Here is a 114,593-nt window from a genome sequence, read left to right on the forward strand (position 1 = left end):
CGCGCGCACCCCGGCGCGCAGACCCGTCGCGCGCTCCGCCTCGCTGACGCACACCACCCGGTCCGCCCAGCGCGCTCCCCACCGCTCCCAGCGCAGGGCGAGCGCAGCGGTGACGCCCCCGACCGCCTCGAAGGACCAGGCGTGCGGCTGGAACACGGTCGGGACGCGCCCGCGGACGGCGAGCCGCGCGGCCAGACCCGCCTTGGCGCTGTGCGCGTGCACCAGTTCGGGCCGAACCTCGTCGATCAGACGGGCGAGCCGGCGTACCTCGCCCGGCAGGCCGGGCCCCGGGGAGCGGCTCGCCCGCCAGTCCCGGACGTCGGCGCCCAGTTCTCGCAGGTCGGCGGCCAGTGCTCCGCCCGGGCAGGCCACCGTGACGCGCAGGCCCGCCGCGAGCTGGGCCCGCGCCAGGTCGAGCACGACCCGGGCGACACCGCCGTCGACGGGTTGCGCGAGGTGCAGGAGCCGGGGCCGAAGGTCGGGTGCTGGCTGGTGCATGCGCGGGTTACCTCGCTCACGGGGGCGCTCAGGACTGCGGTCGTGAACGCGGCTCCTACTTACGGGCGTCCACGGCGGCGAAGAGCGCGCCGGCCCATGCCGCGTCCGCGTGGGAAACGAGCCGGAAGCCGGGCTGGTCACCACCGCGCCGCAGGGCCCGGCCGAGATCCAACACGTCGGAGTCGTAGCCGAGCGTGTTGGCGTAGGCCGGAATCCGCCGGGCGGGTACGTCACCCGGTTCGCTGATCGTGGAGTTGAGTACGTCGTCCGGGGGATTGGCGGAGTCGCGCAGTGCGACGGGCGTACGCCGGGGGCCGAGGGAGAGCGTGAGCGTCTCGCCCACGCTGCCCCGGTCGCCGCCGTACGCCACCAGGCCGACGCGTCCGCCCGCCCCCGCCGGTACGCGCATCCCGGTGAGCCGGACGTCGACGGGGGTGTCCAGCGCCTCGAAGCCGTCCCACAGGGCCAGCTCGCGCAGCGGCTCCGCGGGGTTCTCGTACGCCACCACCAGGGTCCAGCCGCCCCAGGTCCCGGCCGCGGACCTGCCCACGGCGATGCCGACCTGCGCGACGGTGTACAGTCCCGAACCGCTCTCCCGCACCAGCCGGGTGACGTCGGCCGAGGCCTGGAAGGCGTTCGCGCCGGCTGCCTCCCGGTGGCCCTCGAACGTGTCGGCGAGGACCTCCTGGTACGCGCCGCCCGGTCCTGCGATCAGTACCCGCCCGTCGTCGCGCGGCGGTTTGTGCTCGCCGGCGCGCGGATTGCCGCCCCAGTACAGCCTGGCGTACGTGACCCGGCCGCCCTCGGGGACGCGGAGCTCGGCCCGGGAGGAGTTGTAGGTGCGCGGGTCGGCGTCGACGTCGACGTCGACCATGTCGAGGCCGGCGTTCGCCGGAGTCCGTCCGGCCCGCACCGCCTGGCACGCGGAATCCTCCGACGCGCGGCAGCTCACGGAGGCGTTGGCCGCGCGGACGAAGCCACCGTGCTGCACGGTGTGGTGACGCGGCGTCAAGACCTGGCGTGTGGCCTCGGCGGAGGGCGGCGCGCCCGTCCGGGCCGCGGCCGGCGTCGTCGGGACCGACAGGACGGCGAGGGTGGTGGAGGCGAGGACGCCCGCCGTTGTACGCAGCAGGGGACCCAGGAGATCGCACATGACCGAACGGTGCCCTTTCGCACGTCCTGAAGAGATCCGCAACTGTAGTCGATATACCTACAAACTCCGACAAACTCTGCAAGTGTGTTGGAAAGGTGAAGGCATCCCGTCCTCACGTCACCCCATTGGCGGCACAACCCCCGGCAGCGTCGTGCGTTGACACTGCGCCGGGCGTCCGCTCGGATGTTTGTGTCGATCCCAAGGAGCACCTCTCCATGTCGCGTATCGCGAAGGGCCTGGTCCTGACCTCCGCCGCCGTCGCGGCCGTCGCCGGCGGTGCCGGCGTGGCCTCCGCCGACGCCGGCGCGGGCGCTGTCGCCGCCAAGTCGCCGGGCGTGCTGTCGGGCAACGTCATCCAGGTCCCGATCCACGTCCCGATCAATGTGTGCGGCAACACCGTCGACTTCATCGCCCTGCTCAACCCCGCGTTCGGCAACGCCTGCGTCAACGACTGACATCGGGACGCACCCTTCGGCCGGCCGTCCGCCCCGCGCGCTCGTCGCGGGGCGGCCGGCCGGTTTTGCGCTCCTCCGAATGGATCACATTCCGTAGGCGAGCGGTTGCGCACGGAGAACGGTGAATCGACGGTGGGCACAGGCCCCCACTGTTCACCGAAAGGAACACCCATGCGTGATCTGCCTGTCCGGCGTCTCGCGTCCACCGTCCTGTGCGCGTCTGTACTGATCGGCATCACCGGTCCGATCGCGGTCGCCGCCGATGCGTCCCGGGAGCACGACCGCGCCGCCTTCCGGGCGCCCGTCCCGGCAGCGGAGAAGGAGAAGCTGCTCGCGCAGGTCAGGAACCTCGGCACCGCCGGTTCCGCCCTCGATCCGGTCGTCGACCTGCTCAACCAGTCGCTGGAGAAGGGCAAGCTGCCCGCCGACGAGGCCAGGCGACTGGGGGAGGCGGCGAAGCAGGCCGTCCGCCGGGCCGCCACTGATCCCAAGCCGGCCGCCCCGACGGCTCCCGCCCAGGCGACGGCCCCCGTGCGCCCGTCGGCCCCCTCCCAGCCGCCGACGACCACTCAGCCGACGGCGTCCGCGCAGCCCGCGGCTCCTGCAACGTCCACGGCGGCGACTCCCACGACCGCGTCCAAGCCCGCGGCTCAGGCGGCTGCGTCCAAGCCCGCGGCTCAGGCGGCGGCGACGGCGTCCGCGACTCCCACCGCGCCGGCGACGGCGTCCGCGACTCCCACCGCGCCGGCGAGTCCGACGGCCTCGGCGAAGCCCGCGGCACCCGCTTCTCCGGCGACCACGGCGAAACCCGCGGCTCCCTCGGTGCCGGCGACTTCCCCGGTGGCGACGAAGCCCACCAAGCCGAGCACCACCGCCACGCCGTCCGCCCCCGCGTCACCGTCGGCCTCCGCGGCACCTTCGGCCCCCGCCGTCCCCGCTGCCCCCGCGGTCTCCGGCGTCCCGGCGGCCCTCACCGTGAAGTCGGCCGAGCGGCACGCGGACATCGTCAGCCCGCTCTCGTCCCGTGACCTGGCCGATGACGCGCTCTCCGCACTGCAGACCGCGATCGACAATCTGGTGAAGGCGGTCACCGGGCAGCTGGACCAGCTCCTGTCGTCCGCCACCGACGTGGTCTCCGGCCTGGTCGACCTGCTGGGGCCGGACCTCCTCGGCGAGGACACGTCCGCTCCCAGCGTCGATTCCCTGCCCGCACTGCCCAGCCTCCCCGCGGAGCCCAGCCAGTCGGCGACCAGCTGAGACCTGTGCTCACCAGCGGCTGCACGGCAATTTCATATGTCTTCTCGATGCGGAGTTTCCGGCCCGGCCGGACATCGTTAGGCACGGCGTCAGAGACCCCTGGGTGACGTGAGTTGCCGAAGAGAGGAACACGATGAAGTCCCTGAAGGCCGCCGCCGTAGTCACCGGTTCCGTGGCCCTTGCGGGCGTCGCCGCACCCGCGTTCGCCTACGACGCCCACCACCTGCCGCCCATGAGCGTCAACGGCGCGCTCGCCCACCTCGCCGAGAAGCCACCCACGGTGAAGGACCTGATGCCGCTGCAGCACCAGTCGGACGCGCTCGACACCGAGAACAAGGACTCCGTGCTGAGTCACCTGAAGGACGTCACCACGTCGGTCAACCACCGGCCGCTGCTCGGTGGCCTGCCCCTGAAGCGCTGACGCCCTCCGCCCCCCCGACGGGCCGGTCCCGCAGCCACGCGGAACCGGCCCTCGGCGTATGAGGGGGCAGGTCCCCCGATCGTGTGGAGTGGCTTCGGACGCTGCTCCGGAAGGGTGACAAGCCGTCAGGTCGCACCACGGCCCGTCGATAGGGTCGCGCGGTGACCACAGTACCCAGCGAAATCCGCCCCTTCCGCGCCGCCGACCTCGGGACGCTCGCCCTGCTCGCCTGGATGGCCAGGAACGAGGAGGGTGCCGGCAGGACCCCCTGTCTGCTCGCCTGCTCTCTGGGCGACGGGCCGGGCGGGCCGGAGGGCGCGTCCGCCGCCGTGGCGCGGCTTCTGGACGAGATGCGGCTGCCGGTGGGCGGCGACCCCGTCGACGGCACGACCCGGCCGAGCCTGAAGGTCAGCATGCTGGTCGTCGCCGGCCAGATCGTCCTCCAGATGCCGAACGTCACCACCCAGGTCACGCCGCCCGCCGAGTGGCTGGAGGCGGTCGGGAACCTCGGTTACACGTATTTCATGTTCACCACGCGCGTCTGCCCCACGACCGGCCCTCGCCGGCCGGTCGCGGGCCCGGAGCTGGCCGCGTTCGCGGGAGCCCCGGAAACGACGAACGCCGCCGCGCACGTCTACCTGCCCGCCCGCAGCCTGCGCGCCTGACGCTCCGGTACGCAGGCGGAAGCCGGGGCCTCGCCCCCTCACCCGTCCTCACCGCACCAGGGTCCCCCGCTTCCGCACCTCCCCCGGTCGGGGCGCTGCCGCCGTCCGCCGGTGAGACTTCTGGACGAGCCGACTATTACGGCACCCGGGGGAATTGTGAAATGAAGGCGTTTTCCGCTCGTTACCCGGTACGGACCTCGAACCCCCGCCATTCCGAAAGGGACCGTACTGACATGAAGCCGACCACCCGAGGAACCCTTGCCGCCGTCATCACGGGCGTCGCGGCCACCGTGGGCGCCGCGGCCCCCGCCGCGGCATCCGGCACGGTCCCCGTCCCCGTGCCCCTGGGCGGCGCCTCCCGGTCGCTCGGCATGGAGGTGCCCAGGGTCGGCGCCGAACTGCCGCTGCTGAAGCCCGGCGCCCCCGACGGGCCCCGGTACGTCTCGGGCCGGCTCGTCCCCGACCGGACCCTGCCCCAGCTGCCGGTGAGCAGCGGGCTGCCCGGCCTGGACGCCAGGGCTCCGCTGCCGCGCCCCCTGGGGGACGGCTTCGACCACGTCGACGTGGACTCTCCCACCGGCGACCTGCGAGCCCTCACTCCCGGCCTGTCCCTGGACGCCCCCCTGACCGCACCCGCCGGGCGCGACTCCGGCCTGCCGGGCGCCAGGATTCCGCAGGTGGGTGTCCTTCCCCCGGTCGTGCACACCGTCGCGGACGGCAACGTGGGCACGGGTCCGGGACGGTGACCGGGCACGACCGTACCCGCCGTATGGCTCCTTGGCGGTGACCCCGCGCGCTTGCGGCCGGTTAGCCGGTACGGACACGTGAACCGGACGAGGAGCGAGCATGGTCGTCGGTGTGGGCGGAGCAGGGGTCGGTGCGGAGCGGCGGGCCGGGGCTAAGGCGACCAGACCGTCCCGGCGGGAGATGGCGCGGGGGCTGCTGGCCTCCGCCACCGCGCTGGCGCTGGCACCGCTCGTCGCCGCCTCCCGGCCGGTGCCACCGGCCGAGGGCACCAGCGGCAACTCCTTCGACGAGACCTACCGGGGCCGCCGTATCCGCGGTGCCCTGGTGCCCGCCGCAGGCCGCGAGGAGGCCGGCATCGAGTGGCGGATCACCATCGACGGCCGCCCGCTGCACCTGATGCGCCGGGCCGACGGCACCTGGCTGAGCATGATCGACCACTACACGTCGTACCGGACGCCGCTGGAGGCGACCCGGGCCGCCGTGGACGAGATCGGGCCCGGCCGGCGGCTGCGCGACCTGGCGCCGCGCCCGTTCGTCGGACACTTCGGCGCGGGCAGCGGGGAACAGGCGCACCAGGGGGGCCGGCATGACGTACGTGCGTAAGAACGTCAGCACGCTCACCGCGGGCGAGCGACGACGGTTCGTGAACGCGCTGCTGACGCTGAAACGGCGCGGTGAGTACGACGAGTTCGTGCGCCTGCACATCGACTTCTACACCACCGACGGCGAGCACGGGCTGCGCACCGCCCACATGGCGCCGTCCTTCCTGCCCTGGCACCGCAGGTTCCTGCTGGACCTGGAGCGGGCGCTGCGTCGCGTCGACTCCTCGGTGACGGTGCCGTACTGGGACTGGACCCGGGACCGTACGACGGCCTCCGTGCCGTGGACGAAGGACCTGCTCGGCGAGAACGGCCGGCGCTCCGACCGGCAGGTGATGACCGGTCCGTTCGCCTATGCGGCGGGCCACTGGACCCTCAAGGAAGGCGTCACCGACGGCAAGTTCCTCACCCGGGACCTCGGCCGCTCCGCCGCACCTCTCCGGCTGCCCACCCGCAGCGAGCTGCAGTGGGCTCTGGACGACCCCGTCTACGACGCCTGGCCCTGGGACTCCACCGTCCGCAGGGGCTTCCGCAACAAGCTGGAGGGCTGGGGCGCCGGCAGCGGCAGCGGCTCGTGGAAGAACCACAACCGGGTGCACCGCTGGGTCGGCGGCGCCATGCTCGGCGGCGCGTCCGTCAACGACCCGGTGTTCTGGCTCCACCACGCCTTCCTCGACCTCCAGTGGTACCGCTGGCAGCGGGCCCACCGCCACCACCGCTACCTCCCGGCCGAGCCGCCCGGCACCTCCGACAGGCAGCACAAGCGGGTCGTCGCCCGGCATGAGAAGCTGCCGCCGTGGGACGAGACGCCGGACGAACTGGAGGACGTGAGCCGGATCTACCGGTACGCGTGAGCAACCGGTGCGCGTGCGCACGTGCCCGTGCGCCGGGCCGGACACGGCGAGAGCCCCGGCGTTCGCAGTGCCGGGGCTCTCGCCTGCGGGGGCCGATCCGCTCAGTTGCCGTAGCCGCTGTGACCAGGGCCGGGGTTGCCGGTCTTGCCGTGGTCGCCGTCGTTGGCGCAGACGTTGCCGAACGCCGGGTTCAGCAGCCCGACGATGTCCACGGTGTTCCCGCACACGTTGACCGGGATGTGCACCGGAACCTGGATCACATTGCCGGAGGCCACACCGGGCGAGTCGAGGGCCGCACCCTCGGCATTCGCGTCGGCCAGGGCCAGTCCGGCCCCGCTGACCACCACGGCACCGGTGCCGAGAGCGATACCGGCTGCCTTCGCGATGCGAGACATCACATTCTCCTTCTGTAGCTCGGGAAGCGCGACGGCGGAGCAGCCACCGCACTTCCCGTTCAACGGCGCCGCACCAGGGGGGTCACGGTGACCAGCGGTGGATCACTCTTTCAACGCGGGCACCGTCGAGATGCCGGTGTTTGTTCACGGGCGTCGGCCGGGTCCCCGCCCTACCCTCCGGGTATGGACACGGACAACGTTCCCGACAGCGTTCGCGGCGCCGGTACCGACGCACGTGAGCGGTCGCGGCGGCTGATCGGTCTGCTCGCCGAGGAGAACAGGCTGCGGGCCTTCGCGGCGGTGGCGCTGGGCGCGCGCAGCACCCGGCAGGTCGCCGAGACGGCGGGGCTGCCGCCCAAGGACACGGCGGTCGCGCTGCTCAGACTGCGCGAACAGGGAGCCGTCACCGGCGGACCGGAGGGCGGCCTGGCCGTCGCCCGCGACCTCCTGCGCGAACTGGCCCGCCCGGAGGAACCGCAGCGGTCCGCGCGACCGGCCCCGGGCGATGTGGTGAGCACCTTCGTCCGGGACGGTCGTCTGCTCCGGTTGCCGGCCCAGTGGGCCCGGAAGCAGCAGGTGCTGCGGCACATCGCGGAGCGCACCTTCGAGCCGGGGGCCGACTACCCGGAGCGGGTCGTGAACGAGCGCCTGCGGGCCTGGTGCGAGGGCTTCGAGGAGATCGACCATGTGGCGCTCCGGCGGTATCTCGTGGACCTGCACGAGCCGCGCCGGAGCGAGGGCGTCTACGAACGCGTGCGGGCCCAGGCCGCCTGACCGGTCTGAACGCGTACGGGCCCAGGCCACCTGACCGGTCCGGACGCGTGCGGGTCCAGGCCACCTGACCGGTCCGGACGCGTGCGAGTCCAGGCCACCTGACCGATCTGCACGCGTGCGGGTCCAGGCCACCTGACCGGTCCGTCGCAGGGACCGCCGTCAGGGGAGGCGTCGTACGGGGGAGCCCGCCAGGTAGGCCTGGATGTTCTCGACGGCCTGGCCGTAGTACGTCGTGTAGTTGGCGTGGGACACGTAGCCGAGATGGGGCGTGGCGAGGAGACGCGGCGCGGTACGCATCGGATGACCGGCCGGCAGCGGCTCGGTGTCGAAGACATCGACGCCGGCGCCGGCGATCCGCCCCTCGTGCAGCGCGGCCAGCAGCGCGTCCTGGTCGACGATGGCGGCACGGGAGGTGTTGACGAGGTAGGCGGTCGGCTTCATCAGGGCGAGTTCGGCGGCGCCGACCAGGCCACGGGTGCGGTCGCCCAGGGCGAGATGGACGGACACGAAGTCGCTGTCCCGGAACAACTCCTCTTTCGATCCGGCGAGCTCGACACCCACCTCCTCGGCGCGCTCCTCGGTGAGGTTCTGGCTCCACGCGCCGACCCGCATGCCGAAGGCGAGTCCCACCCGGGCGACACGGCTGCCGATCTTCCCCAGCCCGAGCAGGCCCAGCCGGCGGCCGTGCAGATCGGCGCCGACCGTCGATTGCCAGGGCCCGTCGCCGCGCAGCGCGTTGCTCTCCTGGACGATCCCCCGGGCGAGACCGAGCAGCAGCGCCCAGGTCAGCTCGACCGGTGGGGTGCTGGAACTGGCCGTACCGCACACGGTGACCCCGTGCGCCTCGGCGGCGGCGTAGTCGATGACGCTGTTGCGCATCCCGGAGGCGATGAGCAGCTTCAGCCGCGGCAGGCGGGCGATCAGCGAGCCGGGGAAGGGGACGCGTTCGCGCAACGTCACGACGATGTCGTACCCGGCGAGCGCCTCCGCGACGGCGTCCTCTCCGTCGAGGTGCTCGCGCAGCGCGACGACCTCCACCTGCTCCTCGATCACCGACCAGTCGGCCGACCGGGTCGCCACACCCTGGAAGTCGTCCAGCACCACACAGCGAAGTCGCACGCGATCTCCCTCCCGTGCGGCGACTCTAGCGCGGGGGCCTGTGCGGCGCTGGCAGTGAGTGCGGTTGCCGTCCGCCGCCCACTCTCACCACGGCGTGGGCGGCCGCCGGCACCTTGCCGGTGCCGCGCCTGGATCACCGAGTGCCGTTGCCGCCCGGTGCGTTGTAGTCAGAGCCGCCGTCACTGCCGCCGACCGCAGCTTCCGAGTACCGCTCAGATCCGCCCGCCGGTCAGACGAGTGATCGGACCGTGCGTACGGCGCCCCGCGCGGTGGCCCGCCAGGTACGACGTGGCACCGAGCGCGGACAAGCCGGCACCCACACCGGCGGCCAGGAGCTTGCGCTGGGCGATCACCGTCCATGCCGTCTTGGCGAAGGCCACGGCCTGTCCCGAGGCAGCGACGACGGCCTGGCGGCCGGCTTGGACGCGCTCGGCCGCGCTGTGCACGACCGCGGTGCTCGTCCCGGCCACACGCCCAGCCTCATCCACCGCTGCCGACGCCACGTCACCGGTCTTCTCGGCCGCCTTGTCCGCCGCCTGCGACGCGGAAGCAGTTGCCTTCGTCGTGGCCTGCCGGGCCTTGGCAGACGCACCCCGCTTGGATACGGAACTCTGATTCGTGCCGCTGTTCGACTGACTCATGGACTTCGCCTTGCCGCTCCCACCGACGGCAAACTCGCTCCGCGGCTAGCGTCCGGAGGTGATCAGCGATTTCCTCGGCGCTGTCGGGGAGCCCCCTGGCCACGCCAGACGTAGCGGATCGCCTGGAACTGCTGGTGTCCCAGGTCGTTGATGTCATCTGTGGATGTCAGAACGGTGCCACCGCACGCGCTCGCTGGCACGATGATCCTGTGGTTGATCTGGAGCGCATCAAAGCAGAGAGTGTCGCGTACTTCCGATCTCTTGGTGAGGGGGCCACTCTGCGGTACCACTTTCGCCATGCCGACGAGGAGGGCGGCTTGTGGTACTTCGAGGCCGTACCCGACCGCGGTGAGTTGATCGCTATAAAGCAGGCCGAGCTGACTCCGGCCGGCCGACTCCACCGGTACAGCTGGGAACACCTGGAGGACGAGCACGGGTTCCTGACGGACCAGGCGCTCGCCCCTGAAGAGGACCCGCTGGAAGCCATCCCGGCCAAAGAGTTCCAGCGGGTCTGGACTCGGTGACAGGGTTGGACAACCACTTCAGGAGAGAGGCTGGGGAGTCTTGCTGGTCACCTGCGGCTCTGTTGGTGGAGCTACCTGGCACGGGTACGCCTGCCAGGCACCCGTGTTGACCGCAGCTGACCCCTGCATCTGGCACGGCTGTGGCACGCGACCTCTTGGTCCCGAACCAGGCGCGGGCGTTCGGTCCAGGTAGTAGGACCAGAAGGGGATCGTGGCGTACTGATGGTCTTCGGGTGTCGGCACAGGGCGACCGACCTCGAAGTCGCCAACGGCGGCTTCGGAGTCTGGGAGTGCCTCTCGCTGACGGACACCGGCAATTGGTTCAGCGACGAGCGGGACATGATCGAGGCTCACCGGCTCTTCTCGGCGAAGGACGACTCCGGCATCCCCGCAGCGCCCGAGGGGGTCGTCCCGCTCATGGACCGCGGCTGCTGCATGTGGACCATGATCGACTTCAGTACTCCCGAGGGCTGCGTCTGGGACTGGGATGCCAATGACTGCTGCGTCCCGGTACCGACCACCTTGACCCTCGCGCGGTGGCTCACGGGCTGGCTGGAGGGCTGGATCGTCCCAGGGCCGTACTCCCCGTTCCGTATACACGCTGACGACTGCCTTGACCGGCAACCGTCAGTTTCTTCGTAGTGGGCTCGGTTGCAAGCATCATCCCGTCATCGACGTGCTGGGGCCTCTCAGACAACGCCGCTGTTCAGGGCGTTGCGGACGCAACGCCGGATAGGGCTCGCCCGCACGTCGTCCACGGGAGCCCTGACCAACGCTTTAGGAGCGAGGTTGGGTAATCACTCGGCTGACCAGCGGCTGTCGGCCCTCGGAGTGACCCGGCTGTCTTCCCTCTGGTGAGCCTCGATTCCCCGTGAGTCCCCGCCCGTTCTGGCACGAGAGTGGCACGGCCGCAACTGAGGTAGGACGCTTGGTGATCTGGCGTTTTGGTAGATCGTCGCCGGCACTGCCCTGTAGAAACGGCTCCATGGCATGGGAGTGGTTGACGGCTTCGGTTACCGGTGCTGTGGGGATCGCAGGCATCGTCGGGACGGCATGGAGCGGGGCTGCAGAACGGAGGCTACGGCGTCTTCAATCGCGTGACACCCTCGTCCGTGAAAGGCTGGAGGCCCTCTATCTGGACATCATCGGCACCGCGCGGTACGAGCTGACGCTGTCCCGTCCGGCAACCACGGCAGTCGGCGATCCCCCAGCCCAGCGCAGCACAGACGATGTACTTCTTCGGCATTCCAAGATCGAGGCGTTTGCCAGCCAAGCGGTGGTTGACGTCTATGCGGCGTTCCAAACGGCCTGTCGTTCGGCATCGCACTGGGACGGCCTGGCTCGCGCGCGGGCTCGGGAGAACCTTCCGGATGAGCCGACTTACCAATTCCCACCTGAGGCCGAGGGGCTAACCGTTGAAGAGCTGCGGCGGAGAGCTGAGAGGCACTGGGATGACGCCCAGCAGAAGTACAAACGGCTTGTCGAGCTGATACGCGAGGAGTTGGCGTTTCGTTGAGCTTGACCGCGCAGTCAGTCAGGCTTTTGAGCGAGCCAAGAGATGTCGGGCGTGATCAGGAGCCGAAGAAGTGAAGGGCCGGGTCTCTGACCTGCGGCCGTACGATCGATCAACGCTGCGACCTGCGGCTTAGCTGTCGCTGGTTGTCAGCGTTGGTCGTCGTTCGAGTGCCCTCGCACAGCCCACAGACGGCCCGGGACTGCGCCGGAGCTGACTGCGTCTACGAGCGTGGATCAGGGTGACCTCGTACCGGGTCACCAATCGCGGGTTGCGATCAGCGTCTCTACGTCAGAGTCCTGGAAGCCATAGGCCGAGGCTACGAACCAGAAGTCTTTGGCGATTACTTCCCGGGCAACCGTCTCGATCTCGCTGCCTGCTGCCTCGAACTCCGCTTCCAGGAGGTTGAACTCCTCCGTCGCGGCCTGGGTGAGTACGTACAGCGACGCCACATCCGTCGGTCGTTCGGCCTCGATCCGCTCACACAGACGGATCATGATCGCCTTCCCCTTATCAACCACGTGATCCGGGAAGTACCCGTCCGAGTACAGGCCTCGCAGAAACGCGTGCCCTGCCACCTGCTCGTTTGTGATGGTCATGTCGCGTGTCCCATTCCCTGGATAGAACCGATGCGCAGATCATGCAGCACGCCACTGACAAGGTCGGCGGAGCGGCTTTGGGCGGGAGCTGCCATGGGGCGAGTGATCATGGCCCCGTAAGCTTCCGGCGCGTCGGGCAGTGGCCAGTGATCCGTGACCCGGCCGACCTGACCGCCGGCCATCCTCGACTGGATCCGGCGTCGGCCGCGGGGCGGCAAGCGGCTTCACGCCTTCTTCGCCACGCTGTACTACTGCGGGCCCCGGCCCGAGGAAGCCGTAGCCATGCGGGTGGAGGACGTGACCCTGCCGGAACCCGACGCCACCGACCAGTGGTGCGAGCTGCTGATCCACACGGCGACGCCGGAGGTCGGGAGGCAGTGGACCGATACGGGCGAGATTCACGAGCGACGTGACCTGAAGGGCCGTGCGGAGGGCGAGACGCGCACCGTACCGGGGCATCCGGCCCTGACACGCATCCTGCGGCAGCACATCGCCGATGAACAGCTCCAGCCGGGTGATCTGCTCTTCCAGGGTGAGTTCGGTGGGATCCTCGCCGGCTCCGTCATCCGCCGGGCGTGGCGCAGCGCGCGTAAGGCCGTACTGCCTCCGCACGTCTTTGAGTCACCCACCGGACGGCGCGTTTACGACACCCGCAACACGCGCCTGACGGAGTGGCTCAACGACGGCATCCCGCCCGCCCAGGTGGCCGAGTGGGCCGGGAACAGCGTTGCCGTGCTGCTGGCGACGTACGCCCGGTGCATCGACGGGCAGTTACCGGATCTGAAGCGGCGGCTGGAAGCCGCGGGTGACCTTCCGGAGGCGGAGGTGCCGGGCGCCGGCTGATCTTCGACCGGTCGAGAACTTCGACACGTATTCGACACGGCCACCCGCGAAAACCCGGTGACAGCCGGACAGCCCCGGACCCGACCCTTGATCATCAAGAGGGCGTCCGGGGCTTCGCGTACCCGCTGACAACCGCTCTGACCAGCGAAAAGCCCTCCCGAGCGGGAGGGCGGAGACTGGCGCCCCCGGCAGGACTCGAACCTGCGGCCAAGCGCTTAGAAGGCGCCTGCTCTATCCACTGAGCTACGGGGGCCGGTGGGGTGGCCTCGGGTCTGGTGCCCTGGTGGGGGCTGACCCGTGACGTTGCCGCGGTCAAGGATAGGGCTCCCGGTTCCTTGACCCTGTCGCTTCGCCTCCGTGGCTCGATGTGGAGGTTCGGTGAAGCGGTCCTGATAATCGCAGGCAGGTACGAATCGTGCACCGCTTTTGGCGCCCGACGCACCGGGTGTTGTGCACTCGTTATGCCTGGACTGTGCCCGTGTCCCGGTCATCCCTTCCGTCCGTTCTGTTCCGTCGGCGCGCAGACATGTCCATATGCTTCAGAATTCCCCTAAAATTGGGCATTCTTCGCATGTGGTGACCTTGGACGTACGGCCTCAGCTGCTCGACACACTCTCCGCTCTGCGCGACCGTGTCGCCGCCGCACGCTTTCCGCTGCCCCTCGCGGGGGCGCCACGCGCGCGTGCAAACCGCGACGAACTCCTCGCGCAACTCGACGACTACCTGGTACCCCGCCTACGGGAGCCCGAGGCGCCGCTGCTGGCCGTCATCGGCGGCTCCACCGGCGCGGGCAAGTCCACGCTCGTGAATTCGCTGGTCGGCCGACGGGTGAGCGAAGCCGGTGTGCTGCGGCCGACCACCCGGACGCCGGTCCTTGTCTGCCATCCGGAGGATCATCACTGGTTCAGCGGGATGCGCGTGCTCCCCCAGCTCACCCGCGTGTGGGTGCCCCACCAGGACCCCGCCGACGAGCTTCTGCTCACCGACGAGGACCCCGCGCGCGTGCTGCGCGTCGAGACCGCCGACACCCTCCCGCGCGGGCTCGCCCTCCTCGACGCCCCCGATGTCGACTCCCTGATCGCCGAGAACCGCGTCCTCGCCGCCGAGCTGATCTGCGCCGCCGACATCTGGATCATGGTCACGACCGCCGCCCGCTACGCCGACGCCGTCCCCTGGCACCTGCTGCGCACCGCCAAGGAGTACGACGCGACCCTCGTCACCGTTCTGGACCGGGTGCCCCACCAGGTCGTCTCCGAGGTCTCCCGGCAGTACGCGGCCCTGCTCACCAAGGCCGGGCTCGGCGACGTACCCCGCTTCACCGTGCCCGAGCTGCCCGAGTCGGCCTGGGGCGCCGGACTGCTCCCCGCCACCGCCGTCGCGCCCCTGAAGAGCTGGCTCGTCCACCACGCCCAGGACCCCGCCGCCCGCCACCAGGTCATGGCCCGTACGGCCTACGGCCTCCTCGACTCGCTCAAGTCCCGCCTGCCCGAGCTGGCCGGCGCCGCCGCGGCCCAGTACGCGGCGGCCCTCCGGCTCACCTCCGCCGTCGAGACCGCCTACGACAAGGAGCACGCGCGCGTGCGGGCCCGTCTGCAGTCCGGTGCCGTACTCGCCGGGGACGCCCTCAAACGCTGGCGCGCCTTCCCCCTGGACTGCACCGCCGGGGAGCTCCTGGACGCCCTCGTGGACAGCCTGGCCGCCCTGCTGTTGTGCGCCGTGACCGCCGCCGACGAGCGCGTCGACAACACCTGGCGCCGCGAACCCGCCGCCGACGCCCCCGGGCTCGCCCACCGGGACACCTCCCTGGAGAGCGCCGAGCACCGCATCGGGCTCGCGGCCCGGCGCTGGCGGCGCGAGCTGGAGGAGTACGCCGAGGACGAGGTACGCGTACTGGAGCGCACCGGCGCACCCGACCCGGAGGTCGTCGCCGCCCTCGTCGCCACGGCCGTGCTCGGCGGGCGCCGGGCGCGGACCGCGGGCGAGGGCCTCGCCGAGCGGCTCGGCGCCCACGGCGTGCTGCGGCTGCGCGACCGGGCCGGGCGGCTGCTCATCGAGCACGTGGACCGCGTCATGCACCGCGAACGCGAGCGGCGCCTCGCCCCGCTCGACGCCCTGGACGTCCATCCCGAGCCCCAGGCACAACTCATCGCCGCGCTGTCCGTACTGCAGAAGGAGAGGTGACCGGTGACCGCCGTCACTGACCACGACCACACCGATCACACCGATCACATGAGGCGCATGGACCACCTCGGCAGCGACAGCGGCGACACGGGGTCCAGGGACCACGGCGGTCACCCCGGCTCGGGCCCCATGGACGGCGCCGAGCGCACGGGCGGCCTCCCGGAAGCGCGCCCGAGCCTCGTCGAGGCGAAGCTCGGGGACGACGGCCCCGGCACCGAGCGCCCTGCGGACGCGCCGCGGCCTGCCGCCCTCGGCCTCTCCGGGGACGACGGCCAGGGGAACGGGGAGGAGAGCGACAGGGGCAGCGGATACGACGGTTCGGGCGCGGGCGACCGTTCGGACGGGGGCGACGGTTCCGGCGAAGACGACGGTTCGGTTGGGGGCGACGGGAAGGGCCCGGACGCCGGCGGCGGGCGCCCCGCGCGCGTGAAGGACGCGAACGCCGACCGCGTCACCGAGCAGGACCGCGACGCCGAGCGGGACCGCGTCACCGGACGGGACCGCGTCACCGGACGGGACCGCGACGCCGAACGGGACGGCGGCGGTGACGGTGACGGTGACCGTGATCGGGTACGCGACCGCGGCCCCGATCGTGACCGCCCCGCGCGCGGGCACAGTGCCGAGGAGGCCGGCGTCTCCGGCATCTCCGTGCCCCGGCCGCAGCCCCACTCGTCGAAGGCCCGCCCCGCATCCGACGCCACGCCCCCCAAGACCACCACCACGACCGACTCCGGCTCCCAGACCGACTCCGGCCCCGCGAACGGCACCGACTCCGGCCCCGCGAACGGCACGAGCACCGGCAGCGGCACTGGTACCGGCACCGGCACTGGTACCGACGCCAAGCCCGACTCCTCCGACGCCTGGGACGACGGTCTCATCGCGCGGCGCGTCACCGAAGCCAGCGCCGCCGCCCTCGCCGCCGAGCGCGCCTCCGCCGTGGAACCCGCGCACCGCGGGCCAGGCAGCCACACCCCGGCCCCACTGGCGTACGACGGCCCGCTGCGCTCCCGCCTGGACGCCCTGCGCGAACTCGTCGGACTCTCCCGCACCCGACTGGACAGCCGCACCCTCGCCGAGGCCGGCCGCGTCCTGGACGAGGCCGCCGCGCGCCGCAAGCTCTCCGGGCGGCACACCGTCGTCGCGCTCGCCGGAGCGACCGGCAGCGGCAAGTCCCAGCTGTTCAACGCGCTCGCCGGAGTGGCCATCTCGGAGACCGGCGTACGACGTCCGACCACGGCCGCACCCATCGCGTGCAGCTGGAGCGACGGCGCGGCGGGCCTCATCGACCGGTTGGGCATCCCGGGCCGGCTGCGCCGCCGCCCGCTGCACGGCCCCGACACCGAGGGGCAGCTGCGCGGGCTGGTCCTGGTCGACCTGCCCGACCACGACTCGGCCGCCGTACAGCACCGCGAACAGGTGGACCGGATCCTGAAACTCGTCGACGCGGTCATCTGGGTCGTGGACCCGGAGAAGTACGCCGACGCCGTCCTGCACGAGCGGTACCTGCGGCCGATGGCCGGTCACGCCGAAATCATGTTCATCGTCCTCAACCAGGTGGACCGGCTGCCCGGGGACGCCGCCGACCAGGTCCTGGACGACCTGCGGCGGCTGCTGGACGAGGACGGCATCGCGCTCGGCGAGCACGGCGAACCGGGCGCCACCGTGCTGGCGCTGTCCGCGCTCACCGGCGAGGGCGTCGGTGATCTGCGCGAGGCGCTCGGGCAGTTCGTGGCGGAGCGCGGCGCGGCGGCCCGCCGGGTGGCGGCCGACGTCGACACCGCCGCGGCCGAGCTGCGGCCCGTCTACGCCACCGGACGGCGGGTCGGCCTCAGCGAGGAGGCGCGCGAGGAGTTCGCCGCACGGCTCGCGGACGCGGTGGGCGCGACCGCGGCGGGCGAGGCCGCCGAGCGTGCCTGGCTGCGCAACGCCAACCGCGCCTGCGGCACACCCTGGCTGCGGCTGTGGCGCTGGTACCAGGGCCGTGGCGATTCCACCACGGGCCGCCACGCGGTGCGCGCCCAAGCCGACGAGGAGGCCACGGCCCGGCAGAGCGTCGAACAGGCGGTGCGTACGGTGTCCGACCGGGCCTCGGCCGGGCTGCCCGCTCCCTGGGCCCAGGCGGTGCGCGAAGCGGCCGTACGCGGCTCCCACGGGCTGTCCGAGGCGCTGGACGACCTCGCGGCCCGGGCCGGACTGCCGCCGGGCCGCCCGCCCCGGCCGGGCTGGTGGCCGGTGGCCGTACTGGTCCAGGCGGCGATGACGCTGTTGCAGATCGCGGGCGGCGCGTGGCTCGTGGGACAGATCGCCGGCGTGATGGCGCCCAACCTGGGTGTTCCGGTGCTGCTGATGGTGTGCGGGATCATCGGCGGGCCGCTGGTGGAGTGGGCCTGCCGGATGGCGGCCCGGGGGCCCGCGCGACGCTACGGCCAGGAAGCGGAACGCCGGCTACGGGAGGCGGCGGCGAGCTGCGGCCGGGCCCGGGTGCTCGATCCGGTGGCGGCGGAACTGCTGCGGTACCGGGAGGTGCGCGAGCAGTACGGGAGGGTCGTGCGGACCGGGAGCGGGGTGAGGTGAGGTGAGAATGCCTGGTCAGCGCGGGGGAGGTGGTGGCCAGGGTGGGTGACGGGGGCGGTGGGGGTTGTCACTCGTGCCGGTCCTCACCCGTGCGGGTGGCGGGGTTTTCCACAGGGGGCCGGTCGTCCACAGCGCTCAGCGGGCTCGGCCCGGCGGAGGCAGTCTGAGGTCACGGCGATCGCACGGCGCGTCCGGCCAGGAGAAGCGGCGGACGGTGCGGGCGGTCGTCCGGAGGTGCCGGCGCGTACGGCAGAGGTACGCGCCGGCACGGCAGACGCAGCCGTACGGGACGGGCCCGTACGCGTGCCCGGGCGGCCGGAAAGGGCCGGGCGGGGGAGGGGAGCGATCGAAGTGAACGAGACCAATGTCTGTGTGGTGGGGAACGTGGCGACCCGGCCGGCCTACCGCGAGCTGGCGACGGGACCGTCGGCCCGGTTCCGGCTCGCGGTGACCTCGCGGTACTGGGACCGGGAGAAGAACGCCTGGACGGACGGGCACACCAACTTCTTCACGGTGTGGGCCAACCGGCAGCTCGCGGTCAACGTGGCCGCGTGCGTGGAGGTGGGCCAGCCGGTCGTCGTCCAGGGCCGGCTCAAGGTGCGCACGGAGGTGCAGGGACAGCAGCAGTGGGCGTCCGCCGACATCGACGCCGTGGCGATCGGCCACGACCTGTCGCGCGGTATGGCGTTCTTCCAGCGCGCGGTCAAACCCGAGGCGCCACCGGCGACGGCCCGCCCGGAGCCCGACTGGGAGACACCGCGGCCGGCGGAACCGCGGGACGGACAGCCGGAACAGCCCGGCCAGGAGCAGCACGACATGCAGGAACAGGGCGTGGGGGAGGGAGGACTCGCGCCACAGCAGCAGCCGTTGGCGGTGACGTGACGTCAGCGACCCATCGCCGTCCACGCCTTGTCACCGACCCGTTCCCCCAAGCCGCACGTACCGCCTGAACGCACCGTACGAACCGGTGGATTTGTCGATACCGCCAGCTCGCGGACGGTCCCGGCGATAACGATTACGGATCGGATCGGTCATCGGATGATCCGACCGACGGGTGAGGCTCCGGCTGATCCATAGGATGCCGGGCGTGCCCCTTGGGGCTGCCGATTCTGCTGGTGGGACCGTCCCCCACGTCCAACGGGTCCTGCTCGAAGGGGAATTCTGTGCTTGCTGCGCTCTCTGGGTTCTGCCGGTCCACGGGAACGGCCCGCATGGCCGCCGCCACCACGGTGACCGGCCTGATGGCGGCCGGCGTGCTGTCCGGCGCCGGTACGGCCGTGGCCGAGGACACACCGCAGACCCAGGGCGGCGCGACGGCCACGATCAACGGTCTGAAGACCTACGGCGAGGCCGTCCTCCACGAGGACAGTGGCGACCAGCGGGTGTCCGCGGGCCTGTTCGAGATGTCCGTGGACGGCGGCGGCACCCTGCAGACGTACTGCGTCGACCTCCACAACCCCACCCAGCGGGACGCCAGATACCAGGAAACCCCCTGGAGCGGCACCTCGCTGGGCTCCAACAAGGACGCGGGCCGGATCCGCTGGATCCTGCAGAACTCCTACCCCCAGGTCAACGACCTCGCCGCACTCGCGCGGCGCGCGGGAGCGAGCGGGCTGACCGAGCAGGACGCGGCGGCCGGCACACAGGTGGCCATCTGGCGCTACTCCGACGGCGCGAAGGTCGACGCCGTGGACCCACAGGCCGAGAAGCTCGCCGACTATCTGGAGAAGAGTGCCCGGAACGTCGCCGAGCCGCAGGCTTCGCTGACCCTGGACCCGCCCGCGGTCTCCGGCCGGCCGGGCGACCTGCTCGGGCCGGTGACCGTGCACACCAACGCGGGCGCGGTCACGGTGAGCCCACCGGCGGACGCGGCCACCAGCGGAGTGCGGATCATCGACAAGACCGGCAAGGTGATCACCTCGGCCAGGAACGGCAGCCGGCTGTACTTCGACGTCCCCGAGGACGCGGCGGACGGATCGGCCCGGCTGAACGTGCAGGCGTCGACGACCGTGCCGGTGGGCCGGGCCTTCGCCTCCGAGAACCGCAGCCAGACCCAGATCCTGGCCGGCTCCAGCGAGTCCACGGTCTCGGCGACCGCGACGGCCGGCTGGGCGGAGAAGGGCGCCATGCCGGCGGTCTCGGCCCGCAAGAACTGCGCCAAGGGCGGCGTGGACATCACCACGGCCAACACGGGCGACGAGCCGTTCACCTTTCGCCTGATGGGCACCGAGCACACGATCCCCGCGGGCGCGTCCCGTACGGTGACCGTGCCGCTCCAGGAGGACCAGGCGTACGACTTCACCATCACCGGCCCCCATGGCTTCAGCCATCGCTTCACCGGCGTCCTGGACTGCAAGACCCAGGGAACGATCACGACGGAGACGGCCCAGCTCCACACCGAGCCGAGCCCGGTCACGGTGGGCGGCAACACCGCGGACACCACCAACCTGGCCGCGACCGGCGGTTCGATGATCACTCCCATGATCGCGGGCGTGGCCATCGGGCTGGTGGTGATCGGCGGCGTGGTCCTGATCGTGCTGCGCAAGAGGGAGTCGGCCCACGACGGGTGACCCCGGGCGGGGCTCGTCCAGCAGCCGATCGGCGCCGAGCCGACGGCCACGCCGTCCACCACAGGGTGTCGCCGCCGGTGCCGTAGCTCTCCCGGCCGAGCCGCGGGGCCGACGGCCGGGGCGGCGCCGTCCGGGAGAGCCAGGGCTGGTCGGCCGGCGCGGTCTACTTCGGGCAGGCGGTGGTGGTCGCTGACGACGGGCGGGTCGGCAGTGGGGTCAAGGGCGTGCAGACCGGGGCGGCGACGCCGATGAGTTCGACCAGGCCCACACCGCCGGTGGGCGGGGCGATCTTCGACCAGTTGTTGGCCACCCAGGCGTTGCCGGACGAGTCGATCTGGACCGCGGTGAGGTGCTGGATCGCCTTGTTCTGGAAGCCTTGAGCGGGGGACAGGACGGTGCCGGTGGACGCGCCGGACGGGCAGGCCCCGTCGTTCACCCCGCACAGGAGGGTCACGGAGGAGTTGCCGAAGCCGGCGACCCACACGCGGTCCTGGCCGTCGATGGCGACCGACCAGGGGAAGACCTTCTTGGGCAGTCGGTGCACGCCCGCGACGGTTCCGTTCGGCCGGATCTCGGTGACGGCGCTGCTGAAGAAGTTGGCCACCCAGGCGTTGCCCCTGCTGTCCAGGGCCAACCCGATGGGCCCTTGGAGCGACTTGTCGGTGGTCGAGGCGACCGGCTTGAAGTCGGGGCCGATGACCGTGACGCTTCCACCGATCTTGCTGGGCCGGCCCGCTTCCCTGATCTGCTGGTAGGAGAGGTGGCTGTTGGTGACCCAGGCCCGCCCCTGGCCGTCGATCTGCACGGCGAACGGGTGGTTGAAGCTCTTGTCGGTGATGGTGATGGCCTTGCTCGGATCGCCATGGGGGTAGACCACGACGCTGCCCACCCCGGGCTTGCCCTTGAGGCCGTACGAGTTGGCGATCCAGATGTTGCCTCGCTGGTCGACGGCGACGCCCTGCGGTGCGGCGAGATCGCCGTCCTTCCAGCCGGCAGAGGGCGACAGGGGCTTGCCGGAGGACGAGTACTTCGCCATCGCGTCGCCGCCGTAGCTGGGCGCCCACACGGATCCGTCGTGATCGATCGCCAGGCCCCAGGCTCCGCCCTTCATGCCGCCTCCGCTGATGGGGCTGCCCAGGGTCGGCCGGCCGGTGGGGTCCTGCACGGTGACATAGGGACTGGCATCCCTCGTACCCGGCTTCCAGTTGTTGCTCGCCCACACGTTGCCCTTCGCGTCGAACGCGATGCGGCCCGCCGCGTAGACCTGGGAAGCGGGGTGGCGTACGGCCAGGATCCAGGACCGGGGTGCCGCTGTGAGGGCCGGGGTGAACACTTTCGCGGTACGGGCCAGGGCCTGCAGGCGGTCCGGGGACTGCGTCGGGTTGCGCACCAGGCTGAGGACCGCCTGCACGGTGTCGGCCGGCGGGCTGCCACCGGCCGGTGCCGCCAGTCGGATCAGCTTGTCGCATCCGGCGCCGTCCGTCGCACAGAGCGAGACGAGGTTGGCCAGCGTGTTCTGCGTGGCGAGCGTCTCACTGTTGGCGCCGTCCCCGGTGAGGGCGCTTCCTGGCTTGCCGGTCGTCGGATCGGCGAGGTTGAACGCGGTCGCGGCGGCGTTCTGAAGCCCCGGAGCGGGTCCCGCGATGCCGCGTCGGTCGCTGAACTGGGTGAGGGCGTACGTCGCGGCGACGGTGGTCAGTTCGTTGAGCGTCACCTTGGCCGAGGTCCGCTCGTGTACTGCGCCGCCCGAGCCGAACCCGACGACCGAGCGCAGTCGGATCCGGTGCGCCTGCCGGGACGTGGCCTCGACGTAGATCACACCGTCGGCAGGCTTGGTGTACGCGATCCGGAAGGAGCCGTGCGCGTCGGCCGTGGCCTGGCCCAGCTTCGTGACTCCGGAGCGGGACCCCGCCATGAGCGTGACCTGGGAACCCTGGAGCGGCTTGCCCGCCGCGGTGACGGTCCCCTGCAAGGAGGCCGGCGCGGCACCGAGCGCCGATGCCGGCAGGGCGAAGGCGGCACAGGCCGCTGCGACAGTGGCCGACGCCAGCCGCAGGGCCGCGGCCCGCGCCTTGGCGTGGCGCCCTTTACGGGCCGGCAGCGCACGGACGTGCATGCCGGAAATACCCATGGAATGTCCCTCTGTGCCGCGAAGCCGACCAGTGAGCGGAAATGGAAACCGCATGGAGCGGATCGACCCATGGCCAATGAGTGGAGCGGACCGATCAATAAGCGGACTGCCCGCCCGCTGCTTGCCTCGCCTCGATGCCCTCGGATCCGGTTTCCGGCACTCTCAGCGCGAACCAGCCGACCCGGACCCCCATCAGCCAGACCACACCCAGATAAAGTCCTGGGCCGACTTCACGCATCTCGTCGCGAACGCCCCGGGCTACCAGCGAAATCCTGGAATAGTCGATGACGATGCAGTCCTGGTCGTCCAACAGGCTCGGCCCGGGGTAGACCTGAGCCACGATGGCCAGCACGTCGAACGCGGTCATCCTGTTGCTCAGATAGCCCTCGTGGTCGAAGACCTTCCCCCGCCACACGGCCATGCGCACCAGCCAGGCGAGCGGCTCAGCCACCCACTTTCCTCCCCAGCGGACGATGCCGGTGCCCTCCAGCGGGCCGTGCGGAATGTCACCGGGCGGACTGGCGCGGAAGAGTTCCACCAAGCCCTCGTCGCCCATGGTGAGCAGATCCGTCTCGGTGAGTGCCACGATGCATCCTCCCGGCAGTGTGACGAAACGTCGCCCGTGCCCCGACGCGGCCTCGGCTCGGAAATTCGCCGGCTCGGAAAGTAAGCGGCTCGCCCAGAGGTCGCCGGAATGGCTTGCCAACGTTGGAATTGCTGGCGAGAAATAGGGCAGCAGAATGTGCCCCCGCCTGATGTCGCCGCGTACGTCAGCGCGCGCACGCCTGCGCTCGATCGCTCGATATGACATCGGGCCGACAATCACCAGTGTCGGCGCTCTCGGGGAGAACCGCCACCGCTGCCGACGCCGTTCAGACGTGGGTCCGCCGAACGCCGGTGCATGCGATCAGACTGTCGCCTTCCTCGGGTTCCGCTCCATGCCGTCACCTCACCGGGATCTGCCCCAGCGGCCGAACACAGCAACCCACGCCTTCAGCGCCCGTAGACGTGACCGCGCACCAATGGGTCGTGTTCCAGGATGAAGTCGGAGACCTGCCAGAATTCCGACAGGCGTGGATGCCGGAGAGCGGCGTCACGGTCGAGCTTCTGGCCGAAGAGCGGACCGTCGGGGTGTGCGAGGCCCGCAGTCACGAGAGTGGAGGCCGGCTCGTCCTGGCCGGCGACCGGGCCCACTCGGCAGGCGAAGGAGACGTGGTCGTCCCACTGGTCGGAGCCGACACCCCACGTTCCGAAGATCACGTCCATCCAGGCGTCGTGATCGCGGTCCCGGTGGTGGTAGCAGTTCGCGAAGTACACCGCGTACGGCGCGCCGTCCGAGTAGACGAAGTTCCATGCCCGCTCGATGGGGGCGTCGCAGCAGTCGCACTGGAACTCACGCGTCTGCCGGTCAGGGCCGAAGGTCAGTGGCATGACGCACATGATGAGGTACGGGCCGAGTGCGGGAGGGCCTGGGTCGTCGGGGCCGCCCGTGGGCCGTGCAAGGGTGCCCGAGGCCGGCCGGCGGCGACCGGCAGTGACGGACGAGCCGTAGCGCGCATCAGCGAACCCCCAGGTCAGCGCGCCCGGACCAGACGCGTTTCCGCCCAGGGGTGGCCGTACGGCAAGATGGGGTGTATCTGCCCACTGCCAGATTTCAAGCTGCCGGACGGTTTCTCTTGGCTGAGTTCATTTACACCATGCGCAAGGCGCGCAAAGCGCACGGCGACAAGGTGATCCTCGACGACGTCACCCTGAGCTTCCTGCCGGGAGCGAAGATCGGTGTCGTCGGCCCGAACGGTGCCGGTAAGTCGACCGTGCTGAAGATCATGGCGGGGCTGGAGCAGCCGTCCAACGGTGACGCGTTCCTGTCGCCCGGCTACACGGTCGGCATCCTGCTGCAGGAGCCGCCGCTGACCGAGGACAAGACCGTCCTGGAGAACGTCCAGGAGGGTGTCGCCGAGATCAAGGGCAAGCTCGACCGGTTCAACGAGATCGCCGAGCTGATGGCGACCGACTACTCGGACGCGCTGCTGGAGGAGATGGGCAAGCTCCAGGAGGAACTGGACCACGCCGAGGCCTGGGACCTGGACGCCCAGCTGGAGCAGGCCATGGACGCCCTGGGCTGCCCGCCCGGCGACTGGCCCGTGACCAACCTCTCCGGTGGTGAGCGCCGCCGCGTCGCGCTGTGCAAGCTGCTGCTGCAGCAGCCCGACCTGCTGCTGCTCGACGAGCCCACCAACCACCTCGACGCCGAGTCCGTGAACTGGCTGGAGCAGCACCTCGCCAAGTACCCGGGCACCGTCGTCGCCGTCACCCACGACCGGTACTTCCTGGACAACGTCGCCGGCTGGATCTGCGAGGTCGACCGCGGTCGCCTCCACGGTTACGAGGGCAACTACTCCAAGTACCTGGAGACCAAGGCCGCCCGTCTCAAGGTCGAGGGCCAGAAGGACGCCAAGCGGCAGAAGCGGCTCAAGGAAGAGCTGGAGTGGGTCCGCTCCAACGCCAAGGGGCGGCAGGCCAAGTCCAAGGCCCGTCTCGCGCGGTACGAGGAGATGGCCGCCGAGGCGGACAAGATGCGGAAGCTGGACTTCGAGGAGATCCAGATCCCGCCGGGCCCGCGCCTGGGCAACGTCGTGGTCGAGGTCGACGACCTGCACAAGTCCTTCGGTGAGAAGGTCCTGGTCGACGGTCTGTCGTTCACGCTGCCGCGCAACGGCATCGTCGGCGTCATCGGTCCGAACGGCGCCGGCAAGACCACCCTCTTCAAGATGATCCAGGGTCTGGAGACCCCGGACTCCGGTGCCATCAAGGTCGGCGAGACCGTCAAGATCTCCTACGTCGACCAGAGCCGCGAGAACATCGACCCGAAGAAGACGCTGTGGGAGGTCGTGTCCGACGGGCTCGACTACATCAACGTCGGCCAGGTCGAGATGCCGAGCCGGGCGTACGTGTCGGCCTTCGGGTTCAAGGGCCCGGACCAGCAGAAGCCGGCCGGTGTCCTCTCCGGTGGTGAGCGCAACCGGCTCAACCTGGCGCTGACCCTGAAGCAGGGCGGCAACCTGCTGCTCCTCGACGAGCCCACCAACGACCTCGACGTCGAGACGCTCTCCAGCCTGGAGAACGCCCTGCTGGACTTCCCCGGCTGCGCCGTCGTCGTCTCCCACGACCGGTGGTTCCTCGACCGCGTCGCGACGCACATCCTCGCCTACGAGGGTGAGTCGAAGTGGTTCTGGTTCGAGGGCAACTTCGAGTCGTACGAGAAGAACAAGATCGAGCGGCTCGGCCCGGACGCCGCGCGCCCGCACCGCGCCACCTACAAGAAGCTGACCCGGGGCTGATCGGTCTTGCGCCACATCTACCGCTGCCCGTTGCGCTGGGCGGACATGGACGCGTACGGCCACGTCAACAACGTGGTGTTCCTCCGCTATCTGGAGGAAGCCCGGATCGACTTCCTGTTCCGCCCGGACAAGGACTTCAAGCAGGGGTCCGTGGTGGCGCGCCACGAGATCGACTACAAGCGGCAGCTCGTCCACCGGCACGAGCCGGTGGACATCGAGCTGTGGGTCACCGAGATCAAGGCCGCGTCCTTCACCCTCACCTACGAGGTGAAGGACGGCGATCTCGTGTACGTGCGGGCGTCGACGGTCATCGTCCCGTTCGACTTCGACGCCCAGCGCCCCCGGCGGATCACCGCGGAGGAGCGTGAGTTCCTCCAGGAGTACACGGACACCGCCGAGGGCCCTACGGACGCCGAGCCCGATCCCGAAGGGGAGGCCGTCGCGGCATGACCGTGCTGCACCTGGCCGACGAGACGGAGGCGGCGGATCTCGCCGCCTTCCTCTCCCGGCTGCTCCACTTCGACCGTGGAGCCGCGGTGCGGCTGCAGGCGGCCGGCACCGCACTCGCCGTCTTCGGCCGGCCGCCGTCCTTCGAGGTGCTGGCCGTCCGCGCGGTGCGGCTGGCGAAGCCGTACGAGGACGGGCTCGACGTCACCCTCGACGTGACCGTCTCCGCCGGTGAGTTCCTGGAGTCCGTGGACGAGCGCGCGGCCACCGCCGCCGTCCCCGGCGCGGTCACCGGACCGCCGTGGGCCGGGGTGCTGCCGCCGCGTGCCGGCTGGCGGCCCGAGCCGGGGCTGCCGGCGCCCGACGCGCTGCGTGCCACGGTCGCCGCCGCGGTGGCCGAATTCCGCTCGCGCACCGAGGAGCTGGGGCCGCAGGGCCGCACCCGGGCGGAGCTGGACCGGATCGGGCAGGACATCTGGTCCCGGCAGCTCGCGGGCACCCGGCTGCCGGTACGGGCCGTGCACGCGGCCCAGTCACTGGGCTTCCTGCGGCCCGGCAGCGAGCCGGGCGACATCGGGCTGTTCTCCTCGGGGACGTGGCTGCGGCTGCGTACGCCGTACGGCTCGGTGGCCGTGCGGCAGGCGGGCCTGCTCGGGGCCTTCGGGGTCAGCGTGCGCTGAGCAGGGCGGGTCGGCGTGCGCTTGGCCCGGCGGGTCAGCGTGCGCTGAGCCCGGCGGATCAGTGTGCGCTGAGCCGGGCGGTTCGGCTCACTGCGTGTCGTCGGGCCATACGCCGATGTGGTCGGACTCCAGTTCCAGGGCCACGCGGTCGCGCATGTCCAGGGCGCGGAGGTAGTCGGCGGGCAGTTGGAGGCGGCCCGCGCGGTCGAGCATGGCGTACTCGCGGGCGACGACCGTCTCATGGCCGGTCGCCGCGTCGATCTCGCTGCGGCGCAGCACCTCGGTGGACGTACGGCCGTCCCGGATCGCCACCGTACGGCGGACCTCGCTCGCCACCGCCTGGTCGTGCGTGACGATGACGATCGTGGTGCCCAGGGTCTCGTTGGCCGTGCGGAACGCGTCGAAGATCTGCGCTGCCGTCTGTGAGTCGAGTTCCCCGGTGGGTTCGTCGGCGAGCAGGACGGCCGGGTCGTTGGCGAGGGCCACGGCGATCGCGACGCGCTGCTGCTGGCCGCCGGACAGCTGCCGCGGGTGGCGGTCGCGGCAGTCGGCCACCTGGAGCAACTCCAGGAGTTCCAGGGCGCGCTCGGTGCGGGCGCGGCGGCCCCTGCGGGTGCGGGAGAGCTGGAGGGGGAGCGCGACGTTCTGGGCCGCGGTGAGGTACGGGAGGAGGTTGCGGGCGGTCTGCTGCCAGACGAAGCCGACGACCTCGCGGCGGTAGGCGAGGCGGTCGGCGGCGGTCATGGTGAGCAGGTCGCGGCCGGCGACGCGGGCCGCGCCGGCGGTGGGGGTGTCGAGGCCGGCGAGGATGTTCATCAGGGTGGACTTGCCGCTCCCGGACGCGCCGACCAGCGCCATCAGTTCGCCCTCGCGGACGAGGAGGTCGAGGCCCTGGAGGGCCTGGACCTCTATGCCGGCGGTGGTGAAGATGCGGACGAGGCGGTCGCAGGTGATCAGGGCGTCGTGCCCGTACGCGGGGTTCGCTCTGGCCTCGGTGACGCGGTGGGCCAGCTCGGTCAGGCTCGGGTCGGTCGTCATGGGGTCTCCTGCGGGTGCGCCGTGCCCGTGCCGGGCAGGGGTGGGGTCGCTCGCCCGGGCCGGCCGGGCCTCCCGTGGGCGGTCATCGGCCGTCTCCCGCCCGTAGTTCCGTCACCGAGCCCCGTCTCTGCGCCCACCAGGCCTGGAGTGCCGCCACTCCCACCGCCACCGTCACCACCGCGAGTGCCGGGAGCAGCAGCGACCAGGTGTCCGGGTGGAGGCGGGTCTCGGTCAGCGGGGTCCGGGCCGACGGGAAGGCGACGGTCGTCAGGTCGATGCCGGGGGCGAGGAGGCGGATCGCCGTCCAGCCGGTCAGTGTGCCGCCCAGGGCCGCCAGGAGGGCCTGGGGCAGGGATTCGAGGATCAGCAGGCGGCGGGACTCGGCGCGGGTGAGGCCCATCGTGCGGAGGCGGGCCAGCAGCGCGGACCGTTCGGGGGCGGCCCGGAGCAGCGACAGCAGCAGGGCCAGCACGGCGAAGCCGGCCCCCGTGGCGACGGCCGCCGTGTAGACGTGCTCGGCGCCGGACTGGAGGGGCGAGTCGGCGTACCGGGCGCGTTCCTCGGTCCGCAGCCGTACGGCGGCCGAGCCTCCCACGGCCTTCCGGAGGGCGTCCGCGTCCACGTGGTCGCCGGTGAGCAGCAGGGTCGTGGGGCGGCTCGCCGGGGCGGGGAGGCCCGCGCGGTCCACGATGAGGAAGTCGGGACCGGAGACGGCCGGCGTGCGGTCGCGGACCAGGACGATCCGCACGGTGATCGCGCTGCCGTCCTCCAGCCGCACCAGGAACGGCCGCCGGGTGCCGTACGAGGAGGCGACGGAGGGGGAGGCGACGGCGGGGAGCGGACCGGAGCGGTCGTCGCCCGCGAGGTGGCCGGCGCCGGGGCGGGCCTTGGCTGTGCGGGCGGTGGTGCCGGGGCGGGCCTTGGCTGTGCGGGCGGTGGTGCCGGGGCGGGCCTTGGCTGTGCGGGCGGTGGTGCCGGGGCGGGCCTTGGCTGTGCGGGCGGTGGTGCCGGAGGGGCCCCGAGCCGGCAGGCGGCCCGTGCCGGAGGGGCCGCCTGCCGTCGACCGGCCCGTACCGGTCTGCCCCCGCGCCGTGATCCGGTCGGCGGGGAACGGGCCCAAGCCGGTGGAGGTCGTCAGGGTGTCGTAGCCCTGTGGGTCGACGCCCAGCAGGGGTACCGCGTTCTCGCCGTCCTCCGGCTTCGCCTGGTACGCGATGCTGACCGGCGTCACCGCGCGGACCCCGGGCACCGAGCGGGCCCGGGCGGAGGCGTCGGCCGGCAGCGGGGTGCCCGCGTCGGCGCGGGCGTCCGCACCGACCGTGAGCAGGGCCGCACGGTCGCGGGCCTCGGCCACACCCGCCAGCACCGAGCCGCCGAACGCCGCCGTGGTCAGCGCGGTCAGCAGGGCGAGGAGCGGAAGCACCGCGGAGCCCTGGGTACGGCCCGCGCGGGCCAGGGAGAGGTGGCCCACCGCGCCGCGGAGCCGACCGACGGGACCGGACAGGCGCCGCAGCAGCAGCGGGTACACGCGGAGCAGCACCAGCGCGGCGATGACACCGACCAGGACGGGGGCCACCGCCGTCAGCTGGTCGCCCGTCGTACCGCGCCGGCGCAGGGTGGCCACCGCACCGGCGGCCAGCACCAGCAGGGTCAGCTCGGCGACCGTACGGCGCCGGGACGGGCGTACCGAGGCGATGTCCTCGCGCGGGGCCGCCAGCCGGACCGCGCGGTGGGCGAGCGCGGCGCGCAGGGGGAGGGCGGCGCAGGCGGCCAGGGTGACGGCCAGGGCGGCGAGGACGGCCGGGGTGACCCGGCCGGCGGGGACCACGAGCAGGGACGCCGCCAGGCCGAGGGCGCCCGCCGGTACGGCGATGACGGCGGTCTCGGCGAGCAGCCGCCCGGCGAGACCGGACAGGGAGGCGCCGCGGGCGCGCAGCAGGGCGAGTTCGGCGCGGCGTCGGTCGGCGGCCAGGCCACCGGTCATGAGCAGGACGACGGCGACGACCGTCGCGGTGCCCGCGGCGGCCACGGAGACCAGCGGGGCGATGCCGGAGCGCAGCCGGGAGAAGGAGGCGAGGGCGTCGTCCAGGCCGGTGTCGATGTCGGTGCCGTCGTCGGTGACGGCGCGGGCGCGTTGCAGGCCGGGACCGGATTCCAGGGCGGCGACGGCCGGCCGCAGGCGGTCCAGGTCGTGGGCGTGCAGACCGCCCAGAGCGGGGGCCAGGTGCCAGTAGCGGGCCGGGTTGGTGCTGGTGCCCAGCAGGGCGGGGGCCGCCTCGGGGGCGAGCAACAGCGCGCCGAGCCAGTACTTGTCCGGGTCCGGGCCGGGGGTGGGCAGGGTCACCAGGGTCGGGGTGCGCAGCAGCGGGACGGTGGACCAGTAGGCGCCGTCGGGGTCGCGCGGGACGAGGATGCCGGTGACCCGGACGGCGAGCGGGTCACGGCCGGGCGCCGGCATGTGGACGACCGAACCCACCTCGATGTGCAGGGCCTTGGCGGTGGCGGCGGTGACGGCGGCCTCCACCTCGGGGGTCGAGGCGTCGACCGGGTGCGGGGCGCGCGGCAGCCGGCCGGTGCGCACGCGCGCGTGGTCGGCGAGGCCGTTCTGCGCGGCCAGCGAGATGCGGGCGGGCAGTCCGGTCGGCCGCGGCAGCCACGGGTCGGGCACCGCCGGGCTGACGGTGCCGGCGACGCCGTACGCGGACTGGGCGCGCTGCACGCTCAGCGGGCTGCCGACCGCGCCGAGCACCTTCTCGTACTGCCGCTCCAGGACGTCGGGGCGCAGTGCCGCGGCGCGCCGCTCGGGCAGCAGGCCGAGGTCGGGCTGGGGCGCCGACACCCGTACGGTGGTGTGCTCCGGGCGGGCCTGCCGGAGCGTCCGTTGCAGTCCGGCGTCCTCGTACCGGTCCACCGCCCGCGGAAACGCGCCCGCCAGACACGCGGCCAGCCCGACCAGCAACGCGAGCGCGACGGCGGCACCGGGCGCGGCCCGCAGCCGGGTCCGCACCCACGGAGCGACCACGCGCGGCAACGGCCGGCCCATGTCACTCACCTCCCTGAACGTGCGGCACCTGCACGGGCTCCGTCCGAAGCACGGCGGCCACCACCGTGAGCGCGGTCCGCCGTCGGGCGCGTGCCGGCGGCGTGACCGTGTGGGGTGCCTCGGCTGGGTACGGGCATGGTGTCGGCCGGCGCACGGGGGTCGGGTGCGCCTCCGTGAGCGCGTCCAGCAGTCGGGTCCGTGGCGTCGGAGTGGCCGCGTCGGAAGCGGTGGGCCCCGGAGCGGTGCCCCGCCTCAGTGCCGGTCGTCCCATGTCACTCACCCCCCTGCGCGCGCAGCGCCCGTGCCGGGTCCGCTCGGCGTACGGCGGTTGTCGCCGCGATCGTCAGGGGTGCCACGGCGACGGCGGTGAGCAGCAGCGCGACCTGTCCGGGCGGGAGGCGGACCAGCAGGTCCGGTACCGGGCGGGTCGCCTCGCCGGTCAGGACGATCAGGGGCAGGACGGTGCGGGCCAGTACGGTGCCCAGGCCCAGACCCACCGCCAGCGCCAGGCCCACCAGGACGGCCTGTTCGGCGGCGACCGTCCGGGCCAGCTGGCGGCGCGGTACGCCGAGTGCCCGCAGGACGGCGAACTCGGCGGCGCGCGCCCGCTGCGCGCCGGCGGCGCCGACCGCGAAGCCGACCGCGGCGAGCGCCGCCGCGACCACGGCCGCCGCCGTGAACGCGGCCTCGGGTCCGGCGCCGAAGGGGTCGTCGCGCAGTTCGGCGGCGATCTCGTCGCGGACCACGACCTGCCCGGGATCGACGTCCGGCAGCGCCCGGATCGCGGCGGCCACGTGCGCGGAGGCGCCGGGCGCGGTGGCGAGCCACCACTCGGTGGGGGCGGCGTTCTCGCCGTACCGGGCCTGGAGCAGCTGGTTCAGGGCGCGCAGGTCGAGCAGGACGGCACCGCCGTCGTGGGTGCCGGTGGCGGCCGGGTCGGCGGTGGCCGGCAGCGCCCGTACCGCCCGTACGATCCGCACCGGCACCCGCCGGTCGCCGATGGTGAGGTCGAGCCGCTGCCCGGTGCGGGCGCCCGCCGCGCCCAGGTAGCGGTCGGTCGCGACGGCCGGCACCTCGGCGGGCGCGGTCTGGGCGGCCTGGAGCCGGAGGGTGACGGAGGCGACGGTCCAGATGTCGGCGTCCGGGAGGTAGCCGGTGCTGTAGGCGAAGGTCAGCGGGTGGGTGCCGGTGACCTCGGGGCGGGTGGGGCTGGTGGCGGCGCTCGGTACGGCGGCGCCGCCGGCCTCCGCGGTGGTGGTCCACCGGGCGGGCAGCCGCAGCCGGTGCTCCGTGCCGTCCGTGCCCGACGCGGTCAGCCCGTCGATCGTCAGGCGGTGGTGCTCGGCCCGTTCGGCGGGCTGGGTCAGGTCCAGGCGGAGACCGGTGAGGGTCGCCGGCCCGGTGGCGGTGCCGAGGGCGAGGGCCAGCGTGTGCGGGCGCCCGTCGGCGGGGAGCTGCCCGGCCGGCAGCTGGTACGGCACCCCGTACCGGTCGGTGAGGGTCACCGTCACCGCGGTCGTGGTGCCCGGCCCGGTCGAGCTGTGCAGACGGGCCGTCAGCTCCAGCCGGGCGGTGCCCGCCGGGACCCCGGCCCCGGCCGGGGTGCCGTTGGGGGTGAGCCGGCCCAGCAGCGGCCGTACCGGTTCGTCCGCCAGGTCTCGGCGCATGAGGACCGCGTCCGCCGCGTGGGCGGTGTCGAGGGCCAGCACGGTGGCCGTGCGGTCGCCGGACAGCGGCTGGGCGGCGCGCACGGCCGGGGCGGCCTCGCGCACCCGTGGCAGGCCGGCGTACAGGTCCGTACGGCCGAACCCGTCCTCCCCGGCGGCCAGGACCCGCACCGGCACCCCGGCCCGGAAGTCGGCCTGGTCGTCCTGCGAGCGGTCCCAGGAGGCGGCCTGCCCGATCGCGAGCATGCCGAGGGCGACGGCGAGGACGAGCAGCAGCACCGGGCCCGCGCCGCGCGCGGTGCGCCGGCTGAACTGCCAGCCGGCCAGCGCCACCGGCAGCCCCCGCCCGCCGGCCGCCCAGCGTTCGGCGAATCGCGCCACGGGCGGCAGCAGCCGCAGCGTGAGCACGGTCCCGGCGAGCAGGGCCAGCGCGGGCGCGGCCACCAGCAGCGGATCGACGCCGAGCGCGCCGGACCGGTCGGCGGCCACGGCGCCGGAGTCCTGCCGGCCCAGCTGCCAGTAGGCGACCCCGGCGATCGCGAGCAGCCCGAGGTCGGCGCCGGCCCGCAGCGGGGCCGGCACGGCCCGTGCGCCGCCCGGCCGGGCCGTCTTCCGCCGGAGCCGAAGGGTCCAGGAGTGCCGGGGCCCGGACGGGCGCGCCTCGGCTCCCGTGCCCGTGACCGCCGGTACGGTCACCGCCAGCGCACAGCCGACGGCGACCCCGGCGGCGACCAGCCAGACTGCGGGACGGCCGGCGGGCGGGAGGTCCAGGCGCAGGCCGAGCCGGGCCAGCGGGCCGTGCCCGGCCAGCAGGGCGGTGAGCGGGCCGGCGAGCAGCGGCGCGCACACGGTCGCGGGCAGCGCGAGCAGCAGCGCCTCGGCCCCGGCGAGCGCGGCGATCCTGGCGCGGGAGGCGCCCCGGGCCCGCAGCAGCCGGGTCTCGTCGGCGCGTTCGGTGCTGAGCAGCCGGGCGACCAGCAGCAGTGCGTAGCCGGCGAGCAGGACGAGCTGGAGCGCGATGATCAGCAGGGTGGAGCGGGCCACGAGCAGTGAACGGTCCACCCGGTCCAGCACGTCCGGCAGCGCGGTCTGCGACACCGTCGTACCGCTCAGCGCGGCCGGCTCGCGCAGGGCGGCGCTGCCGGCCCGGGCCGCCGCGCGCAGCTCCCCGATCCGTCCGGTCGTCATCGCGGCGAAGTCCGCCGACGCCAGCCAGGCCGTCGCGCCCGCGCTGATCCGGCCGCCGGTGAGGACTGCGGGGTCGGCGAGCAGCGGGCCGTACGTCGTGAAGCCGGAGTTCCTCACCCCGCGCCCGAGCAGGTCGTCCAGCCGCCAGTACGGTGCCGTCACCGAGGCGGGGCGGTACACGCCGACGACCCGGACCCGGACCGCGGGGCCCTGGAGCCGGTTCGCCAGGGTGAGCCGGGCGCCGGGCTTCAGCCGCAGCGCCCGGGCGGCCGTCTCCGGTAACGCGACCTCGACCTCGCCGTCGGTCCGACGGGGGAGGCGGCCGGCGGCCACCCGCACCTGGGTGCGGTCCAGTGCCGCGAAGTAGGTCAGGTCCGGGTCGCCCGACCTGCTCGCGGGCGGCTGGAGGGAGCGGGGCAGGGCGTACGGCCCCGAGCGGCGCAGGGTGCGTACGGTCACCGGTGACCCGGCGAAGGTGCGGCGCGCGCCCTGGCGTACGGCGGTGTCGGCGGCGGTCCGCTCGGCCGGCGGCACGTCCGCCTTGACGATCAGTGCGGTGTCGGCGGCGTTCCGCGGGTCGCCGAGGACGTGGCGCAGTGCCGCGTCGCCGATCGCCCCCGAGTACGCCGTGAGCGTCGCCAGCACGGCGGTGGTCAGCACCACCGTCAGCAGCGCGGCGCCCAGCAGCAGGCGGTGCGCACGCGCGCGTGAGAAGACGAACCCCGTCACCCGGCCCCCGTGTGTCCGGTGCTTCCAGACCTCCGGGCGATGCTGGCAGAGCGCCGGGCGGCGGGTAAGCGGTTGTTCGCCGGTCTATACCGGATTGTGATCGGAATGCGGCGACGGGTGACCGGAATCCGACCTTCAGTGGCGACCCGTCAGTCCCGAGTGATCAGTCAGGGGTGTTCACCATCGACGCGGCGGCGTACGTCAGGTAGTTCCACAGCGTCCGCTCGTGCTCCTCCGACAGCCCCAGCTCGTCGACGGCCACCCGCATGTGCCGCAGCCACGCGTCGTGCGCCGCCCGGTCCACGGTGAACGGGGCGTGCCGCATGCGCAGCCGGGGGTGGCCGCGGTTCGCGCTGTACGTCGTCGGACCGCCCCAGTACTGCATCAGGAACAGGACCAGCCGCTCCTCGGCCGGGCCCAGGTCCTCCTCCGGGTACATCGGCCGCAGCAGCGGGTCCTCCGCGACCCCCTCGTAGAAACGGTGGACGAGCCGGCGGAAGGTCTCCTCCCCGCCGACCTGCTCGTAGAAGGTCTGCTCCTGAAGCGTGCCGCGCCGAATCTCATTCACCCGTCCATCGTCTCAGACCGGGTGACCGAGGACTCAAGGCTTAGGACCACCCCTGTCCGACCCGCCCGCGGACCGGCCGCCCCTACTGTGGACCCATGGGCGCCTACGACACCGAGACCGAGGCTCTCGCCGACGCGGCGCGGGCCGAGCTGGTGCGGGAGATCGACGCCGACGGGGCCTGGGCGGACGACCCGGTGTGGCGGGAGGCGTTCGCGGCGGTGCCCCGGCACCTGTTCGTGCCGTACTACTACGTCACCGGGGCACGCGGCTACGAGCGCCGCTGGGGCGAGAGCCCCGACCGGGAGGCCCGGGAACGCTGGGTGCGCGGCGCCTACGCGGACGTACCGCTGGCCACCCGGCTGCGCGACGGCGAGCTGCTCTCCTCCAGCAGTCAGCCCTCCCTGATGGCCCGGATGCTGGTCGCCCTGCGCGTCGAGGACGGCGACCGCGTCCTGGAGGTGGGCGCCGGCACCGGCTACAACGCGGCCCTGCTCGCCCACCGGCTGGGCGCCGACGACCTCGTCACCACCATCGACCTGGAACCGGAGATCACCGAGTCGGCCCGGCAGCACCTCGCGGCGGCCGGCCACCACCCCGTCGTCGTCACCGGCGACGGCGCGCGGGGGGTGCCCGAACGCGCCCCCTTCGACCGGATCATCGCCACCTGCGAGCTGCCCACGGTGCCTCGCGCCTGGCTCGCCCAGTGCCGGCCCGGCGGGCGCGTCCTCACCCCGCTCGCCACCGGCCTGCTCACGCTCACCGTGCGGGACGCGGAACACGCCGAGGGCCCGTTCTTGCCCGGAGCCGCCTTCTTCGTGCCGCTGCGCGGCGGGCGCCGGGCGCAGCCCGAGGGCGTCTCACTGGCCGGGCTGCCGAGCCGGGCCCGTGAGCAGGAGCCGTTCCGCTTCCTGCTCACGCTGACCCAGGGCACCCTCGACCCCCAGGAAGCGTACGCCCTGTGGGAGCGCGAGGGCGAACCGGAGCGCGGACGGTACGGCGTCACGGTCGCCGGCGAGCGCGCCTGGGCGTGGCTGGACGACCCGCAGGGGCCGTACGCCTGGCCCCTGCCCTGAGCGCGGTCAGCCCCGGCGGACGGTGATCGTCGTCCAGGCGCCCACGTGCACCCGGTCGCCGTCCTGCAGCGGGACCGGCACGAACGGCTGGATGGGCTCCTCCGACATGTTGACCGTGGTGCCGTTCGTCGAGTTCTGGTCGACGACCGCCCAGCTGCCGTCCGGCTGCTGCACCAGCACCGCGTGCTGGTGCGAGACACCCGGGTCCTCCGGCGGCACCGACAGGTCGATGTCGGGGGTGTCGCCGGTGGAGTGCCGGCGGCGGCCGATGGTGACCTGGTTGCCGGTCAGCGTGCGCTGCTGCTCGGGCGAGTACGCGGGCAGGTTCAGGCCCGCGGCCTCGGGGCCGGAGCGCTGCATCATCGCCATGAAGTACTCGCGGTCCGGGCCGATGGTCGCGGTCCAGGTGGTCGACCGGGGGGCCTGCGGCGCGTGCGGACCCTGCGGCGCCTGGGGGAAACCGCCCGGTCCGCCAGGTCCGCCAGGTCCGCCCGGTCCGGGCGGGGTCTGAGTGCCGCCGGGCTGCGGGTAGCCGTAGCCGCCGCCCTGACCGCCGGGGCCGGTCGACGACGGCGGGGAGATCACCCAGTCGTCGTCGGCGGCCGGGGGCCGGCGGGTCTCGCCCGGGAACGCGGGCGGGGCCGACGCACCGGACTGCTGGAACGCCTGCGGGGCACCGCCGGGACCGCCGGGCGGCGGCACCGCACGCGAGGGGTCACCGCCGAAGCCGGAGGGGCCGGGCGGAGTGGGACCACCGGGACGGGAGGGCTCACGCCCGAAGGGGGAGGGGCCCTGGGACCCCGGACCCTGACCCTGCCCCGGACCGCCGCCGAACCCGGACGGGCCACCGGAACCCGGGCCACCGGGACCACCGGGGCCACCGGGGCCCTGGCCCGGACCGCCGCCGAAGCCGGACGGGCCGCCGGCGCCAGGTCCCTGCCCGGGACCGCCACCGAAGCCGGACGGGCCACCGGGACCACCCGGGCCACCGGAACCCGGGCCACCGGGACCCTGCCCCGGCACCGTGCCCCGGCCACCGAAACCGCCGGGACCGCCGGGACCGGACGGGTTGCCGGCACCCGGGCTCTGACCCGGACCGCCCTGACCCGGACCGCCCTGACCCTGGCCGAAGCCCTGCGGCGCCCCCGACGGGCGCTGGTTGCCCGCGCCGAAGGGGGGCGGGCCCGAGGGGCCGGGGGAGGTCGGCGGGCCGGACGGGGCACGGTCGCCGCCGAACGGCGTCGGGCCCGACGGCTCGCTGTGGAAGGACGGGAGCGGCTCGGCGGGCCGGTTCACCTGCGAGGGCCGCGAACCCTGGTACTCGTACCCGTCACCCCCGCCGTACGTCGAGCTCGGCGGCTGGAACCGCGGCTGCGCGGGGCGCGGGGCGGCCGGGGTGTAGGAGGTCGCCGTGTTGGTCAGGAAGTTCCACCGGCACTCCTCGCAGAACGGCGCGCCGCCCTCGCGGGGCGTGCGGCACTGCGGGCACAGCTCCGGTTCCGGGTCGGAGCCGCCGGCCGGGTGCGGCCGGGCGCCGGCCGGGCCGCCCTGCGGGGGCGGGAAGCCGTAACCGCCCGGGGGCGGCGGAGGGGGCGGAGGTACGGCACCGGCCATGCGGTGACCGCAGACCTCGCACCAGTCGTCGGAACCCGACTGGTGTCCGTTCGGGCAGGTCGGCATGTCGGTGCTTCCCCTTCTCCTACGCTTCCGAGGGTCACTTCTTCACACGAACAGTCTTGGTGGACCGGGTCTCCAGAGTCATCTCGTCCGCCTCCGCGACCCTCGTCTTCAACCGCACAGTACCTGTCACGGCGTCGACCACGTCCACCACCTTCGCAAGCAGTTTCGCAGTATCCGCGTTCCCCGAGGCGTTCGCGAGCTGAACCGCGCGCCCCAGTTTGGCAGTTGCTCCATCGAAATCCCCCGCTTTGCGAAGGTCCAGGCCCTTCTGGATGGCTTGCGCCAGTTCGGCCTGCCCGGTGTAGTGGGCGACTTGGGGGCTGATCGCGGTGGAGGCGGCCATGTCGTCGGTCCACACGGCCCGTACGAGGCCCTGCGCGCCGAGGTTCTGGGCGGTTCCGTCCGGTTGCGGAACCACGAGGGAGACCCGTGCGGCGAGCATCTCCTGGCCGAGCCCGGCCGGCGGGACCGTCAGGCACAGGTGGTAGTCGCGGGACTCGTCGCCCCAGGAGCCGGTCGGGTAGTCCCCGGCGCGCGGCCCGGCCTCCGTGCGACGGCCGGTCAAGTCATCGACGGTGGGGGCGACTTGCTTGACGAACCGGATGGCCGTGCCGACCGGCGTCCACACCCGCAGGGAGACGTCGGCGACCTCCTTGCCCATCGCCGTCTCCATCATCCGCGTGAAGTCGGCGGCCAGACCGGCCGGGTCGGCGACGATGTCGGCGGTGCCGAGCAGCGCCGAGGCGATCCCTGTGACTTCTTTCACTTCCCAGTCGGTGCCCACACCCCGCGCGTCACAGGTGAACCGGCCGGCGCACGCGTCCAGCGTGGCCCGCAGATCCTCCGCCGACTCGTGTTCGTTGCGGCCGTCGGTGAGCAGGATGCCGTGCCGGATGGTGACGTCCGCCGCGGACAGCAGCCGGTCGGCGAGCCGCAGCCAGGTGCCGATGGCCGTACCGCCGCCCGCGCTCAGCCGGCGCAGCGCCTGCTTGGCCTGCTCGCGGGTGGTGGCGTCGGCGACCGCGAGCCGCCCGCCGCCCGGATAGACCTCCTTGGCCACGTGCGTGCCGCCGATCACCGCGAAGAGGGTGCCGTCGCGCAGGGTGTCGATCGCGGCGGCCGTGGCGTCCCGGGCGCCCCGCATCTTGGTCGGCGGGTAGTCCATCGAACCAGAGCAGTCCACCATGATCGCCACGGCGGCGGACGGCCGCCCGCCCGGCGGGTACACCGGCGCGGAGACCGCGCTGCCGAGGGTGCCGCCGCCGGTCGCGGTCACCGTGACGATGGCGTTGACCTCGCTGCCGCCCTCGGGCAGGTACTCGTTCTGGTAGACGTCCACCGAGAACCGTGGCACGTTCGGCTTCGCGAAATTGGCCATGCTCGCTCACATCCCCCTCGGACACCTCGCCGACGCGAGGCGACGACTGTGAGCGGACCGGTCCCCTCCGGTCCGCCGCGGCTTCCCCGTGCCGTTCCCCCGTCGGATACGGCCCTCAGGCCGATCCTGCCCCCTGCGACGGCACCGGGAACGGCAGGACCGCCACTGTTACGTTGTCGTGGCCCCCGCCGTCCAGGGCGTGGCCGACCAGCACCCGTGCGCTGTGCAGCGGGCGGGTCGCCGCGTCGGGCGGGACGACCTCGGACATCTCCTCCGCCGTCTCGGCGTAGTTCCACAGTCCGTCGGTGCACACCACCACGACGCCGGGCCGGTCCGGCTTGAACGACGCGGTGTGCGGCTCCAGTTCGTAGGCGTCCGCGCCGAGCCAGCCGGTGATCGCGTGGGCGCGGGCGTCGGCGTACGCCTCGGCCTCGCTCATCAGGCCGGCCGCGACCATCTGCGCGGCCCAGGAGTCGTCCTCGGTCAGCCGGGCGGGCGGGGCGGCGCGGTCGGTGGGCACCCAGTAGACGCGGCTGTCGCCGACCCAGCCGACGACCAGCAGCCCGGGGGTGACGACAGCGCCGACGATCGTGCAGGCCGGCGCGTTCTGGTGCGGGGCGTGCTCACGGGCCGTGGCGGGCTCCTCGGCGAGCGCGTTGACGGCCTGCGCGGCGGCGACGATCGCCTCGTGCATCGCCGCCTGCGGATGGGTGCCGCGCGGCAGCGCTGCCAGCAGTGTGTCGCCGGCCGCCCGGGAGGCGGCCAGGGAGGCGTCGTCCGGGCGGGTCGCGGAGGACACGCCGTCGCAGACGATCGCCAGCGCGGCCGGGGTGCCGTCGGGCAGCGCGGTGTGGCCGACGGCGAAGGCGTCCTCGTTGCGGTGGTGGCGCAGGCCGCGGTCGCTGACGGCGGCGACCGGTCCCGACTCCCGCTCCACGTGGTCGCGTTCGCGCGGCTGGGCGTGCCCGCAGTTCTCGCAGTACCCGTCGCTGTCCACCCGGCCCGCCCGGCAGGCCACGCAGAGCTGCGCCGGGTCGGCCGGTGCGGAGGCCGACCGGGGGTCCGGCGCCTGCAACGGGTACTCATCGGGCTCGTCCGGCCGGTCGAACCGCACGCCGGAACCGGAGGAATGCCCCGCACCGCCCTCATGCCCGCCCGGCTCCGCGCCACCCGGGACGGCACCGCTGTCGTCCGAGGGCAACGGCACGCCGCCCGGGCCGGACCCGGCCTCACGCGCCGCCGACGGCGCACCGCCCGGGGCGTACCCGGACCCCGGCCCCGGCGGCGGTGTGCCGCCCGAGGTGCTGTGGAATCCCTGGCCGGTCGGCGACGAGCCGCCGGGGGCGGGCCCGAATCCCTGCCCCGCCGGCGGTACGGCGCCGGGTGCCTGCCCGGACAGCCGCGCGGCAGCCGGGGCGGACCCGGACTCCTGCCCCGCCGGGGTGGTGGCCCCCGGGGCGGCGCCGGGTCCCTCGCCGGACAGCGGTGTGCCGCCCGAGTCGGTGCCCGGCAGGTCCGTCGGGAGGTGGGGCGCGGGGGAGGCCGCGGGACCGGGCGGTCCGGAGGTGGGCCACGCCGTGCCCTCCCCGGGGCCGGGGCCCGTCATGGTCAGCGTCGGATGGTCCTGCGGCGGCGCGGACACCACCGAAAGGTCGTATCCGCACGCTCCGCAGAACAGGTCACCCGACTCCACGGGCTCCGCGCAGCTCGGGCACTTCGCCAGTGCGGCCTGCTGGGGCATCTGCGACATCGACTACACCCACGTCCGGGGACGGTAACGGTTGGCCCGTTCCACCAGCTCGATCCTCTCATCGCCGCCGGGCGCCAGCCGGGCCAGCGTGCGGTAGGCGCGCTCCAGGCCGAAGCGGAGGCCCCGCTCGTCCAGACCGCTGCCCAGCAGCACCCGGCCTCCGGCGGCGGGCCCGGTGCCCTGGCCCCCGGAGAGTATCCAGTCCAGCGCGCAGCCGAGCACTTCCGCCGACAACAGCTCGCGCCGCGCCGGGTCCAGGCCGTACGCCTGGAGTGCCTCGACCTGACCGGCGGCGGCCGTCAGGTCGTCCAGGAACGGTACGTCACCCGCGCTCGCGGTGCGCTGTCTCAGCCGGGCCCGTACGGCGGCGACCCGGGCGGCCGTGTAGTGGATGGAGGACTCCGGGACCGACTCCAGCGTCGTCACGGCACCCCGCCGGTCCCCGGTCGCGAGCTGTACCCGGGCCAGCCCGAACGCGGCGCTCACGAAGCTCGGGTCGGTCGTCCACACCAGGCGGTAGTACTCGGCCGCGTTGTCCAGCTGGCCCAGCACCTCGGCGCACAGGCCGAGCGCCAGCTTGGGCGCGGCCTCGCCGGGAAAGGCGTCGTAGATCGCGTCGAAGGCGAGCGCGGCATGCTCGAAGTCCCCGGTGACCAGCGCGGCCACGCCCCGGTACCACACCACCCGCCAGTCGTCGCGCTGTTCCTCGTCCAGCTTGGCCAGGCTCATCAGCGCGCCCTGGTGGTCGCCGCTCTCCAGCCGGGCGCGGATCTGCCGGAGCCGGGTCTCCACGGTCTGCGCGGGCGCCGCCGCCAGCGCGCTCATCAGCTCGGCCGGCGCCGAGGCCATCAGGCCCGCCAGGAAACCGGCGTTGGGGTCGTTCGGGTCGACCAGCGGGACCGGCAGGGCGAGCGCGGCGGCCGGCGTGTCGACGGGCCTGACCAGGGCCGGCGGCGGAGGGGCGGGAGTGGTGGGAGCCTTCCGCACCGGCCGGGCACCCAGCCGGGACACGTCCCCGTGCAGCCGGGGGAACAACTCCGTGTCCGTGACCTTGGTCTCGGGCCCGAACAGCGTCGACAGCGCGGGCCGCGCCCGCCCGGACTGGAGCGAGACGACCTCGCGCAGCACACCCGTCAGCTGCTCGGCCATCTCCTGAGCGGAGGCGAACCGGCGGCCCGGATCGGGGTCGGTGGCCCGCACCAGGAGCCGGTAGAAGGACTCGTAGCGGCGGAAGACCTCGATGGTGTCGGGGTCGGGCAGGGAGTCGGCGTAGACGTTGGTGTAGCCCTGGAAGTCGAAGGTCAGCACGGCGAGCGTGCGGGCCACCGTGTAGAGGTCGCTGGCCACGGACGGGCCGGACTCGGCGACCTCCGGGGCCTGGTAGCCCACCGTGCCGTAGATCGCCGACTCGTCGTCGTCCATCCGGCGGACCGCGCCCATGTCGATCAGCTTGAGCTGGTCCTCGGTCTGGATGGCGTTGTCGACCTTGAAGTCGCAGTACAGCAGGTTGCGGCTGTGCAGATGGCCGAGCGCCTCCAGCGCCTCGATGCCGTACGCGCACGCCTGCTCCACCGGCAGCGGGTCGCGACGGCCGTCGGGCGCCCGGCGGGCGTTGGCGATCTCCTTCAGGGACTTGCCGCCGACGTACTCCATGACGATGTAGCCGTCGAGGGAGCCGGTGCGCTGGTCCAGGTGCTCCACGAAGTTGTAGATCCGCACGATGTTGGCGTGCTCGATCTCCGCGAGGAACCGCCGCTCGGAGATCGCCGCGGCCATCGCGTCCTGGTCACCGGTGTCCAGCAGGCCCTTGAGCACCACCCACCGGTCGGAGACCGCCCGGTCCACGGCCAGGTAGATCCAGCCCAGCCCGCCGTGCGCCAGGCAGCCCGCGACCTCGTACTGGCCGTGCACGATGTCCCCGGCCCTCAGCTTGGGCACGAAGGAGTAGGGGTGCCCGCACTTGGTGCAGAAACCTTCCGTGCGGCCCGGGCGGTCCCCCCGGGCCCGGCCGACCGGCGCCCCGCAGTCCGACCGCGAGCAGAAGCGCTTCCGCTCCGGCACCTCCGGGTTCTCCAGCACCATCGCGCGCGGGTCGGGCCGCGGCACCTGCGGCACCGAGACCAGCCCGGCGCCCAGCCGCCCCCGCGAGGAGGCCCCGGAGGACGAGCCCGAGCTGCGCACCGACACCGAACGGCCCGTGGACTTGCCCGACAGCGACCGGGACAGCCGCCCGGACACCGAGCGGCGTGACCGCGACGACTGCGAGGTCGTGCGCGCACTGCGCGAGCTGCGGGAACTGCCGCTGTCGGACGCCCCCCGGGCGACCCCGGTGGGCGGCGAGCCCACCATGCCGGTCGTCGAGACGACCGGCGCGAGACCGCACGTGTCGCAGTACAGCTCGCCGCCGCCGACGTCCTCGTACGTCCCCTCGCAGCCCGGCCGCTGGCAGCTCTGCCCCGGCTGACTCATGACTCGTCCCCCTTACGGTCCTCCGGCGCGCTCGCGCTGCCGAGCAGTTCCGCGGCCGCCTGCTGGTAGCGCAGCACGGCCTGCTCCGCCACGCGCAGGTCGCAGGGCGCGCTCCACAGCATGCGGCGGGCCGCGTCGTACCGCTCGACCAGCAGCGGGTCCTCCGCGAGACCGTGCCGGGCGACCTTCGCCTTGTACGCGTCGAGCCGGCCGCGCAGCTCGGCGCGGACCGCGAGCGGCGCGGTGACCGCGGTCAACGACTCGCGGGCGCGCAGCAGTTCGTCCTCCGCCTTCTCCTCCAGCGACTCCAGCAGCGGGGAGAGCCGGTGCCACTGGGCCTGCCTGCGGTACTCGGCAGCGGTCGCCAGCTGCTCCTGGAGCGCGGTCGGGGGCCCGCTCACCACCGGCACCTCGGTCGCGGCGATCTTCGCCAGCACCTCACCGCGCGCGGTACGCGCCTCGGCCAGGGTGCGGTCCGCGCGCGAGAGCACGTCCCGCAGCCGGATCAGCCGCGCCTCCGCGTCCTGACGGACCGTCAACACGGCGTCGATCTCCCGCCGCACGTCCTCCAGGGCGCGGGCCTCACGGTCGTACACCGTCGTGTCCGGGCGTCCGCCGCCGGGCGCCGCACTGCCCCCGGCCGGCACCCAGAAGGCGAGCGGGTCGGAGACGACGTCCTCGCGCAGTCTGGTCAGCGTGCGCGTGATCCGCTCCAGGTCGTCACCGGCCGGGTGCTCGCCGGGGCGCACCCCCACCGAGTGCGCGAGCTGCCGGGTGCGCTGGAGTTCCGCGGCGAGTAAATCGATCCGCGCGGGCAGCGCCGACCAGACCGCGTCGGCGGCGACGATCATGTCCAGGCTCGTCGCGTACAGCTCGTTCATCCGGTCCACCAGCGCGGACAGCGAGAACGACTCGCTCAGCCTGCCGTTCCCACCGCCGGGGACGGTCACGGACTCGCCGCGCAGCACCTCGGTCAGCTCCGCCAGGTCCTCCCGGCTGGACCAGCGGCGCCGGGCGCGGATCTCGCGGGCGCCGCGCAGCGCGGCGGTGTAGGCGTCGAAGTACGCCCACAGCCGGGTGATCCGCTCCTCCGTGGCCTGCCAGCGCTCCTGGGTGACACCGGTCAGCTCCGCGCCTTCGAGGAGTCTGCGGCCCGCGTGGTCCTGCAGGGCCAGCAGCGAGGTCTCGATGGCCTCGTGCTCCTGGCCGAGCCGCGCCAGCGCACGGTCCACCTCGTCCCGGTCCATCACCGGCCCGGCGGGGTCCGTGACGCCCATCGATCACCTCTCGCTTGCTGTCTGTTCCGGTCGGATACGGCTCAACTGCTGCGCAGGTACCGCGGCGCGGGCGGCTTCGACGCGGCCGAGTCCTTGCCCAGTGTCGCCGACAGCCAGTCGTCGTACGACGTCTGCCAGCCGTGTGCGCGGTAGTCCACCAGAACGCGGTTGACCCGGCGTACCAGATCGCCGGCGTCCTTCTTCATCGCCACGCCGTAGTACTCGGTCGTGAACGGCCCGCCCTTCAGTTCGACGGTCGGGTCCTGCGCGGCCTGGCTCGCGGCGAGCGCGCCGTCGGTCACCACCGCGTCCACTTCCCCGAGTTGCAGCCGGACCAGGCAGTCCAGCTGGTTCGGCACGGTGGTGGACAGGTCGGTGGTGGCGGGCAGCCGGCCGCCCTTCTGGTCGGCCTCCAGCTTGGCGAGGGCGGTCGAACCGGCCGCGGTGCACACCTTCTGGTGCGCCAGCGAGCCGTCGTAGCCCGTGATCGGGGAGGACTTGGGGGCGAGGACCTGCTGGCCGGTCTTGAAGTAGGGCGCGGAGAACGCGACCTGCCGCAGCCGGTCACAGGTGATCGTCATGGTGCGGACGACCATGTCGACGCGTCCGTCCTCGATCGCCGGGATGCGCTGGTTGGTCGGTATGGCCTTGAACTGCACCGCGTCCGGGTCCCCGAGGATGTCCTCGGCGATCCGGTGCACGAGGTCGATGTCGAAGCCCTCCAGCTGTGCGCCCTCGGTGTTGGGGTTGCGGTAGCCCCAGCGGTAGCTGTTCTGGTCGACACCGACGATCAGCTTCCGCTTGGCGCCCGTGCGTGCCTTGATCGCGTCGATCGTCGGACCGTCCGCGCCGGACGGCGCCGGCGTCCGCTCGTGCGCCTCGGCGTCCACGCACGCGTCGGCGCGGGCCTGGGTGCCGGTGACGGCCTTCTGCCCGGCCTGCCGCGGGTCGTCCGGTGTCCGCTGGGTGCACGGCAGCAGCAGAACGAACGCCAGCGCCAGCGCGCACAGCACCGCCATCGCGGCGACCCCGCCCCAGCCTCGCAGGACGGACCGCGCACGGCTCAGGTCCATCGCCTTGCCCCCTGTCACCGGTACTCCGAAAGTCTGCGGCCGATGCCGGCGACGGCGCCGGCCGCGCCCAGCACCGCGAGGACGGCGGCGCCCTCCGGCAGCCCGGTCATGGCGTCCCGCCCGTCCCCGGCCGCCCGCTGGAACTCGGCCCGCTCATGGGCGATGGCCCGGGCCAGGCTGCGGTCGACGCCGTCGAAGCACTCGGCGGTCGCGCCCTTCGCGCCGATCACCTTGTCCAGCGCCTGCTGGTAGTTGCCGTTCTCGTCCTCGGCGCGGGCCGTGGCGTGGCGCTGCTTCCACACCGCCATGTCGCCCTCGGCGGCCTCGACCGGTGCGGTGCCCTTCTGGTCGTCGGCGAGCCGCGCCGCCTCGGTCAGCGCCTTGCCGAGCACGGCGATGTCCTTGTCGAAGTCGCGGTAGTAGGCGTCGTACGTCGTGCCGTCGACCGTGACGGTCTCGGCGCCGCGCGCCACCAGGCTCAGGTTCTCGTTGCCGCGCGCCTTGAGGGAGGCGATCCGGGCGTCGTGGAGCACGTTGAGCGAGCGGATGCCGTGCTCGTACGAGCCGTCGAGCCCCGACCGGGCGACCGTGTGGCCCACGACCAGCCACAGCAGGACGACGGTCGTCGCGGCGCTGGCGGCGACCAGGCCGTGGTTGAGGACGCGGTGGGTGCGCCGGTACGTGCGGTGCTGGGCCCAACCGAGCGCGGCCAGCGCGAGCAGCCCGAGCCCGATGGCGGCCCACGGGTACGGCGTCGCGTCCGCGTAGTCCGCGTCGAGCCGCCGGTTCTCCGTGCTGTAGAGGTCCTCCGCGGCCGGGAGCATCTCCTTCTGCATCTTCTCGTTGGCGTACCGCAGATAGGCGCCGCCGACCGGATAGCCCTGCCGGTTGTACGTCCGGGCCCGCTCGATGAGGCCCTTGTACTCGGGCAGCAGCCGGTTCAGCTCGGCGATGGTCTGCTCGGAAGCGGAGCCCGGCTCGGCGTTGGCGGCGGCGGTGACGAGCCCGGCGGCGGCGGTGCGGATGTCCTTCTCGTAGCTGTCCCTGGACTGCGCGCTCTCCTGTCCGCCCGCCAGGAAGCCGCTGGAAGCGGCGGTGTTGGCGTCGGCCAGCGACCGGTAGATGCCGGCCGCGCCGTAACTGAGCGGCTGGCTGCGGTGCAGCACGTCGTCGGCGGCGGCCGAGCGGGCACTGGTCTGCCAGGCGGTGACCGCCCCGAAGGCGACGACCAGCAGCGCCAGGACGGCACCGATGATCCGCAACCGCCCCGGCTCGGTCGTCGCGGCGGCCCGCAGCCGCTCGGCACCCTCGGCGAAGGCGGTCCGGCGCGCGGGCGGCACCCCCGGACCGACGGCCGCGGGGAATCCGGGCGGACCGGGCTGGGCGGGGATGCCGGGGACGCCGGCCACACCGGCGGGCCCGGCCGGCGGTGGTGCCGCGCTGCTCTTCGGCGGGTGTGTCACTCGACCTCCCCCATGGTCATCCGTACGCCGCCCAGTATCACCGCCCGCACTGACATTGCGCACCGGCCTTCACTGGATCTTGATCGGATCGCAGCGTGCCCGGGGGCGCGTACCGGCGGACGCACCACCCCCCGTGCTGGAACACGCTGGTGACGGGGGATCGGTTCCCCGTGCGACGGGCCGGCCGGGGACGGCCTCACGGCTCGCGGTGCTCGTGGGCGGCCTGTTCCAGGGCCGCCGCCTCCGCCTCCGCCAGCCGGGTCTCCGCCGCCACGTCGATCGAGCGGGTCAGCCACCAGTACAGCAGGGCGCTGACGGGGAGGCCGACGAAGAGGGAGATGTCGGCGCCGCCCAGCGCCCTCGCGGCGGGACCGGTGAACAGGGTGCCGACGGAGAAGAACGGGACCATGGCGGCGAAGCCGACGAGGTAGGCGATGATGCCGTGCCAGCCCCAGCGTCCGTAGATGCCGTGCGGGTTGAAGATCTCGGCGATGGCGTAGTGCCCGCGGCGCACCACGTAGTAGTCCATGAGGTTGACCGCGGTCCACGGGATGAACAGGTAGAGCACCAGGAGCAGGAAGTTCTCGAAGTTCGCCAGGAAGTTCGACGTCGCGGCCAGGGCGCCGACCAGGGAGAGCGCCGCGGTGAGGCCGAGGGTGACCAGCCGCACGGCGAGCGTCGGCCGGACGCGCTTGAAGGAGTCGATGGCGCTGATGAGCGTGAGGGATCCGCCGTACATGTTCAGCGCGGTCACCGAGACCAGGCCGAGGGCCGAGAACAGCAGCACGACGGCGCCGAAGCCGGTGAACACCTTGTCGCCCGCGGCGTCGATCGCCGGGATCGTCTGGAAGGTCTTCGGGCCCGCCCAGGCCGCCAGCAGCGCCCCGAGCACCATCAGCCAGATGCCGCCCAGCGCGGAGCCGAAGTAGGTCCAGTAGAAGGTCTTGCGGACGGTCACGTCCGGGGGGAGGTAACAGGAGTAGTCGGAGACGTAGATGGCCCAGCTGATCTGGTAGCCCGCGACCACGCCGAACTGCGCGAGGAACGGTGTCCACCGGAAGCCGCCGAGGTCGAAGGAGCCCGCCGGGTAGTGCAGGGTGACCAGGACGCCCACGGTGAAGATCCCGAAGATCACCAGGAAGGTGTACGTCAGGATCCGCTCGGCCTTGTGGATGATGTCGTAGCCCACCAGCGCGATGACGAGCGCGACGACGGTCACCACGACGACCCACAGCTTGATGCCGCCGTGCAGCGTGGTGTGCAGGGATTCGGCGGCGAGGATGCTGTTGAAGACGTTGAACCCGGCGTACTGCACGTAGGCGAACAGCCACACCAGCAGTGCGCCGACGTAGCCGAACTGGGGCCGCGACTGGATCATCTGCGGCAGCCCGAGCTGGGGTCCCTGGGCGGAGTGGAAGGCCATGAAGAAGGTGCCGATGACGGTGCCGGAGACGATGGCCAGCAGTGACCAGATGAGGTTGCCGCCCTGGGTGATGCTGACCAGCCCCACCGCCAGGGTGGCGATCTGGGCGTTGGACATGAACCACAGCGGGCCCAGGTGCCAGAGCTTGCCGTGCCGCTCGTCCAGTGGGACGTAGTCGATGGACCGGACTTCGAGACCGGACACTCTTGGCTCGGCTGATGTGCTCATGACGCCTCCCGAGGTAGGGCCCGCACCTCTGGTCACATTGTTGCCCCGCTCCGCGCCCGGGACGACCCAGGATCAGCCCGCCTCCCAGTGACCCCGCGCCCGCTCCTGCGCCCCCGCGTCCGCCCCCAGCCGGTCCAGGCCCAGCAGGACCGCTCCCAGCACCGGGCTCGCCGTCACCACGCGGACGTCGGCCTTGGGGGCGCGGGCCGCCAGCAGGGTGCGGACGGTGTCGTTCAGCTGGGGGTGGCCGGCGGTGAGGACGCTGCCGCCGAGGAGGACCGGGGTCTCCTCGTCCAGCAGGTCCAGGCGGGTCAGGGCGACCGTGGCCATCACCGTGACCTCCTCCGCGAGCCGGGTGACGATCGCGCGGGCCACCGGGTCGCCGTCCGCCGCCGTGGCGAACAGGACCGGGGTCAGCTCGTGCCGGCGGTCGTGGTCCAGGTGCTCCAGGTGCAGCGCCTCGATGAGGGCGTACATGGTCGGCAGGCCGAAGTGCGCGGGCAGGGTGCGGGCCAGCGACGTCGGTCCGCCGCGCCCGTCCTCCGCCCGGGCCGCGTGCCACAGGGCCTCCTCCGCCAGGCCCCAGCCGCCGCCCCAGTCGCCGGAGATGCGGCCGATGGCCGGGAAGCGGGCGGTACGGCCGTCGGGCCGCATGCCCACGCAGTTGATGCCCGCGCCGCACACCACCGCCACCCCGCGCGGCTCGGCGACGCCCGCGCGCAGGATCGCGAAGGTGTCGTTGCGGACCTCCACCGACGCGCCCCACGCGCGCGCGTGCAGCGCGGCCGCCAACTGCTCCTCCTCCACCGGTAGATCGGCGTTGGCCAGACAGGCCGCGACATGGCTGACGGAGGTGACCCCGGCGTCCGCGAACGCCCGGGCCACCGGTTCCGCCAGCGCGTCCAGCGCCGCCGTCACGCCCACCGCGGGCGGCCGGAAACCGCCGCCGCGAGCGGTGGCCAGCACTTCCCCGGCGGCCGTGACCACGGCCACGTCGGTCTTGCTGTTGCCCGCGTCGATGGCGAGGACCGTCAGGGGGTCGGGTGCGGTCAGGCCCACGCGAGGTGCTCCCGGTTGTGTGCGATCAACTGGTCGGTGAGGGCGTCGGCGTACGCGTACTGGCCGATCAGGGGGTGGGCCAGCAGCGCGCGGAAGACACGGTCCCGGCCGCCGCGCAGGGCGGCATCCAGGGCCAGGTCCTCGTAGGCCGTCACGTTCGCGATCAGGCCCGAGAAGAGCGGGTCCAGGCCGGGCACCGGGAGCGGGACCGGGCCGGTCGGGCCGACCGCCGCCTGCACCTCGATCACCGCGTCGTCCGGGAGGAAGGGCAGCGTTCCCCGGTTGAGCGCGTTCACCACCTGGTACGGGCTGCCCCCACCGCCCAGCAGGGCCGCCGCTAGGTCCACGGCCGCCTCCGAGTAGAAGGCACCGCCGCGCTTGGCGAGCAGGGCCGGCTTCTCGTCCAGGGCCGGGTCGCCGTACATCGCCAGGAGTTCGCGCTCCATCGCCGCCACTTCGGCCGCCCGTGACGGCTTGGTGCGCAGTTCCCGGACGACCTCGTCGTGCGCGTAGTAGTAGCGCAGGTAGTAGGAGGGGACGACGCCGAGGCGGTCCAGCAGGGGGCGGGGGAGGCGGACGTCGTCGGCGATGGCCTCGCCGTGCTCGGCCAGGAGCTTCGGCAGGACGTTCTCGCCCTCCGGTCCGCCCAGACGCACACCGGTTTCCCAGGTGAGGTGGTTCAGGCCCACATGGGCCAGATGCACATCCGCCGGGGCCGCGCCCAGCAGGGCCGCGAACTTCCGCTGGAAGCCGATCGCCACGTTGCACAGGCCGACCGCCCGGTGCCCGGCCTGGAGCAGGGCGCGGGTGACGATGCCGACCGGGTTGGTGAAGTCGATGATCCACGCGCGCGGGTTGCTCCGGCGGACCCGTTCGGCGATGTCGAGGACCACCGGCACCGTGCGCAGGGCCTTCGCCAGGCCGCCCGCGCCGGTGGTCTCCTGGCCGATGCAGCCGCACTCCAGCGGCCAGGTCTCGTCCTGCTGCCGGGCCGCCTGGCCGCCGACGCGCAGCTGGAGCAGGACGGCGTCGGCGCCGTCGACCCCCGCGTCCAGGTCGGACGTCGTGACGATCCGGCCGCCGTGGCCCTGCTTGGCGAAGATCCGCCGGGCCAGGCCGCCGACCAGCTCCAGGCGGTCCTCGGCCGGGTCGACCAGGACCAGTTCCTCGACGGGCAGGGTGTCCCTGAGCCGCGCGAAGCCGTCGATGAGTTCCGGTGTGTAGGTCGAGCCGCCGCCGACCACGGTGAGTTTCATAGCCAGTTCAACCCTTTACTCCGGTGAGGGTGACGCCCTCGACGAACGCCTTCTGGGCGAAGAAGAACACGAGGATCACGGGGGCCATGACCAGCACGGTGGCGGCCATGGTGAGGTTCCAGTCGGTGTGGTGGGCGCCCTTGAAGGACTCCAGGCCGTAGGACAGCGTCCAGGCGCCGGGGTTCTCGGACGCGTAGATCTGCGGGCCGAAGTAGTCGTTCCAGGCGTAGAAGAACTGGAAGAGGGCGACGGCGGCGATGCCCGGCCTCGCCATGGGCAGGACGACCCGCAGCAGGGTGCGCAGGTCGCCGCAGCCGTCCACCTTCGCCGCGTCCAGGTACTCGTTGGGGATCGTCATCAGGAACTGGCGCAGCAGGAAGATGGAGAACGCGTCTCCGAACGCCATCGGGACGATCAGCGGCCACAGGGTGCCCGACAGGTCGAGTTGTTTCGCCCAGAAGAGGTACATCGGGATGACGACCACCTGCGGGGGCAGCATCATCATCGAGATCACCAGCATGAGCGACAGGTTGCGGCCCCGGAAGCGGAACTTGGCGAGGGCGTACGCCACCGGGATCGAGGACACCACCGTGAGCACGGTGCCGAGACCGGCGTAGAGCAGCGTGTTCTTCCACCAGGTGAGGAAGCCGGGCGTGTCGAAGACCTTCCGGTAGTTGCCCCACTCCCAGGTGTGCGGGATCAGGTCCCGGCTGAGGGCCTGGCTGTCGCTCATCAGCGAGGTCAGGAACACGAACACGAACGGCAGCGTGAAGAACAGCGCGGCGGCGACACCGAGCGAGTGGACCGCGATCCACTCCAGCAGCGCCCGGCGGCGGGCGGTGCGCTCGGCCCCGGTGACGAGCGGCGCCGGCTTCACCGGCTGGTCCAGTACTTGGCTCATGGTCAGTCACCTGCCTGGATCAGGCCGCCCCGGCGCCGCATGAGCAGCGCGGTGAACGCCATCGACAGGGCGAACAGCACCAGCGCCACCACACACGCCGAGCCGTAGTCGAAGCGCTGGAAGCCGAGGTTGTAGACGAGCTGGGGAAGGGTGAGCGTGGACTTGTCGGGGTAGCCGGGCTCGAACTGGGTGCCGGCGCCCTGGATCACCCCGGAGGCGACCTTCCCGGCGACCAGCGGCTGGGTGTAGTACTGCATGGTCTGGATCACGCCGGTGACGACGGCGAACATCACGATCGGGGCGATGTTCGGCAGGGTCACGTACCGGAAGCGCTGCCAGGCCGAGGCGCCGTCCAGCTCCGCCGCCTCGTACTGCTCCATGGGTACGTCGAGCAGCGCGGCCATGAAGATGACCATCAGGTCGCCGACGCCCCACAAGGCCAGCAGGGTCAGCGCCGGCTTGGACCAGGTGGGGTCGTTGAACCAGCCCGGCGCCGGCAGCCCGGCCTTCTCCAGGACCGAGTTCACCGGGCCGGTACCGGGGTTGAGCAGGAACGCGAAGGCCATGGTGGCGGCGACCGGCGGGGCGAGGTACGGCAGGTAGAACAGGGTGCGGAAGACACCGGTACCCGTCTTGATCTTGGTGATGAGCAGCCCGACGCCCAGCCCGAAGAGCACCCGCAGGCTCACCATGACCACGACCAGCCAGAGCGTGTTGCGCAGGGCGGGCCAGAACAGCGGGTAGTGCTCGAAGACGTACGTCCAGTTCTTCCCGCCGCTCCACGTCGGCGGCCGGAAGCCGTCGTAGTGCATGAAGGAGAAGTAGACCGTGGAGATCAGCGGGTAGGCGAAGAAGACCGCGAAGCCGATGAGCCACGGGGACATGAAGGCGAGCGTGCGCAGGGCCGAGCGCCGGCGTTTCGACGCGAGGGATACGGCGCTCATCACTTCGCCTGCGCGATGTCCGTGTCGATCTGGGCGGCCGTCTTCTTCAGCCCGGCCTTGAGATCGGTGGCCTTGCCGCTCTCGTAGTCGTAGCCGAACTGCTGGATCGTCACCAGGTACACACCGCCGTTGATCGAGGCGGGAGTCGTGGTGGAGTGCGGGTTGGCGGCGATGTCCAGGAAGGTCTTGAAGCGCGGGTCGTACTTCAGCTTCGGCGACTTCAGCGCGGCCAGCGTGGAGGGCACGTTGTGGATGTCGTTGGCGAAGCCGACCACCGCGTCCGTGTCCGTGGTCATGTACTTCACCAGTTCCCAGGCCGCGTTCTGCTTGTGGCTGGTGGCGGCGATGCCCGCGATGGTGCCGGTGATGTAGCCCTTGCCGTACTGGTCGGCCTGGTCGTCCGGGACCGGCAGCGGGGCCACCCCGATCTCGAAGTCCGGCTTCGCCTCCTCGGCCATCCCGAGCCGCCACTCGCCGTCGAGCTGCATGGCCACCTGGCCGGTGTGGAAGGGGTGCTTGGGACCCCACTCGTCGCCCAGCGTGGCGCGGAACTTCTCCAGCTTCTGGAACCCGCCGAGTTCGTCCACGAGCTTCTTCTGGAGCGTGAAGCCCTTCTCGAACGCGGGGTCCTGGGCGAGGTTCGACTTGCCGTCCTTGTCGAAGTACGTCGGCGAGAACTGGCCGAGGTAGTGCTCGGTGGTGGACTCCCAGCCGTGGTAGTTCGGCATGAACCCGAGCTGCTTGTACCCGCTGCCCTGGGGGATCGTCAGTTTCCTGGCGTCCGCCTCGAATTCCGACCAGGTCTTCGGCGGGTGCGCGATGCCGGCCTTCTCGAACGCCGTCTTGTTGTAGTAGAGCCCGTACGCGTCACCGAGCAGCGGCACCGTGCAGCGGTTGCCGTCGAACTGGGTGTACTCGTTCATCGGCTTCGGGAACGTCTTCTCCGGGTCGATCCCCGCCTTCTGGAAGAACGGGTTCAGGTCCACCAGCGCGCCCGAGGAGCAGAACTTGCCCACGTTGTTGGTGGTGAACGACGAGATCACGTCCGGGGCCTTCTCGCCGCCCGCCCGCAGCGCCTGGTTGATCTTGTCGTCGGTCATGTTGCCGACGACGTTCACGTGGATGTTGGGGTGCGCGTGCTCGAAGCCGGCGACCAGCGACTTGACGGCCTTCACCTCGTTCGGCGCGCTCCAGGCGTGCCAGAAGTTGATCGTCGTGTCCTTCGAGGGGTCGTCGGTGGCACCGGAGTCGGACTGGCCGGTACACGCGGCGGTGAGGAGCACGGCCGAAGCAGTCAGGGCAAAAGCCGCCTTTCGGGCGACTTCGGGTATGGCTGTGGGCATGGCGAGGTCTCCCAGGGGGACGGGGTCGGGAAAAGAGGGGGCGCTCAGCGCGAGGTGTCGAAGACCTCGTCGCGGGTGGCGGCGAGCGCGGACTCCAACGCGCCGCGCAGCACGGGGTGTTCACGGACGTCGCCGACGACCAGCCGGGGCCGGGCCGCGGCCAGCTCCTCCAGCTCGGCCTGGACGAGGGCGCGCAGCACCTCGCCGCCGGCCGTCAGTGCGGAGCCGCTGAGGACGACGAGTTCGGGATCGAGGACGGAGACGAGCGAGGCGAGACCGGTGGCCAGCCGGGTGGCGTAGGTCCGCAGCAGTTCCCGGTGCGGGCCGCTCGCGTGGTCGGCGGCGCGGGCGACGAGCGTGGTGGCGGCTTCGGTGTACGGCCCCGCGGGCACGTCCTCGACACCGAGCTCCCGGGCCAGCTTCGGCAGGGCCTGGGAGCCGGCCAGCTCCTGGTAGCCGCCGCTGTTGGCCTTGGTGACCTGCCGTACCAGCGGGGTGCCCGGCACCGGCAGGAAGCCGACCTCGCCGGCGCCGCCGGTCCAGCCGCGGTGCAGCCGGCCGCCGAGCACCAGGGCGGCGCCGAGGCCCTCCTGGTTCCACAGCAGCACGAAGTCCGCGTGGCCGCGGGCCGCGCCGAGCCGCTGTTCGGCGATGGCGACGAGGTTGACGTCGTTCTCGTACTCGACCGGCATCGGCAGGGCCGCCGCGAGGTCGTCGAGCAGTGCGGGGGAGTGCCAGCCCGGCAGGTGGGAGGCGTAGCGCAGCCGCCCGGTGTTGGGGTCGAAGGCGCCGGGCGTGCCGATGACCAGCCGGTGCACGTCGGACCGGGCGAGCCCGGCGGCCTTGACGGCGCCGTCGAGGGCGTCGGTGACCTGCCGGACGACGGGGTGCGCCGGGCGCCGGCCGGGGGTGGGCAGCTCGTACTCGCCGACCGTGCGGCCGGTGATGTCGGCGACCGCGGCCCGGATGCGGTGCGGGGTGACGTCGAGCCCGGCGGCGTACGCGGCCGTGGGGTTGACCGCGTAGAGCTGGGCGTTGGGGCCGGGCCGGCCCTCGCTGGTGCCGGTGACCCGGACCAGTCCGGCCGCCTCCAGACGGGCCAGCAACTGGGAGGCGGTGGGCTTGGACAGACCGGTGAGCTTGCCGATCCGGGTGCGCGACAGCGGCCCGTGCTCCAGCAGCAGGTCCAGGGCGGCGCGGTCGTTCATGGCGCGCAGGACGCGCGGGGTGCCCGGCGTACCGGCGGTTCCTGCCATGGGGGTCCACACCTGCCTTTCCAGCCGCCCAGCTTTTCAGTGACCTGGGCATGACGTCCAGTCTTGATCGACGGCCGCCCGGGAGATCACTGTTAGGAAACTTTCCTATTGGGGTGGGAGGAACGTAAGCCGAGGACGAAGGGGGCGTCAATAGACAACGCCCCCGAGGCAACAGAGTCGTTACCTCGGGGGCGCTGCGGTACGGGGAGTGCCCGGAGTTACTTCACGGTCACGTGGTCACCGGCGGACGTCTTCGCGCCCGTGGTGGCCGTACCGGCGGAGGGAACGCGGGGTTCCGGTGAAGACGATCTGTGTTCGGGCGACGGTCAAGGGCGCGTCACGAGTGCGTCACGGACGTGGTTTTCGCTGGTCACGGGGCCTACATTCGGGCGACGAACGGACGCGGGGGGCGGGGGGACGATGGGGACGGTCGACCGGAGGCTCCTCTGGAGGCTGTGGCTGATCACGATGTCCGACTTCGTGCCCTTGCTGGTCACTGTGGGCCTGAGCGACTTCCTGGGCGAGGGCCTGTCCCGGTCGTTCGCCGAGGACCTCGCCCTCATCCCGCTCGTCTGGGCCGCCCTCAGCCTGCTCGCCGCCCTCTACGTGTACGCGGCCCTGGTCCGCCGGGCGCGCGGCACCGGCATCCCGGTCACCGTGGACGCCCTCCGGGCCACGCAGGAGCGGGCGTTCCCGGCGGGGGAGGCGGAGCGGCTGCGGGCGGGGATCGCCGCATCCCGGCGGGCGTACGACGTGACGGGCGAGACGGGGGCGTGGGACTTCCAGTGGCGTCCGTTCCGCAACCGGCACGCCGTCACCGGCTCCCTGACGGTGGACCGGTCGTCGGGTGAGGCCCGGGTCCTGCTGCGCGCGGACCAGGGACTGATGCGCATGCGGGGGCAGCGCATGGCGAGCGCGTTCGTGGCGCTGTGCCAGGTGACGAGAGCCGGGGAGACCGGGTGAGAAGCGGCCGGACGGCGGTGGCGGTCGTGCTGATGCTGGGAGCGGTGGCGTGCACGGCGCAGCAGCCGCGGCAGGTCCGGGCGGCGCCCTCGGCGAAGCCCGCGGCGCCGTCCTGCGGCTCCGGCGCCTTCCGCTGGGGTGCGGTACGGCAGGAGACGCGGCTGACCGGTGTCTCCCCGGTGGTGACGCTCGGCAAGGCCGACGGCTGGACCACGTTCCGGAACGTGCCCGTGCGCACGATCGCCGCCTCGATCCGGACGAACGGCGTGGAGCTGTCCCGGCGGCGGGCGATGTCCTCGCTCGCGCGGCACCTGGGCTACGACACGGGCGACCTGATGGCTCCGGGGGAGGACACCGCCCACCATCCCCGGCACCACGACCGGATCGACTTCGACCTCGCCGGCCGCTTCGTCACCGCGGAGGCCGTGAAGGTGGTGGACGCGAGCTTCGCCGTGAGCTGCCCCGACGGCACGCACTACGGCAGCGTCACGACCTGGCTCACCGGCACCCGGGGCGCGTCCCTGTCCTGCGGCACCGACCCCGGCGGGGAGGCGTGGGTCCGCGAGGCCTACCGGCTGGCCTGCGGCCCGCTCAGCCCTCGATGAAGGCGGCGGTGTCCAGGGTGGGGTACGGCGCCGGGAGGGGGAGCGGCTCGCCGAGGTCCACCTTGATGTCGGTGGCGTAGTACGCCTCGGCGGGGTCGTCACCGGGGAGGACGGGGTCCGTGTAGCAGTGGGCCGTTTGGGAGTGGCGGTCGATGAGGACGTAGACGGGGACGCCGGCGGCGGCGTAGGTACGGAGCTTGGGGCCGGTGTCGGTCCCGTGGTCGGTGGAGGTGACTTCGCCGACCAGGGCGAGCATGTCGATGGGGTACCAGCCGGGATGCGCGGCGAAGTGCGCCTCGTCCGTACTCGTCGGCTCTCGGCGCATGGCGTATACGTCGGGGATGATCAACGCAGTCGTGCCGTGGGCCCGGTCGGCGAACCGGAAGCCGTTGCCGATGCCGGCGTGAGGGACGGCTGCCGATCGGAGCTGGAAGCACAGTTTCAGAACCGTGTCGCCGTGCCCGTCACCGGGCGGCGCCAGCGGTAGGAAGGCCCGGCCTTCGATGAACTCGGCGCGTACGGGCATGGGAGAGACCGCCTCGTACGCTGCCAGGAGCTGGACGGGCTCCATGCGGGCCATGAGGTCCGGCTCCCCGGGGCGGTCGGTGTTCATGGCACAGAACGATGGGGCACCCCCGCGCACCGTGCGCCGGAATGCCCCGCCCGTTCACTCGAACGTGTGTGCCGAACCGTTCCGCTACTTCCCCGGGGGTGCCGACCGCTGCGGGGCTATCGGGGTGGCCGCCGCCGACTGCGGGGAGTCCGCGTTGGCGTACACGGACGGCGCCGCGACCGTGGCCGTCGGGTCGGGGGCGTCCTCCTGGTCCTCGACGGCCGTCGCACCGCCCACGATGCGGATGCTCGCCGCGTCGAACGCCCGCTTGATCCGCCAGCGCAGCTCCCGCTCCACCGTGACCGACTTGCCCGGCATCGTCCTGGCCGAGACCCGGACCACCATGGAGTCGATCAGCACCGAGTCCAGTCCGAGCACCTCGATCGGGCTCCACAGCAGCTCGTTCCAGGGCTCCTCCTTGCCCATCTTCTCGGCGACCTCGTCCAGCGTGGCCTTCACCCGGTCCAGGTCCTCGCTCGCCCGCACGGTCACGTCGACCCCGGCCGTCGCCCAGCCCTGGGACAGGTTGCCGATCCGCTTGACCTCGCCGTTGCGGACGTACCAGATCTCCCCGTTGTCGCCGCGCAGCTTGGTCACGCGCAGCCCGACCTCGATCACCTCGCCGGTCGCCACACCCGCGTCGATCACGTCCCCGACGCCGTACTGGTCCTCCAGGATCATGAACACGCCGGACAGGAAGTCCGTGACCAGGTTGCGCGCGCCGAAACCGATCGCCACGCCCGCGACACCGGCCGACGCCAGCAGCGGCGCCAGGTTGATCTTGAAGGTGCCCAGCACCATCAGCGCGGCCGTGCCGAGGATCAGGAAGCTCGCCACCGACCGCAGCACCGAACCGATCGCCGCCGCCCGCTGCCGCCGCCGCTCGGCGTTGACCAGCAGCCCGCCCAGCGCACTGCCGTCCACGGCCTGCACGGTGCGGTTCATCCGCTCGATCAGCTTGGTGATCGCCCGCCGCACCACCGCCCGCAGTGCCACCGCCACGACCAGGATCAGCAGGATCTGCAGACCCATCGCGAGCCAGGTCGACCAGTTCTGCTCGACCCAGCTCGCCGCGTTCGTCGCGCTCTCCTGGGCGTCCTGGAGCGTCGGCACGGCCGGGGCCGTCGATCCCGACGGCGACGGCGAAGGATACGGCGATGCGCCGGCGGCCAGGACGGCGGCGGGCAGGGACGACACGGCAGGTACCTCCCAGGTGCTGCGCGGTCCGTACCGGCGGGGCGGTCAAGGTCACGAAAAGGTCACCGGACGGACAGGACCACCACACTAACGGGGCATTGTGAATGCCCCGGGCCGATCCGCACAGGAGGCGTGCAGGAGAGACGCGACTCACGCGGGCTTGAACAGGCCATGATCCGGGGGATGAATCAGGGTGTGGTCGAAAACACTCCCAGCCCGTTACCGGGACATGGTGGCGCGTCCACCAGGCATGAGGAGAGACTGACTGCAGATCGTCCCGGCGCGAGCCACGCGCCGCCGACGCCCAAGGAGGCACCCGTGCCGCATGTCCTGGTCCTCAACGCGTCGTACGAGCCGCTCGGCGTCGTACCGCTCCGCCGCGCGCTCGTCCTCGTCCTGGAGAACAAGGCAGTCTCCCTGGAGGAGTCCGGCGCCTATATGCACAGCGCAACCGTCACCCTCCCCGCGCCCAGCGTGGTCCGGCTCAAGCGATTCGTCCGGGTCCCCTATCGGGGGCCTGTTCCTCTGACCCGCCGTGCGCTGTTCGCGCGCGACGGGGGCCGGTGCATGTACTGCGGTGGCGTCGCAACCAGCGTCGACCACGTCATCCCGCGCAGTCGCGGGGGCAAGCACGTCTGGGACAACGTGGTGGCGTCCTGCCGCCGCTGCAACCACGTCAAGGCCGACCGTCACCTCGTGGAACTGGGCTGGCGGCTGCGGCACAAACCCGCCCCGCCGACGGGGCTGGCCTGGCGGATCATCGGCACGGGGCATCGTGACCCGCGCTGGTTGCCGTACTTGCAGCCGTACGGCGCGGACGACGCCCTGGCCCGGATCGACGGCATCTCTGCCTAGTCGGTCCGGGCCGATGTGGCTGCGCCCACAAGAAGTCCGCCTACCAGGCCTGTAAGAAGGGGTGGCGGTGGTCCGTCGGCGGCCGCGGGCGCGTGGGACGCCTTCGCGCGGTTCCCCGCGCCCCTTCAGGCCGGCTCCGCAGCCCGGAGTTCAGTGCCCGGAGTTCAGACCCGCGGCCCCTCCGGGCGGGCACCGCGCGCCGCGTACAGGGCCGCGCCCACCGCGAACGCGGCCAGGGCCACCGCCCAGGCACCCGGCGCGGCGCCCGGCTGCATCGGCCATGCCCACACCGTGGCCGCCCGGCCACGGGCGGCGGACGAGCCCAGGTAGACGGCGGACACGTAGGCGAACGCGGGGAGCCAGCTCAGGCGGGCGCCCAGGAGGACGGCCGCGGTCGCGGTGACACCCGTGCAGCCCAGGGTGTTGCGGACGACGGCGGGCGGGCCGAAGTTCTCCGCGTGGCCGAGCACCGCCGGGAAGACCAGCAGGGCCGCCAGCACGGTCAGGGCCGTCAGCTGGGCCAGCCGGCGCGGCCACCAGGGGCGCACGGCCGTGCGGTCCAGCTCGTCCGAGGCGCTGTACAGACTCGCTCCGATCACCGCCGACGCCAGCAGCGGCGCCAGCGCGACGATCGGCACCCGGCGGTCGGGATCGAGGTAGGCGTCCAGCCGGCCGGCCGCCCACAGGGCGAAGGCGCCGGTGCCGACGAGCGCGGCCAGCGTGGCGGGGAGCGCCCGGGAACGGGCGTACAACAGGAGTCCGGTCATGGGGTGGGCGCCTCCTTCGAGTCGAGTCCGGTCACAGGGCCGGCACCCCCTTGGCGTCGCAGTCGGCGCGGGCCGCGAAGTAGGCCGACAGCCACTCCTGGCGCGTCCGCTCGTCCATGCCGGCCAGCCGCGCCCGGGCGGCCCGGCGCTCGCGCAGGTCGGCGCGCTGGGCCGTGTCACCCCGGGCGTCGTCCTCGTCGATCGCCTTCCGCGTCGAGGTCGGCGCGAGGTAGTACTCCACCGCGTCGTCCGCCCTGCGCACCCGGGCCGTCCAGGTCCCCTCGGGACAGTCGTAGCCCTCCAGCGCGGCGACGGCCTCCCAGGCGAACTGCTCCGGATCGGTCAGCCGCCCCCGTACGGCCGACCAGCCCAACGGGGTGATGCCCGGCAGCACGGCCTCGCCGGCGCGCGGGGCGCCGCCGTGGTCCGCCCACCGCACCGGCAGGTTCCGTACGCTGTCCAGCTTGTCCGTGACCCCCGACAGCGCGTCCCTGACCTGGGGGAGCATCCCGGCGTACCGGGCGTTGACGCACACCGCCGGGGTGACCGAGGTGTCGCAGACCTGACGGCGGGCGATCGGGTCGGCGTGCCACAGGCCGTTCCCGGTCTGCGCGAGCAGCGTGCCCGCAACCAGCGCGGCGGCCAGCGGCAGCACGGCCGTCACCCGGCGCCGCGCCGCGTACGCCAGTGCGGCGGCGACCGCCAGTCCGCCCGTCCACACCGCCATGGCCCACGGCTGCCACCACACGGGCAGTCCGCCGGCGAAGGGCGGGACGGTGGGACTCAGGACCCGGCCGGGGGCCGAGAGGTCGGTCGTCACCATCCCGAGGCACACATAGCCGGCCATCGCGAGCAGCGGTGCCGCGAGCCGTGTCGGCACCGCCCGGCCCACCACGTGCCCGGTCAGCGCGCCCGCCGCCAGGGCGACCGTGTCCCCGGGCACCAGCGTCAGGTGGGCATGGTCACCCTGGGCGTAGGGCCAGGTGGCGAGCTGGGCCAGGGCCACGGTCAGCAGGTAGCCCACGGCCACCCAGACCGTCACCGGCAGTGCCGCGGCCAGCAGACGGGCCAGCGGCGGCCGTACGGTCGTCCCCCACAGCTCCTCGGTACGGCGCCGGCGCTCCCGGCCGCCCTGCCAGCAGCCCGCCGCCGCGGCCAGCGGAAGGGCGATCAGCATCGCCGAGTGCACCTGGCCGGCGGTCTCCGACCACCCGCCCTGCCACTGGTCCGCCTTCGCCCACAGCGTCACGCCGACCGTCAGCAGTACGGCGGCCCCGGCCCACGGGGCGAAACCCCGCACCCACTCGGCGCGCAGCGGGTGCGCCGCACGCGGGGCCGCCGCCGGCTCGGTGACCTGCTCGGTGACGAGGGTCATCGCACCGCCTCCCGCGCAGCCGGCGCGCGGTGCGCCCGCAGCGCCGCCGTGTACCCGCGTTCGATCGGGTGGTCGCCGGGCCCGTCCGACGCCTCGCCGAGCCGGGTGAGCGCCTCGGGCGTGCCCTGGTACGCGATCCGGCCCGCGTCCAGCAGGGTGACCTCGGTGCAGGCGGCGGCCACGTCCTCCACCAGGTGGGTGGAGACCACCACCGTCGCCGAGACGCCCAGCTCGCGCAGCAACTCGCGGAACTCCACCCGCTGCTCCGGGTCCAGACCGGCGGTCGGCTCGTCCAGCAGCAGCACGGCGGGGTCGTTGACGACGGCCTGCGCGATGCCGACCCGGCGGACCATGCCGCCGGACAGCGTCCGGACCTTGGCGTCGATACGGTCCGTGAGGCCGACCCGGGCCACCGCCCGCTCCACGGCCGCCGGCACGTCCGCCGCCGGCATCTCCTTCAGCCAGGCCACGTACGCCACGAACTCCCGCACGGTGAAGCCCGGGTAGTAGCCGAACTCCTGCGGCAGATAGCCCAGCCGGCGCCGCACTCCGGCCAGCCCGCGGTGACCGGCGGTGTCCTCCCCGAGCAGCTCCACGCGGCCGGCGTCCGGCCGCGCCACCGTGGCCAGCACCCGGATCAGCGAGGTCTTCCCGGCCCCGTTCGGCCCCAGCAGCCCGTGCACACCGGTGCCCAGCACCAGGTCGAGCGAATCGAGGGCAAGCGTCTTGCGGTGCCGGACCCGCAGGCCGGTCACACGTATGGAACTCATCGTCTCTCCAGGGGAGGGCACGAGGACCCGTCGGCGGGTCCCGGTGCCCGGTCGGGGCCGCGCGTGAGCGGCGGTTTCAGGGGCGTGGTGGGTGGTTGTGGTTGCGGAGGGTGTGGGCGTGGTCGCGCGGGCTGGGGGCGGTCAGGGATCCGGGGTGTTGGGGGTGACTGCGCGGGCGGCCAGGGTCGTCAGAGGTCCCAGGGGTGGTGGGTGGTCGCGCGCGGGCCATAGCCACCGGTGGGTCCGGGGTGTGGTCGGCAGCGACGGGGGTGGGCAGCCGGGCAGTGGGAGAGCTGCTGGGTCGCCGCGCCGCCCGGCGCGACGGCCATCAGCGCCCGCCCGGCGTGACGGCCATCGGCGCCCGCACGGCGGACAGCCGGCCGCCGCACGTGCGCGGGCCGTGACCACCGGTGGCCCGGGACGGACCACCGGCAGCCCAGGGACGTGGCCGGCAGCGACCGGGGTGGCAGTCCCTGGTCAGCTTCGTCAGCCTGGTCAGCTGGGCTGCGTTGCGGGGCTCGCCAGGGGGAGCGGTGCGGAGGCCGTCACGGGCGCAACGGTCGGTCGTACGCCGGACGCCGCGCTGTCAGCAGGGTCGCGCTCAGGACGGCCGCCGCCGCCCACGCGCTCTGCGCGGCGACGCCGTCCAGACAGCGGGAGAGCTGCTCGGCCAGCCGCAGGGTCGCCGCGCCGCCCGGTGCGACGGCCACCGGTGCCAGGACGGCGCACAGCCAGCCGCCGCCCGTCACCCCGGCCGCCGCCCGGCACCCGATCAAGGAGGCCAGGGCCAGCGAGGCCAGCGCCAGCGCCAGCCCGGGCAGCAGCCAGGCCGCCGCGGCCGGGGCGCCGGAGGCGGGCAGCAGCAGCCCGGTGAGGGTCAGCAGCGGCAGGCTCACCGCGAGCACGGCGACCGTACGGGTGAGCGCCAGCCGCAGCCCGCCGCCCGGTGTGGCCGCGGTGACCTCGTGCAAGGGGTCCGCGTGCGGGCCGTAGGACAGGGCGACCCCGGCGACGGGCACCACGGGAGCGATGGCCAGCAGCAGCGCGCGTGCCCCCGGGAACCCGGCCCCGTACGACAGGGCCGGCGCGGCCAGGGCCACGCCCAGTACGGCCGGCAGCCAGGCCCCGCGCACGGCGGGCCCGGCGGCCCACAGCAGCCGGGCGAGCCGCGACACCACGGGCCGCCCGCCGCCCCCGCCGACCGACGGCCGCGCGGGTACGGCCGTCCCCGGTCCGGGCGCCGTCGCCGCTCGTGCCGTCTCCAGCCCGGAGGCGCGGCCGGTCGCCGGTTCCGTCGCGACGACCGCCTCCGGCGTGGGCGTCATCGCGGCCGGGCCGAGGGCGGGTTCCTCCGGTGCGGGCGCCATCGCCGCTCGTGCCGACTCCAGCCCGGAGGCGCGGCCGGTCGCCGGTTCCGCCGCGACGACCGCCCCCGGCGCCGGCTGAAGCGCCGCCGCCCCGCCGGGGAGCATTCCCTTCGCCCCGACCGCCCCCGGCGCCGACTCCAGCACCGCCGCCCGTACCGCCGCCAGCACCGGTCCCGCCGCCGTGCCGGCCACCGCGGCCGACACCCGGGACGCGCACCTTGCGCAGTCCTCCACGTGTTTCTCCAGGGACCAGGCGTCCGGGTCCGGCAGGGAACCCTCGGCGAAGCGGGTCACCTGGTCGTCGGGGACGTGCCACGGGTGGCTGTCGCGGGGGGTCATGCCGTGCCTCCCAACGGGGACGGGTTCAGCTGGGCCAGCGCTTCGCGCAGTTCCACGCGGGCGCGGCGGGCCCGGGACTTGACCGTGCCCTCCGGTATGCCGAGGAGCCGGGCCGCCTCACGGGTGCTCAGCCCGTCGACGACCGTCGCCCGCAGCACCTCCCGCAGCTCCGGGGAGATCCGGTCGAGCGCGGTGCCCACGTCGCCGTACTCCAGACCCGCCAGCACCCGGTCCTCGGCGGACGGCGCGGCGGCGGACTCGTACCGCCCGGAGGACTCCGGTACCGGCAACGGTGCCGCGGCCCGCGCGGCCCGCTCCTGCGCCCGCCGCGCGTCGACCAGCCGGCGCGCGGCGATCGTCCACAGCCAGCCGCCGGCCTCCTGCCCGCGGTGCCCGGCCGCCGACCGCCACACCGTGACGAACGTGTCCTGGAGCACCTCCCGCACCAGCTCGGGGTCGGCGCACCGGCGCGTCAGCCGCGCGTGCAGCCACCCGGCGTGCCGGTCGTAGAGGGCGGCCATCGCCGAGGCGTCCCCGTGCGCGACGGCCCGCAACAGGGCCGCGTCCCCGCCGCTCCCGTCGTCCTTCTCCCGCTGGCCCCCCATGGGGCGGAACAGTCTCACACCCCCTCTATCGATCACCGGACCGGTGCCGGATCACCCGGATCACCCCCGGCACCGGTTTTTGCCGCGCGTGGCGGCGGGCTCACGGGGTAGGCCTGCCCGTAACCCGTCCAAAGCCGCAGCATCCGCGCACCGACAAGGAGGCCCCCGTGGCCGCACCGGCCCGACTCACGATCCCGGCCCAGCTCAAACCCGTGGCGGAGCCGTCCGCCGAGACCGACACGACGTCGCTGTGCGTCTTCAGCGCGGAGAGCGCCTGCGCCCAGGCACCGCTGACCAGCGAGCCGCCGCTGCCCGACGCCGAGCCCCTGACCAGTGAGCCCCCGCTCGCCGAGGCCGCCCCGCTGACCAGCGAGTCCGACCCGGTCCCGGACTCCTTCGCGCCGGGGCTGTAGATGGCCGCGGCGCCCGACGAGCACCCCACCGCGGACCTCGCCCGGCTCGCCGAGCTGCACGGGGTCGCCACGTCCTACCGCCCCGCCCCGGACCGTACCGTCCAGGTCCCCGCCTCCGCCGTGACCGCCGCCCTCGCCGCCCTCGGTGTCCACGCGGACGGCCCGGACGCCGTGCGCGCCGCCCTCGCCGCCCGGGAACGCGAGCTGCGCGAGCGCCTGCTGCCGCCGACGCTGGTCCAGTGGGCCGGCGCGGAACCGCCCGCCGCCCTCACCGCGCTGCCCGCCGGCACCCGGCTGCGCGTCGAGACCGAGGACGGCCAGGAGCGGGACGGCGCCGGGGATCTTCCGCTCGGCGTCCACCGGCTGACCGCCACCGCGCCCGACGGGCGGACCGGTGAGACGTCTCTCGTCGTCGCCCCGGACCGGCTGCCCGCCCCGCCCGGCCGCTCCTACGGCCTCCTCGTCCAGCTCTACTCCCTGCTCTCCCACCGCTCCTGGGGCATGGGCGACCTCGCCGACCTCGCCGAGCTGGCCGGCTGGGCCGGACGCACCGCCGGCGCCGGATTCGTCCAGGTCAACCCGCTGCACGCGGCCGTACCCGGCGCCCCCACCGACCCCTCCCCGTACCGTCCCTCCTCCCGCCGCTTCCCCGACCCCGTCCACCTGCGGATCGAGGACGTCCCCGAGTACGCCTACGTCGAGGACCGCGAGCGGCTCGGCGGCCTGCTGGAGCGGGCCGGGCGGCTGCGCGCCGCCGTCCTGGAGAAGGGCGCCCTCATCGACCGCGACGCGGTGTGGGAGCTGAAGCGGGAGGCGCTGGAGCTGGTCGCGCGGGTGCCCCTCGGGCCCGGCCGCCAGGCCGCCTACGACGCCTTCCGCGCCGCCCACGGCCGGGCTCTGGACGACCACGCCACCTGGTGCGCGCTCGCCGAGGTCCACGGTTCCGACTGGCACCGCTGGCCGGACGGGCTGCGGGACCCCCGCTCGGCCGCCACCGCCCGGGCGCGCGGGGAGCTCGCCGACCGGGTGGAGTTCCACACGCGCCTCGCCTGGCTCACCGACGGCCAGCTCCGCGCCGCCCAGCGCGCCGCCCGCGAGGCCGGCATGCCGGTCGGGATCGTGCACGACCTCGCCGTAGGCGTGCACCCGGCGGGCGCCGACGCCTGGGCCCAGCAGGACGTGTTCGCCGCCGGGATGTCCGTCGGCGCCCCGCCGGACGCCTTCAACGCCCGGGGCCAGGACTGGGGCCTGCCGCCCTGGCGCCCCGACCGGCTCGCCGCGACCGGCCACGCCCCCTACCGCGACCTGCTGCGCGCCCTGTTCCGCTACGCCGGTGCCCTGCGCATCGACCACGTCATGGGCCTGTTCCGGCTCTGGTGGGTCCCCCAGGGCAGCCCGCCCACCGACGGCACCTACGTCCGCTACGACGCCGACGCCATGCTCGCGATCCTGGCCCTGGAGGCGGCCCGCGCGGGCGCCGTCGTGATCGGCGAGGACCTGGGCACCGTCGAACCCGGCGTGCGCGAGACGCTCCAGCGGCGCGGGGTGCTCGGCACCTCCGTGCTCTGGTTCGAACGGGACTGGGAGGGCGACGGCCACCCGCTGCCGCCCGAGCGCTGGCGCGCCGACTGCCTCGCCACCGCCACCACCCACGACCTGCCGCCCACCGCGGCCCGGCTGACCGGCGACCATGTCGAGCTGCGCGACCGCCTCGGCCTGCTGACCCGTTCGGCCGCCGAGGAACGCGCGGAGGCCGCCGCCGACACCGCGGAGTGGCTCGCCCTGCTCGGCAGCCTCGGTCTGCTGGACAGCCCGGCGGCCGGACCGCCCGGCTCCGACGAGGAGGAGGAGATCCGCGCCGTCCACCGCTTCCTGCTGCGCACCCCCGCCCGGCTGATCGGGGTCTGGCTCCCGGACGGCGTCGGCGACCGCCGCCCGCAGAACCTGCCGGGCACCTGGGACCAGTACCCGAACTGGCGGCTGCCGGTCGCGGGCTCCGACGGCCGCCCGGTGCCGCTGGAGGAACTGGTGGCCTCACCCCGGCTCAGGGCCCTGCTGGAGGTGCTGCGCTGACCGCCCCCGTCCCCGTACGGGCACCCCGGCCGCGCGGCCCCGACGGCGGTTCGCTAACGTGATTCCGTGGACAAGAAGAACGCCCTGCGCGCCGGCGCCCTGGCCGCCGGTACGACGCTGATGATGCTGCTCATGTCGTCCCCCGCGCTCGCGCTGACCCGCGACGACGGTGACGACCCCGGCAAGGGCCTGAGCGTCATCGAGACGCTGGGCCTCTACGTCTTCGCCCCGGTGGTGCTGTTCCTGGTCATCGCCGGTCTGGTGATGGCCCTCGACAAGTCCCGGGCCAAGAAGGACACCACCTCGTCCAACATCAACGTCAAGTCCGACGCCCGGGCCAAGGCCTGAGCGACCGTCGGTCCGTTCGCCGGGGGCGCCGGTCCTCCCGTCGGTACGCGCGCGAGCCGTACCCGGGTGGGACCGGCGCCCCTGGCGTCTTTCCCCGCCCCGCCGGTCAGGGGCTCGGCGCGGTCAGATAGCGCTGCACCGTCGGGCCCAGCCATGCCACCAGCTCCTCGCGGTGGAGCGCGCGGGCCGGCGGGAGCCGCAGCACGTAGCGGGTGAGGGCCAGCCCGAGGAGCTGGGCGGCGCACAGCGCGGCCCGCGCGGGGACCTGCTCGGGGTCCGGGCACACCTGGCGGGCCACCGGCAGCAGTTGCTCCCGGAAGATGCCCTGCATCCGTTCGGCCCCGGCGTCGTTGGTGGCCCCGACCCGGAGGACGGCCGTCAGCTCGTCGTTCTCCTCCCACAGGTCGACGAAGTGGCCGACCAGTGTGCGGCCCACCTCCTCGCGGGGCACCGGCGCCAGGTCGGGCAGCCGCAGATCGAGCGCGACGGCCGCGGCGAACAGGCCCTCCTTGCTGCCGAAGTACCGCATCACCATGGACGGGTCGATCCGCGCGTCCCTGGCGATGGCCCGGATGGTGGCCCGCTCGTAGCCGTCGGCGGCGAAGCGGTCGCGGGCGGCGGCGAGGATGGCGGCGCGGGTGGCGTCGGAGCGGCGTGCTGTCATGCCAACGAGCGTAGGCCAACCGGTGTTGGCCAACAAGTGTTGACTCCACCTCCAGGCCGGGCCTACCGTTGCCAACAAGCGTTGACCAACGCACGTTGGCCAACAGGTGTAGGCACCCCAGGAGGCCACCATGACCGGCACCACGGGCTCCACCAGCACTGACGGCACCACCGGCACCCCCGCCCCCCGCGTCCTCGTCGTCGGCTCCGGCCCCACCGGCCTCCTCCTCGCCGGCGATCTCGCCACGGCCGGCGTCCCGGTCACCGTCGTCGAGAAGCGCCGGCACAGGATCAGCAACCTCTCCCGCGCCTTCGTCCTGCACGCCCGCACCCTCGAACAGCTCGACGCGCGGGGCCTCGCCGACGGCCTGGAGTCCGTGGGGCAGCCCCTGGACCGGCTCCGCCTGTTCGGCCGGCTCACCGTCGACCTCTCCACGCTCCCCTCCCGCTACCGCCACCTCCTCGTCCTCCCGCAGTACGAGGTCGAGAAGGCGCTGGAGCGGCGGGCGGTCGAGGCGGGGGCCGAGTTCCGGTACGAGACGGAGCTGACCGGGCTCACCCAGGACGCGGACGGGGTGACGGTCGAGGCCGGCGGGCCGGAGGGCCGTACGGAGACGCTGCGGGCCGCGTACGTCGTCGGCGCGGACGGCATGCGCAGCGCCGTGCGGCAGGCGATCGGGTTGCCGTTCCCGGGCCGGTCGGTGATCCGGTCCGTCGTGCTCGCCGACGTCCGGCTCGCCGAGCAGCCGCCGACCCTGCTGACGGTCAACGCGGTCGGCGACGCGTTCGCCTTCCTCGCCCCCTTCGGCGACGGCTACCACCGGGTGATCGGCTGGCACAGGGGCCGTGACGTCCCGGACAGCGAGCCGCTGGACCTCGCCGAGATCAAGGAGATCACCCGCCTCGCCCTGGGCCGGGACTTCGGGATGCACGACGCCCGCTGGATGTCCCGCTTCCACAGCGACGAGCGCCAGGCGCCGGCCTACCGGGTCGGGCGGGTCTTCCTGGCCGGGGACGCCGCGCACGTGCACACCCCGGCCGGCGGCCAGGGCATGAACACCGGGCTGCAGGACGCCGCGAACCTGAGCTGGAAGCTCGCCGCGGTGGCCGGCGGGCACGCGGACCCCGCGCTGCTCGACACCTACCAGGCCGAGCGGCACCCCGTCGGCCGGGCGGTGCTGCGCAGCAGCGGCGGGATCGTCCGCCTCGCCATGGCCAAGCGCCCCTGGACGCTGGCGGCGCGCGGGGCCCTCACCGCGTTCCTCGACGCGGTCGGCCCGGCCCGGCGCAGGGTCGCCGGCCAGATCACCGGCATCGGCCACCGCTACCCGGCGCCCCGCGGCGCCCATCCGCTCACCGGGGCCCGCGTCCCGGACGTGGACCTGGCCGGCGGGGGACGGCTGTACGAGGCGCTGCGCGGCGGCCGGTTCGTGCTGATCACCCCGGAGCCCTACGAGGCGGGGGCCGGCCGCGCGGACCGCCTGGCCGTGGCCCGGTGGGCGGCCGGCCGCCGTACCACCGTGCTGGTGCGCCCCGACGGTCACGCGGCCTGGGCCGCCGACTCGGCCGACCCGGCACGGATCGAGGCGGCGCTCGCCCACCACATCGGCACCGCCGTTCCCGCCGGCCCCACCGAGTGACGTGCGGTGACGGTTACGACGGCTGCTCGGCCGTCGCGTCCAGCAGCTTCCGCAGCAGGCCGGCCAGTCGGCCGGCCTCCTCGGGGTCCAGGGCGGACAGGGCGGCGCTCTCCTGGGCCAGCCCGGCGCCCACCGCCTCGTCGATCAGCCGCAGCCCCTCCTCGGTGAGGGTCACCCTCAGGCCGCGCCGGTCGTGCGGATCGGGGGAGCGGCGCAGCAGTCCCGCGCGCTCCAGCTTGTCGAGCCGGCCGGTCATGCCGCCCGTGGTGAGCATGAGGGTGGCCGACAGCTCGCGGGGCGAGAGGGTGTACGGCTCGCCGGACCGGCGCAGGGTGGCCAGGACGTCGAACTCGCCGCGGGAGATGCCGTAGGGCTTGTACGCCCTCTCCATCCGGTCGCCCATCGCGCGCGAGAGCCGGAAGATCCGGCCGAAGACCTCCATCGCCCGGGTGTCCAGGTCGGGCCGCACGTGCGCCCACTGCTCGATGATCGCGTCGACGGGGTCCGTGGGCTGTGGCTGCATGCGCAGAGTATCGGCCCAGTTCCGCTCGCCCGCAAGAAAGCCACTCGACGCTAAGTAGCTTGGAGCTAAGCTACTTACAGGCGAGCCACCAGGCAGCCACGCCCGCGGAAGGGACCCTCCCATGCCGACCCGTCCCCTCACCCCAGTCATCGCCGTCACCGCCCTCGCCCCGGTCTCCTGGGGCACCACCTACGCGGTCACCACCGAGTTCCTGCCGCCGGACCGCCCCCTGTTCACGGCCCTGATGCGAGCCCTGCCCGCCGGGCTGCTGCTGCTCGCGCTCACCCGGGTGCTGCCGCGCGGTGCCTGGTGGGCCAAGGCGGCCGTGCTCGGGGCGCTGAACATCGGCGCGTTCTTCCCGCTGCTGTTCGTCGCGGCGTACCGGCTGCCCGGCGGGATGGCCGCGGTCGTCGGCTCGGCCGGCCCGCTGTTCGTCGTCGGGCTCTCGGCCCTGCTCCTCGGGCAGCGGCCGGCCCCGCGCACGCTGCTCACCGGGCTGGTGGCCGCGTTCGGCGTCAGCCTCGTCGTACTGAAGGGGGCCGGCGCGCTCGACCTCGTCGGCGTCCTCGCGGCGCTCGCGTCCACCGCGGCCATGGCCGCCGGCACCGTGCTGACCAAGCGCTGGGGCCGCCCGGACGGGGTCGGTCCGCTCGCGCTCACCGGCTGGCAGCTCACCGCGGGCGGCTTGCTCATCGCCCCGGTCGCCCTCCTGGCCGAGGGCGCCCCGCCCGCCCTCGACGCCCGTGCCGCCGGCGGCTACCTCTACCTCGCCCTGGCCAACACGGCCGTCGCCTACTGGCTCTGGTTCCGCGGCATCGGCCGGCTCTCCGCCACCCAGGCCGCCTTCCTCGGCCCCCTCTCCCCGCTGACCGCGGCGGTCACCGGCTGGGCGGCCCTCGGCCAGACGCTCACCCCGGTGCAGCTCGCGGGCACGGCGCTGGCGTTCGGGGCGACGGTCGCGGGGCAGGGGGGAGGCGGGCGAGGAGCGTTCACCGGACGGAAGCGGCGGCGGCCGGACGGTCACGGTCCGTCGCGGTCCGAGATGCTGACTCAGCGGAGGCCGGTTAGCGTGAAGTAAAAGGGCCGCGACCAGGGGTGTGCCCGCCGCAGGCGGCGAGAGCCCTGTATCACCGGGGCGGCAGCCGCTGTGGCCAGGCCTGCTGCTCGTCCCCCGCGGCAACACCTACGACCGCGCCGTGACACGTTCGCACCGCGGCCGCGGCCATCGCCCCCGGACCGGAAACCCCGCGAGGGCGTGGAAGGAAGGTAGCCCATGACAGCACGTAGCGTGAGGCGTCTCTTCGCGGTATCCACCGCCGGCGTCCTCCTGGCGGGTGGTGCCGCGATCGGTACGGCGGGTACGGCCTCGGCGTCCACCCCGCACCAGGTCACGACCAACCGCGGCTGCTTCGACCGCGGCTTCGGGTTCAACAACTGCTACCGGAACGGCTTCTACGGGAACGGTTTCTACGGGAACGGTTTCTACGGCAACGGCTTCTACAACGGCTTCTACGGCTCGGGCTTCGCCCCCGGCTACGGCGGCGGCACCGTGGTGGTCGTCGTCAACTGACAGCCGATCACGGTCCCGGACCGCTGAACCGCACACGGTCCCGGACCGCTGAACCCGACCCCGATGCCGGACGGGCTCCTGCCCGCCCGGCATCGGCATGCCGCGCACCGCGGAACGGAAGATCGCCGGCAGTCGCGATGCCTGGTACTGCTCCGGAGATCCGCTGGGCGCCCGGTGCCGCACCGGGCGCCCCCGTCGCCGTGTCGGCCGCTACTCGGCGGAGCCCGCCGCGTCCGCCGCCTGGGCCTTCAAGGCCCGTTCGACGCCCGCGCGGGACTCCGAGACGAGGCGGCGCAGGGCCGCGGTCGGCTCGGCCGAGGCCAGCCAGGCGTCCGTCTTGGCCAGGGTCTCCTCGGAGACCTGGACGGACGGGTAGAGGCCGATCGCGATCTGCTGGGCGATCTCGTGCGAACGGGAGTCCCAGATGCCCTTGACGACCTCGAAGTACTTGTCCGTGTACGGCGCGAGGAGTTCCCGCTGGTCGGTCTGCACGAAGCCGCCGATCACGGCCTCCTGCACCGCGTTCGGCAGCTTGTCGGAGTCGATCACCGAGGACCAGGCCTCCGCCTTCGCCTCCGGCGTCGGGCGGGCCGCGCGGGCGGTGGCCGCGTGCCGTTCGCCGGCCGCCGTCTTGTCCCGCTCGTACTCGCCGGCGATCTCCGCCTCGTCGTACCGGCCGACGGCCGCGAGCCGCTGGACGAACGCCCAGCGCAGCTCGGTGTCCACGGCCAGGCCCTCGACGGTCTGCGTGCCGTCGAGCAGGGCCTCCAGCAGGTCGAGCTGCTCCGGGGTGCGCGCGGTCGCCGCGAAGGCCCGCGCCCAGGCCAGCTGGTGGTCACTGCCCGGCTCGGCCGCGCGCAGATGGGCCAGCGTGGCGTCCGTCCAGCGGGTCAGCAGGGCCTCGCGGGTGGCCGGGGCGGCGTACAGGTCGATGGCCAGCTTGACCTGGCGGTGCAGGGACTGCACCACGCCGATGTCGGACTCCTTGCCGATGCCGGACAGCACCAGGGAGAGGTAGTCGCGGGTGGCCAGCTCGGCGTCCCGCGTCATGTCCCAGGCCGACGCCCAGCACAGGGCGCGCGGCAGGGACGCCTCGAAGTCGCCGAGGTGCTCGGTGACGGCCTTCAGGGACTCCTCGTCCAGGCGGACCTTCGCGTACGACAGGTCGTCGTCGTTGAGGAGGATCACCGCCGGGCGGCGCCTGCCCGCGAGCTGCGGTACGGCGGTCAGCTCGCCGTCCACGTCCAGCTCGATCCGCTCGCCGCGCACCAGCTTGCCCGCGTCCGACAGGTCGTAGAGGCCGATCGCGATGCGGTGCGGGCGCAGGGTCGGCTCGCCCTTGGCGCCGGCCGGCAGCGCCGGGGCCTCCTGGCGGACGGCGAAGGAGGTGATCACGCCCTCGGCGTCGGTCTCCACCTCCGGGCGCAGGATGTTGATCCCGGCCGTCTCCAGCCACTTCTTCGACCAGGTCTTCAGATCGCGGCCGGAGGTCTTCTCCAGGGCGCCGAGCAGGTCGGAAAGGCGCGTGTTGCCGAACGCGTGCGCCTTGAAGTACGCCTGCACGCCCTTGAAGAACGCGTCCTCGCCGACGTAGGCGACGAGCTGCTTCAGCACGCTCGCACCCTTGGCGTACGTGATGCCGTCGAAGTTGACGAGGACGTCGTCCAGGTCGCGGATGTCCGCCATGATCGGGTGCGTGGACGGCAGCTGGTCCTGCCGGTACGCCCAGGTCTTCATCGAGTTCGCGAACGTCGTCCACGAGTGGGGCCAGCGCGAGCCGGGGGCCGCGGCCTGGCAGGCGATGGAGGTGTAGGTGGCGAACGACTCGTTCAGCCACAGGTCGTTCCACCACTCCATGGTGACCAGGTCGCCGAACCACATGTGGGCCAGCTCGTGCAGGATGGTCTCCGCGCGGACCTCGTACGCCGCGTCGGTCACCTTGGACCGGAAGACGTACTGGTCGCGGATGGTCACCGCGCCCGCGTTCTCCATCGCGCCCGCGTTGAACTCGGGCACGAAGAGCTGGTCGTACTTCTCGAACGGGTAGGCGTAGTCGAACTTCTCCTGGAACCAGTCGAAGCCCTGCCGCGTGACCTCGAAGATCGCGTCGGAGTCCAGGAACTCGGCGAGCGAGGGCCGGCAGTAGATGCCGAGCGGCACGGACTGCCCGTCCTTCTCGTACACGCTGTGCACGGAGTGGTACGGGCCGACGATCAGCGCGGTGACGTACGTGGAGATCCGCGGGGTCGGCGCGAAGACCCAGACGTTGTCCTTGGGCTCCGGGGTCGGCGAGTTGGAAATGACCGTCCAGCCCTCGGGCGCCTTCACGGTGAACTGGAAGGTGGCCTTCAGGTCCGGCTGCTCGAAGGAGGCGAAGACGCGGCGGGCGTCCGGGACCTCGAACTGGGTGTACAGGTAGGCCTGGTCGTCGACCGGGTCGACGAACCGGTGCAGGCCCTCGCCGGTGTTGGTGTAGGCGCAGTCCGCGACGACCCGTAGGACGTTGGGCCCTTCCAGCAGCCCGGGCAGCGCGATCCGCGAGTCCTTGAAGACCTCGGCGGCGTCCAGGTGGTCACCGTTGAGGACCACCTCGTGGACGGCCGGGGCCACCAGGTCGATGAAGGACTCGGTGCCACCGCGGGCCACGTCGAAGCGCACCGTGGTCACGGACCGGTAGGTACCGCCCTCCTGCGCGCCGGAGAGGTCGAGATCGATCTCGTACGAGTCAACGGTGAGCAGCTCGGCCCGCTGCTGCGCCTCTTCGCGAGTCAGGTTTGTGCCAGGCACGCGGTCATCTCCTCGTTATGTGTCGGTTGCGTCATCCTTCCATGGGATCGAGGGGGAACGCGATGTCCGTATCCCGCCGGTCGGCGCGGCGTCGCGGCGGGACGCTGGGCGCATGACGACGTACACCGCACGGCCCGTCCCGGCCGAGGTCCTCAAGGAGCTGCGCACCGCCGACGACGCCGGCCGCCCCATGGCCGCCGTGCCGGACGCGGAGGGCGGCGCCCCGCTGCGCTGCTGCCTGCGCCACAGCACGCCGGGCGAGCTGATCGCCCTGGTCTCGTACGCGCCGCTGCGCCGCTGGGCGGCCGCGACGGGCGCCGACCCGGGGGCCTACGACGAGCAGGGCCCCGTCTTCATCCACGCCGAGGAGTGCCCCGGCCCGGCCGGCGACGCCCTGCCCTTCACCAACTCCCACCGCGTCCTGCGCCGCTACTCGGCCGACGGCCGCATCCTCGGCGGCCGCCTGGTGGAGCACGCGGACGCCTTCGGCCCCGCCCTGACGGAGGCCCTCGCCGATCTGGAGGTGGCGGTGGTGCACGTGCGGGCGGTGGAGTACGGGTGCTTCCTGTACGAGGTGCGACGGGGGTAGGCCACACGGGCGCGGCGCTCGCGGTGGCCGACGGTGCGGACCGGGCCGCCGCCTCGCTCCCTCGTGCGGTCGGACGCGACGGTCCTGGTCACCCGCACAGCCGGTCGGCGAGGTCCAGCATGGTGCGCAGGTGCAGTGCGGTCTGCGCGGAGACCGGGATCCAGCGCGGCTCGTACGTCTTGTCGAGCTCCCGGCACCACTCGCGGACCAGGTCCGTGAGGGCGTCGGCGGTGCCGGGGGCGGTGGCGGACAGGGCACGGCGCATCATGGCCGCCGCGCGCAGCGGGATGCGGCGGGCGGCGACGGCGAGGGTGGCGAAATGACCCCGGGAGCCGGCGCGCTCCTCGGCCCAGCCGGCGGCGATCGCCGGCGCCACGTCCAGCAGCTCCCGGGCGGCGCTGTGCAGGGGCAGCAGGTCTTCGGGTACGCCGTCGGCCGGGGCGCCCCCGAGCAGTGCCTTCAGCTCGCCGGTACGGGCCAGCAGCAGCTCGGCCGCCTGCGCGCTCTCGCGCCGCGGTTCGGGCGAGGGACGGGGATCGCTCACTGCCGGGACGGCCCAGGCCGGGGCCTCGACGAGGGCGGTGAGGGTGCCGTAGCGCCGGGGGTGGAGCCAGGTGCTCTCGGCGACGAAGCCGCTCGGGTCGCGTTCGCTCACGGTGCCGCCGTCCGTGAGCCGCAGGACACCGGGTGGGTGCGGCTGCCAGTCCGGGCCGTCCCCCGGGCGGTCGTCCAGGGGGATGTGCAGGCGCGCTGCCGTCTCCCGGAAGGCGCGCGCGGCTCCGGGCACCTCCCTGGTCTGCATCGTGAAGGCACCGCCGACCTCGATGCCGTGCAGGGTGAACTGTGCCGTGGGTCGCAGCTCGTCCAGCAGCCGTACGAGCGTCGCCGACTCCGGCAGCGGAGCGCGTCCGGTGCCCGGGGCGGGCGGCGACTCGGGCTGGCAGGCGAACTCCGGCCGGTAGAAGTGCCGGTGGCACTCCTCCAGGGACGGGGCCGGCTCCTCGGGCTGCCAGCCGTGTGCGAGGCGGGCGCCGTCCGGATCGAGGCACAACAGGAAGTGCCAGGTGCAGTCGAGCCGTTGGAGAACCTGGGGCCGGTGCGCCAGGAGGCGGGCGAGACGGAGCACGGAGGCACCGCCCACGGGTTCGTTGGCGTGCGCGCCCGCGACGGTGAGGAACCGCCGCTCACCGTGCCCGGCCGACAGCAACCACAAGGGCCGGCCCGCCCGGCTCCTCCCGGCCACGCGCAGCCGCAGCACCCCGGGCGCGGCCACGACCAGTGCGCGGGCCCGCTGTTCCAGTTCGCCGACGCCCGGGTAGAGCGCGCCGCGGGACCACGGTGTCCGCACCCGGGTCTCCGGTCAGGCGCCGCTGGAGTTGCTGTCCCCGGTGGTCTCCTTCTTCTCCAGCGGCCGGATCTCGATCTTCGTCGGCATGTCAACTCTCCTTCTTCGTAGAGGTGTTGAGCGTTTCCATGGGACGCCCGAGGGTAGGCCCTGTCAAGAGCGACCGGTGCGTCCGAAGTGCTGGGGGACATTCCGGATGGCGAAGGAGCCCCTGTGACAGGTGCGGTGGAAGCGCTCGGCCGGCCTCGTGTCAAGCCCGAGCACCGGCCCTACCGGACGGTGGACGGCCACGTCCGGATCGGCGGGGTGGTCTACGGCATCGGCGCGGAGATCACGGACCCGCAGGGCTGGGTCTGGTCGCTTGTCCAGGCGCTGGACGGATCCCGCGGGCCCGAGGACGTGGTCCACGAGGTGCTCCGCCGGCACCGGGACATCGCGGACCTGGACGGCGCGGACGTACGGCAGGCGCTGGCCGACCTCGTCGACGCCGGATTCGTGGAGGACATGGACGCACCCATCCCCCTGACCCGGCGGGAACAGGTGCGCTACAGCCGGGGTGTCCCGCTGCTGCGCTGGATGGATCGCGGGCCGCGCACCAGCGCATGGGACGCCCAGCTCCGGCTGCGTGAGTCCCGGGTGCTGCTGCTGGGCCTCGGCGGGACGGGCGGGCAGGCGGCCCTGAGCCTGGTGGCGTCCGGTGTCGGAAGGCTGCACTGCGTGGAACCCGACGTGGTGGAGCTGTCCAACCTCAACCGGCAGATCCTCTACCGCGAGGACGACATCGGCCGGCCCAAGCTGGAGGCGGCGCTCGCGACCCTGCGCGCGCTGAACTCGGACGTGACCCTCACCGGGGAGCGGAGGCCGGTGCGGGCCCCCGACGAGCTGGCGGAGCTGATCGCCACGGCCCGCGCCGCGAAGGCGCCCTACGACCTTCTCGTCCTCGCCGCCGACCGGCCCACCGCCCTGCGAAGCTGGACCAACCGTGTCTGCCTGGACGCCGGGCTTCCGTGGGTGGAGGGCGGGTACCGGGGGCCGGTGGCGAGCGCGGGCGTGTACGTCCCCGGACACGGTGCCTGCTGGGAGTGCCTGCGGGACGGGGAGTTCGCCCGGCGCGATCTGCGGCTGCCGCCCGGACAGGACGAGGAGATCGCCTCGCCCCGACTGCCGTGGAATCCGGCCGGCGCGGTCACGGCCGGCCTGTCCGGGACGCTGCTCGCCCACGCGGCGGTGGCCGTGCTGACCGGGATCCCGCCCCTGGAGCCGGGCTTCCGCTTCGGGGTGAACCTGATGGTGCCGGGCGACCCGGTCCTGGAGCGCTTCCCCCGCCGCCCCGGCTGCCCCGCCTGCGGGCAGCACGGGTGACCGCCGGGCCCGTCCGGGTCCGGCTGCACGAGCTGAGCTGCCGGCCCGACGGCGAGGAGTGGATCGTCGGCCGGCTGGACACCGGACGGCTGGTCGCGCTGCCCGAAGCCGGCAAGCGCGCGCTCGACCTGCTCGGCCGGGGCCTGACCACCGCCGAGACCGCCGAGCGGCTGCGGGCCGAGACCGGCGAGGACGTGGACGTGGCCGACTTCGTCGAGGCGCTCGTCGGTCTCGGCTTCGTCGCCGAGGTGGACGGCCGGAAGCTACCGGCGGCACCCGCGCCCGCGCCCGCCCTTGCCCGGATTCGCCCCCGGCACGTGCGCTGGTTGCTGAACCCCGTCCTCCCTCCCCTGCTCGGACTGCTGATCGCCGCGGTCCTGCTCACGCGGCCTCCCGTGCCGCCGAGTTACCACACCCTGCTGTGGAGCCGGCACGGCAGCGCGGTGATCGCACTCGGCGCGGGCTACGGCTGGGCGCTGCTCCTGCTGCACGAGTGCGCCCACCTGCTGACGGCCCGGGCCACCGGTGTGGCCGGGCGGATGCGGCTCGGCACCCGGTTGCAGTTCCTGGTGGTGCAGACCGACATCAGCGGCATCGAGCTCGCGCCGCGCCGGCACCGGCTGACGGCCTACCTGGCCGGCATCGCCACCAACCTGGCCTTCGCCTCGGCGTTCGCGCTCGCCACGCTCGCCGTGGACGGCACCCCGCGGCGGATCCTGGCCGCCCTCGCGCTGTTGTCGCTGCTTCCGCTCCCCTTCCAGTTCCTGGTCTTCATGCGCACGGACGTGTACTTCGTCCTCCAGGACCTGCTGCGCTGCCGGGACCTCTACGGGGACGGCGTCTCCTACATGCGCCATGTCACCCGGCGGCTGCTGCGCCGGGCCCGCGCGCAAGCCGACCCCAGCCGGGCGTTGCCCGCCCACGAACGGCGAGCGGTCCGCGCCTACAGCCTGGTCCTCGTGCTCGGCACCGCCCTGTGCCTGGGGTTCCTGGCCACCGTGACCCTGCCCGCCGACATCGCTCTCCTCGCCCGCTCCGGGGCCCGGCTGAGACCGGGCCGGCCGGTCACCCAGTGGCTGGACTCCCTGGCGGTGGTCCTCGCCCTCGGCGGGGTCCACGTGCTGTGGCTGCGGACGTGGTGGCGGGGCAGGCGGGAGCGCCACCGGCGTCCCTGAGGTCCGCGTGGCACGAGGGACACGGGAAAGGGGCGGCCGGGACGAGGCAAAGGGGCGGCCGGGACAGGGAAAGGGGCGGCCGGGAATGGCCGCCCCTTGTTCCGAGGTGCGGGTTACTTCGCCGAGAGTTCCGCCGCCACCAGTTCCGCGATCTGGACCGCGTTCAGCGCGGCGCCCTTGCGGAGGTTGTCGTTGGAGATGAACAGGGCGAGGCCGTTCTCCACCGTCTCGTCGCGGCGGACGCGGCCGACGTACGACGGGTCCTGGCCGGCCGCCTGGAGCGGGGTGGGGATGTCGGAGAGGGCCACGCCCGGCGCCTTCGCGAGGAGCTCGGTGGCGCGCTCCGGCGGGAGCGGGCGGGCGAAGCGGGCGTTGACCTGGAGGGAGTGGCCGGAGAAGACCGGGACGCGCACACAGGTGCCGGAGACCTTCAGGCCGGGGATCTCCAGGATCTTGCGGGACTCGTTGCGCAGCTTCTGCTCCTCGTCGGTCTCGTTGAGACCGTCGTCGACGAGGTTGCCGGCGAAGGGCAGCACGTTGAAGGCGATGGTGCGCTTGTAGACCTGCGGCTCGGGGAAGTCGACCGCCGCGCCGTCGTGGGTGAGCTTGTCGGCCTCGGCGGCCACCTTTTGCACCTGACCGTGCAGCTCGGCCACGCCCGCGAGGCCCGAGCCGGACACCGCCTGGTAGGTGGCGACGACCAGCGCCTCCAGGCCGGCCTCCTCGTGCAGCGGCTTGAGCACCGGCATCGCGGCCATCGTGGTGCAGTTCGGGTTGGCGATGATGCCCTTGGGGCGGTCGGCGATGGCGTGCGGGTTCACCTCGGAGACCACCAGCGGGACCTCGGGGTCCTTGCGCCATGCCGAGGAGTTGTCGATCACGACGGCACCCTGGGAGGCGACCTTCTCGGCCAGCGCCCTGGAGGTCGCGCCGCCCGCGGAGAAGAGGACGATGTCCAGGCCGGTGTAGTCGGCGCTCGCCGCGTCCTCCACCGTCACGCCGTCCAGCACGGTCCCGGCGGAACGGGCCGAGGCGAACAGGCGCAGCTTCGTGACCGGGAAGTTCCGCTCCGTGAGGATCCTGCGCATGACCGTGCCCACCTGACCGGTGGCTCCGACGATTCCGACCCTCACAGCGACTCCCTCTATGTGTCTCTTGCCTGACCGGGGCATTTCCATCATGCGGCCGACCCCGGTCCACCTGTCCAATTCTTTGTCATGTGTGCCCGAAGGGTGGGACACGATCACCCGCCGGACGGTTCCAGACCTCCGCCGGGCGCCCGGCTGAGCTGCAGGAATTCCCTCCGCCGGGGGCCCGCGCCGGAAGCTGTGCTGTCCCGTCCCTGCCCGTCCGGATCCCGGCCATACGAGGGTGTGACGTACGCCTCTGCGGACTTCCGGCGCCGGCCGAACGTTTCGGCCCGCCGCCACGTCGTAGGGGCAAACGCGTGAGGGGGTGGCTTGTGCTGCGCGGAAAGGCGCGCCGCGACCGAGGGGCGGCGTACGCCGCCGGCACGGACGGTGCCGGCGACGATCCGCTGGACGCGGCCCAGGAACGCCGGGTGCGGGCGGTGCTCGCACTCGGCGGTGTGCCGCAGTCGGACCTGCCGGACGGGGTGCAGCAGGTCCGGCTGCGGCTGCTGGAGCGGGCCGCGAGCGGGCGCGAGGCGCCGCGGGACGTGTCGGCGTGGGCGGCGGTGGTCGCCTCCAACCTGGCCATGGACTGGCACCGGGCCAAGCGGCGCCAGGAGCGGCTGGGGGAGCGGCTGGCCGCGCTGCGCGCGCCCGCGCACGCCTCCGGCGAGGAGACCAGTCTGCTGTCCCTCGCCGTCGCCCGGGGCCTGGACGAGCTGCCCGCCGCCCAGCGGCAGGTGGTGGTGCTGCGCTTCTTCGCCGACCTGCCGGTGCGGGCCATCGCCGAGGAGCTGGGCATCCCGGAGGGCACGGTCAAGAGCAGGCTGCACACGGCGGTCCGCGCACTGCGGGACCGGCTGCACGAGGACGAGGTGGCGTGACATGACCGCCGGACACGAGGACGCACGGGGCGCCGAAAGCGGCGGACAGCACGGGGAGCTCGGGGAGCACGGACAGCACGGGGGGCAGCGGGAGCCCGGACAGCGCGGGGAGCAGCGAGGGGACGGCGAGCGCGGGGAGCAGTGGGGGAGCCGCGAGCACGGGGAGCGGTGGAGGAACGGCGAGTACGGCGTGTACGGGGGGCAGCGGGGGAACGGCGAGCGCGGGGACGGGGAGCGCGGGGAGCAGTGCGGGAGCGGCGAGTACCGCGAACACGGCGAGCACGGGGGGTACGACGGCATGGACGCCCTCATGGCCGCGATCACCGGAGACCCCCTGCCGGAGGAGGCCCGGCGGGACCCCGTCCTCCTCGCCGAACACCGGGCGGCCGAGGCCGACGTGGCCGTGCTGCGGGACCAACTCGCGTGGCTGGCCGGGGCGCTGACGGGGGAGGACACCGTGGAGGAGGCCGAGTCGTCCCCGGACGCCGTCTCCGCCCCGCCCCCGGCCCGGCGCCCCCGCAGCCGTACCCACTCCTCCGCCCCCACCCGGCCGGCCGGGCCGCCCCGCCCCGGGCGGGCGAGTGGGCCCCGCCGGGCCCTGCGGATCGCGCTCGGCTCGCTCGCCGGTGCCGCGGCCTTCTCCCTGGTCCTGGGCTTCGGCTGGCTGGTGGCCGAGGGCGGTGGTGGCGGCGGGGCGGACGACAAGAGCGGGGCCTCGTCGGCGGCCAAGGGGAATGCCGACGCGACGGGCCAGGAGGCCGGGCCCGGCGGACGGCCGGCGGACCCGGAGCGGGAGCTGGCCTGCTCCCGGCTCGTCGTGGAGGGCACTGTGGCGCGGGTGGAACGGGAGAAGGACGCTCCCGGGAGCGCCGTCCCCGGGAGCGGCCCTGGGAGCGCCGCGAGCGCCCCCGGCAGCCGGGTCACGCTGACCGTGGTCCGCTCCTACCGGCCCGCGCAGGGCCCGGCCGAGGTCCGCTTCCTGCTCGACGTGGACGCGCGGCCGGCACCCCGCGTGGGCCAGCACGTGCTGGTGCGGGTCGGCCGGGGCGAGCGGTACGCGAGCCTGTGGGCCGTCGGTGACTCCCGCGTGGCCGCCGCCCGCGCCTGGGTCACCGAGGCCCTGCCCGGTTCCCGGACCCTGGCCTGCCCCTCGGGCGACGCGTCCTGAGCGGGAAAGAGAGGGGCGGGCGCCCGTCAGGACGCCCGCCCCTCTCCGTGCGTGTCACCCCGTTACGGCGTGACCTTCTCGATCTTCACGCTGCCGCTGCCCGCGACCGTGCCGTGGGCGTTCACGAGCTGGACCCGGCCGAAGAACTCGCGGCCGGCCGGGGCCTGGGCGGCGGCCGTGACCTGGCCGGTCACCGTCGCCGAGGCGCCCGTGCCGAGCTTGACCGGGGCGGAGCCGTCGACCGTGACGGAACCGAGCGCGGTGGAGAAGAACACGTCCCGGTAGTCGTAGTCGGTCGAGCCGGCCGGGACGGAATAGCCCACGACCTCGATGGTGTAGGTGCCGGCGGCCGGGGACGGCACGGACACCGCCTCCTCCGAGTCGCCGTCGGCGGACTTGCCGACCTCCTTGCCGGACGCGTCGTACACCGTCAGGTCCAGGTCGGCCGCGGTGTCCGAGACGCCCCCGATGGCGACGTCGAGCGAGGTGGCGCCGGCCGGGACCTCCACCGTGCTGGTCTGGGTCTCACCCTCCTTGATGGCCGGGCGGGCGGTCTTGGCGGAGCCGAGCGGGCCGCCGACCAGCTTGCCGTCCAGCGCGGCGTACGCGTTGGTCACCTTCCAGGAGGCGGTGGCCGGGGTGCCCACCTTGGCCTCGGGGACGGTCACGGTCTCCGGGTCGAAGGCGGCGCCGAGGACGGTGACGTCCAGCCGGTACGGGTTGTCGAGCAGCGGGGAGGTCCGCCGGGCCTCGACCTCCACCTCCCAGACGCCGGGCTGCGGGTCGGCGTAGGAGCGCACGTCGGGCTTGCAGCCGTTGCCGTCCAGGTAGTTGTTGTAGCAGTACGGGGTCGAGGTGTTGTCGGACGGGACGCCGTACGGGTGGACGGCGATGAACCGGGTCTGGCTCTTGTCCTTCAGCCCGCCGATCGCGACCTCCAGCGAGGTCGCGCCCTCGGGCACGGTCAGGAAGTAGGAGCGCGTGCTGTTGCGCTGCACCGAACCGGACACGGAGTAGGTGTACTTCACCGGGGCCGCGACCACGACGGTGGACAGGATCTGCTTGTCGGTGCCCTCGGTCCGCGGGTCGTCGACCTCCAGGATCGCGCTCTTGATGCCCTCGGACTTCGGGGCCGCCTGGACCTTGACGGTGACCGGCTGGTTCAGCGGCAGCCTGACGTCGTCGTCGCCGACGATCCGGAAGGTGTCGCCGGCGTTGTTCGCGAAGCGGAGCTCGTGCCGGACCGCCTTGTCCGGGCCGGACGTACGGGTGATCGTCACGTCGTACGTCTTCTTCTCGCCCGCCTTCAGGCCGCCCTCGCGGTCGTAGAGGCCGGTGCCGAAGCCGGGGGTCTTGAGGGCGTAGTCGATCGCGGTGTCGACCGGGGCCTTCACGGTGTACTCGTGGGCGGTGGCGTCGTCCTTGATCGACTCCCAGGCGTCCACGATGTCGATGAGGCCCGCGCCCTCCTCGTACGCCTGCACGCCCTTGATGTGGTCGGCGGTCGAGGTCAGCGCCGTGCGCAGCTTGGCGGGCGTGAGGTCGATGCCCTTCTGCCTGGCGGCGCTCAGCAGCAGCGCGGAGGCGCCGGTGGCCTGCGGGGAGGCCATCGAGGTGCCCTGGAGCATGGAGTAGCCGGCCGGCAGTGAGTAGCCGGCCTCGGCGACCGGGGAGCCCGGCAGCCAGGTCTGGGTGGTGTTGATCGCGGCGCCGGGCGCGCTGAGGGTCGGTGTGAAGCCGCCGTCCTCACGCGGGCCGCGCGAGGAGAAGGGCATCATCGCGTACTTCTTCTCCACCACCGACCCGTAGTTCGCAGCCCAGGTCTCCTTGGAGATGGTCGCGCCGACGGAGATCACCTTGTCGGCGAGGCCGGGGTCGCCGATGGTGTTGGCGCCGGGGCCGGAGTTGCCGGCGGAGATCACCAGCTGGACGCCGTAGGTGTCGATGAGCCGGGTGTACAGCTCGGCGCGCGCGTTGTTGCCGTCGTTCAGCGCGGGCAGGCCGCCGATCGACATGTTGACGATGTCGACCCCGCGCTCGGTGACGAGGTCGATCATGCCCTCGGTGAGGGCGACGTTGGTGCAGCCGCCGGTCCAGGTGCAGGCCCGTGAGGAGACCAGCTTGGCGCCGGGCGCCGCGCCGTTCATCCTGCCGCCGAACAGGCCGTTGGCGGCGGTGATGCCGGCGACGTGGGTGCCGTGCTCGGACTCGATGACGCCGATGTTGACGTAGTCGGCCTTCGCGCCGGAGGAGTTGTAGACGACGTCCTTGCGGGTCTCGACCACGAAGGGGACGCGCTCCACGACGTCCGTCGCCGGGTCGTCGGTGCCGAAGTACCCGACCTGGTAGCCGTCCTTGTACGGCTTCATCGCCGCGTCGTCGGTGAAGTCCAGGTTGTCGTTCGTGTCGACGCGGACCGTGCCGGCGGCCGGGTCGTAGAGCACGCCCCAGGCGTCGGCGGTGTCACCGTCCCGGTTGAGGTCGCCCTTCTCGTCGCCGCCTGCGGTCGCGGACTCGTACATGTAGTTGAACTTGTACGAGCCCTCGGGCGCCGTGAACCTCTCGGTGCCCTGTGAGGCGGTGCTGATGGAGAAGGACGGGCCCGAGACACCGGTGGTCATCCGCCGCCAGGTGCCGTCGCCGTCGACGACCGGGTCGGTCGCCGTCACCCAGTCGACGATCTTCCGCTCGCCGGTGGTGGTCTTCTGCAGGGCCGGGTGGCCGAGGTCGACGCCGGAGTCCAGGATGCCGATGGTGATGCCGCGGCCGTCCGCCTTGGGGTGGTCCTCGACGAAGTCGACGGCACCGGTCTCGAAGGACGGGTTGTACGGGTTCTCGGCGGGGGTCTTCTTGCCGGGCGCCGGGTAAGTTCCCTTGGCCGCCGAGGACTTGCTGCCGTTCGGCGTCGGGTCGTCGAGCGGGATCTCCTGCTTGAGGTCGATCGCCTGGACGGAGGAGAGCGTCGCGGCGGCGGCGATGGCCGAGTCCGCCCGGCCCGTCGGGACGGTGGCGCGGACGTAACCGAGCTTGTCGTAGGTACGGCCCACCAGGCCGCCCTCGACCGCGTCCAGCTGCCCGGCGACCTGCTCCGTCTTCCCGGGCGAGGTCGCGATCATCATCGTGACGCTCTTGTCGCCGTCGGCCTTGGCCTCGGCGAGCAGGGCGGCGTCGTCGGAGCCGAGCTTGTCGTGGGCGGACTTGACGGCGGGGTCGGCGGCCGGGACGGGGGCCGGGTCCGCGGCGAGGGCCAGGGGTATCGGCCCCGCCGCGGAGAGGGCGGCCACGACGCCCACGGCCACGGCTATGCGGGCCAGGCGTCTCGGACCGGGTATCGGATCACGCTCGGGCATGTGGGTCATCGACATCCCTCAGGTCAAGGAACGAGCGGACGGGAGCGCTCAGCCTGACCGAAGGGTTGTGATTTTGGGGACCGTTGACCGAATCGAAATCAAGGTATGGGGAAAACCCGCGATGGGATATGAGTGGATCCGGCCGGTATGGACCGGAATTCGCTCACCCCTCCTTGGAACGGGCGTAATGCCGGGAGGCCTTGGTCCGGTTGCCGCACGCGGCCATCGAGCACCAGCGGCGGGTGCCGTTCCGGGACGTGTCGAAGAAGTGCAGGATGCAGCCGCCGCCGGCGCAGGTGCGGATCCGCTCGGGGGCCCGGGTGAGCAGGTCCAGGTAGTTCCGGGCGGCGAGCCAGGCCGGGCCCCAGGCGGGGTCGGCGAACTCGGGCTCCTCGGCCGGACCGCCGGCGGTGAGCCGGGCCCGGATGCGGCCGTGCTCCAGTACGGCGTCCACGAGCGGCGCCGCCCGCTCCGGTGACCCGTCCACGGCCGCCTCGATCGCCTCGCGCGCCGCGCGCAGGTGGCGCAGCGCCGCCGCGTCGGCCGGGTGGGTTCCGGCCAGCCCGTTGCTCGCGAGCCAGACCGCCAGCCCGTCGGTGTCCGCGAGCAGGTCCTGGGTGACGCCGTCGCTGTTCCACCGGGTGTTGAGCAGGTCGAGCGCGAGCGGCTCGCCGGTGAGCGGGCGGGGATCGCGGGCGCTGGACATCGGGCACTCCTCCTCGGCTAACCGGTCAAGCCTACGTGAGCGGTTGACTCCATCGAATCTAACCCCCTAACGTGAAATACGAAGGTTAGAAATGCCCGGTGAGGGCACGCCGAAGGGAAGAGCCATGACCTTGAGCACCGGCCACACGGGCCTGAACGTCACCGATCTCGACCGCTCGCTCGCCTTCTACCGGGACGTCCTCGGCTTCACCGTGCTCGCCGAGGGCAAGGAGGACGACCGGCGCTACGCGTTCCTCGGCAACGGCGGCGACCGGCCCGTCCTCACCCTCTGGCAGCAGGCGCAGGGGTCGTACGACCGGGACCGGGCGGGACTGCACCACCTGGCCTTCACCGCCGACACGATGGACCGGGTCCGTGAGTACGAGCGTGCGCTCAGGGCCGCCGGGGCCGACTTCGCGCACGACGGGGTGGTCGCCCACCGGGAAGGAGCGGCCTCCGGCGGGATCTTCTTCCACGACCCGGACGGCACCCGCCTGGAGATCTCCGTCCCGCACGGCGCCGAGCAAGCCCCCGCCCCGCACGCCGCCGCTCCGACCTGCGGCTTCTTCTAGTCATGAGCGTGTATCACGCGGGCTCGCGGGCCATTCAGGAGCAGACCGGCGTCCGCGACCGGGCCGACCACGTCGGCCGCTCCCTCGGCCAGGACATCAAGCCGGTCGCGGCGGCCTTCCTGGAGCAGCAGCCCCTGCTGATCGTGGGCGCGGCGGACCCGGAGACGGGAAGGGTGTGGGCCTCGGCGCTCACAGGAGCGCCGGGTTTCGTACGGGCGACGGGGCCACGGCGGATGTCCGTCGACGGAGACGCCGCTCGGGCATTCGCCGCAACCGACCCGTACCCGGCCGGCGGCCCCCGGGCCGTGGGCACCATCGCCGTCGACCCCAGAACCCGCCGCCGCATGCGCCTCAACGGCCGACTGCACCCCACGGCGACCGGATTCACCGTGGCAGCGGACCAGGTCTTCTCCAACTGCCCGAAACACATCCAGCGGAGGGAGTCGTACGAAACGGTCGACCGCACCCCCGAAGCCCCCCGCCGCCTCACCGTACTCGGCGAGGAGGAAGCGGCCCTCGTCCGGTCCGCCGACACCTTCTTCCTCGCCACCGTGCACGCAGCCGGTGCCGACGCCAGCCACCGCGGCGGCAATCCCGGCTTCGTCGAGATCACGTCCCCGCGCGAGCTGACCTGGCCGGACTACCCCGGCAACGCGATGTTCCTCAGCCTCGGCAACCTGCGCACCGACCCGCGCGCCGGTCTGCTCTTCCTGGACTGGGACACGGGCACCACCCTCCAGCTCACCGGCGAGGCCCGGACCGAGTTCGCTCAGGACGGCGCCCGTACCGTCCGCTTCACACTCACCGAGGCCCTGTGCACCCCGGCCGCCCTGCCCCTGCGCTGGTCCGCGCCGCAGTATTCGCCCGCCAACCCGGACAACGCGCGCTAACGTCCGTCCATGCGACGGAAACTGAGGGTGGCGGCCTACGCCGTGTGCGTCCGCGACGGACAGCTCCTGCTCGCCCGCTCACCCGCACCGGACGGCACCCCGGAGTGGGTGCTGCCCGGCGGTGGCATGGAGCACGGCGAGGACCCGTACGACACCGTCCGCCGCGAGGTCGGCGAGGAGACCGGCTACCGCATCGAGGTGACCGGTCTGCTCGGCATCGACTCCTCCCGCCATGTCTTCCCCAGCGGGCGCCCGCGCCGCCGCACCGACCACCACGGGGTGCGCATCCTCTACACGGGGGAGGTCGTCGGCGGTGAACTCCGTCACGAGGTGGGCGGTTCCACCGACTTCGCCGCCTGGCAGGACCTCGACGCCGTACCCACGCTGACCCGGGTGCGGCTGGTCGACACCGCGCTGCGCCTGTGGCGCGAACAGCCGCCGCACGGACACCTGGAGGGCGTTGCGCTACCCCGGCAGTTGAACGAGGAGTGACCGGTCCCGGTCCACCGGCGATCGGCTGCATGACCGCGCCCGGTGACCCGTGATCCACGTACGGTGATTGGCGCTGCGCGTTGCCGCCGCGTTCACGCGCAGGTCATCCCCGGTGCCAACGATCCACGGTGAGCGGGGCGTTCGCGTCCGTGACGGCCCGCGACCACTGCCGACGCGTTCGCACTCGGGGAGACCGCGCATGCCGCGCATACGCTCTGTCGCCACCTCCGCCGCGGGGGTCAACCGCCGTACCGTCCTCGCCGCCGCCGGAGCGGTCTCGCTCTCCGCGGGCGTCGGCTACGCCCTGCGCCCGGCCGACGGCCAGGCCGTCACCGTCGCCGGCACCGAGGAGACGGTGGTTGCCTCCTCCCGCAAGGCGCCCGCGGCCCCTCTCGCCCCGTACACCAAGGGCACCACCCTGGCGAGCGTCGCCATGCCGCGCGGCGGTTCCAGCTACCGCCGGCTCGGCGAGGGACCCGGCTGGAAGCGCGTCGTGCGCGGCGACCTGGCCGCGCCCCACTCCGGCCGCGAGAGCCGCCGCACCGCGCTGGCCGCGTTCGTCCAGCTCACGGACCTGCACCTGATGGACAGCCAGCACCCACTGCGCTGGGAGTTCCTGCGGTCCGCCGACCGGCACACCTGGCGCCAGCAGGAGGCGCTCACCGTGCACGGCGCCATCTCCCTCGTGGAGCGGGTCAACGCGCTGCGGGGCGCCCCCGTCACCGGTTCCCCGCTCCACTTCGCGATGACGACCGGCGACAACACGGACAACAATGCCCACTCCGAGCTGGAGTGGTACATGAAGGTCATGAGCGGCGGGCGCATCACCCCCAACACCGGTGACCGCCGCCACTACGAGGGCGTCCTCAACAGCGGCCTCAAGCAGTACTGGCAGCCCGACTCGGACCTGCGCGACTCCGACAAGCTGCTCGGCTTTCCCCACCTGCCGGGATTCCTGGCCGCCGCGATCCGCGAGGTGCACAGCCCCGGCCTCAACCTGCCGTGGTACTCCACCGTCGGCAACCACGACGCTCTGGGGATGGGTACCTACGGGCACGGCGACCCGTATCTCGCGGAGTTCGCCGTCGGCGGCAAGAAGCTCATGAGCCTGCCGGAGTCCGAGGCCAAGAAGGTCCTGGACGCGATCGACAACGCCAAGGACCCGAAGGGCACGCTGCTGCGCGACATCCTCAAGGCCCACGCCCGCTCCATGCGGTCGGTCACCCCGGACGAGCGGCGCGCGCCGTACACGGTCCGCGACTACCTCAAGGCCCACCTGGACCCGGCCCACGCCGGCCGCGGCCCGGTCGGCCACGGCTACTCCTCCGCCACCCTCGACGCGGGCACCCAGTACTACAGCTTCCGCATCGCCGACGACGTCATCGGCATCAGCATCGACACCACCGACCCGGGCGGGCACTACGAGGGGTCCATCGGCACCGCCCAGCTGAACTGGCTGGACAAGACCCTCAAGGACAACAAGGGCTCCTACGCCGTCGTCTTCAGCCACCACACCAGCAAGTCGATGACGAACACCCGCCCCGACCCGGCCCGTCCCGGCGAGCGCCGGCACAACGGGGCCGAGCTGCTGTCCCTCCTGGGCCACCACGCCAACGTGCTGGCCTGGGTGAACGGCCACCTGCACCGCAACCTCATCACCCCGCACACCATGTCCGGCGGCGGATCCTTCTGGGAGATCACCACCGCTTCGCACGTCGACCACCCGCAGCTCGCCCGCGTCATCGAGCTGGTGGACAACAAGGACGGCACGCTGTCGGTCTTCACCACGCTGGTGGAGTCCGCGGCCCCGCACCGCACCGACTTCTCGGACCTCAGCCAGACCGGCCTGGCGGCCCTCTACCGCGAGCTGTCCTTCAACGCCCGGGGCGGCAAGCAGAACCTCGCCGGGAGCGCCTCGGACCGCAACACCGAGCTGGTGCTGAAGAAGGGCTGACATTCACTCAACCGGCGTACACCGAGGCAACCTTCGCAGAACAGTCACCGGTCCCTTCCCCCGACCGCACCCGCACACCACAGGTTGGGGAAGACATGCGCGCACGCACAGCTCTGGTGGGCAGCACCGCCCTGCTCCTCTCGGCGGCCCTGGCGGGACCGGCCGTCGCGGCCGGCCCCGCACCCCACGAGCGCACCCGCGAGGCCGTCGAGGCGGCGGTCGCGGCCGGTGTCCCCGGCGCGACCGTCACCGCGCGGGACGGCCACGGCGTCTGGTCCGCCACCGCGGGGGTGGGCGACACCCGCACGGGTGCGCCGCGCTCGCCCGCCGACCGCTTCCGCGTCGCCAGCATCACCAAGTCCTTCGTCGCCACCGTCCTGCTCCAGCTGGAGGCGGAGGGCCGGCTCTCGCTCGGCGACCCGGTGGACCGGTGGCTGCCGGGCGTGGTCCGCGGCCACGGCCACGACGGCCGCCGGATCACCGTCCGGCAGCTGCTGAACCACACCAGCGGCATCCACGACTACCTCGCCGACCCCGGTTTCAGCAGCGCCTACTTCACCAAGGAAGGATTCTTCCGGCACCGCTACGACACGCTCACCCCGCGGGACCTGGTGGACTTCGCCATGCGGCACGCACCGGACTTCGCGCCGGGCACCTCCTGGCGGTACTCCAACACCAACTACGTCCTCGCCGGGATGGTGATCGAGGAGGTCACGGGCCGGTCGTACGCCACCGAGATCAACCGCCGGATCATCGCCCCGCTGCACCTGAGGGCGACCTCCGTGCCGGGCACGCGGGTCACCCTGCCCCGACCGAGCAGCAGGGCGTACTCGACGTTCAGGATCCCCGGCGGCCCGGCGTACGACGTCACGGACCTCAACCCGTCCATGGCCTCCTCCGCCGGAGAGATGATCTCTGACTCCGCCGACCTGTCCCGCTTCTACGGCGCCCTGCTCGGCGGCGAGCTGCTCCCGGCCCGGCAGCTGAAGGAGATGAAGACGACGGTGGCCACGGAGGCCGACACCCCCCGCACCCGGTACGGCCTCGGGCTCATGAACACCCGGCTGAGCTGCGGCGTTCACGTCTGGGGTCATGACGGCGGCATTCACGGCTCGGCGTCCGAGGCGGCGTCGACGGCGGACGGCCGGCACTCCGTGGCGGTCAACTTCAACGGGGACTGGGCCGGGGACACGGTGGACGTGATGGAGAAGGAATTCTGTTAGCCAACGTTTCGTACGTGTAGTTCCGCGTTAACTCGCGCGCAATGTCCGTACCGCCTCATATCGGCTAACCCGCTGTTCACGGGGATGGCTCGATTTTTGTGCAAGGCGGGTGGTCGTGTGCGCGCGAGGCACGGACTGCGTGTGCTGTCGGTCTACGAGGGCTTCTTCTCCGGAGGGGCCCGGATCGTGCACTCCGACGTCGTTCTGGGACTGGCCGAGGGCGGCCAGTCCCATCAGGTGCTCAGCATCCACGGCGAGGTCCACCGCGAGGCCACCCGGCAGCGCATGGAGGACGACGCCTGCTACCGGGCGCTGACCGCCGGCGGCGTCGGCGTCACCTCGCTCGGCCGCACCGCGGGGCTGGTGGACGGCACGGTCGCGGCGAACGTTTTCAGCGGACCCGAGCTGGCCGAAACCGCGCGGTCCATGGCCGCGGCGGACGTCATCCTGTCGCTGAAGGAGCAGCCGCTGGCGCTGATCGACCAGGCCGGGCTGCCCCGCCGCCCGGTCGTGGTCTGCCTGCACCGCTCCGACCCGGAGAACCAGGGACCGGCGCTGACCGAGCTGAAGGCCGCGATCGCCGACGGCACCGTGGTGGCCTGCGTGTGCTGCGCCGAGTCCACCCGGGACGCCTACGCGGCGGCCGGCGTCCCGCGCGAGCTGCTGCACGTCATCCCCAACGGGGTCGACCTGCTCCGCTTCCGCCCGGACCCGGCCGCCCGGGTGGCGTTCCGCGCCTCCCTGGACATCCCGGCCCACGCACCGGTGACCGTCTTCGCGGCCCGCTACGCCGCGATGAAGAACGTCCCGCTCTTCCTGCGCGCCGCCCGCGCCTGGCTCGCCCGCGAGCCCGAGGGGCACGTCCTGATGTGCGGCGCGGGCATGAACGGCACCAACCCGGCACTGTGGGCCGACATCGAGATCGCGTTCGGCGCGGACCGGCACCTCGCGGAGCGGGTGCGCCTGCTCGGCGTACGCCATGACATGGAGACCGTGTACGCCGCCGCCGACGTCGTCGCCCTCACCTCCGCCTCCGGGGAGGCGGCGCCGCTGTGCCTGATCGAGGGCATGATGTGCGGCGCGGTCCCGGTGACGACGGACGTGGGCGACAGCGCGGAGATCGTCCGGGGCCACGGGTTCGTGACCCCGCAGGATCCCGAGGCCATCGCCCTGGCCTGGTCGGCCGCGGTCGCCGACCGCGCCGTACTGGCCCCGGCGCTCGCGGCGAGCCGCGAACGCTTCAGCCGTACGCGCATGATCGCGGCGTACGCCGCGCTGCTCGACGGCGTGCACACGAAGGCCTCGCGCCTGCCCGAGCCGCTGTAGCGGTCACGCCACCCGGGTGAGCACCGGGAGGTAGCCGAGGGACTGTCCCGGCGCCGTCGGGTGGTACGACTCGGTGATCGCCAGCACGTCGACACCGCGCAGCCAGGGCCGGGACGAGCAGATCTCGTGCCCGGCGAAGGCGGCGGTGACGTCGGCGAACGTGAACCCGTGGGCGGTGGCGCGCTGGGCGATCACGGCGTTGAGGTGGTCCACGGCGTCGTTCAGCGTGGCGCGTTCGCCGTCCGGGAGGCCCAGCGCGCAGGCGCCCTGGAGGTGGTACAGGTGCGGGTAGCCGAGCACCACGACACGGGCGGCGGGGGCCCGGCTCCGGATGGCCGAGTAGAGCCGGTCGAGGGCGGCGGAGAGGGACCCGTCGATCGTGGTGCGGGCCCGGGAGACGGCGGACAGGCAGCCATCGCTGCCGCCCAGCGCGCACTTCGCGATGACGGAGACGAAGCCCGAGTCGCTGCCGCCGACAGTGAGCGTGACCAGCCCGGTGCGCGGGCTGAGGTGGCCGAGCTGGCTGGTCAGGACGTCGTCGGCGCCCGCGCCGTTGCACGCGGCGAAGGTGAAGGACGCCGGTGCGTGGGCCTCGGCCCACAGCACGGGGAAGGCCCGGCTGCTGCGCTTGCACTCCTTGCCGGAGTCCAGGTAGTCGCCGGCTCCGGCACCGGAGGAGTAGGAGTCGCCGAGGGCCACGTAGCCGCCGGCCACGGTGCGGGGGGCCACTTGTGCCGTCGCGGGATCGGCGAACGCGCACGCGGCCGCGAGGAGGAGGGAGCACGCGCCTGCCGCTATTCGGGGGTGTCTCATGACTCTCCTCTACCGTGGCCCGCCCCCGCCCCGCCCGCCCTGCTCGTCCGTTCCGGTGACTGCTCACCCGGCCGGCGCAGCAGAACAGGACAAGCGGGCGGCCGTCGCTACCGGGGCAGCACCACGACGTACGCGGCCGGGTCGCGGTCCCCGGACGCCATCAGCGCGGTCCGCACCACGGCGGCCTGCTGCTCCATGGAGTCCCGCAGCTTCCTGGGCGTGAGGTACACGACCGTGATGCCGAGACGTTCCAGGTGCTCGCGTTTGCGGGCGTACTCGGACCACAGCGCGTCGTCGTCCTGCCCCTGGCCCTGCCGATGGCCTTGCCGGGGCGCGCGGGTGTCGAGTTCCACGGCGACCGCCTGGTCCGGCCAGTAGGCGTCCAAGCCGCCCAGGTGCGGGCCGCCGGGCAGGCGCAGGTCGACGTTCCAGACCGGGTCGGGCAGGCCGTACTCGCGGACCATCCGGTACAGGCGGTCCTCGGCGATCGAGCGGCCCTCCGCGAGCAGCGCGTCCACGGCGTCCACCACGTGCGGGCGGTTCAGCAGCTTGGCGCAGGTCAGCTCCCGGACTACCGCCGCCGGTTCGCAGTGGCCGCCGCGCACCGCCTCGGTCAGCAGCCGCCGCACCGCCTCGGCGTCCCTCAGCTCCGCCACCGCGTCCGCCAGCGCCCGGGGCACCGGTGCCACCGGCAGGCCGGTCACCGCCTGGGGGGCGGGCAGATCGGAGGTGCGCAGGACGCGGACGTAACCGGCGGAGCGCAGCCGGCGCTGGCGCGGGACCAGGACGTCCACGTGGTCCAGGGTGGTCAGCGACGGGGTCGACGAGAAGCCGTGCAGGGTCAGCGCCGCCAGCCCGGTGAGCACCGCCTCGTGGTACAGCGGCCGGTGCGGGCTCCCGGCCGTCGGCTGGACCGGGACGCCCGGCTCCGTCGCGCGGGCCGCGTACAGCAGGGCCCCGTGCAGCCGCTCCTCGCCGGTGGGCGGGCCGGGGTGCAGCAGGATCACGTGGGGGAGCAGCTCCCGCCAGGGGCCGTCGGGGCGGCACTGCTCGGCCAGTTCCGCCGTCGTCACGCCGTGGGCGCGCAACTGGGCGGCCGTCAGGACGCGGCGGTGGACGTCGGAGAGGTGGCTCAGCGGGCGGGGGGAGAGCGGGGTGTTGTGGGTCATGGCCTCGGGATTCCCGCCCCCGGTGCGGACCGTAACCGCTGTTACACGGCCGTCGAGAAATGCGGACAAGGCGGGACTAAAGGTCAGGTGTTCGGATGCCGAGTAGGGAAGCAAAACCCCTGGTCCGATCGGGTGCGGACCAGGGGTTACGGCTATGTTTGCCCGAATTTCGTAACGGTCACCGACCGGGCAAGCTCAGGCCAAAGCTCACCGGCCGGCCGCCGCGTCGCACTCCTGCGCGCGCAGCGCCCGCGCCAGGTCGTCCCGCGCCTCCAGCACCAGCCGGCGCAGCGCCGGCGCCGCGTCCCGGTGCGCCTCCAGCCACGCGTCCGTCGCGTCCAGCGTCTCCGGCCGGTCCTGGTACGCCGGGAACAGACCCCGCACCACGTCCATGCCGATCTGGATCGACCGCTCCCGCCACACCCGCTCGATCGCCGCGAAGTACAGCTGCGCGTACGGCGCGGTCAGCTCCCGCTGGGACGGCTGCTGGAAGCCCGAGATCGTCGCCTCCACCAGCGCGTTCGACAGCGCGTCGGACTCCACCACCTGCGCCCACGCCTGCGCCTTGACCGGCGCCGACGGCCGCGCGGCCAGACAGCGCACCTGGTGCCGCTTGCCGGACGCCGTGTCGTCCCGGACCAGCTCCGACGCCAGCACCGACTCGTCCGCCGCCCCGTGCGCGGCCAGCGGCTCCAGGAACGCCCAGCGCAGCTCCTGGTCCACCTCCAGCCCGTCGATCTCGACCGTGCCGTCCAGCAGGTCCGTCAGCAGCTTCAGGTCCGGCTCGGCGGACGCCACGGAGGCGAAGAACCGCGCCCACGCGAGCTGGTGCTCACTGCCCGGCTCCGCCTCCCGCAGCTCCCGCAGCGCCCCCTCGGCCAGCAGCTCCCCGCCGGTCTCCCGCCAGTCCGGCGCCGCGTAGTGCGCCAGCGCGGAGTTCGCCCAGGCGTGCAGCATCTGCAGCACCCCGATGTCCGACTCGCGGCCAGCGAAGCGCAGCACGAGATCGATGAAGTCCCGCGCCGGCAGCAGCGCGTCCCGGGTCATGTTCCACAGCGCCGACCAGCACAGCGCGCGGGCCAGCGGATCGGTGAGCGCGCCCAGGTGCGTGCGCAGCGTGGCCAGCGAGGTCTCGTCGAACCGGACCTTGCAGTAGGTCAGGTCGTCGTCGTTGACCAGCACCAGCTCCGGTGCCTCGGCGCCCGCCAGCTCCGCCACCACCGTGCGCGGCTCGTGCACGTCCGTCTCCACGCGCGCGTACCGCTCCACCGCGCCCTCGGGCGTACGCCGGTACAGGCCCACCGCGATCCGGTGCGGGCGCAGCTCCGGGTGCGACTCCGGGGCCTCCTGGAGAATCGCCAGCTCGGCGATCCTCCCGCCCTCGGTGTCCAGCAGCACCTGCGGGGTCAGCGAGTTCACCCCGGCCGTCTGGAGCCACGACGCCGCCCACGCCGTCATGTCCCGGCCGCTGGTCTCCGCCAGCACCGACAGCAGGTCGCCGAGGCGCGTGTTGCCGTACGCGTTCCGCTTGAAGTAGCGCCGGGAGCCCTCCAGGAACGCGTCCTGGCCGACGTACGCCACCAGCTGCTTGAGCACCGAGGCGCCCTTGGCGTAGGTGATGCCGTCGAAGTTCAGCTTGGCGTCCTCCAGGTCGCGGATGTCCGCGGTGATCGGGTGCGTGGACGGCAGCTGGTCCGCGCGGTACGCCCAGGCCTTGCGGCGGTTGGCGAAGGTGATCCACGCGTCCTTGAAGCGGGTCGCGCCCACGCATCCGAAGGTGCCCATGAAGTCCGCGAAGGACTCCTTCAGCCACAGGTCGTCCCACCACTCCATGGTGACCAGGTCGCCGAACCACATGTGCGCCATCTCGTGCAGGATGACGTTGGCCCGCGCCTCGTACGACGCCTGCGTCACCTTCCCGCGGAAGATGTACTCCTCGCGGAAGGTCACCAGACCCGGGTTCTCCATCGCGCCGAGGTTGTACTCGGGCACGAACGCCTGGTCGTACTTCCCGAACGGGTACGGGTAGTTGAAGTGGTCGTGGAAGAAGTCCAGGCCCTGCTTGGTCACCAGGAACACGTCGTCCGCGTCGAAGTGCGGCGCGAGACCCTTGCGGCACATCGCGCCGAGCGGGATCTCCAGCTTCGTGCCGTCCTCGAAGGTCCGGGTGTAGGAGTCCGTCACATAGTGGTACGGGCCCGCCACCACGCACGTGATGTACGTCGAGATCGGCTTCGTCTCCGCGAACCGCCAGACCCCGTCGGCGAGTTCACCGGCGCCGTTGCTCCACACCGTCCAGCCCTCCGGCGCCCGCACCTCGAAGCGGTACGGCGCCTTCAGGTCCGGCTGCTCGAAGTTCGCGAACACGCGGCGGGCGTCGGCCGGCTCGTACTGCGTGTACAGGTAGACCTCGCCGTCCTCCGGGTCGACGAAGCGGTGCAGACCCTCGCCGGTGCGGGAGTAGGCGCACCGCGCGTCCACGACCAGCTCGTTCTCGGCGGCCAGGTCCTCCAGCGTGATCCGGGAGCCGTCGAACACCTCGCCCGGGTCCAGGTCCCGCCCGTTCAGCGACACGGACGTCACGCTCGGCGCGACCAGATCGGCGAAGCTGGACGCGCCCGGCTCGTTGCAGCGGAAGCGGATCGTGGTCACCGAACGGAACGTGCGCGGCTCGCCGCCCGCGTCGCCGACGGCTGACCGCAGGTCCAGGGACACCTCGTAGCCGTCGACGGACAGCAGGGCGGCCCGCTCCCGGGCCTCGTCGCGGGACAGATTCTCACCGGGCACGGACGGCACTCCCTCGTGATCGCGTGGATGGCGGCTGAACAGCACCGATCCTGCCATGTGCTCCTGACGGGGGTGACGGGGAATGGCACGGCCGGCGGCGGCGTTTCCCCGAGAAAGTGTTCCCCGTGAGGAGAGACATGTCGGACAAGACCCCCGTCGACTTCTGGTTCGACCCGCTGTGCCCCTGGGCCTGGATGACCTCCCGCTGGGTGCTGGAGGTGGAGAAGGTCCGGGACATCGAGGTCCGCTGGCATGTGATGAGCCTCGCCGTGCTCAACGAGAACCGGCTCGACGAGCTGCCCGAGGAGTACCGGGAGATGCTCGCGACCAAGGCGTGGGGTCCCGTCCGTGTCGTCATCGCGGCCCGGCAGGAGCACGGCGCGGAGGTGCTCGGCGACCTCTACACCGCGCTCGGCACCCGTATCCACAACCAGGGCGAGGGCCCGGAGAAGTCGGCCGTGGCCGCCGCGCTGAAGGACGTGGGGCTGCCCGAGTCCCTCATCGACCACTGGGACTCCACCCCGTACGAGCCCGAGCTGCGCGCCTCCCACAAGGAGGGCATCGAGAAGGTCGGCCAGGACGTCGGCACCCCGGTCATCGCGGTGCCCGGCCTCGACGGTGAGCAGATCGCCTTCTTCGGCCCGGTGGTCACCCCCGCCCCGAAGGGCGAGGAGGCGGCCCGGCTGTGGGACGGCACGATCGCCGTGGCCTCGGTACCGGGCTTCTACGAGATCAAGCGGACCCGCACCGAGGGCCCGGACTTCAGCAACCTGTAGCCCGGTCCGCCCCGCGCAGGGGAAGACCCCCGTGAGTCACGTCCTCACGGGGGTCTTCTCTCATCCGCCTGCCGTCGTGAAGGGTGAGAAGACGATCACGAGGCAGGACGTTCTCAGGGGGCCAGGAGCAGCACGTTCGCGCGGGACTTCGCCGCCTCGTAGCGCTTGGCGACGTCCTGCCAGTTGACGACCTGCCACATGGCCTCGATGAAGTCGACCTTCTGGTTCCTGTACTGGAGGTAGAAGGCGTGCTCCCAGGCGTCGAAGACCAGGATCGGGGTGGAGCCCTGGCCGACGTTGCCCTGGTGGTCGTAGACCTGCTCCACGACCAGCCGACCGCTCAGCGGCTCGTGGGCGAGGACGCCCCAGCCGGAGCCCTGGGTGGTCGCGGCGGCCTTGGACAGCTGGGTCTTGAAGGCGGCGAAGGAGCCGAAGGACTCCTTGATCGCCTCGGCCAGCTCGCCCACGCCGTCGGCGGCCAGCGGCTCGCCGCCGCCGTCCTTCGGGCCCGTCATGTTCTGCCAGTAGATCGAGTGCAGGATGTGCCCGGACAGGTGGAACGCCAGGTTCTTCTCCAGGCCGTTGATCGAGCCCCATGACTCCTTGTCCCGCGCCTCGGCGAGCTGCTCCAGCGTGTCGTTCGCGCCCTTCACATAGGCCGCGTGGTGCTTGTCGTGGTGCAGCTCGATGATCTCGGGACTGATCACGGGAGCGAGCGCCGCGTAGTCGTAGGGCAGGTCGGGCAGCGTGTAGACGGGCATGGGTGATCCCCTCCGGAACCTTATTGCAAGTATCTTGCAACTACACGCTAGCAACAACAGTGTCGGAGAAACAGAAAGGCCCCCACGTGTCGCACGTGGGGGCCTCGCGGGGGTGCGGCGGTCAGCGCCGGGCCCGCGCCCGCTGCCAGGCGTACCCCACCGCTGCCAGGACCAGCGTCATCCCGCCCGTCGAGCAGAGCTGGACGCGGGTGCCGGGCTCGCGGGCCATCAGGACGAAGATCGCGACCATTCCGGCCAGGGCGACCCAGGTCAGCCACGGGAAGCCCCACATGCGCACGACCAGCTTCTCGGGGGCCTCGCGCTCGATGCGGCGGCGGAGCAGCAGCTGGGAGACCGCGATGAAGATCCAGACGACCAGGATGACCGCGCCGATCATGTTCAGCAGCCAGGGGAAGACGTCGTCCGGGCGCCAGTAGCTGAGCAGCACGCACACGAAGCCGAAGAAGCAGGAGGTGAGGACGGCGGCGCGCGGGACCCCGCCGGACAGCCTGGCCAGCGCCTTCGGGCCCTGGCCGCGCTCGACCAGCGAGTAGGCGATGCGCGAGGAGCCGTAGATGTTGGCGTTCATCGCGGACAGCAGGGCGACCAGGACGACCACGTTCATCAGCTGGCCCGCCCCGGGAATGCCCAGGTGGTCGAGGGTGGCGACGTACGGGCCCTTCGCCACGACCTCCTCCGAGCTCCAGGGGACGAGGGTGACGACGACCGCCATCGAGCCGATGTAGAACAGGGCGATCCGCCACATCGCCGTGCGGACGGCGGAGGCGACACCGCGCACCGGGTCCTCCGACTCGGCCGCCGCGATGGTGACCGTCTCCAGGCCGCCGTACGCGAAGACCGAGGCGAGCAGGCCCACCAGCAGGCCCTCGCTGCCGTGCGGCAGGAAGTCGGTCAGGTTCGAGGCGCCGGGGGAGTCGGTGCCGGGCAGCACACCCGCGATGGCCAGCGCGCCCAGGATCAGGAACAGGCTGATCGCGCCCACCTTCAGCGCGGCGAACCAGAACTCGAACTCACCGAAGTTCTTCACGGCGGCCAGGTTCGCCCCGCAGAAGACGACCATGAACAGCGCGACCCACATCCACTGCGGGGTGCCCGGCAGCCAGCTCTGGACGATCTTCGCGGCGCCGATGCCCTCCAGGCCCACCGCCGTGCAGAGCAGGACCCAGAAGGACCAGCCCGCGGCGAAGCCCGCCCAGGGGCCGATCGCCCGCTCGGCGTGCGCGGAGAAGGAGCCCGAGGACGGGTAGGCGGCCGACATCTCGCCGAGCATCCGCATCACCAGCATCACCAGGACGCCGGAGAGGGTGTAGGCGATCACGATGGACGGGCCGGCGGCGGCGATGCCCGCGCCGGAGCCGACGAAGAGGCCCGCGCCGATCACCCCGCCCAGGGCGATCATCGACAGATGGCGCTGCTTGAGGCCGTGGGAGAGGGAGGCGTCCGCCCGCTGCTGCGGCGGCGTCTCCGTGGTCGTGCTGCTGGGCATGGAGGCGGCTCTCCAGTGCAATAGGCGGGCAAAAACCCCGCCAGTCTGGGCGGCCCGTCCGCTCACACGACAGGGCCGCCCATCATCCGGACACCCGGCGTACGCAGGGTGAATTCCCGGTTACGCGGCCACGGGCGTGTAGTGCGACGCGTCGCCCTCGATCGCGTAGCTCTCCTTGCCCTCGATGCCGACCGGGACGTCCCCGGCGACGGTCACCCGGTGCAGACGGCGCGGCAGACCGTCGTAGTTGTCGATGGCGTAGTGCTGGGTGCTGCGGTTGTCGAAAAGGACGAGCTGGTGCTCGGACCAGCGGTGGCGCAGCACGTTCTCCGGGCGGGTGACGTACGCCTGCAGCAGGTCCAGGAGCGTGCGGGACTCGCCTGTCGACAGGCCGACGATCCGCTGTGCGAACCCGCCGATGAACAGTCCGCGCTCGCCGGTCAGCGGATGGACGCGTACCACCGGGTGCGCGGTGCGGTACTTGATGGAGGTGAACTGGGCGCGCTGGGCGGCCCTCTCCTCGTCGATCTCCTCGTCCGGCACCGCGTAGTCGTAGTCGTTCGTGTGTTCCGCCCACAGGGTGTCGGCCAGGCGGCGCAGCGGCTCGGGCAGGTCGCGGTAGGCCGCCGCCGCGTTGGCGATCAGCGTCTCGCCGCCGTACGGCGGGACGGTGAGCGAGCGCAGGGTGCTGGCCTGCGGCGGGTTGAGGACGAAGGTGACGTCCGTGTGCCAGTGGTTGGCGCGGCCCCGCTCGCTGTCGACCGGCAGCACGTTCGGGGCGCCGTCGACCGCGCCGACCGTCGGGTGCGCCGTGGTCAGGTCGCCGAAGTGGCGGGCGAAGGACTGCTGGCCGGCGTCGTCCAGGCCGTCGGCGTCGAAGACGAGCGCCTTGTGGACGCCCAGGGCCTCACGGATCGCGGTGACCTCCTCCGGGGCGAGCGGCCGGGTGATGTCGACGCCGGAGACGCGCGCGCCGATACGGGCGGTGACCTTGGTGATCTCGATGGACATCGGGGTTCCTCTCAGCTGAAGGCGGGGGTCAGGTACTGGTTGGCGGGGCGGGGGAGGCCGTAGCGCTCCCGGAGGGTCTGCCGGGGCCCGTACTCGGCGCGGAACAGGCCGCGGGCGCGCAAGCGCGGTACGACGTGCTCGACGAAGGCGTCCAGGCCGGAGGGCAGCACGGCCGGCATGACGTTGAAACCGTCGGCGGCGCCGCGCGTGAACCAGGTCTCGATCCGGTCGGCGACCTGCTCGGGCGTCCCGGTGAAGGTGAGGTGCCCGCGCCCGCCGCCGAGCCGGCCGATCAGCTCCCGGACGGTGAGCCGGTCGCGCCGGGCCAGCTCCACGACGAGCGTGTAGCGGCTCTTGGCGCCCTCGATGGCGGACTCCGGCGGCAGATCGGAGGGCAGCGGGCCGTCCAGCTCCAGGGTGCCCGCCGGGAGACGCAGCAGGTTCTCCAGGCGGTCCACGCCGTGCTCGTACACGATGTGGTCCTCCAGCAGCCGTTCGGCGGCCCGTGCCTCGGCCTCCGTCGACCCGAGCACCGGGACGATCCCCGGCAGCACCTTCAGGCGCCCGGGGTCCCGGCCGGCCCGGGCGGCACGGGACTTGAGGTCGGCGTAGAAGGCCTGGGCGCCGGCGAGGGTCTGCTGGGCGGTGAACACCGCCTCGGCGTACCGGGCGGCGAAGGCCTTGCCGTCCTCCGACGACCCGGCCTGGACCAGCAGCGGGTACCCCTGCGGGGTGCGCGGCACATTGAGGGGGCCGGCGACGCTGAAGTACGTCCCCCGGTGCCGGGGCGGGTGGATCTTGCTGTCGTCGCCCCAGACGCCGGCCGCCTTGTCGGCGACGATCGCGTCGTCCTCCCAGCTGTCCCACAGCTTGAGGGCCACGTCCAGGAACTCGGCGGCGCGCGCGTACCGCTCCGCGTGCGGGGGCTCCTCGTCGAGCCCGAAGTTGCGGGCGGCCTCCTTGCCCGCGGTGGTGACGATGTTCCAGCCGGCCCGGCCGCCGCTGACGATGTCCAGCGAGGCGAACCTGCGGGCCAGGTTGTACGGGGAGTTGTAGGAGGTGGACGCGGTGGCGATCAGGCCGATGTGCTCGGTCGCCGTCGCCAGCGCGGTCAGCAGGGTGAGCGGTTCCAGCGCGCCGGCCGGCCGCTGGGCGAGGTTGCTCCACAGCTGGGGGCCGTCGGCGAGGAAGAGCGAGTCGAAGGTGCCGCGTTCGGCGGTCCGGGCGAGCCGGACGTAGTGGCTCAGCTCCACGTGGGCGTACGGGTCGCTCTCGGGGAGCCGCCAGGACGCCTCGTGGTGGCCGGTGTTCATCAGGAACGCGTTCAGGTGGAGCTGTCTCGCGGTCACCGGTGGTCCTCCGTGACGCCGAGGGCGGCCAGCAGCCGCTCGCGGTACTCGCCCAGCAGCGGCTCGCGGTAGGAGCGCGGGTGGGGACGGTCGATGGTCAGGTCGAGGCCGATCCGGCCCCGGTCCAGGACGAGGACCCGGTCGGCGAGCACGATCGCCTCGTCCACGTCGTGGGTGACGAGCAGGACGGACGGCCGGTGGCGCGTCCACAGCTCGCGCAGCAGGTGGTGCATCCTGATCCGGGTGAGCGCGTCCAGCGCCCCGAACGGCTCGTCCGCCAGCAGCAGTTCCGGCTCGCGGACCAGGGAGCGGGCCAGCGCCGCCCGCTGGGCCTCGCCGCCGGACAGCTCGCCCGGCCAGGCCCGCTCCCGGCCCGCGAGGCCGACCTCCGCCAGGGCGGCCCGGCCGCGTTCGACGGCGTCCTTGCCGTCCAGGCCGAGCAGGACGTTGTCCAGCACCCGGCGCCAGGGCAGCAGCCGTGAGTCCTGGAACACCACCGACACCCGCTCGGGCGCGGTGAGCCGCCCGCCGCCGGCCACGCCGTGATCGAGCCCGGCCACCGCCCGCAGCAGGGTCGACTTGCCGGAGCCGCTGTGCCCGAGCAGGGCCGTGAACTGTCCGGCGGGCAGATCGAGGTCGATGCCGTCGAGGACGGTACGGCCCGCGAACGACCGGGTCAGGCCGCGCAGTCGGACGGCGGGCCGGGTCAGCTGCTCAGTGTGCGGCGCCATGACAGCACCCTCCGTTCGATCAGACGGACCACGCTGTCGGAGACCAGGCCGAACACGCCGTAGATCAGCAGGCCGACCAGGATGACGTCGGTCTGGCCGTAGTTCTGCGCCTGGAACATCAGGTAGCCGAGCCCACTGGTGGCGTTGATCTGCTCCAGGACCACCAGGCCCAGCCAGGAGCCGGTCACACCGAGCCGGAGTCCCACGAAGAATCCGGGCAGCGCGCCGGGGATCACCACCTGGCGGACGAAGGCGAGCCGGGACAGGCCCTGCGCCTCGGCGAGTTCGACGAAGCGGCTGTCGATGCCGGACAGCGCGGCGTGCGTGTTCAGGTAGACCGGGACGTAGACGACGATCGCGATGATGGCGATCTTGAAGGTCTCGCCGATGCCCAGCCAGAGGATGAACAGCGGGATCAGACCGAGGGTGGGGATCGCCCGGTTGAGCTGCACCGTCCCGTCGATCAGTGCCTCCCCGGCCCGGCTCAGACCGGAGGCGAGGGCGAGCAGCACCCCGGCGGTCAGGCCGATCGCGAAGCCGTAGCCTGCCCGCTTGAGGGAGGTCAGCACATCGGTGGGCAGGGTGCCGTCGGTCCACAGGTGGCCTGCGGTGCGCAGGACGGTCCAGGGCGCGGGGATCGCCCCCGGGTCCAGCGCTCCGGCGGCCGAGGCGGCGGCCCACACGGCGAACAGCACCAGCGGGCCGATGAGCCGGGCGGCGGGCAGCCTGCGGCCGGGGGAGAGCCGGCGGCGCCGGCGGACCTGGGGGAGGTCCCCGGCGGCGGTCCGGGGAACGGCGGTCGTGGTGGTCACGGCGGTCACCTCCGGTACTCCTCGGGTACGGCCTCGGCGGCGATGGACTCGAAGCGGTGGTCGAACAGCGAGGACACGTCGAACTTCTTCACGAAGCCGCCCTCGGCGAGCAGATCGGCGGTCTCCTGCTCCCACTTGACCGCCTCGTCCCAGCTGGGCGGGAACAGCGGCTTGTTGGCCAGCTCGGTGATGCCCCGGGCCTGTGCGAGGGTCAGGTTCTGCGTCTTGACGTAGAACTCCTCGTTCCACACGTCCGGGTGCTCGTACTGCCACACCTGGCCCTTGGCCCACTGCGGGATGTAGGCGGCGATCGCCGCGGCCTTGGCCGGGTCGTTCAGCACGGACTGCGGCGCCCACAGCAGGTTGAGCAGGTCGACGACGTCGGTGGGGATGGAGCGGGCGCCCTTGGACGCGTACTGCTTCAGGTAGGCCGGCGCCTGGTTGATGGCGAGCGGGGCCACGTCCACCTGCCCGGACTGGAGGGCGGTGAAGAACTGGTTGCTGGTCAGCGGGACCAGCTTCACCTCGTCGTAGGCCAGGCCCGCCTTCTTCAGCGCCCGCAGCAGCACGACACCCTGGGCCTGGCCCTGCGAGAAGGCCAGCTTCCTGCCCTTGAAGTCCGCGACCGCGCGGATGTCGCTGCCGGGCCTGGTGGCGAACAGGTAGTTGGGCTTGCGGGTGATGCCGATCGCCACGATCTTCGCGTCGAAGCCCTGGTAGTGGGCCTGGATCGGCGGGATGCCGGCGTTGTTGGAGAGGTCCAGGGACCGGGCGCGGAACGCGTTGATCACGTCCGGTCCCGCCCCGATGTTCACCCAGGCGGACACCTTGAACGGCAGTGGGGGCAGCTTCGCCAGCCGGAACTGGAGTTGCTGCTGGCCCAGATAGGAGGCGATCTTCAGGCTGGTGCCGGCCGGGACCGTGTCGGCGAGCGGCTCGGTGGCGGCGCCACGGGTGTCGGCGGCGGCGTTGCCCTGCGCGCAGCCGGACAGTCCGGCGACGGCGGCGGACGCGCCGAACACGGAGGTGAGAAAGGCACGACGGTGCATGGGAGGACTCCCAGGAGAAAAAGAAGAGAAAAGCAGGAGGAATTCCGGGGGAAGCAGGCCGGAGGAAGAGGACTCACGCAGCGGGAAACACGCGCTTCATGCGCGGCAACATGTCAGCAACAGAGAGTGCGACAGCTCGTGAGAGGGCTCATGACCAGGATGTTCCCGGCCACGCTCGACCCCTGTCAACATTCCGAGTTTCTGAATTAAATACCCTCAGGTGACGCGCCCAGCGGATCCCGGAACAACGCGTCCAGTACGACGGATCCGCCCGCCACCGCCAGCACGGAATCCGGGAAACTCGTCGGGAGGACAGCGGCGGAGCGCGCCGGACCGACCGCGTCCCGGAAGGCGTCGAGGCAGCCCTCGACATGGATGACCCCGATCTCGGTGACGACGACCGTCTCCGGGTTCAGCACGTCCAGCAGCAGTCCTGCCGCCCGCCCGGTCGTACGCGCCCGCTCCACCAGCAGCCGCCGGGCCACCGGGTCCCCGCCCGCCGCCGCGGCCACCACTCGCATCGGGTTGGCCGAGTCGGCCACCCCGGCCGCCCGCGCCCGCCGGCACAACGTCCGCTCGCTCAGCTCCACCTGGAGGCAGCCGGTACGGCCGCACGCGCACGGCTCGGTGCCGCCCGGCACCGGCAGATGGGCGATCGCGCCGGCCGCGGACCGGGGGCCGTAGTGCACCCCGTCATGGGTGGCGAAGGCGGCGTCCACCACGTTGCCGACGAACAGGTGCAGCACGCTCCGGCTGCCCCGGGCCCGCCCGAACAGCCGCTCCCCGTGCACCAGCGCCCGCGCGTGCCCGTCCACCTGGACCGGCAGGCCGGTGCTGGCGCCGAGCAGCTCCCGCACCGGGACGTCCCGCCAGCCCAGCAGCTCGTGCTCGACCACGATGCCCGTCTCCCGGTCCACCCAGCCGCCCACCGCCACCCCGACCCCCAGCGGGCGCCGGCCCGGCACCCCGGCGAGCAGCCCCGCGAGGCCCTCGGCGGCCCGCGCCACCACCCAGGCCGGATCGGTCCGTTCGTGCCGCAACTCCCGCCGGGCCACCACCCGGCCCCGCAGGTCCAGCAGCGCCACCGTGGTGTACGGCACGGCCACGTGCACCCCGGCGACCAGGAAACGGGTGTCGTCCAGGTCGACGGGCACGTGCGGCCGGCCGACCCCGTTCGAGCGGCGGGGCGCGGCCGACTCCCGGATGAGGCCCCGCTCGGCCAGCCGGGCGCAGTGCTCGGTCACCGACGCGGGGGAGAGCCCGGTCAGCCGGGCGATGGTGCTGCGCGCCACCGGGCCGTGCTCCAGCACGGAGCGCAGCACGACGCTGGCGCTGGTGCGCCGCCGGTCGCTGTCGGCGGCACGCGGCACGGGCGAGGGCAGGGTGGGAACGGCGGTACGGGGCATGGAGGACCGTCCTCGGGAGCGGGGCCGACACGTCTCGGAGGCTCGGAGGGGGTGAGGCGTGCCGGACGGCCCGCCTCTATCCCGGACGGCGACAGGTGGCCGTGCCCTGGCGTCGCAGATCGACATACCGACGCGAGGTGAGACAGCGGGCCTGGGCAACCATGGCTGAAGGGTAGGGCAGGGGGAACGGATCCGACAGACGACCAGGGTTCGTTTGGTGAGACCGCACAGTTCCGTCCGCACCGGCTTCACGTGAGCGAAACGTCCCTGCCTCAGTGATCAGGGTCACGCCTCGACCGGTGTATCCGGCACTCTTTGTCCGGAGCCCACGAAGCTCTCGTTCCGTCCTTTGTCGGGCGCTGACGGTGATCGGCCGCAGCCGGCTCGGATAGCGTCACCCTGTCCCAGCATGTCCCCGTCACCCGCGGAGTCCCCATGAGCACCGCCACCGCCGCCGCCCGCCCCGGCGCCGTCCTCGCCGACCTGCTGCCCGCGTCCCGCGTCCGTGACGTCGCCCTCGTCGTCGGCGGCGCGGTGCTCACCGGTCTCGCGGCCCAGCTCTCCGTGCCGGTGCCCGGCTCCCCGGTGCCGGTGACCGGCCAGACCTTCGCCGCGCTGCTCGTCGGCACCACGCTCGGCGCCCGCCGCGGCTTCCTCTCCCTCGCGCTGTACGCGGTGGCCGGTGTGGCGGGCGTGCCGTGGTTCGCGCAGGGCGCCTCCGGCGCGGGCATGGTCTCCTTCGGCTACGTCCTCGGCATGCTGCTCGCCTCCGCCCTCGTCGGCGCCCTGGCCCGCCGCGGTGCCGACCGCTCCCCGCTGCGCATGGCCGGCACGATGATCCTCGGCGAGGCCGTCGTCTACGCGGTCGGCGTCCCCTACCTCGCCCTGGCCGCCCACCTGTCCGCGTCCCAGGCCGTCGCGGCCGGCCTCACCCCGTTCCTGATCGGTGACGCCCTCAAGGCCGCCCTGGCGATGGGCGCGCTGCCCACCGCCTGGAAGCTGGTCAACAAGCGCTGACGCCGTAGTTCCTGCGGAAGAGGTTCGCCGGGTCGTAGGTCTCCTTCACCCGGGCGAGCCTCTTTCGCGTTTCGGCGTCGTACAGCCCCGCGCCCCGGTCGCCCGCGCCGAAGGCGAAGTTGAGCGACCGGCCGAGCGTGTCCTCGGCCAGCAGCGCGAACACCGGGTCCAGCACGGCCCGCGCCCGCTCCCTGTCCCCGGCCGTCAGCACCCGCACCAGGAACCGCCCCTCCCGGTACGGCACCGCGTTCGGCGCCGGCCGCGCTAGCGCCCCGCCCAGGTGGTTGACCTGCACCACACACATCAGGTCCGCCGCCGGCCCGGTCCGCCGCAGCAGCTCACCGGCCCGTTCGACGTCCAGCTCCCGCAGCACCGCGCTGTCGCCGTGGTAGGCGTGCGGGAAGTCCGGGTCGCTGTGGATGGTGTGGCTCTCGGCGTACGGCATCTCGCGCAGCGAGTCCGACAGCACCGGGCCGATCTCCCGCAGCGGGGCGACGATGTCCGGGCCGCCGGGTCCCGTGTGGGCGACCCGGACCGAGATGACGTACGTGCCGCGCAGATGCGGCGGCAGCGCGGGCACGTCCGGGTACGGTACGGCCGCGAAGGACGAGGTCAGCCCGTCCGGCACCGTCCGCGTCCAGGCTTCGTACGCCCGCAGCGCGGCCGCCGGGTCCACCGTCCGCCCGTCGAAGGCGAGCGAGCCGCCGTACAGCGTCCGCACCGGGACGAGCCCGATCTCCAGCTCGGTGACGACGCCCAGGTTCTGCCCGGCGCCGAGCAGCGCCCAGTACAGGTCGGGGTCGGAGTCCGGGGTGACCCGGCGGAGCGTGCCGTCGGCGGTGACGAGCTCCAGCCACCGCACGTGGTCGGCCGCGTACCCGAACTCCCGGGCCAGGATGCCGAGCCCGCCGCCCAGGGTGTACGACACCGCGCCCACGCCCGGCGCCGAGCCGTTGAGCGGCGCCAGCCCGTACGGCTCGGCCGCCCGGACCACCTGGCCCCAGCGCACCCCGGCCCCCACCCGGACCGTACGCGCCCCGGGGTCGACGGTGATCCCGTCCATCCGTTTCGTCGTCACCAGCAGCCCGCCCTCGTAGCCGCCGGGCAGCCCGTGTCCGGTGGCCTGCACGCCCACGGGCAGGCCGCGCCCGGCGGCGTACCGTACGGCGGCCACCACGTCCTGCGCGGTACGGGCGGGCGCGATCACCCCGGGCCGCTGGACGAAGCCGAGCTGGAAGGCGGCGAGCTCGTCGTCGTAGCCGACGTCGCCGGGGCGGAGGAGGGTCAGGCCGGTGCGCTGGTCCGTGTGCGTCATGGAACGCAGCATGGCCGCATAACCTGACAGCTTCCGTCAGGTTATGCGGCCATGGCGTACGGCCGTGCCGGGCCGGATCAGCCGACGGACACCTTGTCGGCCGGGGCCTCGGCGGCGGGGGCCGGGCGGCCGGCCCGGATCCGCTCCTTCACCACGGCGATCACCAGCACGATCGCCGCGACCAGCAGCGACAGCAGCACGGTCTCGCGGCCGTCGTGCTCGGTGTCGGTCAGCATGTAGCCGAGGACGAACACGATCAGCGCGGCCGTCGCCCAGGTCAGGTACGGGTACAGCCACATCCGCACGACGAGCTTCTCCGGCGCCTCGCGCTGGATGATCTTCCGCATCCGCAGCTGCGAGAAGCAGATGACCAGCCACACGAACAGGGCCACCGCGCCGGAGGAGTTGACGAGGAAGAGGAAGATCTTGTCCGGGGACAGGTAGTTGAAGAAGACGGCGACGAAGCCGAACACCACCGACGCGAGGATCGCCGTCATCGGCACACCCCGGCCGTTGACCCGCGCGAACGCCTTCGGCGCGTCGCCCCGCTGGCCGAGCGAGAAGGCCATGCGGGAGGCCGTGTAGAGGCCGGAGTTCAGACAGGACAGCACCGAGGTCAGCACGATGAAGTTCATGATCTGACCGGCGTGCGCGATGCCCAGCGAGTTCAGCGCGGCGACGTAGGAACCGTCCTTCGCGATGGACGCGTCGTCCCACGGCAGCAGCGAGACCACGACCAGGATCGAGCCCAGGTAGAAGACGCCGATCCGCCAGATGATGCTGTTGGTGGACTTGGTGACCGCGCGCTGCGGGTCCTCGGACTCGCCGGCCGCCAGCGTGGCGATCTCGCTGCCCATGAAGGAGAAGACGACCAGCAGCACACCGGTGAGGATCGATCCCGGACCGTGCGGCAGGAATCCGCCGTGCGAGGTCAGGTTGCCGAAGCTCGCCTGGTCGGCGTGCACACCCGGCAGGACGCCGAAGATGGCCAGCAGGCCGACGACGATGAACGCGCCGATCGCCACGACCTTGATCCCGGCGAACCAGAACTCGAACTCGCCGTAGGAGCCGACGGAGACCAGGTTGGTCGCGGTCAGCACGGTCATCACGATGAGGGCCCAGCCCCACTGCGGGACGGCCGGGACCCAGCCTTCGAGGATCTGGGCACCGGCGGTCGCCTCGACGGCGAGCACGACGACCCAGAAGAACCAGTAGAGCCAGCCGATGGAGAACCCGGCCCAGCGGCCCAGCGCGCGGTCGGCGTGCGCCGAGAACGAGCCGGAGGTCGGATTGGCGGCGGACATCTCGCCGAGCATGCGCATCACGAGGACGACGAGGGTGCCGACGAGGGCGTAGGACAGGAGGATGCCGGGTCCCGCGGTGGCGATACCGGCTTTGGAACCGACGAAGAGGCCGGCTCCGATGACGCCACCGATCGCGATCATCGAAAGGTGGCGGTTTTTCAGTCCTGCTTGGAGGCCCGAACCAGGGGTCATGGACGGATTTCCTTTGCGCCAGGTAGTGCTGCCCGTACGAGCGGTGTACGAGTCGGTCCAGTGAATCCGAGGTGAACGAATTCGGGAACCTCTGAATCCGTATCGTTACTTGAGGTTCCCTTGAGGATCTATGGCCTGTCTCACAATTTCCGCCCCGGGTGTCCGCCGACACCCTGGGGCTGCTGCCCCGATACGGGCGTGTCACACTCGTGGCATGCGCGTGTATATCGGCTCCGACCATGCGGGCTACGAACTCAAGAACCACCTCGTCGAGTGGCTGAAGGCCGCCGGCCACGAGCCCGTCGACTGCGGGCCGCACATCTACGACGCCCAGGACGACTACCCGCCCTTCTGCCTCCGCGCCGCGGAGCGGACGGCCGCGGACCCGGACGCCCTCGGCATCGTCATCGGCGGCTCCGGCAACGGCGAGCAGATCGCCGCCAACAAGGTGAAGGGCGTGCGCGCGGCGCTGGCCTGGAGCGAGGAGACGGCGACGCTCGGCCGGCAGCACAACAACGCCAACGTGGTGGCCGTGGGCGCGCGCATGCACAGCACGGAGGAGGCGACCAAGTTCGTCGAGGTCTTCCTCAACACCCCGTTCTCCGGTGACGAGCGTCACATCCGCCGCATCGACATGCTGTCGGCGTACGAGACCACCGGCGACCTCCCGCCGATCCCGGCCCACCACCCGCAGCAGGACTGAGCCCCCCAGGGGGCGGGAAGGAACGGGGACCCGTGCCAGAGGGGCACACGATCCACCGGCTGGCCCAGGACTACGCCGAGCGCTTCTCGGGACGGGCCGTCCGCGTCACCAGCCCCCAGGGCAAGTTCTCCGACGCCGCCGCCCTGCTGGACGGCACCGAGCTCACCGCCACGGAAGCCCACGGCAAGCACCTCTTCCTGGGCTTCCGGGACGGCGACTGGGTCCACATCCACCTCGGCCTCTTCGGCAAGGTCGGCTTCGGGGACGCCCCGGCGCCCCCGCCGGCCGACACCGTCCGGCTCCGGCTCGCAGACGACACGTCGTACGTCGATCTGCGCGGCCCCACCACCTGCGCCCTGATCACGGACGCCGAGAAGCGGGCGGTCCACGACCGGCTCGGCCCCGACCCGCTGCGCGCGGACGCCGACCCGGGCACGGCCTACCGCAGGATCTCCCGCAGCCGTACGACGATCGCCGCCCTGCTCATGGACCAGAAGATCGTGGCCGGCGTCGGCAACGTGTACCGCGCCGAGGTGCTGTTCCGGCACGGCATCGACCCCTACCGCGCGGGCCGGGACATCACACCGGCCGAGTGGGACGCGGTCTGGGCCGACCTGGTCGCGCTGATGCGGGAGGGCGTCCGGAACAACCGGATCGACACCGTCCGCCCGGAGCACACCCCGGAGGCCATGGGCCGCCCGCCCCGCGTCGACGACCACGGCGGCGAGGTGTACGTCTACCGCCGGGCGAACCTGTCCTGCCACGTCTGCGGCGACGGCATCCGCACCGCGGACCTCGCCGCCCGCAACCTCTTCTGGTGCCCGACCTGCCAGAAACGCTGACCGGCCTGCGAGAGACGCCGGCCTAGAAGCCGTGGGGCAACCACGGGGCCACCGGTGAGCCGAACGCCACCGACGCCTCCGCCAGCGCCCCCGGCCGCAGCTCCCGCACCCGCCCGGCCGCGGCCAGCGACAGCAGGGTCACTCCGCCCAGATACGCCGCGCCCAACTCCCGCACCGACAGGGCGAGATCGGCCGCGTCGGCCGTCCGCTCGCAGGACGCGCCCTTCGGGTCGCCGGTCAGCCGCCAACGCCCCGCGGTCCACGGGCAGAAGGCGTCCTCGACCTCGAACACGACGTCGACGGGCGTCAGATACGTACGGGCCGTGAGGGCCGCTCCCACGTCCACCAGCCGGACGTACCCGGCGTCCCGCTGCTGCGGCAGGCAGCGGCGGATGTCGGAGACCAGGTACTGCCAGGCGTCGTCGACCGGCCGCGCCCGCATCTTCAGCGTCGTCATCAGGTCGATGCCGAACAGGAAGCGCCACAGCGCCGCCTCGCTCCCCGGATCCAGCGCGGCCAGGTCCTCCAGGGTCACCGTGCCGTCGTGACCGCCCCGCCCCCAGCCCATCTTCGTACGGAAGCGCGCGTAGCCGGTGATCTCACCGTCCCGTTCGGCGACCACGCACTGCAGGGCCGACGCGCCCTCCCGCTCGTTCTCCGGGTCGAGCAGCGCGGCCCGCTCCCAGCCGGGCTGCCGCGCCAGCATGCCCGGGCGCCGGGGCACCAGGGCCGCGTACACCGCCTCGCACTCCGCCAGCACATCGGCGGGCGCGGCGTAGCGCAGGCGCGGTTCATCGGTGCCCTCGGGCACCGCCAGGGTCACCCGGCCGGTGTCGATCTCGGCGATGAGCTGGGAGGTCGCAGCGCCGTACCCGAAGCGGCCGTAGATCGCGGGCTCGGAGGCGAACAGCGCGGCCAGCGGCTCGCCCTTCTCACGCGCGTCGTCCATCAGCCGCCGCATCATCGACGTCAGCACCCCGCGCCGCCGGTGCGTCGCGGCCACGCTGACCATCGTCACGCCCGCGGTGGGCACCACCGCCCCGCCCGGCACGGTCATCCGGAAGCTGAAGGCCCCGGACGTGCCGACGAGCGCGTCCCCGTCCCAGGCGGCCAGGGAACGGTCGAACTCGGTGAGTGACTTGTCCAGTTCCCGTTCCTCTGCGGAGGCCGCTCCACCGCCGAACGCGCGGACCAGATGGTCCCACCACGGGTCGAACTCCTCCGGGCGCAGCGTCCTCAACTCGGTCCCGCTCTCAGTCCCCATGCGCCATGCCTATCAGGGCGAAGGGGGGCGAGCCAGTGATTTTCACCCCGTCCCGGCCCGCCGGAACCCGGCCGACGGACGGCGAAGTGGAATCCCACAGGGGGACAAGTGGGACCTCCCGTGCCAAGCAGCCGGTCCGCTGGATAGGGTCGCGAACTGATGGCAGCAGGACGACAGCGGCGCGCGAAGGCCGAGACGTTCACGGCCCGGTGGAAGATGCAGTGGCACCGGGCCCGCGTCGGGCTGCGCAGAAGCGCCGTGGACTACTTCCGCGGGGACGGCTCCGACTGGATCGCCTTCGCCGGACTGCTGCTGATGGTCCCGGTCCTCGCGACCATGACCCTTCTCGACTCCGTGTGG

The 114,593-nt window shown here is 72.9% G+C and carries 100 protein-coding genes and 1 tRNA gene (2 of these 101 cut by a window edge); 45 read left to right on the forward strand and 56 right to left on the reverse strand.

The features are described 5' to 3' along the window. Window positions 1–498 carry the 5' portion of a glycosyltransferase gene (locus C3492_RS03965; RefSeq protein WP_103810302.1) on the reverse strand. The gene continues 768 nt to the left of window position 1, outside the view, so the window shows 498 of its 1,266 coding nt (coding positions 1–498); its start codon is at window positions 496–498; the stop codon falls past the left edge of the window. Between the two features lie 55 nt (window positions 499–553). Then, window positions 554–1,651 (reverse strand): DUF3344 domain-containing protein, encoded by a 1,098-nt coding sequence (locus C3492_RS03970; protein WP_103810303.1) that lies wholly within the window; start codon window positions 1,649–1,651, stop codon window positions 554–556. A gap of 215 nt (window positions 1,652–1,866) precedes the next feature. On the opposite strand from C3492_RS03970, the gene C3492_RS03975 reads away from it, so the two are divergent. From C3492_RS03975 to C3492_RS04005, 7 genes are all read left to right on the forward strand, one after another. Then, on the forward strand, window positions 1,867–2,106 hold the full coding sequence (locus tag C3492_RS03975; protein ID WP_103810304.1) for a chaplin: 240 nt from the start codon (window positions 1,867–1,869) through the stop codon (window positions 2,104–2,106). Window positions 2,107–2,277: 171 nt separating this feature from the next. Then, window positions 2,278–3,363 carry a hypothetical protein gene (locus C3492_RS45390; RefSeq protein ID WP_258055472.1) on the forward strand — a complete coding sequence of 362 codons (1,086 nt, stop codon included), beginning with the start codon at window positions 2,278–2,280 and terminating at the stop codon, window positions 3,361–3,363. Window positions 3,364–3,496: 133 nt separating this feature from the next. After that, on the forward strand, window positions 3,497–3,784 hold the full coding sequence (locus C3492_RS03985; RefSeq protein ID WP_103810305.1) for a hypothetical protein: 288 nt from the start codon (window positions 3,497–3,499) through the stop codon (window positions 3,782–3,784). Window positions 3,785–3,945: 161 nt separating this feature from the next. After that, window positions 3,946–4,449, forward strand: coding sequence for a DUF5949 family protein (locus C3492_RS03990; protein ID WP_103810306.1), 504 nt, complete (start codon window positions 3,946–3,948; stop codon window positions 4,447–4,449). 233 nt (window positions 4,450–4,682) lie between these two features. After that, on the forward strand, window positions 4,683–5,195 hold the full coding sequence (locus C3492_RS03995; RefSeq protein ID WP_103810307.1) for a hypothetical protein: 513 nt from the start codon (window positions 4,683–4,685) through the stop codon (window positions 5,193–5,195). Window positions 5,196–5,295: 100 nt separating this feature from the next. Next, window positions 5,296–5,799: a tyrosinase family oxidase copper chaperone gene (locus C3492_RS04000; protein WP_103810308.1), complete on the forward strand. Its 504-nt coding sequence runs from the start codon at window positions 5,296–5,298 to the stop codon at window positions 5,797–5,799. Further along, on the forward strand, window positions 5,783–6,649 hold the full coding sequence (locus C3492_RS04005; protein ID WP_103810309.1) for a tyrosinase family protein: 867 nt from the start codon (window positions 5,783–5,785) through the stop codon (window positions 6,647–6,649). Before C3492_RS04000 ends, C3492_RS04005 begins: the two co-directional genes overlap by 17 nt. A 101-nt stretch (window positions 6,650–6,750) precedes the next feature. On the opposite strand, the gene C3492_RS04010 is transcribed toward C3492_RS04005, so the two are convergent. Further along, entirely contained in the window at window positions 6,751–7,044 is a 294-nt protein-coding gene (locus tag C3492_RS04010; RefSeq protein WP_103810310.1) for a chaplin, read from the reverse strand. 183 nt (window positions 7,045–7,227) lie between these two features. On the opposite strand from C3492_RS04010, the gene C3492_RS04015 reads away from it, so the two are divergent. Next, a complete protein-coding gene (locus C3492_RS04015; protein ID WP_103810311.1) occupies window positions 7,228–7,818 on the forward strand; it encodes a DUF2087 domain-containing protein in 591 nt (196 codons plus the stop codon). Window positions 7,819–7,977: 159 nt separating this feature from the next. On the opposite strand, the gene C3492_RS04020 is transcribed toward C3492_RS04015, so the two are convergent. Together C3492_RS04020 and C3492_RS46795 are read right to left on the reverse strand one after the other, a co-directional pair. After that, window positions 7,978–8,937, reverse strand: coding sequence for a D-2-hydroxyacid dehydrogenase family protein (locus C3492_RS04020; protein WP_103810312.1), 960 nt, complete (start codon window positions 8,935–8,937; stop codon window positions 7,978–7,980). Window positions 8,938–9,149: 212 nt separating this feature from the next. Further along, window positions 9,150–9,407 (reverse strand): hypothetical protein, encoded by a 258-nt coding sequence (locus tag C3492_RS46795; protein WP_374938322.1) that lies wholly within the window; start codon window positions 9,405–9,407, stop codon window positions 9,150–9,152. 488 nt (window positions 9,408–9,895) lie between these two features. On the opposite strand from C3492_RS46795, the gene C3492_RS04030 reads away from it, so the two are divergent. From C3492_RS04030 to C3492_RS44090, 3 genes are all read left to right on the forward strand, one after another. Continuing rightward, window positions 9,896–10,102, forward strand: a complete 207-nt coding sequence (locus C3492_RS04030; protein ID WP_258055473.1) for a hypothetical protein — start codon at window positions 9,896–9,898, stop codon at window positions 10,100–10,102. 222 nt (window positions 10,103–10,324) lie between these two features. Beyond that, entirely contained in the window at window positions 10,325–10,744 is a 420-nt protein-coding gene (locus tag C3492_RS04035) for a hypothetical protein (RefSeq protein ID WP_103810315.1), read from the forward strand. 343 nt (window positions 10,745–11,087) lie between these two features. Continuing rightward, a complete protein-coding gene (locus C3492_RS44090) occupies window positions 11,088–11,618 on the forward strand; it encodes a hypothetical protein (protein ID WP_146075639.1) in 531 nt (176 codons plus the stop codon). Between the two features lie 254 nt (window positions 11,619–11,872). Here the strand turns inward: C3492_RS44090 and C3492_RS04040 are convergent, their stop codons facing one another. Continuing rightward, on the reverse strand, window positions 11,873–12,214 hold the full coding sequence (locus C3492_RS04040; RefSeq protein WP_103810316.1) for a DUF5713 family protein: 342 nt from the start codon (window positions 12,212–12,214) through the stop codon (window positions 11,873–11,875). 282 nt (window positions 12,215–12,496) lie between these two features. On the opposite strand from C3492_RS04040, the gene C3492_RS04045 reads away from it, so the two are divergent. Then, window positions 12,497–13,057, forward strand: coding sequence for a hypothetical protein (locus tag C3492_RS04045; protein WP_258055474.1), 561 nt, complete (start codon window positions 12,497–12,499; stop codon window positions 13,055–13,057). 177 nt (window positions 13,058–13,234) lie between these two features. On the opposite strand, the gene C3492_RS04050 is transcribed toward C3492_RS04045, so the two are convergent. After that, window positions 13,235–13,310: transfer RNA gene (locus tag C3492_RS04050), tRNA-Arg, on the reverse strand. A gap of 320 nt (window positions 13,311–13,630) precedes the next feature. Between C3492_RS04050 and C3492_RS04055 the strand changes: the two genes are divergently transcribed. The 4 genes from C3492_RS04055 to C3492_RS04070 all read left to right on the forward strand — a co-directional run bounded on the left by C3492_RS04055 (window position 13,631) and on the right by C3492_RS04070 (window position 20,382). After that, complete coding sequence (locus C3492_RS04055; RefSeq protein ID WP_103810317.1) at window positions 13,631–15,238, forward strand: dynamin family protein; 1,608 nt, start codon at window positions 13,631–13,633, stop codon at window positions 15,236–15,238. A 3-nt stretch (window positions 15,239–15,241) separates the two neighbouring features. After that, window positions 15,242–17,812, forward strand: coding sequence for a YfjP family GTPase (locus C3492_RS04060; RefSeq protein WP_103810318.1), 2,571 nt, complete (start codon window positions 15,242–15,244; stop codon window positions 17,810–17,812). A gap of 351 nt (window positions 17,813–18,163) precedes the next feature. Continuing rightward, window positions 18,164–18,694: a single-stranded DNA-binding protein gene (locus C3492_RS04065; RefSeq protein ID WP_103810319.1), complete on the forward strand. Its 531-nt coding sequence runs from the start codon at window positions 18,164–18,166 to the stop codon at window positions 18,692–18,694. Window positions 18,695–19,023: 329 nt separating this feature from the next. Next, window positions 19,024–20,382: a Cys-Gln thioester bond-forming surface protein gene (locus C3492_RS04070; RefSeq protein ID WP_103810320.1), complete on the forward strand. Its 1,359-nt coding sequence runs from the start codon at window positions 19,024–19,026 to the stop codon at window positions 20,380–20,382. A 163-nt stretch (window positions 20,383–20,545) separates the two neighbouring features. Here the strand turns inward: C3492_RS04070 and C3492_RS04080 are convergent, their stop codons facing one another. The 3 genes from C3492_RS04080 to C3492_RS04090 all read right to left on the reverse strand — a co-directional run bounded on the left by C3492_RS04080 (window position 20,546) and on the right by C3492_RS04090 (window position 23,944). Then, complete coding sequence (locus tag C3492_RS04080; protein WP_258055475.1) at window positions 20,546–22,513, reverse strand: NHL repeat-containing protein; 1,968 nt, start codon at window positions 22,511–22,513, stop codon at window positions 20,546–20,548. 94 nt (window positions 22,514–22,607) lie between these two features. Next, window positions 22,608–23,099, reverse strand: coding sequence for a hypothetical protein (locus C3492_RS04085; RefSeq protein WP_103810322.1), 492 nt, complete (start codon window positions 23,097–23,099; stop codon window positions 22,608–22,610). Window positions 23,100–23,506: 407 nt separating this feature from the next. Continuing rightward, the gene (locus C3492_RS04090) at window positions 23,507–23,944 is read right to left on the reverse strand and encodes a hypothetical protein (RefSeq protein WP_103810323.1); all 438 of its coding nucleotides are present in this window, start codon (window positions 23,942–23,944) and stop codon (window positions 23,507–23,509) included. 245 nt (window positions 23,945–24,189) lie between these two features. Between C3492_RS04090 and ettA the strand changes: the two genes are divergently transcribed. The 3 genes from ettA to C3492_RS04105 are packed head-to-tail and all read left to right on the forward strand — an operon-like array spanning window position 24,190 to window position 26,981. Beyond that, complete coding sequence (ettA, locus tag C3492_RS04095) at window positions 24,190–25,854, forward strand: energy-dependent translational throttle protein EttA (RefSeq protein WP_103810324.1); 1,665 nt, start codon at window positions 24,190–24,192, stop codon at window positions 25,852–25,854. A gap of 6 nt (window positions 25,855–25,860) precedes the next feature. Further along, window positions 25,861–26,304 carry a thioesterase family protein gene (locus C3492_RS04100; RefSeq protein ID WP_103810325.1) on the forward strand — a complete coding sequence of 148 codons (444 nt, stop codon included), beginning with the start codon at window positions 25,861–25,863 and terminating at the stop codon, window positions 26,302–26,304. Then, on the forward strand, window positions 26,301–26,981 hold the full coding sequence (locus C3492_RS04105) for a hypothetical protein (protein ID WP_103810326.1): 681 nt from the start codon (window positions 26,301–26,303) through the stop codon (window positions 26,979–26,981). The genes C3492_RS04100 and C3492_RS04105 overlap by 4 nt, the downstream gene beginning before the upstream one ends. Window positions 26,982–27,068: 87 nt before the next feature. Here the strand turns inward: C3492_RS04105 and C3492_RS04110 are convergent, their stop codons facing one another. The 4 genes from C3492_RS04110 to C3492_RS04125 all read right to left on the reverse strand — a co-directional run bounded on the left by C3492_RS04110 (window position 27,069) and on the right by C3492_RS04125 (window position 35,214). After that, complete coding sequence (locus tag C3492_RS04110) at window positions 27,069–28,019, reverse strand: ABC transporter ATP-binding protein (RefSeq protein ID WP_103810327.1); 951 nt, start codon at window positions 28,017–28,019, stop codon at window positions 27,069–27,071. 82 nt (window positions 28,020–28,101) lie between these two features. After that, a complete protein-coding gene (locus tag C3492_RS04115; protein WP_103810328.1) occupies window positions 28,102–31,062 on the reverse strand; it encodes an FtsX-like permease family protein in 2,961 nt (986 codons plus the stop codon). 272 nt (window positions 31,063–31,334) lie between these two features. After that, a complete protein-coding gene (locus tag C3492_RS04120; protein ID WP_103810329.1) occupies window positions 31,335–34,646 on the reverse strand; it encodes an ABC transporter permease in 3,312 nt (1,103 codons plus the stop codon). A gap of 163 nt (window positions 34,647–34,809) precedes the next feature. Then, window positions 34,810–35,214, reverse strand: coding sequence for a globin (locus C3492_RS04125; protein ID WP_030648879.1), 405 nt, complete (start codon window positions 35,212–35,214; stop codon window positions 34,810–34,812). Between the two features lie 95 nt (window positions 35,215–35,309). On the opposite strand from C3492_RS04125, the gene C3492_RS04130 reads away from it, so the two are divergent. After that, window positions 35,310–36,287, forward strand: coding sequence for a methyltransferase domain-containing protein (locus C3492_RS04130; RefSeq protein WP_103810330.1), 978 nt, complete (start codon window positions 35,310–35,312; stop codon window positions 36,285–36,287). 6 nt (window positions 36,288–36,293) lie between these two features. On the opposite strand, the gene C3492_RS04135 is transcribed toward C3492_RS04130, so the two are convergent. The 14 genes from C3492_RS04135 to C3492_RS04205 form a co-directional block, all read right to left on the reverse strand. Continuing rightward, entirely contained in the window at window positions 36,294–37,967 is a 1,674-nt protein-coding gene (locus C3492_RS04135) for an FHA domain-containing protein (RefSeq protein WP_103810331.1), read from the reverse strand. Window positions 37,968–38,001: 34 nt separating this feature from the next. Then, entirely contained in the window at window positions 38,002–39,345 is a 1,344-nt protein-coding gene (locus tag C3492_RS04140; RefSeq protein ID WP_103810332.1) for a VWA domain-containing protein, read from the reverse strand. Window positions 39,346–39,460: 115 nt separating this feature from the next. Beyond that, on the reverse strand, window positions 39,461–41,095 hold the full coding sequence (locus C3492_RS04145) for a protein phosphatase 2C domain-containing protein (RefSeq protein ID WP_103810333.1): 1,635 nt from the start codon (window positions 41,093–41,095) through the stop codon (window positions 39,461–39,463). Between the two features lie 3 nt (window positions 41,096–41,098). Further along, window positions 41,099–43,564, reverse strand: a complete 2,466-nt coding sequence (locus C3492_RS04150) for a serine/threonine-protein kinase (RefSeq protein ID WP_103810334.1) — start codon at window positions 43,562–43,564, stop codon at window positions 41,099–41,101. Next, window positions 43,561–44,841, reverse strand: a complete 1,281-nt coding sequence (locus C3492_RS04155) for a hypothetical protein (RefSeq protein WP_103810335.1) — start codon at window positions 44,839–44,841, stop codon at window positions 43,561–43,563. The genes C3492_RS04150 and C3492_RS04155 overlap by 4 nt, the downstream gene beginning before the upstream one ends. A gap of 41 nt (window positions 44,842–44,882) precedes the next feature. Then, window positions 44,883–45,914 carry a glutamate ABC transporter substrate-binding protein gene (locus C3492_RS04160; RefSeq protein WP_103810336.1) on the reverse strand — a complete coding sequence of 344 codons (1,032 nt, stop codon included), beginning with the start codon at window positions 45,912–45,914 and terminating at the stop codon, window positions 44,883–44,885. A 14-nt stretch (window positions 45,915–45,928) separates the two neighbouring features. Continuing rightward, complete coding sequence (locus tag C3492_RS04165; RefSeq protein ID WP_181140185.1) at window positions 45,929–47,377, reverse strand: hypothetical protein; 1,449 nt, start codon at window positions 47,375–47,377, stop codon at window positions 45,929–45,931. Between the two features lie 196 nt (window positions 47,378–47,573). Then, window positions 47,574–49,028 carry a cytosine permease gene (locus tag C3492_RS04175; RefSeq protein WP_181140186.1) on the reverse strand — a complete coding sequence of 485 codons (1,455 nt, stop codon included), beginning with the start codon at window positions 49,026–49,028 and terminating at the stop codon, window positions 47,574–47,576. Between the two features lie 72 nt (window positions 49,029–49,100). Next, window positions 49,101–50,087 (reverse strand): N-acetylglucosamine kinase, encoded by a 987-nt coding sequence (locus tag C3492_RS04180; RefSeq protein WP_103810339.1) that lies wholly within the window; start codon window positions 50,085–50,087, stop codon window positions 49,101–49,103. Continuing rightward, on the reverse strand, window positions 50,078–51,343 hold the full coding sequence (locus C3492_RS04185) for a 6-phospho-beta-glucosidase (protein ID WP_103810340.1): 1,266 nt from the start codon (window positions 51,341–51,343) through the stop codon (window positions 50,078–50,080). Before C3492_RS04185 ends, C3492_RS04180 begins: the two co-directional genes overlap by 10 nt. Before the next feature lie 7 nt (window positions 51,344–51,350). Then, window positions 51,351–52,244 (reverse strand): carbohydrate ABC transporter permease, encoded by an 894-nt coding sequence (locus C3492_RS04190; RefSeq protein ID WP_103810341.1) that lies wholly within the window; start codon window positions 52,242–52,244, stop codon window positions 51,351–51,353. Between the two features lie 2 nt (window positions 52,245–52,246). Beyond that, window positions 52,247–53,188, reverse strand: a complete 942-nt coding sequence (locus C3492_RS04195; protein ID WP_103810342.1) for a carbohydrate ABC transporter permease — start codon at window positions 53,186–53,188, stop codon at window positions 52,247–52,249. Further along, a complete protein-coding gene (locus tag C3492_RS04200) occupies window positions 53,188–54,531 on the reverse strand; it encodes an ABC transporter substrate-binding protein (RefSeq protein WP_181140187.1) in 1,344 nt (447 codons plus the stop codon). Before C3492_RS04200 ends, C3492_RS04195 begins: the two co-directional genes overlap by 1 nt. Before the next feature lie 44 nt (window positions 54,532–54,575). After that, the gene (locus tag C3492_RS04205; RefSeq protein ID WP_103810344.1) at window positions 54,576–55,787 is read right to left on the reverse strand and encodes an ROK family transcriptional regulator; all 1,212 of its coding nucleotides are present in this window, start codon (window positions 55,785–55,787) and stop codon (window positions 54,576–54,578) included. Between the two features lie 468 nt (window positions 55,788–56,255). On the opposite strand from C3492_RS04205, the gene C3492_RS04210 reads away from it, so the two are divergent. After that, the gene (locus C3492_RS04210) at window positions 56,256–56,750 is read left to right on the forward strand and encodes a hypothetical protein (protein ID WP_258055477.1); all 495 of its coding nucleotides are present in this window, start codon (window positions 56,256–56,258) and stop codon (window positions 56,748–56,750) included. Continuing rightward, window positions 56,747–57,355, forward strand: coding sequence for a hypothetical protein (locus C3492_RS04215; protein WP_103810346.1), 609 nt, complete (start codon window positions 56,747–56,749; stop codon window positions 57,353–57,355). The genes C3492_RS04210 and C3492_RS04215 overlap by 4 nt, the downstream gene beginning before the upstream one ends. On the opposite strand, the gene C3492_RS04220 is transcribed toward C3492_RS04215, so the two are convergent. Beyond that, a complete protein-coding gene (locus tag C3492_RS04220; RefSeq protein WP_103810347.1) occupies window positions 57,342–57,968 on the reverse strand; it encodes a Uma2 family endonuclease in 627 nt (208 codons plus the stop codon). The genes C3492_RS04215 and C3492_RS04220 overlap by 14 nt on opposite strands. Before the next feature lie 84 nt (window positions 57,969–58,052). Further along, window positions 58,053–59,165 (reverse strand): mechanosensitive ion channel family protein, encoded by a 1,113-nt coding sequence (locus tag C3492_RS04225; RefSeq protein ID WP_103810348.1) that lies wholly within the window; start codon window positions 59,163–59,165, stop codon window positions 58,053–58,055. Between the two features lie 318 nt (window positions 59,166–59,483). On the opposite strand from C3492_RS04225, the gene C3492_RS04230 reads away from it, so the two are divergent. Next, a complete protein-coding gene (locus C3492_RS04230; protein ID WP_014672759.1) occupies window positions 59,484–60,020 on the forward strand; it encodes an HNH endonuclease in 537 nt (178 codons plus the stop codon). Between the two features lie 164 nt (window positions 60,021–60,184). On the opposite strand, the gene C3492_RS04235 is transcribed toward C3492_RS04230, so the two are convergent. The 5 genes from C3492_RS04235 to C3492_RS04255 form a co-directional block, all read right to left on the reverse strand. After that, a complete protein-coding gene (locus C3492_RS04235) occupies window positions 60,185–60,787 on the reverse strand; it encodes a hypothetical protein (RefSeq protein WP_103810349.1) in 603 nt (200 codons plus the stop codon). Window positions 60,788–60,818: 31 nt separating this feature from the next. Further along, entirely contained in the window at window positions 60,819–62,162 is a 1,344-nt protein-coding gene (locus tag C3492_RS04240; RefSeq protein WP_103810350.1) for a hypothetical protein, read from the reverse strand. Further along, the gene (locus C3492_RS04245; protein WP_181140188.1) at window positions 62,159–62,932 is read right to left on the reverse strand and encodes an ABC transporter ATP-binding protein; all 774 of its coding nucleotides are present in this window, start codon (window positions 62,930–62,932) and stop codon (window positions 62,159–62,161) included. The genes C3492_RS04240 and C3492_RS04245 overlap by 4 nt, the downstream gene beginning before the upstream one ends. 545 nt (window positions 62,933–63,477) lie before the next feature. Further along, window positions 63,478–64,638 carry a hypothetical protein gene (locus tag C3492_RS04250; protein WP_103810352.1) on the reverse strand — a complete coding sequence of 387 codons (1,161 nt, stop codon included), beginning with the start codon at window positions 64,636–64,638 and terminating at the stop codon, window positions 63,478–63,480. Further along, on the reverse strand, window positions 64,635–65,243 hold the full coding sequence (locus C3492_RS04255; RefSeq protein ID WP_103810353.1) for an RNA polymerase sigma factor: 609 nt from the start codon (window positions 65,241–65,243) through the stop codon (window positions 64,635–64,637). The genes C3492_RS04250 and C3492_RS04255 overlap by 4 nt, the downstream gene beginning before the upstream one ends. Window positions 65,244–65,410: 167 nt before the next feature. Between C3492_RS04255 and C3492_RS04260 the strand changes: the two genes are divergently transcribed. From C3492_RS04260 to C3492_RS04270, 3 genes are all read left to right on the forward strand, one after another. After that, window positions 65,411–65,656 carry a hypothetical protein gene (locus C3492_RS04260; protein ID WP_103810354.1) on the forward strand — a complete coding sequence of 82 codons (246 nt, stop codon included), beginning with the start codon at window positions 65,411–65,413 and terminating at the stop codon, window positions 65,654–65,656. Continuing rightward, window positions 65,657–67,729, forward strand: coding sequence for a 4-alpha-glucanotransferase (malQ, locus tag C3492_RS04265; protein WP_103810355.1), 2,073 nt, complete (start codon window positions 65,657–65,659; stop codon window positions 67,727–67,729). Window positions 67,730–67,795: 66 nt separating this feature from the next. Next, window positions 67,796–68,077 (forward strand): hypothetical protein, encoded by a 282-nt coding sequence (locus C3492_RS04270; protein WP_103810356.1) that lies wholly within the window; start codon window positions 67,796–67,798, stop codon window positions 68,075–68,077. Window positions 68,078–68,183: 106 nt separating this feature from the next. Here the strand turns inward: C3492_RS04270 and C3492_RS04275 are convergent, their stop codons facing one another. Continuing rightward, window positions 68,184–68,741 (reverse strand): TetR family transcriptional regulator, encoded by a 558-nt coding sequence (locus C3492_RS04275; protein WP_103810357.1) that lies wholly within the window; start codon window positions 68,739–68,741, stop codon window positions 68,184–68,186. Window positions 68,742–68,871: 130 nt separating this feature from the next. On the opposite strand from C3492_RS04275, the gene C3492_RS04280 reads away from it, so the two are divergent. Continuing rightward, window positions 68,872–70,380, forward strand: coding sequence for an FAD-dependent monooxygenase (locus C3492_RS04280; protein ID WP_103810358.1), 1,509 nt, complete (start codon window positions 68,872–68,874; stop codon window positions 70,378–70,380). A 13-nt stretch (window positions 70,381–70,393) separates the two neighbouring features. Here C3492_RS04280 and C3492_RS04285 read toward each other — a convergent pair whose 3' ends face one another. Continuing rightward, entirely contained in the window at window positions 70,394–70,903 is a 510-nt protein-coding gene (locus C3492_RS04285) for a MarR family winged helix-turn-helix transcriptional regulator (protein WP_103810359.1), read from the reverse strand. 121 nt (window positions 70,904–71,024) lie between these two features. Between C3492_RS04285 and C3492_RS04290 the strand changes: the two genes are divergently transcribed. Both C3492_RS04290 and C3492_RS04295 read left to right on the forward strand, forming a co-directional pair. Further along, complete coding sequence (locus tag C3492_RS04290) at window positions 71,025–71,981, forward strand: EamA family transporter (protein WP_103810360.1); 957 nt, start codon at window positions 71,025–71,027, stop codon at window positions 71,979–71,981. Between the two features lie 195 nt (window positions 71,982–72,176). Beyond that, window positions 72,177–72,473 carry a hypothetical protein gene (locus tag C3492_RS04295; RefSeq protein WP_258055478.1) on the forward strand — a complete coding sequence of 99 codons (297 nt, stop codon included), beginning with the start codon at window positions 72,177–72,179 and terminating at the stop codon, window positions 72,471–72,473. Between the two features lie 210 nt (window positions 72,474–72,683). Here C3492_RS04295 and pepN (C3492_RS04300) read toward each other — a convergent pair whose 3' ends face one another. Next, entirely contained in the window at window positions 72,684–75,260 is a 2,577-nt protein-coding gene (pepN, locus tag C3492_RS04300; protein WP_103810362.1) for an aminopeptidase N, read from the reverse strand. Window positions 75,261–75,372: 112 nt separating this feature from the next. On the opposite strand from pepN (C3492_RS04300), the gene C3492_RS04305 reads away from it, so the two are divergent. Beyond that, window positions 75,373–75,849, forward strand: a complete 477-nt coding sequence (locus C3492_RS04305; RefSeq protein WP_103810363.1) for a DUF1203 domain-containing protein — start codon at window positions 75,373–75,375, stop codon at window positions 75,847–75,849. Between the two features lie 88 nt (window positions 75,850–75,937). Here C3492_RS04305 and C3492_RS04310 read toward each other — a convergent pair whose 3' ends face one another. Continuing rightward, window positions 75,938–77,197 carry a M14 family zinc carboxypeptidase gene (locus C3492_RS04310; RefSeq protein ID WP_258055479.1) on the reverse strand — a complete coding sequence of 420 codons (1,260 nt, stop codon included), beginning with the start codon at window positions 77,195–77,197 and terminating at the stop codon, window positions 75,938–75,940. Window positions 77,198–77,407: 210 nt separating this feature from the next. On the opposite strand from C3492_RS04310, the gene C3492_RS04315 reads away from it, so the two are divergent. Together C3492_RS04315 and C3492_RS04320 are read left to right on the forward strand one after the other, a co-directional pair. Further along, window positions 77,408–78,556, forward strand: coding sequence for a ThiF family adenylyltransferase (locus tag C3492_RS04315; RefSeq protein ID WP_258055480.1), 1,149 nt, complete (start codon window positions 77,408–77,410; stop codon window positions 78,554–78,556). After that, window positions 78,553–79,731, forward strand: coding sequence for a hypothetical protein (locus C3492_RS04320; RefSeq protein ID WP_258055481.1), 1,179 nt, complete (start codon window positions 78,553–78,555; stop codon window positions 79,729–79,731). The genes C3492_RS04315 and C3492_RS04320 overlap by 4 nt, the downstream gene beginning before the upstream one ends. Window positions 79,732–79,844: 113 nt before the next feature. Here the strand turns inward: C3492_RS04320 and C3492_RS04325 are convergent, their stop codons facing one another. Next, window positions 79,845–80,864, reverse strand: a complete 1,020-nt coding sequence (locus C3492_RS04325; protein WP_103810364.1) for an aspartate-semialdehyde dehydrogenase — start codon at window positions 80,862–80,864, stop codon at window positions 79,845–79,847. A 329-nt stretch (window positions 80,865–81,193) separates the two neighbouring features. On the opposite strand from C3492_RS04325, the gene C3492_RS04330 reads away from it, so the two are divergent. Together C3492_RS04330 and C3492_RS04335 are read left to right on the forward strand one after the other, a co-directional pair. After that, window positions 81,194–81,745, forward strand: a complete 552-nt coding sequence (locus tag C3492_RS04330) for an RNA polymerase sigma factor (RefSeq protein ID WP_103810365.1) — start codon at window positions 81,194–81,196, stop codon at window positions 81,743–81,745. 1 nt (window position 81,746) lies between these two features. Then, window positions 81,747–82,913 (forward strand): hypothetical protein, encoded by a 1,167-nt coding sequence (locus tag C3492_RS04335; protein ID WP_258055483.1) that lies wholly within the window; start codon window positions 81,747–81,749, stop codon window positions 82,911–82,913. 62 nt (window positions 82,914–82,975) lie between these two features. Here C3492_RS04335 and C3492_RS04340 read toward each other — a convergent pair whose 3' ends face one another. Together C3492_RS04340 and C3492_RS04345 are read right to left on the reverse strand one after the other, a co-directional pair. Next, the gene (locus C3492_RS04340; protein WP_103810366.1) at window positions 82,976–86,272 is read right to left on the reverse strand and encodes a S8 family serine peptidase; all 3,297 of its coding nucleotides are present in this window, start codon (window positions 86,270–86,272) and stop codon (window positions 82,976–82,978) included. Between the two features lie 154 nt (window positions 86,273–86,426). Further along, on the reverse strand, window positions 86,427–86,969 hold the full coding sequence (locus tag C3492_RS04345) for a CGNR zinc finger domain-containing protein (protein WP_103810367.1): 543 nt from the start codon (window positions 86,967–86,969) through the stop codon (window positions 86,427–86,429). A gap of 124 nt (window positions 86,970–87,093) precedes the next feature. Between C3492_RS04345 and C3492_RS04350 the strand changes: the two genes are divergently transcribed. From C3492_RS04350 to C3492_RS04375, 6 genes are all read left to right on the forward strand, one after another. After that, window positions 87,094–87,540: a VOC family protein gene (locus C3492_RS04350; protein ID WP_103810368.1), complete on the forward strand. Its 447-nt coding sequence runs from the start codon at window positions 87,094–87,096 to the stop codon at window positions 87,538–87,540. Window positions 87,541–87,542: 2 nt separating this feature from the next. Then, complete coding sequence (locus C3492_RS04355; RefSeq protein WP_103810369.1) at window positions 87,543–88,430, forward strand: pyridoxamine 5'-phosphate oxidase family protein; 888 nt, start codon at window positions 87,543–87,545, stop codon at window positions 88,428–88,430. A gap of 27 nt (window positions 88,431–88,457) precedes the next feature. Then, window positions 88,458–88,922: an NUDIX hydrolase gene (locus tag C3492_RS04360; protein ID WP_103810370.1), complete on the forward strand. Its 465-nt coding sequence runs from the start codon at window positions 88,458–88,460 to the stop codon at window positions 88,920–88,922. Between the two features lie 199 nt (window positions 88,923–89,121). Next, window positions 89,122–90,876, forward strand: coding sequence for a TIGR03767 family metallophosphoesterase (locus C3492_RS04365; protein WP_103810371.1), 1,755 nt, complete (start codon window positions 89,122–89,124; stop codon window positions 90,874–90,876). A gap of 95 nt (window positions 90,877–90,971) precedes the next feature. Continuing rightward, window positions 90,972–92,099: a serine hydrolase gene (locus C3492_RS04370; RefSeq protein WP_181140189.1), complete on the forward strand. Its 1,128-nt coding sequence runs from the start codon at window positions 90,972–90,974 to the stop codon at window positions 92,097–92,099. A 141-nt stretch (window positions 92,100–92,240) separates the two neighbouring features. Further along, window positions 92,241–93,425: a glycosyltransferase gene (locus C3492_RS04375; protein WP_103810373.1), complete on the forward strand. Its 1,185-nt coding sequence runs from the start codon at window positions 92,241–92,243 to the stop codon at window positions 93,423–93,425. Window positions 93,426–93,428: 3 nt separating this feature from the next. Here C3492_RS04375 and C3492_RS04380 read toward each other — a convergent pair whose 3' ends face one another. From C3492_RS04380 to pepN (C3492_RS04390), 3 genes are all read right to left on the reverse strand, one after another. Next, window positions 93,429–94,238 carry an SGNH/GDSL hydrolase family protein gene (locus tag C3492_RS04380; RefSeq protein ID WP_219822051.1) on the reverse strand — a complete coding sequence of 270 codons (810 nt, stop codon included), beginning with the start codon at window positions 94,236–94,238 and terminating at the stop codon, window positions 93,429–93,431. Between the two features lie 107 nt (window positions 94,239–94,345). Beyond that, complete coding sequence (locus C3492_RS04385) at window positions 94,346–95,407, reverse strand: hypothetical protein (RefSeq protein ID WP_103810375.1); 1,062 nt, start codon at window positions 95,405–95,407, stop codon at window positions 94,346–94,348. A gap of 207 nt (window positions 95,408–95,614) precedes the next feature. Next, window positions 95,615–98,194 carry an aminopeptidase N gene (pepN, locus tag C3492_RS04390; protein WP_103810435.1) on the reverse strand — a complete coding sequence of 860 codons (2,580 nt, stop codon included), beginning with the start codon at window positions 98,192–98,194 and terminating at the stop codon, window positions 95,615–95,617. Between the two features lie 137 nt (window positions 98,195–98,331). Between pepN (C3492_RS04390) and C3492_RS04395 the strand changes: the two genes are divergently transcribed. After that, entirely contained in the window at window positions 98,332–98,970 is a 639-nt protein-coding gene (locus C3492_RS04395; RefSeq protein WP_103810376.1) for a DsbA family protein, read from the forward strand. 113 nt (window positions 98,971–99,083) lie between these two features. Here C3492_RS04395 and C3492_RS04400 read toward each other — a convergent pair whose 3' ends face one another. The 8 genes from C3492_RS04400 to C3492_RS04435 all read right to left on the reverse strand — a co-directional run bounded on the left by C3492_RS04400 (window position 99,084) and on the right by C3492_RS04435 (window position 107,596). Continuing rightward, entirely contained in the window at window positions 99,084–99,731 is a 648-nt protein-coding gene (locus tag C3492_RS04400; RefSeq protein ID WP_103810377.1) for a superoxide dismutase, read from the reverse strand. A 121-nt stretch (window positions 99,732–99,852) separates the two neighbouring features. After that, window positions 99,853–101,238 (reverse strand): amino acid permease, encoded by a 1,386-nt coding sequence (locus C3492_RS04405; protein WP_103810378.1) that lies wholly within the window; start codon window positions 101,236–101,238, stop codon window positions 99,853–99,855. A 120-nt stretch (window positions 101,239–101,358) separates the two neighbouring features. Further along, window positions 101,359–102,249, reverse strand: coding sequence for a TauD/TfdA family dioxygenase (locus C3492_RS04410; RefSeq protein WP_103810379.1), 891 nt, complete (start codon window positions 102,247–102,249; stop codon window positions 101,359–101,361). Window positions 102,250–102,260: 11 nt separating this feature from the next. Beyond that, window positions 102,261–103,598, reverse strand: coding sequence for an LLM class flavin-dependent oxidoreductase (locus C3492_RS04415; RefSeq protein ID WP_103810380.1), 1,338 nt, complete (start codon window positions 103,596–103,598; stop codon window positions 102,261–102,263). Beyond that, window positions 103,595–104,329: an ABC transporter ATP-binding protein gene (locus tag C3492_RS04420; RefSeq protein WP_103810381.1), complete on the reverse strand. Its 735-nt coding sequence runs from the start codon at window positions 104,327–104,329 to the stop codon at window positions 103,595–103,597. Before C3492_RS04420 ends, C3492_RS04415 begins: the two co-directional genes overlap by 4 nt. Then, on the reverse strand, window positions 104,305–105,150 hold the full coding sequence (locus C3492_RS04425) for an ABC transporter permease (protein WP_103810382.1): 846 nt from the start codon (window positions 105,148–105,150) through the stop codon (window positions 104,305–104,307). The genes C3492_RS04420 and C3492_RS04425 overlap by 25 nt, the downstream gene beginning before the upstream one ends. After that, window positions 105,147–106,190, reverse strand: a complete 1,044-nt coding sequence (locus C3492_RS04430; protein ID WP_103810383.1) for an ABC transporter substrate-binding protein — start codon at window positions 106,188–106,190, stop codon at window positions 105,147–105,149. Before C3492_RS04430 ends, C3492_RS04425 begins: the two co-directional genes overlap by 4 nt. Before the next feature lie 206 nt (window positions 106,191–106,396). Further along, the gene (locus C3492_RS04435) at window positions 106,397–107,596 is read right to left on the reverse strand and encodes an ROK family transcriptional regulator (RefSeq protein WP_103810384.1); all 1,200 of its coding nucleotides are present in this window, start codon (window positions 107,594–107,596) and stop codon (window positions 106,397–106,399) included. Between the two features lie 435 nt (window positions 107,597–108,031). Between C3492_RS04435 and C3492_RS04440 the strand changes: the two genes are divergently transcribed. Then, window positions 108,032–108,613: a biotin transporter BioY gene (locus C3492_RS04440; RefSeq protein ID WP_103810385.1), complete on the forward strand. Its 582-nt coding sequence runs from the start codon at window positions 108,032–108,034 to the stop codon at window positions 108,611–108,613. Here C3492_RS04440 and C3492_RS04445 read toward each other — a convergent pair. Together C3492_RS04445 and C3492_RS04450 are read right to left on the reverse strand one after the other, a co-directional pair. Further along, window positions 108,600–109,928, reverse strand: a complete 1,329-nt coding sequence (locus C3492_RS04445; protein WP_103810436.1) for an FAD-binding oxidoreductase — start codon at window positions 109,926–109,928, stop codon at window positions 108,600–108,602. The genes C3492_RS04440 and C3492_RS04445 overlap by 14 nt on opposite strands. A 77-nt stretch (window positions 109,929–110,005) precedes the next feature. After that, entirely contained in the window at window positions 110,006–111,424 is a 1,419-nt protein-coding gene (locus tag C3492_RS04450) for an amino acid permease (protein ID WP_103810386.1), read from the reverse strand. Between the two features lie 214 nt (window positions 111,425–111,638). Between C3492_RS04450 and C3492_RS04455 the strand changes: the two genes are divergently transcribed. Further along, on the forward strand, window positions 111,639–112,127 hold the full coding sequence (locus tag C3492_RS04455; RefSeq protein ID WP_103810387.1) for a ribose-5-phosphate isomerase: 489 nt from the start codon (window positions 111,639–111,641) through the stop codon (window positions 112,125–112,127). 32 nt (window positions 112,128–112,159) lie between these two features. Further along, window positions 112,160–112,969: an Fpg/Nei family DNA glycosylase gene (locus C3492_RS04460; RefSeq protein ID WP_103810388.1), complete on the forward strand. Its 810-nt coding sequence runs from the start codon at window positions 112,160–112,162 to the stop codon at window positions 112,967–112,969. A 22-nt stretch (window positions 112,970–112,991) separates the two neighbouring features. Here C3492_RS04460 and C3492_RS04465 read toward each other — a convergent pair whose 3' ends face one another. Then, window positions 112,992–114,233, reverse strand: coding sequence for a GNAT family N-acetyltransferase (locus C3492_RS04465; RefSeq protein WP_103810389.1), 1,242 nt, complete (start codon window positions 114,231–114,233; stop codon window positions 112,992–112,994). A gap of 159 nt (window positions 114,234–114,392) precedes the next feature. Between C3492_RS04465 and C3492_RS04475 the strand changes: the two genes are divergently transcribed. Further along, on the forward strand, window positions 114,393–114,593 hold the 5' portion of the coding sequence (locus C3492_RS04475; RefSeq protein WP_103810390.1) for a PP2C family protein-serine/threonine phosphatase. The gene runs 972 nt beyond the window's last position; only the first 201 of its 1,173 coding nucleotides appear in the window; its start codon is at window positions 114,393–114,395; its stop codon lies beyond the right edge, outside the window.

It is taken from the genome of Streptomyces sp. Ru62 (assembly GCF_002920615.1).
Lineage (GTDB): Bacteria > Actinomycetota > Actinomycetes > Streptomycetales > Streptomycetaceae > Streptomyces.

Excerpts from the sequence above, each read along its gene's own strand:
- C3492_RS03970 (WP_103810303.1), bottom strand. The coding sequence starts at position 1,651 with ATGTGCGATCTCCTGGGTCCCCTGCTGCGTACAACGGCGGGCGTCCTC.
- C3492_RS03975 (WP_103810304.1), top strand. The coding sequence starts at position 1,867 with ATGTCGCGTATCGCGAAGGGCCTGGTCCTGACCTCCGCCGCCGTCGCG.
- C3492_RS45390 (WP_258055472.1), top strand. The coding sequence starts at position 2,278 with ATGCGTGATCTGCCTGTCCGGCGTCTCGCGTCCACCGTCCTGTGCGCG.
- C3492_RS03985 (WP_103810305.1), top strand. The coding sequence starts at position 3,497 with ATGAAGTCCCTGAAGGCCGCCGCCGTAGTCACCGGTTCCGTGGCCCTT.
- C3492_RS03995 (WP_103810307.1), top strand. The coding sequence starts at position 4,683 with ATGAAGCCGACCACCCGAGGAACCCTTGCCGCCGTCATCACGGGCGTC.
- C3492_RS04000 (WP_103810308.1), top strand. The coding sequence starts at position 5,296 with ATGGTCGTCGGTGTGGGCGGAGCAGGGGTCGGTGCGGAGCGGCGGGCC.
- C3492_RS04005 (WP_103810309.1), top strand. The coding sequence starts at position 5,783 with ATGACGTACGTGCGTAAGAACGTCAGCACGCTCACCGCGGGCGAGCGA.
- C3492_RS04010 (WP_103810310.1), bottom strand. The coding sequence starts at position 7,044 with ATGTCTCGCATCGCGAAGGCAGCCGGTATCGCTCTCGGCACCGGTGCC.
- C3492_RS04015 (WP_103810311.1), top strand. The coding sequence starts at position 7,228 with ATGGACACGGACAACGTTCCCGACAGCGTTCGCGGCGCCGGTACCGAC.
- C3492_RS04035 (WP_103810315.1), top strand. The coding sequence starts at position 10,325 with ATGGTCTTCGGGTGTCGGCACAGGGCGACCGACCTCGAAGTCGCCAAC.
- C3492_RS44090 (WP_146075639.1), top strand. The coding sequence starts at position 11,088 with ATGGCATGGGAGTGGTTGACGGCTTCGGTTACCGGTGCTGTGGGGATC.
- C3492_RS04040 (WP_103810316.1), bottom strand. The coding sequence starts at position 12,214 with ATGACCATCACAAACGAGCAGGTGGCAGGGCACGCGTTTCTGCGAGGC.
- C3492_RS04045 (WP_258055474.1), top strand. The coding sequence starts at position 12,497 with ATGCGGGTGGAGGACGTGACCCTGCCGGAACCCGACGCCACCGACCAG.
- C3492_RS04070 (WP_103810320.1), top strand. The coding sequence starts at position 19,024 with ATGGCCGCCGCCACCACGGTGACCGGCCTGATGGCGGCCGGCGTGCTG.
- C3492_RS04080 (WP_258055475.1), bottom strand. The coding sequence starts at position 22,513 with ATGGGTATTTCCGGCATGCACGTCCGTGCGCTGCCGGCCCGTAAAGGG.
- C3492_RS04090 (WP_103810323.1), bottom strand. The coding sequence starts at position 23,944 with ATGCCACTGACCTTCGGCCCTGACCGGCAGACGCGTGAGTTCCAGTGC.
- C3492_RS04105 (WP_103810326.1), top strand. The coding sequence starts at position 26,301 with ATGACCGTGCTGCACCTGGCCGACGAGACGGAGGCGGCGGATCTCGCC.
- C3492_RS04110 (WP_103810327.1), bottom strand. The coding sequence starts at position 28,019 with ATGACGACCGACCCGAGCCTGACCGAGCTGGCCCACCGCGTCACCGAG.
- C3492_RS04115 (WP_103810328.1), bottom strand. The coding sequence starts at position 31,062 with ATGGGCCGGCCGTTGCCGCGCGTGGTCGCTCCGTGGGTGCGGACCCGG.
- C3492_RS04130 (WP_103810330.1), top strand. The coding sequence starts at position 35,310 with ATGGGCGCCTACGACACCGAGACCGAGGCTCTCGCCGACGCGGCGCGG.
- C3492_RS04135 (WP_103810331.1), bottom strand. The coding sequence starts at position 37,967 with ATGCCGACCTGCCCGAACGGACACCAGTCGGGTTCCGACGACTGGTGC.
- C3492_RS04140 (WP_103810332.1), bottom strand. The coding sequence starts at position 39,345 with ATGGCCAATTTCGCGAAGCCGAACGTGCCACGGTTCTCGGTGGACGTC.
- C3492_RS04145 (WP_103810333.1), bottom strand. The coding sequence starts at position 41,095 with ATGTCGCAGATGCCCCAGCAGGCCGCACTGGCGAAGTGCCCGAGCTGC.
- C3492_RS04150 (WP_103810334.1), bottom strand. The coding sequence starts at position 43,564 with ATGAGTCAGCCGGGGCAGAGCTGCCAGCGGCCGGGCTGCGAGGGGACG.
- C3492_RS04155 (WP_103810335.1), bottom strand. The coding sequence starts at position 44,841 with ATGGGCGTCACGGACCCCGCCGGGCCGGTGATGGACCGGGACGAGGTG.
- C3492_RS04160 (WP_103810336.1), bottom strand. The coding sequence starts at position 45,914 with ATGGACCTGAGCCGTGCGCGGTCCGTCCTGCGAGGCTGGGGCGGGGTC.
- C3492_RS04175 (WP_181140186.1), bottom strand. The coding sequence starts at position 49,028 with ATGAGCACATCAGCCGAGCCAAGAGTGTCCGGTCTCGAAGTCCGGTCC.
- C3492_RS04185 (WP_103810340.1), bottom strand. The coding sequence starts at position 51,343 with ATGAAACTCACCGTGGTCGGCGGCGGCTCGACCTACACACCGGAACTC.
- C3492_RS04190 (WP_103810341.1), bottom strand. The coding sequence starts at position 52,244 with ATGAGCCAAGTACTGGACCAGCCGGTGAAGCCGGCGCCGCTCGTCACC.
- C3492_RS04195 (WP_103810342.1), bottom strand. The coding sequence starts at position 53,188 with ATGAGCGCCGTATCCCTCGCGTCGAAACGCCGGCGCTCGGCCCTGCGC.
- C3492_RS04200 (WP_181140187.1), bottom strand. The coding sequence starts at position 54,531 with ATGCCCACAGCCATACCCGAAGTCGCCCGAAAGGCGGCTTTTGCCCTG.
- C3492_RS04205 (WP_103810344.1), bottom strand. The coding sequence starts at position 55,787 with ATGGCAGGAACCGCCGGTACGCCGGGCACCCCGCGCGTCCTGCGCGCC.
- C3492_RS04210 (WP_258055477.1), top strand. The coding sequence starts at position 56,256 with ATGTCCGACTTCGTGCCCTTGCTGGTCACTGTGGGCCTGAGCGACTTC.
- C3492_RS04220 (WP_103810347.1), bottom strand. The coding sequence starts at position 57,968 with ATGAACACCGACCGCCCCGGGGAGCCGGACCTCATGGCCCGCATGGAG.
- C3492_RS04235 (WP_103810349.1), bottom strand. The coding sequence starts at position 60,787 with ATGACCGGACTCCTGTTGTACGCCCGTTCCCGGGCGCTCCCCGCCACG.
- C3492_RS04240 (WP_103810350.1), bottom strand. The coding sequence starts at position 62,162 with ATGACCCTCGTCACCGAGCAGGTCACCGAGCCGGCGGCGGCCCCGCGT.
- C3492_RS04245 (WP_181140188.1), bottom strand. The coding sequence starts at position 62,932 with ATGAGTTCCATACGTGTGACCGGCCTGCGGGTCCGGCACCGCAAGACG.
- C3492_RS04250 (WP_103810352.1), bottom strand. The coding sequence starts at position 64,638 with ATGACCCCCCGCGACAGCCACCCGTGGCACGTCCCCGACGACCAGGTG.
- C3492_RS04255 (WP_103810353.1), bottom strand. The coding sequence starts at position 65,243 with ATGGGGGGCCAGCGGGAGAAGGACGACGGGAGCGGCGGGGACGCGGCC.
- malQ (WP_103810355.1), top strand. The coding sequence starts at position 65,657 with ATGGCCGCGGCGCCCGACGAGCACCCCACCGCGGACCTCGCCCGGCTC.
- C3492_RS04275 (WP_103810357.1), bottom strand. The coding sequence starts at position 68,741 with ATGACAGCACGCCGCTCCGACGCCACCCGCGCCGCCATCCTCGCCGCC.
- C3492_RS04280 (WP_103810358.1), top strand. The coding sequence starts at position 68,872 with ATGACCGGCACCACGGGCTCCACCAGCACTGACGGCACCACCGGCACC.
- C3492_RS04285 (WP_103810359.1), bottom strand. The coding sequence starts at position 70,903 with ATGCAGCCACAGCCCACGGACCCCGTCGACGCGATCATCGAGCAGTGG.
- C3492_RS04290 (WP_103810360.1), top strand. The coding sequence starts at position 71,025 with ATGCCGACCCGTCCCCTCACCCCAGTCATCGCCGTCACCGCCCTCGCC.
- C3492_RS04295 (WP_258055478.1), top strand. The coding sequence starts at position 72,177 with ATGACAGCACGTAGCGTGAGGCGTCTCTTCGCGGTATCCACCGCCGGC.
- C3492_RS04305 (WP_103810363.1), top strand. The coding sequence starts at position 75,373 with ATGACGACGTACACCGCACGGCCCGTCCCGGCCGAGGTCCTCAAGGAG.
- C3492_RS04335 (WP_258055483.1), top strand. The coding sequence starts at position 81,747 with ATGACCGCCGGACACGAGGACGCACGGGGCGCCGAAAGCGGCGGACAG.
- C3492_RS04340 (WP_103810366.1), bottom strand. The coding sequence starts at position 86,272 with ATGACCCACATGCCCGAGCGTGATCCGATACCCGGTCCGAGACGCCTG.
- C3492_RS04345 (WP_103810367.1), bottom strand. The coding sequence starts at position 86,969 with ATGTCCAGCGCCCGCGATCCCCGCCCGCTCACCGGCGAGCCGCTCGCG.
- C3492_RS04350 (WP_103810368.1), top strand. The coding sequence starts at position 87,094 with ATGACCTTGAGCACCGGCCACACGGGCCTGAACGTCACCGATCTCGAC.
- C3492_RS04355 (WP_103810369.1), top strand. The coding sequence starts at position 87,543 with ATGAGCGTGTATCACGCGGGCTCGCGGGCCATTCAGGAGCAGACCGGC.
- C3492_RS04365 (WP_103810371.1), top strand. The coding sequence starts at position 89,122 with ATGCCGCGCATACGCTCTGTCGCCACCTCCGCCGCGGGGGTCAACCGC.
- C3492_RS04370 (WP_181140189.1), top strand. The coding sequence starts at position 90,972 with ATGCGCGCACGCACAGCTCTGGTGGGCAGCACCGCCCTGCTCCTCTCG.
- C3492_RS04380 (WP_219822051.1), bottom strand. The coding sequence starts at position 94,238 with ATGAGACACCCCCGAATAGCGGCAGGCGCGTGCTCCCTCCTCCTCGCG.
- C3492_RS04385 (WP_103810375.1), bottom strand. The coding sequence starts at position 95,407 with ATGACCCACAACACCCCGCTCTCCCCCCGCCCGCTGAGCCACCTCTCC.
- C3492_RS04395 (WP_103810376.1), top strand. The coding sequence starts at position 98,332 with ATGTCGGACAAGACCCCCGTCGACTTCTGGTTCGACCCGCTGTGCCCC.
- C3492_RS04400 (WP_103810377.1), bottom strand. The coding sequence starts at position 99,731 with ATGCCCGTCTACACGCTGCCCGACCTGCCCTACGACTACGCGGCGCTC.
- C3492_RS04405 (WP_103810378.1), bottom strand. The coding sequence starts at position 101,238 with ATGCCCAGCAGCACGACCACGGAGACGCCGCCGCAGCAGCGGGCGGAC.
- C3492_RS04410 (WP_103810379.1), bottom strand. The coding sequence starts at position 102,249 with ATGTCCATCGAGATCACCAAGGTCACCGCCCGTATCGGCGCGCGCGTC.
- C3492_RS04420 (WP_103810381.1), bottom strand. The coding sequence starts at position 104,329 with ATGGCGCCGCACACTGAGCAGCTGACCCGGCCCGCCGTCCGACTGCGC.
- C3492_RS04430 (WP_103810383.1), bottom strand. The coding sequence starts at position 106,190 with ATGCACCGTCGTGCCTTTCTCACCTCCGTGTTCGGCGCGTCCGCCGCC.
- C3492_RS04435 (WP_103810384.1), bottom strand. The coding sequence starts at position 107,596 with ATGCCCCGTACCGCCGTTCCCACCCTGCCCTCGCCCGTGCCGCGTGCC.
- C3492_RS04440 (WP_103810385.1), top strand. The coding sequence starts at position 108,032 with ATGAGCACCGCCACCGCCGCCGCCCGCCCCGGCGCCGTCCTCGCCGAC.
- C3492_RS04445 (WP_103810436.1), bottom strand. The coding sequence starts at position 109,928 with ATGACGCACACGGACCAGCGCACCGGCCTGACCCTCCTCCGCCCCGGC.
- C3492_RS04450 (WP_103810386.1), bottom strand. The coding sequence starts at position 111,424 with ATGACCCCTGGTTCGGGCCTCCAAGCAGGACTGAAAAACCGCCACCTT.
- C3492_RS04455 (WP_103810387.1), top strand. The coding sequence starts at position 111,639 with ATGCGCGTGTATATCGGCTCCGACCATGCGGGCTACGAACTCAAGAAC.
- C3492_RS04465 (WP_103810389.1), bottom strand. The coding sequence starts at position 114,233 with ATGGGGACTGAGAGCGGGACCGAGTTGAGGACGCTGCGCCCGGAGGAG.